The 115,343-nt window shown below is 72.4% G+C and carries 83 protein-coding genes and 5 pseudogenes (1 of these 88 only partly in view); 40 read left to right on the top strand and 48 right to left on the bottom strand.

The annotated features are described in order from the left end of the window. Window positions 1-62: 62 nt before the first annotated feature. From ACFYUS_RS29560 to ACFYUS_RS29540, 5 genes are all read right to left on the bottom strand, one after another. Window positions 63-305: a metal-sensitive transcriptional regulator gene (locus ACFYUS_RS29560; protein WP_388858723.1), complete on the bottom strand. Its 243-nt coding sequence runs from the start codon at window positions 303-305 to the stop codon at window positions 63-65. A gap of 78 nt (window positions 306-383) precedes the next feature. Beyond that, a complete protein-coding gene (locus ACFYUS_RS29555) occupies window positions 384-1,289 on the bottom strand; it encodes a sulfite exporter TauE/SafE family protein (protein ID WP_388858627.1) in 906 nt (301 codons plus the stop codon). Then, on the bottom strand, window positions 1,286-1,867 hold the full coding sequence (locus ACFYUS_RS29550) for a rhodanese-like domain-containing protein (protein WP_388858624.1): 582 nt from the start codon (window positions 1,865-1,867) through the stop codon (window positions 1,286-1,288). The genes ACFYUS_RS29555 and ACFYUS_RS29550 overlap by 4 nt, the downstream gene beginning before the upstream one ends. 234 nt (window positions 1,868-2,101) lie before the next feature. Continuing rightward, complete coding sequence (locus tag ACFYUS_RS29545) at window positions 2,102-3,490, bottom strand: rhodanese-like domain-containing protein (protein ID WP_388858720.1); 1,389 nt, start codon at window positions 3,488-3,490, stop codon at window positions 2,102-2,104. An 85-nt stretch (window positions 3,491-3,575) separates the two neighbouring features. Then, window positions 3,576-3,899 carry a rhodanese-like domain-containing protein gene (locus ACFYUS_RS29540; RefSeq protein WP_388858621.1) on the bottom strand — a complete coding sequence of 108 codons (324 nt, stop codon included), beginning with the start codon at window positions 3,897-3,899 and terminating at the stop codon, window positions 3,576-3,578. A 188-nt stretch (window positions 3,900-4,087) separates the two neighbouring features. Here ACFYUS_RS29540 and ACFYUS_RS29535 point away from each other — a divergent pair, with 188 nt between their 5' ends. Further along, entirely contained in the window at window positions 4,088-4,651 is a 564-nt protein-coding gene (locus tag ACFYUS_RS29535; protein WP_388858618.1) for an MFS transporter, read from the top strand. Here ACFYUS_RS29535 and ACFYUS_RS29530 read toward each other — a convergent pair. Continuing rightward, entirely contained in the window at window positions 4,564-4,938 is a 375-nt protein-coding gene (locus ACFYUS_RS29530; RefSeq protein ID WP_388858615.1) for a hypothetical protein, read from the bottom strand. The genes ACFYUS_RS29535 and ACFYUS_RS29530 overlap by 88 nt on opposite strands. Here ACFYUS_RS29530 and ACFYUS_RS29525 point away from each other — a divergent pair. Continuing rightward, complete coding sequence (locus ACFYUS_RS29525) at window positions 4,922-5,446, top strand: hypothetical protein (protein ID WP_388858612.1); 525 nt, start codon at window positions 4,922-4,924, stop codon at window positions 5,444-5,446. The two genes, ACFYUS_RS29530 and ACFYUS_RS29525, sit on opposite strands and share 17 nt — an antisense overlap. Window positions 5,447-6,047: 601 nt before the next feature. Here ACFYUS_RS29525 and ACFYUS_RS29520 read toward each other — a convergent pair. After that, window positions 6,048-7,244: a M20 family metallopeptidase gene (locus ACFYUS_RS29520; RefSeq protein ID WP_388858609.1), complete on the bottom strand. Its 1,197-nt coding sequence runs from the start codon at window positions 7,242-7,244 to the stop codon at window positions 6,048-6,050. Then, window positions 7,219-7,590 carry a GNAT family N-acetyltransferase gene (locus ACFYUS_RS29515; RefSeq protein ID WP_388858606.1) on the bottom strand — a complete coding sequence of 124 codons (372 nt, stop codon included), beginning with the start codon at window positions 7,588-7,590 and terminating at the stop codon, window positions 7,219-7,221. The genes ACFYUS_RS29520 and ACFYUS_RS29515 overlap by 26 nt, the downstream gene beginning before the upstream one ends. Between ACFYUS_RS29515 and ACFYUS_RS29510 the strand changes: the two genes are divergently transcribed. Further along, the gene (locus tag ACFYUS_RS29510) at window positions 7,562-7,696 is read left to right on the top strand and encodes a hypothetical protein (RefSeq protein WP_388858732.1); all 135 of its coding nucleotides are present in this window, start codon (window positions 7,562-7,564) and stop codon (window positions 7,694-7,696) included. The two genes, ACFYUS_RS29515 and ACFYUS_RS29510, sit on opposite strands and share 29 nt — an antisense overlap. A gap of 66 nt (window positions 7,697-7,762) precedes the next feature. On the opposite strand, the gene ACFYUS_RS29505 is transcribed toward ACFYUS_RS29510, so the two are convergent. The 4 genes from ACFYUS_RS29505 to ACFYUS_RS29490 form a co-directional block, all read right to left on the bottom strand. Then, entirely contained in the window at window positions 7,763-9,130 is a 1,368-nt protein-coding gene (locus ACFYUS_RS29505) for an endonuclease domain-containing protein (protein WP_388858603.1), read from the bottom strand. Window positions 9,131-9,292: 162 nt separating this feature from the next. Continuing rightward, the gene (locus ACFYUS_RS29500; RefSeq protein WP_388858600.1) at window positions 9,293-11,038 is read right to left on the bottom strand and encodes a GTPase; all 1,746 of its coding nucleotides are present in this window, start codon (window positions 11,036-11,038) and stop codon (window positions 9,293-9,295) included. Next, window positions 11,016-13,982 (bottom strand): GTPase, encoded by a 2,967-nt coding sequence (locus tag ACFYUS_RS29495; RefSeq protein WP_388858597.1) that lies wholly within the window; start codon window positions 13,980-13,982, stop codon window positions 11,016-11,018. Before ACFYUS_RS29495 ends, ACFYUS_RS29500 begins: the two co-directional genes overlap by 23 nt. 441 nt (window positions 13,983-14,423) lie before the next feature. Further along, window positions 14,424-16,091 (bottom strand): SWIM zinc finger domain-containing protein, encoded by a 1,668-nt coding sequence (locus ACFYUS_RS29490; RefSeq protein ID WP_388858594.1) that lies wholly within the window; start codon window positions 16,089-16,091, stop codon window positions 14,424-14,426. A gap of 175 nt (window positions 16,092-16,266) precedes the next feature. Between ACFYUS_RS29490 and ACFYUS_RS29485 the strand changes: the two genes are divergently transcribed. The 3 genes and pseudogenes from ACFYUS_RS29485 to ACFYUS_RS29475 form a co-directional block, all read left to right on the top strand. Next, complete coding sequence (locus ACFYUS_RS29485) at window positions 16,267-16,938, top strand: hypothetical protein (protein ID WP_388858591.1); 672 nt, start codon at window positions 16,267-16,269, stop codon at window positions 16,936-16,938. 184 nt (window positions 16,939-17,122) lie between these two features. Then, window positions 17,123-17,284 (top strand): annotated as a pseudogene (locus tag ACFYUS_RS29480) (IS5/IS1182 family transposase); the annotation flags it as partial. Between the two features lie 39 nt (window positions 17,285-17,323). Then, window positions 17,324-17,728: pseudogene (locus ACFYUS_RS29475) on the top strand (transposase); the annotation flags it as partial. A 78-nt stretch (window positions 17,729-17,806) separates the two neighbouring features. Here the strand turns inward: ACFYUS_RS29475 and ACFYUS_RS29470 are convergent. Further along, window positions 17,807-18,364, bottom strand: coding sequence for a hypothetical protein (locus ACFYUS_RS29470; RefSeq protein WP_388858717.1), 558 nt, complete (start codon window positions 18,362-18,364; stop codon window positions 17,807-17,809). 267 nt (window positions 18,365-18,631) lie between these two features. On the opposite strand from ACFYUS_RS29470, the pseudogene ACFYUS_RS29465 reads away from it, so the two are divergent. Next, window positions 18,632-19,193, top strand: a pseudogene (locus ACFYUS_RS29465) (IS5/IS1182 family transposase); the annotation flags it as partial. 43 nt (window positions 19,194-19,236) lie between these two features. Here ACFYUS_RS29465 and ACFYUS_RS29460 read toward each other — a convergent pair. Both ACFYUS_RS29460 and ACFYUS_RS29455 read right to left on the bottom strand, forming a co-directional pair. Continuing rightward, window positions 19,237-20,019 (bottom strand): class I SAM-dependent methyltransferase, encoded by a 783-nt coding sequence (locus ACFYUS_RS29460; RefSeq protein ID WP_388858588.1) that lies wholly within the window; start codon window positions 20,017-20,019, stop codon window positions 19,237-19,239. Window positions 20,020-20,687: 668 nt separating this feature from the next. Next, a complete protein-coding gene (locus tag ACFYUS_RS29455; RefSeq protein ID WP_388858585.1) occupies window positions 20,688-23,213 on the bottom strand; it encodes an MMPL family transporter in 2,526 nt (841 codons plus the stop codon). Window positions 23,214-23,362: 149 nt separating this feature from the next. Here ACFYUS_RS29455 and ACFYUS_RS29450 point away from each other — a divergent pair, with 149 nt between their 5' ends. The 3 genes from ACFYUS_RS29450 to ACFYUS_RS29440 all read left to right on the top strand — a co-directional run bounded on the left by ACFYUS_RS29450 (window position 23,363) and on the right by ACFYUS_RS29440 (window position 27,115). After that, on the top strand, window positions 23,363-23,947 hold the full coding sequence (locus ACFYUS_RS29450) for a TetR/AcrR family transcriptional regulator (RefSeq protein ID WP_388858582.1): 585 nt from the start codon (window positions 23,363-23,365) through the stop codon (window positions 23,945-23,947). Between the two features lie 397 nt (window positions 23,948-24,344). After that, the gene (locus ACFYUS_RS29445) at window positions 24,345-25,805 is read left to right on the top strand and encodes a basic amino acid/polyamine antiporter (RefSeq protein ID WP_388858579.1); all 1,461 of its coding nucleotides are present in this window, start codon (window positions 24,345-24,347) and stop codon (window positions 25,803-25,805) included. A 44-nt stretch (window positions 25,806-25,849) separates the two neighbouring features. Beyond that, entirely contained in the window at window positions 25,850-27,115 is a 1,266-nt protein-coding gene (locus ACFYUS_RS29440) for an arginine deiminase (protein WP_388858576.1), read from the top strand. A gap of 131 nt (window positions 27,116-27,246) precedes the next feature. Here ACFYUS_RS29440 and ACFYUS_RS29435 read toward each other — a convergent pair whose 3' ends face one another. From ACFYUS_RS29435 to ACFYUS_RS29395, 9 genes are all read right to left on the bottom strand, one after another. Further along, window positions 27,247-27,741, bottom strand: a complete 495-nt coding sequence (locus ACFYUS_RS29435; protein ID WP_388858573.1) for a DUF1269 domain-containing protein — start codon at window positions 27,739-27,741, stop codon at window positions 27,247-27,249. Window positions 27,742-27,754: 13 nt separating this feature from the next. After that, entirely contained in the window at window positions 27,755-28,396 is a 642-nt protein-coding gene (locus ACFYUS_RS29430) for an FxLYD domain-containing protein (RefSeq protein WP_388858570.1), read from the bottom strand. A 39-nt stretch (window positions 28,397-28,435) separates the two neighbouring features. Next, window positions 28,436-29,530: a chemotaxis protein gene (locus ACFYUS_RS29425; RefSeq protein WP_388858567.1), complete on the bottom strand. Its 1,095-nt coding sequence runs from the start codon at window positions 29,528-29,530 to the stop codon at window positions 28,436-28,438. Between the two features lie 618 nt (window positions 29,531-30,148). Then, on the bottom strand, window positions 30,149-30,676 hold the full coding sequence (locus tag ACFYUS_RS29420) for a hypothetical protein (RefSeq protein WP_388858564.1): 528 nt from the start codon (window positions 30,674-30,676) through the stop codon (window positions 30,149-30,151). Continuing rightward, window positions 30,673-32,043 (bottom strand): molybdopterin-dependent oxidoreductase, encoded by a 1,371-nt coding sequence (locus ACFYUS_RS29415; protein WP_388858561.1) that lies wholly within the window; start codon window positions 32,041-32,043, stop codon window positions 30,673-30,675. The genes ACFYUS_RS29420 and ACFYUS_RS29415 overlap by 4 nt, the downstream gene beginning before the upstream one ends. After that, window positions 32,040-33,491 carry a glycosyltransferase 87 family protein gene (locus tag ACFYUS_RS29410; protein WP_388858558.1) on the bottom strand — a complete coding sequence of 484 codons (1,452 nt, stop codon included), beginning with the start codon at window positions 33,489-33,491 and terminating at the stop codon, window positions 32,040-32,042. The genes ACFYUS_RS29415 and ACFYUS_RS29410 overlap by 4 nt, the downstream gene beginning before the upstream one ends. Beyond that, window positions 33,488-34,216 carry a class I SAM-dependent methyltransferase gene (locus ACFYUS_RS29405; protein ID WP_388858555.1) on the bottom strand — a complete coding sequence of 243 codons (729 nt, stop codon included), beginning with the start codon at window positions 34,214-34,216 and terminating at the stop codon, window positions 33,488-33,490. The genes ACFYUS_RS29410 and ACFYUS_RS29405 overlap by 4 nt, the downstream gene beginning before the upstream one ends. Further along, window positions 34,213-34,842, bottom strand: a complete 630-nt coding sequence (locus ACFYUS_RS29400) for a DUF2064 domain-containing protein (protein ID WP_388858552.1) — start codon at window positions 34,840-34,842, stop codon at window positions 34,213-34,215. The genes ACFYUS_RS29405 and ACFYUS_RS29400 overlap by 4 nt, the downstream gene beginning before the upstream one ends. After that, complete coding sequence (locus tag ACFYUS_RS29395; RefSeq protein ID WP_388858549.1) at window positions 34,839-35,552, bottom strand: glycosyltransferase family 2 protein; 714 nt, start codon at window positions 35,550-35,552, stop codon at window positions 34,839-34,841. Before ACFYUS_RS29395 ends, ACFYUS_RS29400 begins: the two co-directional genes overlap by 4 nt. 125 nt (window positions 35,553-35,677) lie before the next feature. Here ACFYUS_RS29395 and ACFYUS_RS29390 point away from each other — a divergent pair, with 125 nt between their 5' ends. Both ACFYUS_RS29390 and ACFYUS_RS29385 read left to right on the top strand, forming a co-directional pair. Next, entirely contained in the window at window positions 35,678-36,406 is a 729-nt protein-coding gene (locus ACFYUS_RS29390; protein ID WP_388858546.1) for a response regulator transcription factor, read from the top strand. Continuing rightward, a complete protein-coding gene (locus ACFYUS_RS29385; RefSeq protein ID WP_388858543.1) occupies window positions 36,403-37,521 on the top strand; it encodes a sensor histidine kinase in 1,119 nt (372 codons plus the stop codon). Before ACFYUS_RS29390 ends, ACFYUS_RS29385 begins: the two co-directional genes overlap by 4 nt. 38 nt (window positions 37,522-37,559) lie before the next feature. Here the strand turns inward: ACFYUS_RS29385 and ACFYUS_RS29380 are convergent, their stop codons facing one another. Continuing rightward, window positions 37,560-38,621 (bottom strand): NAD-dependent epimerase/dehydratase family protein, encoded by a 1,062-nt coding sequence (locus ACFYUS_RS29380; RefSeq protein ID WP_388858540.1) that lies wholly within the window; start codon window positions 38,619-38,621, stop codon window positions 37,560-37,562. Window positions 38,622-39,242: 621 nt separating this feature from the next. Between ACFYUS_RS29380 and ACFYUS_RS29375 the strand changes: the two genes are divergently transcribed. Together ACFYUS_RS29375 and ACFYUS_RS29370 are read left to right on the top strand one after the other, a co-directional pair. Next, a complete protein-coding gene (locus ACFYUS_RS29375; RefSeq protein WP_388858537.1) occupies window positions 39,243-41,723 on the top strand; it encodes an RICIN domain-containing protein in 2,481 nt (826 codons plus the stop codon). Between the two features lie 121 nt (window positions 41,724-41,844). Further along, window positions 41,845-45,357, top strand: a complete 3,513-nt coding sequence (locus ACFYUS_RS29370) for a discoidin domain-containing protein (RefSeq protein WP_388858534.1) — start codon at window positions 41,845-41,847, stop codon at window positions 45,355-45,357. An 18-nt stretch (window positions 45,358-45,375) separates the two neighbouring features. Here ACFYUS_RS29370 and ACFYUS_RS29365 read toward each other — a convergent pair whose 3' ends face one another. Both ACFYUS_RS29365 and ACFYUS_RS29360 read right to left on the bottom strand, forming a co-directional pair. Further along, a complete protein-coding gene (locus tag ACFYUS_RS29365; protein WP_388858531.1) occupies window positions 45,376-47,772 on the bottom strand; it encodes a glycoside hydrolase N-terminal domain-containing protein in 2,397 nt (798 codons plus the stop codon). 47 nt (window positions 47,773-47,819) lie between these two features. Then, the gene (locus ACFYUS_RS29360; protein WP_388858529.1) at window positions 47,820-48,836 is read right to left on the bottom strand and encodes a LacI family DNA-binding transcriptional regulator; all 1,017 of its coding nucleotides are present in this window, start codon (window positions 48,834-48,836) and stop codon (window positions 47,820-47,822) included. Window positions 48,837-49,065: 229 nt separating this feature from the next. Between ACFYUS_RS29360 and ACFYUS_RS29355 the strand changes: the two genes are divergently transcribed. The 5 genes and pseudogenes from ACFYUS_RS29355 (at window position 49,066) to ACFYUS_RS29335 (ending at window position 56,627) form a co-directional block, all read left to right on the top strand. Continuing rightward, the gene (locus ACFYUS_RS29355; RefSeq protein ID WP_388858526.1) at window positions 49,066-50,361 is read left to right on the top strand and encodes an ABC transporter substrate-binding protein; all 1,296 of its coding nucleotides are present in this window, start codon (window positions 49,066-49,068) and stop codon (window positions 50,359-50,361) included. A 4-nt stretch (window positions 50,362-50,365) separates the two neighbouring features. Continuing rightward, entirely contained in the window at window positions 50,366-51,328 is a 963-nt protein-coding gene (locus tag ACFYUS_RS29350; protein WP_388858522.1) for a carbohydrate ABC transporter permease, read from the top strand. 15 nt (window positions 51,329-51,343) lie between these two features. Continuing rightward, entirely contained in the window at window positions 51,344-52,189 is an 846-nt protein-coding gene (locus ACFYUS_RS29345; RefSeq protein WP_388858519.1) for a carbohydrate ABC transporter permease, read from the top strand. Further along, window positions 52,186-53,172 (top strand): annotated as a pseudogene (locus ACFYUS_RS29340) (DUF5107 domain-containing protein); the annotation flags it as partial. The gene ACFYUS_RS29345 and the pseudogene ACFYUS_RS29340, both read left to right, overlap by 4 nt. A 995-nt stretch (window positions 53,173-54,167) precedes the next feature. Next, a complete protein-coding gene (locus ACFYUS_RS29335) occupies window positions 54,168-56,627 on the top strand; it encodes an RICIN domain-containing protein (RefSeq protein ID WP_388858516.1) in 2,460 nt (819 codons plus the stop codon). A gap of 180 nt (window positions 56,628-56,807) precedes the next feature. Here the strand turns inward: ACFYUS_RS29335 and ruvB are convergent, their stop codons facing one another. The 8 genes from ruvB to ACFYUS_RS29295 form a co-directional block, all read right to left on the bottom strand. After that, complete coding sequence (gene ruvB, locus ACFYUS_RS29330; protein WP_388858714.1) at window positions 56,808-57,995, bottom strand: Holliday junction branch migration DNA helicase RuvB; 1,188 nt, start codon at window positions 57,993-57,995, stop codon at window positions 56,808-56,810. An 80-nt stretch (window positions 57,996-58,075) separates the two neighbouring features. Then, the gene (gene recA, locus ACFYUS_RS29325; RefSeq protein ID WP_388858513.1) at window positions 58,076-59,245 is read right to left on the bottom strand and encodes a recombinase RecA; all 1,170 of its coding nucleotides are present in this window, start codon (window positions 59,243-59,245) and stop codon (window positions 58,076-58,078) included. Between the two features lie 73 nt (window positions 59,246-59,318). After that, window positions 59,319-59,825, bottom strand: a complete 507-nt coding sequence (locus ACFYUS_RS29320; protein WP_388858510.1) for a single-stranded DNA-binding protein — start codon at window positions 59,823-59,825, stop codon at window positions 59,319-59,321. Further along, entirely contained in the window at window positions 59,815-60,684 is an 870-nt protein-coding gene (locus ACFYUS_RS29315; RefSeq protein WP_388858507.1) for a hypothetical protein, read from the bottom strand. The genes ACFYUS_RS29320 and ACFYUS_RS29315 overlap by 11 nt, the downstream gene beginning before the upstream one ends. Further along, complete coding sequence (locus ACFYUS_RS29310; RefSeq protein WP_388858504.1) at window positions 60,681-61,196, bottom strand: hypothetical protein; 516 nt, start codon at window positions 61,194-61,196, stop codon at window positions 60,681-60,683. Before ACFYUS_RS29310 ends, ACFYUS_RS29315 begins: the two co-directional genes overlap by 4 nt. Then, the gene (locus ACFYUS_RS29305; RefSeq protein ID WP_388858501.1) at window positions 61,193-62,149 is read right to left on the bottom strand and encodes an ATP-binding protein; all 957 of its coding nucleotides are present in this window, start codon (window positions 62,147-62,149) and stop codon (window positions 61,193-61,195) included. Before ACFYUS_RS29305 ends, ACFYUS_RS29310 begins: the two co-directional genes overlap by 4 nt. Window positions 62,150-62,408: 259 nt before the next feature. Beyond that, window positions 62,409-63,290, bottom strand: coding sequence for a RecB family exonuclease (locus ACFYUS_RS29300; RefSeq protein WP_388858498.1), 882 nt, complete (start codon window positions 63,288-63,290; stop codon window positions 62,409-62,411). A 53-nt stretch (window positions 63,291-63,343) separates the two neighbouring features. Beyond that, window positions 63,344-63,949 carry an antibiotic biosynthesis monooxygenase gene (locus tag ACFYUS_RS29295; RefSeq protein WP_388858495.1) on the bottom strand — a complete coding sequence of 202 codons (606 nt, stop codon included), beginning with the start codon at window positions 63,947-63,949 and terminating at the stop codon, window positions 63,344-63,346. Between the two features lie 307 nt (window positions 63,950-64,256). On the opposite strand from ACFYUS_RS29295, the gene ACFYUS_RS29290 reads away from it, so the two are divergent. Continuing rightward, entirely contained in the window at window positions 64,257-64,436 is a 180-nt protein-coding gene (locus tag ACFYUS_RS29290; RefSeq protein WP_388858492.1) for a hypothetical protein, read from the top strand. Here ACFYUS_RS29290 and ACFYUS_RS29285 read toward each other — a convergent pair. The 7 genes from ACFYUS_RS29285 to ACFYUS_RS29255 form a co-directional block, all read right to left on the bottom strand. After that, entirely contained in the window at window positions 64,433-65,194 is a 762-nt protein-coding gene (locus ACFYUS_RS29285; RefSeq protein WP_388858488.1) for a thioesterase II family protein, read from the bottom strand. The two genes, ACFYUS_RS29290 and ACFYUS_RS29285, sit on opposite strands and share 4 nt — an antisense overlap. 2 nt (window positions 65,195-65,196) lie before the next feature. After that, window positions 65,197-66,222, bottom strand: a complete 1,026-nt coding sequence (locus tag ACFYUS_RS29280) for a GntG family PLP-dependent aldolase (RefSeq protein WP_388858485.1) — start codon at window positions 66,220-66,222, stop codon at window positions 65,197-65,199. A 5-nt stretch (window positions 66,223-66,227) separates the two neighbouring features. Next, window positions 66,228-68,528, bottom strand: coding sequence for a pyridoxal-phosphate dependent enzyme (locus tag ACFYUS_RS29275; RefSeq protein WP_388858482.1), 2,301 nt, complete (start codon window positions 68,526-68,528; stop codon window positions 66,228-66,230). Window positions 68,529-68,565: 37 nt separating this feature from the next. Further along, on the bottom strand, window positions 68,566-69,480 hold the full coding sequence (locus ACFYUS_RS29270) for a kinase (protein ID WP_388858479.1): 915 nt from the start codon (window positions 69,478-69,480) through the stop codon (window positions 68,566-68,568). A gap of 40 nt (window positions 69,481-69,520) precedes the next feature. Next, complete coding sequence (locus tag ACFYUS_RS29265; protein ID WP_388858476.1) at window positions 69,521-71,032, bottom strand: argininosuccinate lyase; 1,512 nt, start codon at window positions 71,030-71,032, stop codon at window positions 69,521-69,523. A gap of 32 nt (window positions 71,033-71,064) precedes the next feature. Then, entirely contained in the window at window positions 71,065-71,937 is an 873-nt protein-coding gene (locus ACFYUS_RS29260) for a phytanoyl-CoA dioxygenase family protein (protein WP_388858473.1), read from the bottom strand. Between the two features lie 122 nt (window positions 71,938-72,059). Next, the gene (locus tag ACFYUS_RS29255; protein ID WP_388858470.1) at window positions 72,060-73,964 is read right to left on the bottom strand and encodes an amino acid adenylation domain-containing protein; all 1,905 of its coding nucleotides are present in this window, start codon (window positions 73,962-73,964) and stop codon (window positions 72,060-72,062) included. A gap of 312 nt (window positions 73,965-74,276) precedes the next feature. On the opposite strand from ACFYUS_RS29255, the gene ACFYUS_RS29250 reads away from it, so the two are divergent. From ACFYUS_RS29250 to ACFYUS_RS29195, 12 genes are all read left to right on the top strand, one after another. Beyond that, on the top strand, window positions 74,277-79,364 hold the full coding sequence (locus tag ACFYUS_RS29250; protein WP_388858467.1) for an amino acid adenylation domain-containing protein: 5,088 nt from the start codon (window positions 74,277-74,279) through the stop codon (window positions 79,362-79,364). Beyond that, entirely contained in the window at window positions 79,361-85,081 is a 5,721-nt protein-coding gene (locus ACFYUS_RS29245) for an amino acid adenylation domain-containing protein (protein ID WP_388858464.1), read from the top strand. Before ACFYUS_RS29250 ends, ACFYUS_RS29245 begins: the two co-directional genes overlap by 4 nt. A 93-nt stretch (window positions 85,082-85,174) precedes the next feature. Continuing rightward, on the top strand, window positions 85,175-85,384 hold the full coding sequence (locus ACFYUS_RS29240; protein WP_388858461.1) for an MbtH family protein: 210 nt from the start codon (window positions 85,175-85,177) through the stop codon (window positions 85,382-85,384). 59 nt (window positions 85,385-85,443) lie between these two features. Continuing rightward, complete coding sequence (locus ACFYUS_RS29235) at window positions 85,444-86,265, top strand: phytanoyl-CoA dioxygenase family protein (protein WP_388858458.1); 822 nt, start codon at window positions 85,444-85,446, stop codon at window positions 86,263-86,265. Window positions 86,266-86,310: 45 nt separating this feature from the next. Continuing rightward, complete coding sequence (locus tag ACFYUS_RS29230; protein WP_388858455.1) at window positions 86,311-87,789, top strand: AMP-binding protein; 1,479 nt, start codon at window positions 86,311-86,313, stop codon at window positions 87,787-87,789. A 5-nt stretch (window positions 87,790-87,794) separates the two neighbouring features. Then, the gene (locus ACFYUS_RS29225) at window positions 87,795-89,639 is read left to right on the top strand and encodes an amino acid adenylation domain-containing protein (protein WP_388858452.1); all 1,845 of its coding nucleotides are present in this window, start codon (window positions 87,795-87,797) and stop codon (window positions 89,637-89,639) included. Then, on the top strand, window positions 89,636-90,919 hold the full coding sequence (locus ACFYUS_RS29220) for a cytochrome P450 (RefSeq protein WP_388858449.1): 1,284 nt from the start codon (window positions 89,636-89,638) through the stop codon (window positions 90,917-90,919). Before ACFYUS_RS29225 ends, ACFYUS_RS29220 begins: the two co-directional genes overlap by 4 nt. Beyond that, window positions 90,906-91,682, top strand: coding sequence for a thioesterase II family protein (locus ACFYUS_RS29215; RefSeq protein WP_388858446.1), 777 nt, complete (start codon window positions 90,906-90,908; stop codon window positions 91,680-91,682). Before ACFYUS_RS29220 ends, ACFYUS_RS29215 begins: the two co-directional genes overlap by 14 nt. Next, complete coding sequence (locus ACFYUS_RS29210; protein WP_388858443.1) at window positions 91,679-92,962, top strand: MFS transporter; 1,284 nt, start codon at window positions 91,679-91,681, stop codon at window positions 92,960-92,962. Before ACFYUS_RS29215 ends, ACFYUS_RS29210 begins: the two co-directional genes overlap by 4 nt. Beyond that, complete coding sequence (locus ACFYUS_RS29205; protein WP_388858440.1) at window positions 92,959-94,431, top strand: cation:proton antiporter; 1,473 nt, start codon at window positions 92,959-92,961, stop codon at window positions 94,429-94,431. Before ACFYUS_RS29210 ends, ACFYUS_RS29205 begins: the two co-directional genes overlap by 4 nt. Before the next feature lie 727 nt (window positions 94,432-95,158). Continuing rightward, on the top strand, window positions 95,159-96,352 hold the full coding sequence (locus tag ACFYUS_RS29200; protein WP_388858437.1) for a hypothetical protein: 1,194 nt from the start codon (window positions 95,159-95,161) through the stop codon (window positions 96,350-96,352). Window positions 96,353-96,661: 309 nt separating this feature from the next. Then, entirely contained in the window at window positions 96,662-97,441 is a 780-nt protein-coding gene (locus tag ACFYUS_RS29195) for an ATP-grasp domain-containing protein (RefSeq protein WP_388858434.1), read from the top strand. Between the two features lie 105 nt (window positions 97,442-97,546). Here ACFYUS_RS29195 and ACFYUS_RS29190 read toward each other — a convergent pair whose 3' ends face one another. Next, complete coding sequence (locus ACFYUS_RS29190) at window positions 97,547-99,151, bottom strand: FAD-binding oxidoreductase (RefSeq protein ID WP_388858431.1); 1,605 nt, start codon at window positions 99,149-99,151, stop codon at window positions 97,547-97,549. A gap of 167 nt (window positions 99,152-99,318) precedes the next feature. Continuing rightward, window positions 99,319-99,528: pseudogene (locus ACFYUS_RS29185) on the bottom strand (DNA-binding response regulator); the annotation flags it as partial. Window positions 99,529-99,796: 268 nt separating this feature from the next. On the opposite strand from ACFYUS_RS29185, the gene ACFYUS_RS29180 reads away from it, so the two are divergent. From ACFYUS_RS29180 to ACFYUS_RS29170, 3 genes are all read left to right on the top strand, one after another. Continuing rightward, entirely contained in the window at window positions 99,797-101,164 is a 1,368-nt protein-coding gene (locus tag ACFYUS_RS29180; RefSeq protein WP_388858428.1) for a ferric reductase-like transmembrane domain-containing protein, read from the top strand. Between the two features lie 88 nt (window positions 101,165-101,252). After that, the gene (locus ACFYUS_RS29175; protein ID WP_388858425.1) at window positions 101,253-101,675 is read left to right on the top strand and encodes an FMN-binding protein; all 423 of its coding nucleotides are present in this window, start codon (window positions 101,253-101,255) and stop codon (window positions 101,673-101,675) included. A gap of 46 nt (window positions 101,676-101,721) precedes the next feature. Further along, a complete protein-coding gene (locus ACFYUS_RS29170) occupies window positions 101,722-102,450 on the top strand; it encodes an FAD:protein FMN transferase (protein WP_388858711.1) in 729 nt (242 codons plus the stop codon). Window positions 102,451-102,546: 96 nt separating this feature from the next. Here ACFYUS_RS29170 and ACFYUS_RS29165 read toward each other — a convergent pair whose 3' ends face one another. The 3 genes from ACFYUS_RS29165 to ACFYUS_RS29155 all read right to left on the bottom strand — a co-directional run bounded on the left by ACFYUS_RS29165 (window position 102,547) and on the right by ACFYUS_RS29155 (window position 106,722). Further along, a complete protein-coding gene (locus tag ACFYUS_RS29165; protein ID WP_388858422.1) occupies window positions 102,547-104,232 on the bottom strand; it encodes a SulP family inorganic anion transporter in 1,686 nt (561 codons plus the stop codon). A 298-nt stretch (window positions 104,233-104,530) separates the two neighbouring features. After that, entirely contained in the window at window positions 104,531-105,985 is a 1,455-nt protein-coding gene (locus tag ACFYUS_RS29160; protein WP_388858419.1) for an ATP-binding protein, read from the bottom strand. Further along, entirely contained in the window at window positions 105,982-106,722 is a 741-nt protein-coding gene (locus ACFYUS_RS29155; protein ID WP_388858416.1) for a response regulator transcription factor, read from the bottom strand. The genes ACFYUS_RS29160 and ACFYUS_RS29155 overlap by 4 nt, the downstream gene beginning before the upstream one ends. 170 nt (window positions 106,723-106,892) lie before the next feature. Between ACFYUS_RS29155 and ACFYUS_RS29150 the strand changes: the two genes are divergently transcribed. Further along, the gene (locus tag ACFYUS_RS29150; protein WP_388858413.1) at window positions 106,893-107,411 is read left to right on the top strand and encodes a DUF2231 domain-containing protein; all 519 of its coding nucleotides are present in this window, start codon (window positions 106,893-106,895) and stop codon (window positions 107,409-107,411) included. A gap of 716 nt (window positions 107,412-108,127) precedes the next feature. Here the strand turns inward: ACFYUS_RS29150 and ACFYUS_RS29145 are convergent. After that, on the bottom strand, window positions 108,128-109,291 hold the full coding sequence (locus ACFYUS_RS29145) for a TetR/AcrR family transcriptional regulator (protein ID WP_388858410.1): 1,164 nt from the start codon (window positions 109,289-109,291) through the stop codon (window positions 108,128-108,130). Between the two features lie 119 nt (window positions 109,292-109,410). Here ACFYUS_RS29145 and ACFYUS_RS29140 point away from each other — a divergent pair, with 119 nt between their 5' ends. The 4 genes from ACFYUS_RS29140 to ACFYUS_RS29125 all read left to right on the top strand — a co-directional run. Further along, complete coding sequence (locus ACFYUS_RS29140; protein ID WP_388858407.1) at window positions 109,411-110,634, top strand: glycoside hydrolase family 1 protein; 1,224 nt, start codon at window positions 109,411-109,413, stop codon at window positions 110,632-110,634. Between the two features lie 25 nt (window positions 110,635-110,659). Then, window positions 110,660-111,949: an MFS transporter gene (locus ACFYUS_RS29135; RefSeq protein ID WP_388858404.1), complete on the top strand. Its 1,290-nt coding sequence runs from the start codon at window positions 110,660-110,662 to the stop codon at window positions 111,947-111,949. A gap of 49 nt (window positions 111,950-111,998) precedes the next feature. Then, entirely contained in the window at window positions 111,999-114,467 is a 2,469-nt protein-coding gene (locus ACFYUS_RS29130; RefSeq protein WP_388858401.1) for a beta-glucosidase, read from the top strand. A 453-nt stretch (window positions 114,468-114,920) separates the two neighbouring features. Beyond that, window positions 114,921-115,343 carry the start of an MMPL family transporter gene (locus ACFYUS_RS29125; protein ID WP_388858398.1) on the top strand. Its footprint extends 1,800 nt past the window's final position, so the window shows 423 of its 2,223 coding nt (coding positions 1-423); it begins with the start codon at window positions 114,921-114,923; its stop codon lies beyond the right edge, outside the window.

Here is a 115,343-nt window from a genome sequence, read left to right as displayed (position 1 = left end):
CTGTACGAGTGTTCCGGGGTGCCGCCGCACGGGACTCTCTCTGTCCGGTGGGGGGGAACGACTCAGGCGAGGGTGAGGAAGAGCTTCTCCAGCTTTTCCTGTGTCATGGGCGGGGTGCCGGAGTCGTCGCCGAGGCACTGGCGCATTCCGCTCGCCACGATCTTGAATCCGGCCCGGTCCAGGGCTTTGGATACGGCCGCGAGCTGGGTGACGACCTCCTCGCACTCCTGGCCGGATTCGACCATGGCGATCACGGCGGCCAGTTGTCCCTGCGCCCGCCTGAGGCGGTTCAGGACCGGTTTCATCGATTCTTCGTCCACCTGCACGGGAATTCTCCTCCTTCACCCCCCACCGGGCATGCCTTGGCGGCACGCGTCCTTACGTCATTTCGATGATGCGCCCTGACGGGCACCGGCACTGGCACCGGCTTTCGGTTCTTGGTGCGGCGTTCGTGAGCGCCTCCGTATTCGGGTGGCGACCGCGACGGTCGCCCCAGCTGCGAGTACGGCCCAGGTGGCGGGGTGGGTCCAGACGGCGGTGTCCAGCTGCTGGGCGAGGACGAAGACGCCCATGACGACGACGAACCAGCCGAACGCCTTGCGCAGGGCGTCCTGCGGGATGCGTCCGGCGAGGCGGGCGCCGATCAGGCTGCCGATCACGGCCGCCACTGTGACGGTCATGGCGATGCCCCAGTCGATGGAGACGCCGGAGAGGTGGCCGGCGAGTCCGGCGAAGGACTTCATGGTGATGACGAGGAGCGAGGTGCCGACGGCGATGCCCATGGGCAGTCCGCCGAGTATGGCCAGGGCCGGAACGACGAGGAAGCCACCGCCGGAGCCGACCAGGCCGGTCACGGCGCCGACGACGAGGCCCTCGACCGCGATGTGCTTCAGCGGCAGGTCGCTGTGGGCGGGCCGGGCCTTCTTCGCCCCGTCACGCGGCTTGCGGAGCATCGCGTAGGCGGTGGCGAGCATCATCAGCGCGAACGCGATGAGCAGGACGGTTCCGGGGATGTACTCGGCGACGCGGCCGCCTGCGTAGGCGCCGGCCATGCTGAAGGCGCCGAAGAGCAGCCCGGTCCGCCACCGCACTCGGCGGGCCCGCGCGTGAGGGATGAGGGCGGCGAGGCTGGTGACGCCGACGACGAACAGCGAGGTGGCGATGGCCTCCTTGGTCTCCTGTCCGACGAGGTAGACCAGGATCGGGACGGTGAGGATGGAGCCGCCGCCGCCGAGGATGCCGAGGCTGACGCCGATGAGCAGGGAGACCACGACGATGAGGGCGGTCATGACGCGCTCCGCAGCTCCGCGATCACGCTGCGGACGTCGGTGCGCGGGCCGCGGTTGTAGGGGAGCTTGGAGAGCAGCACGCCCATGGCGCAGGAGTTGCTCAGCGCCGCGTAGGTCAGGCCGGCGCCGATCGCCGTGCCGATGAGGTGGGCACCGGGGACGGCGATGCCGATGAGGCCGGTGGCCAGGACGACCGAGCCCGCGACAAGGCGGACCTGGCGCTCCATGTCCCACCGCTCGGGACCCCGCTCCACGGGAGCGCTCGCCGCCTCCCAGGCGGTGATCCCGCCCTCCAGGACACGGAGGTTGGGCAGACCGGCCTGCGCGAGGGCCTGCTCGGCCTCCTTCGCCCGCTGTCCGGAGCGGCAGACGAGCACCACCTCCTCGTCCAGGTGCGAACGCAGCTCCGCGCGGTGCTCGCGCAGGGTGCTCAGCGGCACGTTGTACGAGCCGGCGATGTGGGCGGTGCGGAATTCGCCGGGGGTGCGCACGTCGAGCAGGCGTGGCGTACGGCCCTCCTGGACGAGGCGGTGCAGGACGGCTGGGGTGATCGACTGGACGGTGCGCTCGGCGCTCATGGGTGACTCCGGCAGGGTGTAGACGGGTGAGGGATGCGGGGGTGGTGGGTCATGGCAGTGACCCAGGTGTGAGAGAACAAGGGGCCGTCGCGGGCGGGGTGGTACGCCCGCGCCCGCGACGGGGCGGAGGAGCGGGGGCAGTGCGGCCCCCGTCTCCGCCATCCGTCCGGCGGTGCACGGCGGGAAGATCCCGGAGCCGTGACGGGCCGGCGGTTCGTGGGCGGTCGGGCGCGCTCAGACCTCGGCGGATTCGGCCGCCAGGGCCCAGGCGGTCCAGCCGCCGAGGATGTCGGAGACGTCCTCGATGCCGCGGTGGCGCAGCAGGCTGGCGGCGATGGAGGAGCGGTGGCCGCCCGCGCAGTGCAGGACCAGGGGCCGGTCGGTGGGGAGTTCGCCGGTGCGGGCGGGCAGTTCGCTCAGCGGGATGTGCAGGGCCTCGGGGATGAAGCCGTTGGCCTCGCGCTCGCCGCAGGTGCGGACGTCGACCACGAGCGGCGGGTTGTTTCCGGCGAGGGCGGCCTTGAGGTGGGTGGCGGTGAGGCGGCTGGCGGGGGTGACCTCGGCCTCCATCACCCGCAGGGCGTCCTCGGGGTTGCGGACGTAGCCCACGACGCGGTCGAAGCCGATGCGGGCGAGGCGGGTGACGATCTCCTCCTCCCGGTTCTGAGGCGCCATCACCACCACTTCCTCTGCGGGGTCCAGGACGGTGCCGGCCTGTTCGGCGAACCGGCCGTCGGCCGGCACGTTCACCGCACCGGCCAGGTGACCGGCCGCGAACTCCTGCGGATCACGCGTGTCGACCACCACGGCGCCGCCTGCCCGCAGCCCGGCGAACTCCTCCAGGGACAGCGGACGGGCCGCGACGGTCGCGTCGTACAGCGGGCGGTCCTTGCGGTTGAGGTCGGCGTCGTAGGCGAAGTAGCCCGGTGCGGCGGACTGTCCCGCGGTCACCAGCGCGACGAACTCCTCCCGGCCCATCGGGACGCAGGCGTAGTTGGTCGCCCGCTGTTCCCCGATCGTGGAGGACTTCTCCGTCGACAGGTTCTTCCCGCAGGCCGAGCCCGCGCCGTGGGCGGGGAAGACGCGGACCTCGTCCGGCAGGCCCATCAGCTTGTTCTGCACGCTGTCGTGCAGCATCCCACCCAGCTCCTCGGCCGTCACGCCCACCGACGCCAGCAGGTCGGGGCGGCCGACATCACCGATGAAGAGGGCGTCACCGGTCAGGACCCCGTACGGGACGGCGTCGCCGGCGTGCTCGTAGACGAGGACGCTGATCGACTCCGGGGTGTGCCCGGGGGTCTCCATGACCTCCAGCACCACGTCGCCCAGGGCGATCCGCTCGCCCTCGGCGAGGTGCCGGACCGGGTACTCCGTCTCGGCACGGGAGCCGTAACCGATCCACGCACCGGTCTCGTCGGCCATCTCCAGGTGGCCCGCGACGAAGTCCGCGTGGAAATGGGTGTTGATGACACCGACCACGGTGAACCCGTGAGCCCGCGCATCGGCGAGGTACTCCGACACGTCCCGGCGCGGGTCGACGACGACCGCCTGACCGGTCTTCTCGTCGGCGATCATGTACGACGCCTGGGACAGGCAGTCGAGGTAGTACTGGGCGAAGAACACGGCGAACCTTTCGACGGAGAAAGCGGTCGCGGAGCGGAGCCCCACGAGACGGAATGAAGTGCGGTGAGGGTGGGCCGCCGGCCGTTCAGGCGGTCCGGGCGTCCGTGCCGCGCACGACCGGGCGGCCGGTAGAGGCCCATCCGGAGGTGCCGCCCGCGACCGAGACCGCGTGGAAACCTGCGGCCTCCAGGTGCTCGGCGGCCCAGGCGCTGCGGTTGCCGCTCGCGCAGATCACGTAGACGGGCCGGTCGGAGGGCAGTGCGGCGAGGTGGACGCCCAGTTCGGAGAGAGGCGCGGTGCGGACGCCCGGCACGTGGCCCGCTGCGTATTCGTCCGGCTCTCGGACGTCGATGGTGAAGGCGCCCTGAGCCAGCTCGGCCGCGAAGACGTCCAGATCCACTTCACGCATGGAAGATCAACCTTTCGAATACCCCCCGGGGTACTTATGCCATCGACTGTAGGCAGGGCCGCGGAGGGAAGTCAAATACCCCCCTGGGTATCCCACGCCACAAGGGAAGATCCCGGCAGGAAGGAGGATCTAATACCCCTAGGGGTATTGCGATCTGCGGATACGGGAACGGCCGGAACGGTGACGAGATGACACGAGCGAACACGAAGCCGCGGCCCGCGCCCGCCCCCCGTGCGGCCGGGGCTCCGGGGGAACCGTGCGCAGTTCTTCCTGATCGTCCTCGTCACGGCGGCGGTCGGGGCACTCGTCGGCCCGAAGCGGACCAGGGTCCCCTGATCGGCGCCGAGGCCATCGGGCTCGCCGGGAACCCGGCCGTCTTCTCCTTCATCGTCGCCCTCGGCCTCGCCAAGACCCTCACGAACCTCGCCGCCCGCGCGCTCACCGCCCGCTTCCGCCGCAGGCAGCTGCTCCTGGCCGGCTGGCTGATCGGCGCACCCGTCCCGTTCGTGCTCGCCTGGGCGCCTTCGTGGCGGTGGATCGTGGCCGCGAACGTCCTGCTCGGCGTCGACCAGGGGCTGACCTGGTCGATGACCGTCAACATGAAGATCGACCCCGTGGGACCCTCCCGCCGAGGACTCGCCACCGGCCTCAACGAAGCCGCCGGCTACGTCGCGATCGGCGCCACGGCCCTGCGCACCGGCTGCCTCGCCGCCCGGTACGGGCTGCGTCCCGCCCCGAACTCGTCGGGGTGATCTTCCTCGCCGCCGGTCTCGGACTGTCCCTCCTGGCCAAGGACACCGCCGCCGCAGGCCGTGAAGGCGGCCAGGCCGATCAGGGCGCCGATGTCGGCCTTGACGCTCATCTTGCCGCCCACGGCGATGACGACGGAGGTGGTGCTATGGCGGACTCCTTGAGAAGAACAGGGGTGGATGGTGAGGGGGCGGGAACGGAGAGCGGCCGGGACCGCCGCCGGGCCGGTGTCGAGGGAGGCGATCTCCCAGCGGCCGTCGCGGGCGGTGAGCGTGAGCGCGTACGCCATCGGCCAGGACCGTCCCCGGCGCGAGGCAGCGCTCGACCGCGCCGCCGGCACCGAGGAACGCGGACAGGAACCCGCCGACCGTGTCGGCGAGCGCGGTGTCCTCGACCCGGGCGGTGTACGGCGAGTCGGGCTCCTGCCCGGCAGCTTCCCTCGGCGCCCCGGCCACGTACGCCCGGCTGTCACCGCTGCCGGTCTCGGTGACGGGAACGGTGAAGAACCGCAGCCCGCGCACGGACTGCTCCCCCGGTACACCGGCGACGGCGTCCGCGAGGCGGGCGGCAATGGTCACGGCCAAGGCGCCGGTCCCCCGCCTCTCGGTCCGGACGGCAGCCACCTGGACGACCGCGACCGGCCGGCGGCCCCACCGCGGGGCCCGGCCCCCGGAGCCAGCAGCCGCAGCCGAGCCATCTCCGCAGACGACTCGGTGGCCGTACCGGACTCCAGCCACATCCCCAGGACCGTCTCCTCGAACCCGGCGGGCCCGCCGGCACCGTCGGCGGTCGCTTGAACAGCGACGGGACGGACGACGGCGGCCGGCTTCACCGGCACGGGCGTGGGCCGGTCGACACCGACCAGAAGGGCGGTGGGGCCTGTGGCGAGCGCCGCCCGCACACCGCGGCCCGTACGAGGAACGCGCGGCGTCCCCGCAGAGGCGCGACACGGGAACGGGCGCCTGTCAGGCAGGGGACACGACGGGGGCCGCAGCAGGGAGGGCGAAGGCATCGGAGAGGCTCCTTGAAGAGGTCGGCGAAGCTGATGCCTCACTCTTCGACGCCCCTCTCACCCCCGTGCTGACCACCGGGAAGCCCAGGCCGTCGCAAGGCCATGACTCCGCATGGTGAGTTCGCCGGTGAGAGGGCCGTGACCTGCGTGGTGAGCCCGGTGGTAAGTGCCGGGGCAGACCGCCGGACACTCGCCATGGCCGGTCAGGGCCTGCCGGGGCCTCCCGCCCGGACATCGGTGGCCGCGGGCGGGGCGGGCGCGCAGGACAGGGGCGCTTCCAGCCGCACCGCCGGTCGTGGTGACCTCAGGACGTCCCCGTACGACCTTGGAGCCGTTTGCCGACCCGACTCGTGATCGTCACGTGGAAGACCGATCTGGGGAGCCGGTCACCGAATGCCCAACAGCCTCAGGACGGCCTGTTCATGGACGGTGTGGACGGTGGGCAGTTCGGCCAGCGACGCGCGCTCGTCGATGCCGTGCAGGCCCTCGTACGGAACGCCGAACCCAGCGGTGACGGGGATTCCGTGGCCGGCGAGGAGGTTGCCGATGTTCGACGGGCCTGCCGTCTTCGCCCGTACGTCGAGTCCTGCCTCTCGAGCCGCGGACAGGAGGGCGGCGGCCGGCTGCTCGCTCTCCCCGAGGCGGTACGCGGGCCAGGCCGCCACCTCCGCGATCTCGGTCGGGATCGGGACGGGCAGCTCGGCATCGAGCTCGGCGACCGCCTTGCGCACGAGTGTCTCGGCGCCGCCCGCGTCGAAGGACGGGGTGGTACGGACGTCGACGTTGATGTCGACGCGGTCGGGAGTGACGGAGAACCCTTCGCCACCGTGGATGGCGGTGACGGTCAGCTTCGGCCCCAGCGGGAAGCCGGAGGCCGTGTCACGGCCAGGGAGTTCCGCCGTTTCGAGCAGGTGGACCAAGCGGGCGGCGCGGGTGATCGCGCCGGTGACGGAGCGGCTGGAGCCGGAGTGCCCGGACGGCGCGTGTACGGCGATCGTGGCCCGCCACAGGCCACGGCCGCCGACGACGACCTCGTCCATCCCGGGGTAGCCGATGATCACTCCTGCCGGACGTGCGGCCCGGGGGTCGGCGAGGTAGGCGCGTGCGCCGCCGAAGGTCCCGGTGTGCTCGTCGACGTCCAGGAGCACGGCGAGGCCTCCCGCGAACTCATGGGCGCGGGGGACGAGGCCGGCGGCGATGTGGCAGAACATGGCGGCGGCGAGCTTCGAGTCCGCCGCACCCCGGCCCTGCAGCCATCCGTCCCGTACCTGCCCGGAGGTCGGGTGGAACGACCAGCGGGTGGTGTCGCCGTAGGGAGCGGTGTCGACACACGCGTCGAGCGTCCACCACGACCCGGGTCGGCTCCCGGCGATCTCGACCAGGAGTCCGACCGGCGCGCCACCGGCGTCGTGCAGACGACGGTGCGGCAGTCCCCTGGTCGTGAGCCAGTCCTCCAGGACGCCCAGCACGGGACCATAGTCGTCGACCCCACCGCGACTCGATCGGCGAATCAACTCCTGCGCGAGCTCCACCACCGACCGCATCCGCTCGTCGTGCTCAGCCTCCAGGGGGCCACCACCCATGCTTCTTTCCCCATCCTGGTATCTGCGGCGTCCATCGTCGGACCGATGCCCACCCCTCGATCGACCTCCACTCGTGCTCCAGGATCGAGTACGTGATCGAGTCCCGCCATGCTCCACGAACGAAGACGTGGTCGCGGATCCGCCCGTCCTCGGTCATGCCGGCCCGCGGAAGCGTCCGCGCGGACGCCTCGTTGAACGGCGAACGAGCCGCCCGGATGCGGTGAAGACCCGGCGCCCGGAAGCCGAGTGCGCACAGCAGGTGGACCGTCTCGGTTCCCAGCCCCTTGCCCCACTCGCCCGGGTGCGGGGCGAATCCGATGGTGGCCGCTGTCGAGGTCGCCGTCACCCCGCAGACCGTCCGCGTCCGGGACTCCGAGGACGCGGAGCGCCGGCCTTTCGCGGTCGGCCGCGCGGGCCGGGAGCGGTTCGTGTCGTTCGCGACGGAGGAATGAGCGGCACTCCCACTCGGCGTCACGCGGGAGCCGCCCGCCGCCGTACGGCGGTGGGCGACGCTCGTCTCAGAACAGTGCCAAGCCCTCGCCGCCGGTGTCCGCGACGACCGGCCGGGGCTGGGCGGGGAGGCCGTCCAGGCGGTCGGGGCCGGCCGCGGCGGCCACAGCGGGGGCCGTATCGGCCAGCCAGCCGCGGAACCGCTCGGCGGCCTCGCGGTAGGGGACCTGCGCCAGGACACGGTGCTCGCCGGCAGGGCAGAAGTCGACCGTGACGGTGAGCAGGCAGGAACGGGGCGCGTTCTGGCTGCCCGTCCAGGACACGCGCAGGGCGCCGCAGGGCTCGCGCCCGCGTGGGGCCCGGTGGGTCGGGCGCAGTGACCGGCAGGCTATGAGGGCGGTCCACGCGGCGAGGTGCGGCAGCGGCAGGATGGTGCGCGCGCGACAGCCGGTGCAGCGGTGCCAGTGGCGAAGCCAGTCGTCGGCGTCGGTGCGGAAGAGGCGGGTGTAGCGGTTCGCCACGCGGACGTCGTTGGCGTAGAGGTGGTCGGGACGTTCCCGCGTGTTGCAGGACTGGCAGACGGGGGCGCGGACGTATCCGTGCTCGTGGCAGTGGTCGAGGACCGCGGCGGGCGCGGCGCGGCAGACGGCGCACACCCAGCCGGTCACCTCTCGGGCGATGCCGGGCTTCCTGCTGAGCACCGAGTACAGCCGGCCTTCGAGCTCCTTGTCGTACGGGCGCGGCGAGGCGGCGGGGTCCTCGGGGCCTGTCGCCCGCCGGTCCTCAAGGCCCGTCGCCCGTCGGCCGTCGGCGTCCCCGGCCCGCCGGGGGCGGGAGGGCGGCTCGGCCACGGCCACGCCCGTCTCACGGGTCCCCGCGGCTCGCAGCCACCGCGTCTCGGCGTGCTCGGCCGCGTCGAGCAGCCTCACCACCGCGCGCGGCAGCCACCACGTCCGCCGGGTCCCGTCGTGGGTGTGCTCCACGAGTACCTGTCGCCAGTCGATCCCCGCCAGATGGCACGGTCGACCGTCCCCGTCCCGTGCCCCGCGTCCGGGACCGCCCGGCAACCGGAGTTCCCCCGCGACGCGACGCCGCCAGCGCAGCGGCGTCTCCTCGTCGTGCTCCGGCTCCGGCGCCCCGTGGAACGGACCGACACGGACCAGGTCCCGCCGGTCCATCCCCACCGCGTTCAGCTCCGCGGCCGCCCGGCGTACCTCGTGCTCCGCGACGCCCCACCGACCGCCGCCCGTCTCGACCGTCGCCACCACACGGCTGCCGATCAGGACGTATCCCGTCCGGGCACGGGCCGGCGAGCGGGTGAACGCCCCGGAAGCCGTCGGCACGGCGCCGCCGGCCGTCAGACCGACCCACAGCGCGTCCGCGGCGTCCAGGGTGATCAGGCCGTCCGCGCGGCCGGGCACGACACGCTCCGTCATACCGACAGGCTAACGGCGCCGACACGCCGACGGGTTCGAGCGCCCCGGCCGGGACGCCTGGTCGCGGTCGGCGGAGTTCGCGTCGGGGGGCCTGAGCCGCGCCTGTCCCGGCGGTCGCGTGGTCACGGGGCGCGTTCACCGCCGGGACCTCGGACCGTCAGGTCAGCGGGTCGGCCCGACAAGCTTCCCGGCCTCGTCCCGGAGGCCCTTGATCGCCGCCAGGGCCGCTTCACGCTCGGTCTTGATCTTCAAGCCCCGCTCCATGAGGCCGCTGAGCGATCGTTCCACCTCGGCGATCCACTCGCTCAGGTACCGCTCGCCGGCGGCGGTGAGAGAGGTCCGCTGTGCACGTGCTTCCTCGTCGAAGTGATTCCTTATCCGCTTCCGCCGCTTGTTGACCGCCATCCACCTGTTCTGGTCCTGCGCGACGCTCGTCAGGTCCGTCAACGGCCCCATGATCGCCAGCGCCCACTGCACCTTGCCGGCCGCACCGGCTACCTTGTCGGCCGCCTTGGTCTTGCCCCACGGTTTGAACTTCCCCACACCGTTGGAGACTTTCCCGCCGGCGTCGAGGACCTTCTGGCCCACCCGGTTCTTGCTGAGCTTTTCCACGACGACGGAGGCCGCGCTGCCACCGTCCGCGACCTTCCCGATCCACTCGTGGGCCTTCGCGGCGCCCGCCTTCGCGGCCTTCTTCGCCGCTTCCTTGGCCCCCTGCGCCAGCGGTGACGCGTCGCCCGGGGGTGCGTCGATCGTCGGATCGGGTGCTTCGATGCCGTTCACCCAGGATTCGGGCTCGGGCACAGCGGTTCCGTACTCGGCGACCAGCGCGTCGAACGCCGTCCTCACCGACGTGGAGAACCTCGCGTCGAACTCGGTGCTCGCACCGTCCAGTTCCTCTTGGACCGCACGGGCGACGTGGCCGGGGACGATGCCGTCCTTCTCCGAGACGCCGGCCGCTGCCCTGTCTCCGGCCGTCGTGATCCGGGAGGCGACGACTTCGCTCTCCCTCTTCAGGGCGCTCAGGACACGCTCCTTCGCCTGGGAGATCGACTCCTCGGCCTTCTTCGCGGTCGCCGCGGCATCGAGTTCCTCACCGTTCAGCACCCACTGCCGCTCGGCGTCCTCCAGCACTCGAAGGAGTTCGAAGGCCTGCGCCTTGGGCCGGACACCGCTGACGCCGGGCGCGATGATCCTCCGCAATTCGGCCGTCAGAGCGTCGATACCGCTCTCCGCGACGAACGACTCACGCTGAGCGGCCGAGAGAGCGGGGTCGTTGACCGCGTCGACGTAGTCGCGTGCGTCGGCCGGGACGATCGGGACGCGGTCGGCGAAGGGCCCCAGTCGCCCGCGAACCTCGTCGAGGATGACGTCGCGATCACTGTTCTCGGCGTTCATCTTGTTGACGACGACCACGCTCCGGTCGGCGAACCCGTCGACGTCGAGCGTCCGCAGAATCGCCCTGGTCTCCGCCTCGCCCGGCAGTTCGCTCGTCGTCACGATCACCAACGCGTCCGCACCACGCACGCCGCGCCGTGCCGCATCGGAGTGCTCGTCGATACCCGACAGCGTCCCGGGCAGGTCGACGAGCGTCACGCCGTTCCACTCGTACGGCGTCGGCTCGTGCGTCTTGGGCGCCGCGTCGACGAGTTCGCCGACAGCGGCCGAGGGGAGCCGGAGCAGTGCCGCGATGAGCGTGGACTTCCCCGCGCTGTACGGACCCGTGAGCGCGATCCGCAGCGGGCTCGTGTCGGCGCGAGGCAGGCTCGCGGTCAGGCCGCGCGTGCGAGAGTGAGCGTTCAGGACTTCTTCGACCCGTGCGGTCAGCGCGAGTACGGGGGCGTCCGGGCCCCCGTCGTTCTTGGGCGCGTCAACCGAATCATCGTCAGTCATCTGTGTTCCCTTCACTCCCGTCGGAGGTGCCGAGGCATCCGGAATCCGTGCGGATCTCGATCCGTTCGGGGAGGACATCCACGAACGGGTCCCGCAGACACGCCCGCACGTCCGCGACGCGGGACACGTCGGTCCAGACACGCAGTGCGACTCCCGGAGTCCGACGTGCCCGACGGATCGCCGCCGGTTCCCCGCCCGCGAGGGCCATGAGCCGGCGCGCCAGGACGAGGTCGATCGCGTCGAGGGCGGACCGCACGGCCGGCCGCAGTCGGCACAGCCGCTCGAACCGCTCCCGCGTGCCACTGGTGTCCGAGGACCGCGCCTCGGACAGGGCGTCGGCCTGGTCCACCGCGTCATCGGTGATGCGAGCCGCCCACGCCGCGAGCCCGTCGAACAGTTCATCGAGGCATGCCTCGGCCTCGGTCGTGGTCGCACTGGTCCACCTGTCCTTCGCCCGCCGGGCGCGGTCGACCTCGCCGCTCCACGCCTTCGCCGCTCCCGCCAGGACCTCCGCCGCGTAGACCGCCGTCGCCGCGGGAGGGGGGACCGCGAGCTTCTTGGGGATCCCCTTGGCGGCGACGGAGCTCAGAAGGGCTGTCGCCGCCCCCTTGGCAGCCGCCGTACCCAGGCTCACGGCCTTCTCCCTCAGGTCGGGACGCGGTCGTACACGCGGCTGCGCGTCGCCCCGGCGCTCCGGGGTGCCCACCGGTGCGCGCAGAACCATCCCCCGTTTCCGCGCCTCCAGCTCGAACTCGTCCTCGAGACCGGAGAGAAGTCCCTCCAACTCCAGACCGGTGACGAAGTCGCTCCACCGCCGCGCGTCATCCACGCCACCCAGGTCCCGGACCACATCCGGCAACCGCTCCTTGGCACGGTGACGCTCGGCTTCGAGCCGGTCGCGCGTGTCCTGGCCCGCTGTCCGGAGAGCCTCGAGCAACGCGGCCCGGTCACTCGACGTGGAGCGTTCGAGCTCGCCGAGCGCGAGATCGATCCCGGGGAATTCCTCGATCAGCCGGTCGTGGAACGCGGCCACCGGCGCCCGCACCCCGTCGGCCAGCCGGACCGCACGAAGCGGAATCGCACGCTCGGCCAGGAGTCGGGTGAGGGACTGCTCCAGCTCGGGCAACCTGCTCGCCCGAAGGGCCCTGTCCCCCAGCGCGCGATCCCCCGTGGACAACGCTTCGTGCGCGGCGCCGGAGTGGACCGGGAGGACAACGGGCGGCGCGACGTCGACCGCTCCGGAGACCTGCTCGATCCGGACGGCGTGACCCGCCGCCGACGTGAACTCCCTTTCCGGGTTCTCGACGAAGCGCTGAAGGCGGTGCGGTTCGACGACCCGTCCCTTCACGTTGACCACCACGAGCAGGGGTTTCCCCGCGAGGAGAAGTCGCTGGAGCTCGGCGGACTCCTCCTCGCGCAGCGTGTCGGCGTAGTTCCATATCACCGCGTCGGCGCTGTCGCACGCGGCCCGAGCGCGCGTGGCGTCGAGGTCGTCGTCCTTCGCGGCGAAGCCGGGCGTGTCGAGGTACGTCACGGAGCCGACGTGGAACGCGGCGGTCTCCCGCGTGGTGCGGTGCGCCCCTCGCCCGATCCCGGTCCGGTCCGCGTCGCGGGTCAGCGCCTTGCGGAGTGTGGTCTTCCCGGACTTGGTTCTTCCGGCGATGGCCACGCGCAGCCTGCCGCTCGCCGCGGGCATGACTCGTACGGCATCGCGCAGTTCACGTTCGAACGCCCCGATGCGGCTGACGACCTCGACGAGGTCCTCGTTCTCGATCGCGTGCGCGGAGTACGACGTTCGCGGAAGACGGGCCTCGGCCTCCTCCCGGAGAGCGGTCTGGACGTCGCGGTAGGCCGATCGGCTCGTGTCCACCACCCCGGACGCGAACCGGTCGGCCAGGGCCCCGAGGGCCTCGCGGAGATCCGGTTCGGTGCGCCATAGATCCATGGCCGCCGCCACGTGGTCGAACGACTCGACGTTCTTCCCGTACCAGGACTCGAACGCCCGCAGCTCGTTGATGTCGGTCCGGGAGGCGACCGCCAGCAGCCCCGCCGTGAGCCGCGCGGCCGAGCCCGTGGCGGTTGCGGCCGGAGCCACGGCCGTGTTCACGGGCACCGTCGCGAGCCCGTGCTCGATCACCGCCCGCACGCTGTCCTCCGCGAGCATGTCCACCGTGCTTCCGGAAACGGCACCGGTGTCACGGGCCTCGATCGCCCAGAGCAGGGCGTCACGCCGATCCGATCGGAACCCGGACCGCGCGTCCGGCGCGAACCAGCGCCACCACTGTGGCCGCTCGGACAGGACCGCCTCGTACGACTCCTCCGCTGCGACGGAGTCCCGCACCTTCTCCAGCAGCGGCACCAGCTCCCCGTTCCGCAGATCCCGGGCCGCCGCGGCACTGTGCCCGAGCACGAGCTCGCGCGCCTCCGCCGCCTTCCGGCCTCCTCGCCGACGGCTCAGGTCGGCCAGCGCGGTTCCGATGTCGATCTCACGGATCGAGCGCCAGATCTCCTCGGGCCATTCCCGGTCCGCGCGCCGACACGGCTCAAGGGCTTCGGGCAGCAGTCGTTCCGCGTCCGCCACCGCCACGGCGTCCGCCCGAAGCGCTTCCACCGGCACGCCTTCCAGCGCCCGGAGATGTGTCCGCAACCCTTCGAGCCGCTTCAGTTCCCGGAGGGATCCGCCCCCGTCCGGCGCCGGAGTCCGGCCCCCAGCCGTTGTCAGACGGACCAGTTCGTGTTCCTCGACGCACGCCGCCACCGCGTCGGACACCCATGGAAGAGTGCTTCCCGACGGCGGCAGGCCGACGCACCCGTGTGCCTGGGCGACCGCGTCCACGTCCTTGGCGAATCGCTGGAGTGCGGCCGGCCCGGCCATGGCGTCCACCCCCAACGGTTCGAGCAGGAGGGCCAGCATCTCGGCTCTGAGGCTCGTCCTGTCGTTCCCCGCCCTGTCACGCATCACTACTCCTCGTGGGGACCGTGGTACCTGAACTCGGGCAGAGTGGATGTGCGCCCGGAGGAATCAGGGCCCGCGACTGCTGGGACGCCTCCGCTCGCACGCCCCCGGCGATCGTGCGCGGGAGGTCGGGGTGCCGGCCGAAGGTCTGCGTGATCCGCACCTCACGGGCGAACCGCTCCACGGTCCTGGTGTCGCCGTGCATGTCGACCTGCAGGCCTGACCGGCGCCGGAGGACGGACTCGACCGTCACGACGCGGTCGGCATCGTCCGGAGCGGCGTCCAGATCCTCGGCTCTGCGGACCTCGCCCACGTTGCCCGAGTCAACGGCACCCGGGAGCCGGGACCGCCCCGCGATCGGCTCCGTCGCCACAGCCCGTTCCCTTGCGTCTCCGACAAGCACAGCCCGTTCCCTTGCGTCTCCGACAAGACAGACCTGACGAGTCATAGCCCGTATTCGTCCATCAGTCGCATCAGGTTCCGCTTGCGCTTCTGGGCGGCGCGCAGGTCGGTGGTGTACGCGGTGAAGTCGTCCGGTGTGCCGAGGCGGCGGTGGCAGTCGCGGATGCCCAGGAGCAGGCCGACGAGCTGTTCGTAGGCGCGGTTGCCGGTCTCGCGGGTGAGGCGGGTGGCCAGGCGGAGGTAGACGGCGAGGGCATCCGCGGGGCGGGTCGGGCGGGACCGGTCCGCAAGGGTGAGCCACTGGCCGTCGTGGGCGCCGTACTCGCCGGCTGTCCGCCAGGCGGCTTCGACGTCCCCGTCGTCCAGCAGGATGTCGACGAGAACCCCGCCACCGCGCGTGTCCGCCGGCTCGGCATCGGCGTGGAGAAGCGCCAGCGCCTTCTCGCGCTCGGTCGGCCAGCACGCGGCGGCAATGGCCGCGGCACGCAGCTGCCGGTAGGCGAGCAGGGTGCGGCAGGCTGCGAAGCGGTCCCGGCGCAGGGCGAGAGCATCGGCGGACCGGCCGATCCGGGTGTAGCGGTCGGCGAGGTGGTCGATCAGGGCGGTGTCGACGGTGGCGAGGTCCGCGGTCTCCCGGATGCCGCGCTCGGCCCATTCCAGGGCTTCGGCGGTACGGCCGGCGGTGTCGAGCTCGCGGGCGACGAGCAGATGGGTGTGACCGTTCGGCGCGAGGTCGACGGCGTGCACGGCGATCACCGTGTCGATGTCCCGCCCCGACTTCGCGAGGCGCTGCATCAGATGCTTCTCGGCCCAGCCGGTGCGGTTCGCCCGCCATGCCTCGACCGCGTACCGGCGCAGGGCGGCCGTCCCCCGCTCGCCGAGCAGGTCCTCGTAGTCGAGCGGGTCGATGTCCGTCAGGTCGGCCGCGTCGTCCAGAGCGTGCGTCACCAGCCAGTGCGCGAGCTCCTCCAGGTCGGGGCCGGCCGCGCGGCAGGCCTCGTGGTGGGCGTCGGCCAGGCCGGCGCCGATCTCCTCGAGCCGGCCGTCGGAGTCATCGACGCTTTCGACCACGGCTGCCAGCGTCCCGATCGCCTCCCGGGCCAGGGTCATCGCGTCGGCCGCCCGGCCGGAAGCCGTGAGCGACCGGATCGCGTCGACCACCTGCCCGGCCTGGTCGGTGTAGGCACGGGCGTCGGCGTACTCGACGTAGCCGTACTGGGCAAAGGGGCCGCTGTCGAGCAACTCGCGGATACGGGAACGGATCCCGGCCACATCGCCGCGGGCGCTCGCCGCCCGCAGTTCCAGACGCCTCCGCAGGTTCCGGTCCTCGGCCACCTCCTCCCGTACGAGATCGAGGAGATCGTCCCGTGACAGGCCGGTCAGCCAGGCGTCGAGGTGGCGGGTCCGGTCCCGGGCCGCCTTCCGCCGGCGAGGCAGATCGGCCTCCTGAGCGATCACCGTCAGACCGAGCGCGACCAGATGCTTGCAGAAGTTGCCCTCCTGGCCGTACGGGCAACCGCACGTGCCCGCGGGCTTCCTGCGCCCGCCCAGGAGCAGCTCCACCTCGTACCGCTCCGTGCCGCGTACCGATGCCCTGATCCAGCCGTCACCGAACTCGGCCCCGGACACTTCGTCGACATAAGCAAGTCCACGCTCGAACGAACGCTCCCCGGCCAGCGCCCTCAGCTTCGCTTCCGTAAGACCGCCCACGACTCTCCGCGCTCCGCTCCGGCTCGGACTCCCCCAACGGCCCTCACACTAACGGCCGCCCGGGGGCTCATCCTCGCGTCAGGCCGTCGACAACCGATTCCCTGCGGTACCTCACGCCCCGCCTGTATGGTCGTCGACCACCCCGACTCCCCGGACCTTCCTCGAAAGGTGCCGCATGCACAAGCCCGCCACCGTGAACCTGACGAAGGCCTCGCCCACGGTCTCCCTGGACAAGCACGGCGTGACCTCGGGACTGATCAAGGTCAACCTCAACTGGACCTCACCGCAGGCCGCCGCGCAGCGGGCGGGCGGCGAGGCCCGTGGCCTGTTCGGCCGGATCCGGGCGTCGCTGCGGTCGGCCACGGCCAGGACGGTGGATCTCGACCTCGGCTGCATGATCCGCTGCACCGACGGCTCCAAGACCGTGGTCCAGGCCCTGGGCAACGCCTTCGGCGCGATGGACCGCTTCCCGTACGTCGCCCTCGACACGGACGACCGGACCGGGGCCCGGGAGACGGGAGAGAACCTGGCCATCAACCTGGACCACCAGGCCGAGTTCCAGAAACTCCTGCTCTTCGTCTACATCTACGAAGGGTCCGGCGACTTCCGCGGCCTCGACGCGGTGGTGACCCTGACATCCGACCGCGGCGACCGCTTCCGGGTGGTTCTGGACGAATGCCCTCCGCAGGCACATGCGTGCGCCATCGCCCTCATCAAGCGCCAGAAGGGCGAACTCGTCATCGGACGCGAGGTGCGATGGTTCACCCCGGCGGACGGTCCCGGAGTCCAAGACGTGATCTCCCGCGCGTACCGACTCGGCATGAAATGGACCCCCGGCCGGAAGTAACGCCCCACGGGCGCGTACGCCCTCGGGCGCATCAGCGATCGGATCGTGTTCGACAAGCTGCTGACTGCTTCGGCTTGGTTCGATTCGTTCAGTTCGTTCAGTTCGTTCAGTTCGTTCAGTTCGTTCAGTTCGCTCAGTTCGGTTCGGTTCGATTCGGTTCGGTTCGGTTCGGTTCGGTTCGGTTCGGTTCGGTTACTCCTATCAGGCCATCGCCGGCACAACCTGCTCGACGACCACCATCCGCACCCGTCGTGACGGGTGGATCGCCCTCGGCGTCTTCACTCGGCTCAAGCAGATCGCGCCCCAGTCCTACGACCGGGTCGCCATCGACGGCTCCCTCACCAGGACGTCGTTTCCTTTGGTCTTCGGCGATCGTCGACGGGACGTGGATCGTCTTGTTGAGCAGTTGGTGCCGGACGAGCTGTGGGAGCTGTTTCGGCGGGTGGTGCCGCCGACGGTGGTGCAGCGGCCGCAGGGCGGGGGACGTCGGCGAGCCGGGGACCGTGAGGTGCTGGCTGCGATCGTGTTCGTGGCGACGTCGGGCTGCACCTGGCGTCAACTCCCGCCATTCTTCGGGGGCTTGCCGACAAACGGTGTACAAGCGGTTCGCACGGTGGAGCCGTGAGCATGTGTGGGCCCGTCTCTACCGGGTCATCCTGGACGAGCTCGGCTCACGCGGGCAGCTCGACTGGTCCCGGTGCGTGATCGACTCGGTGAGCATTCGTGCCCTCAAAGGGGGCATCTGACGGGACCGCATCCGACCGACCGCGATAAAGAGGGATCGAAGATCCAGCAGAACCAGTCACCACCGTGATCGTCGGCTCGTCCGGCCAATCGGGCACTCAGGTCCGGCAAGGTCCGTCAGTGGTCAGCCGCCCTGAAGAACCCACTCGTCAAGACCGCCGTGGACATGGGCTTCAAGACATCCCGGGGCATCCATGCCGACGGCCACGCCCCGGTACAGGGCGATGAGCGAGTCCTTGCCCCGCCACCAGGTGTCGGTCAAACCCCGCACTTCAGGTACCGGCTCGTACCCTTCGAGGTCCAGGGAGTCGACGGCCTCGCCGGTGATCCTCGTGATGGTTTCGGCCCAGCGCCTCGCATGGCCGGCCAGCGCCAACGATTCCACCCAGCCTTCGGTACTGGCATGCAGCGGTACCCAGTGGTAGCCGTCGATCCCGAACTCGCCACCGGGGCCGATCATGAATCCGTAGGCCATGGAATACCGACAGTCCCCGGCCGGGATCCACCAGCCCTCAGCGGCCGAGCCCTCGGGAACGTCCGCGCCCAGGACCCGCGGGCCGCTGTCGTAGAACGGCGCCGGTGGCAGCGCGAGACCGCCCCAACGGTTCTCGAAGGCCACCGCGCGATCGATCTCCGCGGCCGGGACACCGTGCTCGATCCAGGCATCGCGGTGACACTCGATGTCCTACCGGGCGACACGGATGCCTTCACACGCGACGAATCTCTTGGCCCTGCGGGTCAAACCGGCCGGTGCGACCGGGATGGGCGATACGGGAGTGGCGGCCGTCATGGCCTCGAAGTCTAGCGGCAGGGCCTGGCAACGCCTGGTCAGAAGCCCGCCCGCTCCGCTGTGGCCCAGGACCTGCACTCGGACACCAACAAGCATGCTCAAGAGCCGACTTTCGTACTCAGTCACCCGTGCTCCCGGGAACCGCCACAAGAAACGACGTCTGAAGCCCCCGGCGGCGGCGAGGCAGCCGGACGCTCACCGGTCGACTGCGGCGAGCAAGGCCTGAAACGCTCAGGCCCGACCGGTGGTGACGGCATCCCGCTCGGCCGGGTCCTGGCCGGAGCGAACGGCCACGGCTCCCCGTTGCCCGCCCCGACCCTGTACCTGCTGGACGACATCGGTCCGCTGCCCGACGACATCGCTGTCCGCCTCGACGCCGGCTGCGACGCGGACAAGACCCGCACGGGACCCACCGCCCGAACTTTGCACGGCCACATCGCGCAGAAGGGCGAGAAGGCACCGATCCAGGCCGAGCCAGTGGTGGCACGTCGGGCGCACCGGCGCCCGGCAGAACGCCTTCTGCCGCCTCGCCCGCCGCTACGGACGCCGTACCGCCGTCATCGACGCCGTCTTCGACCTCGCCGACACGATCGTCACCATCCGCAGCCTGATCCGCCGAGCGTGGACCACCCGCCGCTGGGACGCCCGCCCCCGACGCCGACCGCAAGCCGCCCTCCATCCGACCGCCCATGACGAGGTACTCCCGTGTGGGTACTGGTGATTCCCACAGCCGCCGGCCCGCGAGCGGCGGTCCGGATGCCTTCCTACCTTCGCCGGTGGGCCTCGATGAGGAGGCGCTGAGAGTGAGCCACGAACGGACCATGGCGTTCGATGAAGGAGTGGAGTTCCGCCAGGCGGTCGCGGTAGGCGTCCACGGTGAATCCGGGGACGGTCCAGATCACCTTGCGCAGGAAGTGGACCACCGCCGCGATGTCGTGGAACTCCATCCGGAGAGCTTCCTGGCGTACGTCGACGACGTCCAGGCCCGCCGCCTCCGCGGCGGCCACGGCCGCGATCGGGCTCGTTCCCGCGTACGTGGTGGTCGCCGGCACGGGGCGCGGCTTCGGCGACTGGGGCCCCCTCATGAACTCGTACAGTTCCCGTACCGAGCCGGAACCGACGTGTTGGGCCAGGTACACGCCGTCCGGGCGCAGCACCCGTCGCACCTCGTCCCAGCGGGTGACCACGGGGTGTCGGCTGACCACCAGGTCGAACGACTCCTTCGCGAACGGCAGGCCGGACGCGTCCTCGACCTCGACGACGTTCGCGTCGAACTTCGCCAGAGCACGGCGGGCGATCGCGATGTTCGGGCGCCAGGACTCCGTCGCCGCCAGCACCGGCGGGGCGACGGGGATCGAGGCCAGCACCTCGCCACCGCCCGTCTGGATGTCGAGTCCGGCCGCAGCCTTCGCCATCCGCTCGGCGAGCAGCCTCGCGTAGCCCCAGGACGGTCGTTGCTCGCTGGCACGGCCTGAGAACCAGGAGAAGTCCCCACCCGCAGTGGGGACGGCCTCCCCTTCCTCGACGAGCTCTTCGAACGCACGCATGGCGCCGAGAATGGCAGGCGGGAACGGTGCGCGCATCCGAGTTTCGCCGGCTCGCCGTCCGGCGCGAATCGCCTCGCGATTCCCGTAGAAGTCACATGCCGAAGGCGATGCGCAGATCGCGGCGTCATTCCGAAACCGTGACGGATCGGCCGTGTCACCTGCGCGTCTGGCCGAGTACGTCAAGGAGCGGGGGCCGACACCGTGGACTACGACCAGCTGGTCGAGAGAGACCTCGGGAAACTCGGGTCCGCCGTAGCCGACTGGAAGCGGATGGGGGGAGAGCTGCAGCGGTTGTCCGGGGACTGCCGGGACGGACTGCGGGCCAAGGCGGACAAGGCCCGATGAGAGGGCGTCAAATGCCACCGTGGCGCGCGAATTCGTCGGGAAGACGGTCGTCGCCGAGCGCGAGGGACTTCTGGGTCCAGCTGCGGACCAACGGCATTTCGAGAAGTCCGGGGAAAACCGGTGGCCATTCCGGTCGAGACGCCCGGCCAGGGGTACACCCGCACGGACCGCAACTGGTACGTGGCCGTCGGCGGCGTCATGTCGAACGCCACCGGTGTCGTGACTGCCGTGCCCGGACCCGACGGCATCAAGGACCGAAAGGACCGACCGTCGCGCGCAGGACCGTGCGAAGGGCCCGCAAGCAGCCGCCTGCGGGCCCTCGGTCAGGAGGCGGGAGAGGGATGTGGGGCGCTGGGCGGCTCGGGGAGTCGGCCGGTGCGGCGGGCCCAGGTCTCGAACGCCACGGTCATGAAGGGCGGGACGGCGGCCAGCAGGGCCAGGAGCGTCGTTCGGCCCAGTCGCCACTTGAGCCGGATCGCCAACAGGACGGTCAGGAGTACGTAGGCGATGAAGGCGGCTCCGTGCAGCGCGCCGAAGATCCGTACGCCGAGCTCGGTGGTCTTCGGGACGTACTTGAAGTACATCCCGATCAGCAGACCTGCCCAGGTGCACGCCTCGATGAACGCGATCCAGGTGAAGGCGCGCAGCAGGCGACCCGTCGAGCCGGCTGTCTCCGCGGGTGGAGTGACCGGTGTGAGGGGGGTTGTGGGGCGTGGGCGCGTGGGCCACAGGGCGCGGTGTCCGAGGAGATGGACGACGGCGGGGACGAGCAGGGGCCGGATGAGGAAGGTGTCCAGCAGGATGCCGAAGGCCATGGCGAAGCCGAACTGGAAGAGTTCGCGGATCGGTTGGGTCATCAGGACGGCGAAGGTCGCCGCGAGGATGAGCCCCGCGGAGGAGACGACGCCGCCGGTGCGGGTGAGCGCGGCGCTGATGGCCTTGGCGGGAGACGTCGTGCGCAGTTCCTGCTTGAACCGGCTCATGATGAAGATGTTGTAGTCGACGCCGAGCGCGACGAGGAAGACGAAGATGTACGCGGTGACGCGGTTGCCGATGCCTTCGTCGCCGAGGAGGGTGACGGTGAAGAAGGTGGTGGCGCCCAGCGTGGCCAGGAACGACAGGATGAGCGTCGCCACCAGGTAGAGCGGCGCGAGGAGCGAGCGCAGCAGGAGGACGAGGACCGCGGTCACGAGCGCCAGGACGAGGAGCACGATGGAGGTCGTGTCGCGGTCGAGGGCGGAGCGGATGTCGGCGTTCTGTGCCGTCTCCCCCGCGATGAGCACCGTGGCGTCCTTCGCGCCGGCGCGGTCGGCCGCGGCGCGTGCGGTCTTCTTCAGGGGCTCGATCGCGTCGAGTGCCTCGGAGCCGTAGGGGTCGAGGTCGAGGACGACGTCGTAGAAGACGGTCCTGCCGTCCGCGCCGAACCGGGGGTGCTGTCCGACTCGGGCGACGTGGTCGGCGCCCGCGAGTGCGGTGGCGATGCGGGTGGACGCGGGTCCGGAGCGGAGGTCGTTCCCGTCGTGGACGACGACGGTGCTGGGGGCGATCTCGCCGGGGCCGAACTCCTCCTGGATGAGCTTCTGTCCGTGTTCGGACTCGGTTGCCGCGCGGAAGCCGCTGAGCGTGTTGAAGCTCTCCTGGTAGCCGATCAGTCCGGCGCTCATCACCACGAGGAGCGCGATCACGGCGGTGACCACCCGGACCGGGGCGCGGGCGACGAGGCCGGCGACGCGGTGCCAGACGCCCGCGCCGCGGCTGCGCTCGGCGGCCTTGTCCACGCCGCCCGGCCAGAAGACGCCCCCGCCGAACAGGAGGACCAGGGCGGGGATGAAGGTGAACGCCACCAGCGCCATGACGGCGACGCCGAGGGCGAGGTACGGGCCGAAGCCGTGCAGCGCGGGTGAGGCCGCGACGAGCAGGGCGAACATGGCGAGCACGATGGTGGAGGCGCTGGCGAGGACGGATTCGGCGGTGCGCCGCACGGCGGTCTGCATCGCGCTGGGGCGGTCCGGTTCGTCGAGGAGGGCCTCGCGGTAGCGGGCGGTGATGATCAGCGCGTAGTCGGTGCCCACTCCGAACAGCAGCACGGTCATGATCGAGGCGGTCTGGGAGCTGATCGTGATGATCCCGGCGTCGGCGAGGAGCGTTCCGGTCGTCTCCGCCACCCGCATCGCCACGCCGACGGCGACGAGTGGCACGAGTGCCATCAGCGGCGAGCGGTAGATGGCCAGGAGGATGACGAGGACGAGCAGGACGGTGGCCAGGAGCATGGCCTTGTCACCGCCGCTGAAGACCTTCACGGTGTCCGTCGCGATGCCGGCGGGGCCGGTCACGGCGACTTCGGTGGGCCCCGCACGGTCGGATGCGAGGGCGCGCACCTCGTCGACGGCGTTCTGGAAGGACTCGTCCGAGGGGCTTCCGGTCAGGGGCACGATGACCAGCTGGGTGCCACGGTCCCGCGAGACCAGCCCGGTCGCGGCGTCGGGGGCGGTCACCGTGGAGACCACGTCCGTGGCCTGGTCGGGCCCGGCGCCTCGCGACAGCGCGGAGGTGATGCGTACGACGGCTTCCCCGGCCTGCGTCGCGGCGTCGGCGCCCTCGCCGCGGACCACGATGATCGCGGGCGTCGCGTCCCGGCCCGGCAGCTGCGCGCGGACGAGCTCGCGGGCCTTCATGGAGTCCGCGGCGGCGGGCGGGAGGTTCGCGGAGGCGTTGTCCTCGACGGATTCCAGGGCGGGGGCGACACCGGCGAGGAGACCTGCCGCCAGGACCCAGAACGCCACCACCGCGGCGGCGCGTTTTCTCGATCCCAGGAGACATCGGAGCAGGCGGGAGTACATCGATCGCATCGGACAGCCTTCGACAGGACGCAGGAACAGATGTTAGCGACAGGGGTGTCGCTAAGTTGGCGTCAAGCTAGCACGAGGCCGCGGGACGCCCCCGGCACGGGGGGTAGATTGGTGCGGGACGACACAGCGCCCGAGGCGGAGCGGAGAGCATGCCCAAGATCGAAGCCGGCAGTGTCCGCGAGCACCGGGCTCAGCGGCTCGCCCAGCTGATCGACGCGGCCGAGGCGATCCTGGGCGAGGGCGGCGTGGAGGCGCTCACCGCCGGGGCGGTCGCCGAGCGGGCCGGCATCGCGCGCAACAGCATCTACCGTTACTTCGACTCCATCGAAGACCTTCTGGAACTCGTCGTGACACGCGAGTTCCCGGCCTGGATCGACGCCGTGGAGCAGGCGATCGCGGCCGCGGCCACGCCCGGGGAACGCGCGGCCGCCTATGTCAGCGCCAATCTCGAACAGGCCGCGCGCGGCACCCACGCCTGGCGGGCCTCCCTCTCGCGCGGCTCGCTCTCCCCGTCGGCGCGGGAGCGCGTGAAGCATCTGCACACCTCCCTGCACGAGGCCCTCGACCGGGTCGTCCGTGAACTGGGCCATCCACAGCCGGAGTTGGCCGTTGCCGTGGTCCAGGCGATGGTCGACGCGTGCATCCGCCGCATCGACCAGGGCGACGACCTGACCACCGTGTCCGAGTTCGCGGCGGCGGCCACCCGTCGGCTCCTCGCGGACAGCCACTCCTGACGCCTGCCCTCCTCGGCCGGGAGGGTGGTGACCGGGCCACCACGCTCAGCGTTCCGACACGCCGGCCGCTGTCAGCCCCACTCCCTCCGGGCCACCGCCGTGTCGCCTTCGACAGCCCCGGCGCCGCTCCCGGTCTTCCGGGATGACATGGACGTACAAATCAGGACGAAATCACACTCTCGGCATTAGATTCCTCTTCCAGTGGGCGGTCGGGCATCTGCGTCCGTCACTTCCTTGAGCAGGGGGCATCGGTGGACTCCGACGAGCAGGGCAGGGCCGACCGGGTCCGTGCCGTCCGGACCGGTCGGCGGCGCCGGCGCGTCCCGGCCCGCGGCCGGTCCCCCGGCAGGCCGGGAATCGCTCCAGCAACGGACCGATCCCGTCGACGAGGTACGCCATGACCCATGCGGAATCCAAGACCGAGGCCTCCTCCGGGGACTCCCCGCCCACGGCCAAGCTGACCCTTCTGACACTGACCGCCATGGTCGTCGGCTCCATGGTCGGAGCCGGTGTCTTCTCCCTGCCCCGGCGGTTCGCCCAGGAGACCGGCGTCGCCGGCGCGCTGATCGCCTGGGCGGTCGCCGGCCTGGGCATGCTGATGCTCGCCTTCGTCTTCCAGACCCTCGCGATCCGGCGCCCCGACCTGGACGCCGGCGTCTACGCGTACGCCAAGGCCGGGTTCGGCGAGTACCTCGGCTTCTTCTCCGCCTTCGGCTACTGGGCCAGTGCCTGCGTCGGAAACGTGACCTACTGGGTCCTGATCATGTCGACGATCGGTGCCGTCGCCCCGGCGCTCGGCGACGGCGACACCGCCCTCGCCATCATCCTGTCCTCCGCCGGACTCTGGGGCTTCTTCCTGCTCGTCCGCCGCGGGGTGAAGGAGGCGGCCGCGATCAACCGGATCGTCACCGTCGCCAAGATCGTCCCCATCATCGTCTTCATCATCCTGGCGCTCTTCTCCTTCGATCCGTCCGTCTTCGCGGACAACTTCGGCGGCGCGGACTACGCGGGCTCGCTGTTCGACCAGGTCCGCGGCACGATGCTCGCCACCGTCTTCGTCTTCCTCGGCGTCGAGGGCGCGAGCGTCTACTCGCGGCACGCCAAACGGCGGGAGGACGTGGGGCGGGCCACGATCCTGGGTTTCCTCAGCGTCTTCGCGATCTTCGCCTCGGTGACGATCGTGTCGTACGGCATCCTGCCCATGAGCGAGATCGCCGAACTCCGGCAGCCCTCCATGGCGGGCGTCCTGGAGGCCGCCGTCGGCACCTGGGGCAAGGTCTTCGTCAGCGTCGGCCTGGTCGTGTCCGTCCTCGGCGCCTATCTCGCCTGGACGCTGATGGCCGCCGAAGTGCTCTTCGTCGCGGCCAAGGACAAGGACATGCCCCGCTTCCTCGGGCGGTCCAGCGGCGACGACGTCCCGGTCCCGGCCCTGCTGATGACGACGTCCCTCAGCCAGATCGTCCTGGTCGTCACGGCCTTCTCCGACGACGCCTTCAACTTCGCCCTCGACCTGACGAGCGCTCTGAGCCTCATCCCCTTCCTCCTGGCCGCCGCCTTCGCCGTCAAGATCGCGCTGCGGCCTCGGGCGGAGCAGGTCACCGGGAACAGCACGCGCCGCGAACTCGTCGTCGCCGTCGTCGCCACCCTCTACACGGCGTTCCTCCTCTACGCGGCCGGACTCAAGTTCGTCCTCGTCTCCTGCATCCTCTACGCCCCGGCCACCTTCCTGTTCGTCAAGGCCAGACGGGAGCAGAACCGGCGTCCGTTCTCCCCGGCCGAGGCCGTCATCTGCGCGGTCTCCGTCATCGGCGCCGCCGTCGGTGTCACCGCCCTCGCCGCCGGCTGGATCGAGCTCTGAACCCGTCGGGACACGTGTCCGGCCCCCCTCGGAAAGGTTTGACCATGACAAGCACCGAGACCAGCTCCACCCCGTCCGCGCTCGGCGTCCACTCCGAGGTCGGACGGCTGCGCAAGGTCCTGGTCTGCGCCCCCGGGCTCGCACACCGGCGGCTGACCCCGACCAACTCCGACGACCTGCTCTTCGACGACGTCATGTGGGTGGAGAACGCCCAGCGCGACCACGCCGACTTCGTCGACAAGCTCACCCGGCGCGGCGTCGACGTCGTCGAGCTGCACCAGCTGCTCGCCGAGACCATGGCGATCCCCGGGGCGAAGGCCTGGCTCCTCGACAGGAAGATCGTGCCCAACGAGGTCGGCCTCGGACTGGTCGACGACACCCGCGCGTTCCTCGACTCCCTCGCACCGCGCGAGCTGGCCGAGTTCCTCATCGGCGGGCTGTCCACGGCCGATCTGCCCGAGGAGTTCCGCTCCGGGTACGTGTCCCTCGCCCGGGAAGGCGTCGGGGCACGCGAGTACCTCATGCCGCCGCTGCCGAACACCCTCTACACCCGCGACACCACCTGCTGGCTGTACGGCGGACTCACCCTCAACCCGCTGTACTGGCCCGCCCGCCACGGCGAGACCCTCCTCATGAAGGCCGTCTACACCTTCCACCCCGACTTCAAGGGCTCGACCGTCTGGTGGGGCGACCCCGAACAGGACTGGGGCCAGGCCTCCTTCGAGGGCGGCGACATCATGCCGGTCGGCAACGGGGTCGTCCTCATGGGCATGAGCGAGCGCACCTCGCGCCAGGCCATCACCCAGGTCGCCGCCGCCCTGTTCAGGAACGGCGCCGCCGAGCACGTGATCGTGGCCGGCATGCCGAGACTGCGCGCGGCCATGCACCTCGACACCGTGTTCACCTTCGCCGACCGCGACATCGTCACGCTCTATCCGAGGATCATGGACGCCGTCCACACCTTCTCGCTGCGGCCGAGCGACAAGGCGCCGGGCGTGGAGATCACCGACGAGGGCACCACCCCGTTCGTCGACGTCGTCGCCAAGGGCCTCGGGCTGCCCCAGCTCCGGGTGATCGAGACCGGCGGAGACGTCTACGCCTCCGAGCGCCAGCAGTGGGACAGCGGCAACAACGCCGTCGCGCTCGAACCCGGTGTCGTCTTCACGTACGACCGCAACACCCAGACCAACGCCCTGCTGCGCCGGGCGGGGGTGGAGGTCATCACGATCGTCGGCGCCGAACTCGGCCGCGGTCGCGGAGGCGGCCACTGCATGACCTGCCCGCTGGTCCGCGACGCCGTCGACTTCTGAGCCGCCCCGCCCCGCCCCGCGGTCCGACGCCCACGGTCCACCGGCTCCCTTCGGCAGGAAGTCGGCGGACCGTGGGCGTCGACGGGGTCCCGGCCGGCGGTACGACGTACGGCCCGGGGTCGGCCCGCCGTCTAGGCGGCGGTGCCGGCGAGCTGCTCGCTGAGCTCCCGCTCGCTGTCCTCCGGGAGGGAGGTCTTGAGGACGGTTCCGCCGAGGGGTTCCATGGCCGCGGCGAACCGGTCCTCGGTGATCTTGGAGGCCATGATGACGACGGCCGCCGAACCCGGCTCGAGGAGATCGCTCACCTTCCTCCGGAACCCGTTGTCGACACCCATCTGGGTCAGCTTGCCGATGAGGCCTCCGAGGGCCGCGCCCACCACTCCGATCCCCGGGGTGAGGATCAGAATGCCGAAGACCAGACCCCAGAGGGCGCCGGCCGTGGCCGAGACGGCGATCTCCTCACGTCTCGCGGGGGTGTCGACATGGGTCTCTCCGTCGTCGTCGACCTTGACGACGGCGAGACCGCTCAGGGTGACGACGTGTTCGTCACGGAGCTTTTGAACCGTGGTGAAGGCCTTGGTCGCGACCTCGTGATCGTCGTAGCCGATGACGATGAGTTCGGACATGCGCTGATCCTCCTCAGTACCTCTGCGCTGCGGTGAGCCGTGGCGTGAGCACCGGCTCGGGGGGCTGTCGACTGATGACCAGGGACTGCTTCCGCTCGCCCGGGGCGAGGTCCTCGGCGCCGACGAACTGGGTCTCGACGACCTTGCCCGACGGGTCGAGGAAGTCGATCCGGGCGGCGTACGACGCCTTCGCGCTCGTCTTGTTGGTGATGGTGACGACGACGGTGAGCAGGCCGTTCGTGTCGGCCCGGGGCTTGGCGGTCATCCCGACCTCGTTCAGGGCGTTGCCCCTGCCCTCGACGCCCTTCAGGGCGTTCTCCGCCGCCTGTCGTGAGCGTTCGACCTCGGCGCCGATCGACGCCTTGCGCGATGCCTCCCGGGCGGAGGCCGAGGCCGCCGCCGAGGACGCCGAGGCCCGTGCGGACGCGATCCGCGACTCCGCCGCCGAGGCGACGGAGGAGGGGTGGTCGCCGGAGAACGAGGCGGAGTCGGGCGCCGTGGGGCGCCCGCTGAACGCGGTTCCGCCTCCGTCGCCCCCATCCGTGCCACAGGACACGAGGCCGACCGCGCCGAGCGCGGTCACGACGACGGCGACGGCGGCGCTCGCCGCCCGGACACGGACCGGCCGACTCCCTTGGGGCGGTGCGGTGTTCATGAGGTGTGTTCCTCCCGTGGGCTTCGGTCCGCGTCGCCGTCAGAAGCGCAGCACGGCGGCGATGCGGTTCGCGTCGGCCAGGGAGTCGTCGGGGACGAACCGCACCTCGGCGCCCTTTTCCAGGGCCTGTTCGACGATCTCGTCCACGATGTCCTCGCGGGAGTCGAGGTCGGACGCGTCCGCGGGTTCGAGGTGGTCGCCGTAGTCGCGCACGACGGTCCGGTAGTGCTCCTCGACGGCGAGCAGCCGGATCCGGCCCTCCTTCGCGGCCTGGTGCACCTCGTCGAGGCCGCCGGCGTACTCGCGCCGGCCCCGTGCCGAGTCCAGCTCGGCCAGCAGGCCGGCCGTCGCGGCCTCCTCGTGGGCGGCGAGCAGGGGGGCCACCGCCTTGCGCACGGCCTCCTCGGGCCCGCGTCCGAGACCGCCCTGATGGAGGGTGACCGTGTCCTGCGGCAGCGATCCGGTCTCTTCCAGGAGGGAGACCGCGGGAGCCTCGCCGATCACGTACAGCGGGCGGGGTTCGGCGGCGAGGACGGCCTTCAGGGCCTCGTGCGCCTCGCGGAAGAAGGTGCGCGTGTCCTCGTCGCGGAAGGTGCTCGGCAGGTCCCCGACGCGTTCCTTGCGCTCGGCGTCCGGGTCCTCCAGACTCCGCGTCAGCGGGAAGCCGTCGGCCGTGTGCTCGGCGGCCCGCTCCGGCCCGCCGTCCCACAGGGAGATCCGGTCCGCCGCCACGGCCAGCGCCCAGTAGGGGCGCTCGGCCGACCGGGCGGCGACGAGGTTGCGCGTGAGGAAGGTGTCGGCGACGACCACCCGCTCCGGCACCGCCCGGGCCACCGTCCACACCTGGTGCTCGCCCGGCGCCACGTAGATCACCAGGCCGTCCTCCGCATGGACGAGGTCGACCTCGGCGACCGCCCGCTCCAGCTGGCCCAGCACGTCCGCACGCCGCTCCCGCGTCACCCCCGGGTCGTCCTGGAGCTGTTTCTCCGCCCGGGCCAGGAGGTTGCGCAGCCGTACCGCGTCCTGCGCGTTGTCCGGCTCCCTCCGGTGGGTCGGCATCAGGAGCGACACGGCAGGATACGGGCGGGGCCGGCGCAACTCGGCCAGCACGCCGGTGCTGAGTGCGGGGTACATGAATACGCCTTTCGAAGGTCGCTCCCCCACGGACGTCGGCGACACGGTGCGACGGGTCGAGATGCTTCCCGCCGTCGGCTGCCGGCGCGAGCCGGGGTGTACGGGTCTGGGCGCGCCGAAGTTCGGTCCGCATTCGCCATCCTTGCCCGATATGAACCTGTTCGCGAGTCGGTGGACCGCCCGCCGCCCCCGGCCCGTCCGATACGAAGCCCCGTTCGCGCACCCCATGAAGGTGCGCGAACGGGGCAGTCACGGGTGTCTGCGGTGTCCGCCGGACGGAGTGCTCGGGGGCGGCTACGAACCCGTCGTCGCAGCGACCAGGACGCCGTCGTGGTACGGCGTCAGAACCAGCGGGCCCATCGGACCGGCGCTCCGCCAGTCGGGCATCTCGGCCTTGTCGGTGAGCTTCAGGCTCTGGCACAGATCTCGGCGCGTAGGTCGGTGGGATCGCTCGCGCCCGCCGCCCTGGCCGTGGCCCGTGGCCCCGAGCATCTCGGCGAGTGCGTGGCCCGAGGGAGGGCCCCGGAGCGGCCCGCTGTCATGGAGCGGGCCCTGTCACCGTGCGGGCCCGTGAGGGACGGCTTGCCCGGTGTGGCGGTCGCCTCCTCGGGGATCGTGTCATCCCGCATCTCCACGAGCCCGGGCCCTGGGCTTCCGCGTGTTCCTGCCCCTGTTCCACATCCGTACGGCGAGGACGGCCGCCGAGGCGGTGAACAGGCAGGCGGTGATCAGCAGCCATCGGCTCAGGAACACGTCGGCCGGCAGGCCGGTGCTGATCGTGTAGTGGCCGACCTGTCCGAGGATCAGGGGCCAGTACACGAGCAGCAGGACGCCGGAGACGAAGGCGGGCACCCGGATGTGGTTGATGCCGACTCGTGGTGTGCGCGCTCCTTGCTTCGCGCCGTGTCCGAGGAGCCTTTGGACGGCCAGGTCGGTGAGCGCGTACAGGGGCAGGAGGACGAGGTCGTGCAGGAGTGCGGCCCCGACGAACCACATGGCCACGCCGAGGGTGTCTCCTTCGAGGAGGCGAAGCCCCGCGTAGCAGGTGAGGGCGAAGGAGGCGAGGACGAGGAGCAGGTGGAGGGGTGCGGCTCCGTAGTGGTGGCGGAAGGGAGTTGTGGCGGGGGCGGTGGTGGGCGGCTTCATGAAGGCTCCCCGAAGGTGAGGCGGGTGACCCATTTGGTGTTGTGGACTCCGGGGGCTCCGGGGACGATCACGCGGGCCGGGTGGCCGTGGTCGCGGGAGAGGACCGCACCGTTGACGCGTACGGCCAGCAGCGAGCGGGCGTCTCGGACCTGGCCGTCGCTCAGGACGACCGAACTGAACGAACCGCCTCGCTGGACGGACTCGACCAGGACGTGCGGGGTGTGTGTGCCCAGGCCGACGAGCGCGGCCAGGTCGGTGAGACGGACACCGCTCCAGCGCTGGTCGGCGGTCGACCAGCCCTCCACGCAGGCGATGGGGAGCAGCGCTTCGTTCTGCGGCAGGTCGAGCAGTTGTGCGTAGGTGACGTCGATCTGGCGGCCCGCGCCGCGCACGGTCAGGCGCCAGGCCGGGCCGATGTCGCTGGGGCGGATGCCGACCGAGGCGGCGGTCTTGTTGATCTGGAAGCCGTTCGGGCCGGAGCCCGGTTCCTGGCCGTGCGGCGCCAGGAGTGCCGTCCGGCGCCACCAGCCGCCCAGGCTCTGCCCCGCGGTCACGACGAACAGCGCGAGGGAGCCCAGCCCGACCATGCCCAGCGCGCCTCGCCGGGAGAGGGTCGGAGCGGCCGGGTGGGGCGAGACGAGCCCGGCCGCCTCCTCGCTGTCCGGGGCCGGCTGCCGCGGCCCGGCGCGCAGGGCCCGCACGGCCCGCTTCAGCCGGAGGACCACGTGGACGGCGAAGGCGCCGATGAACACCCAGGCCCCGTAGAAGTGCAGCGTGTAGAAGGAGCCCGGGAAGATGTAGTGGAGCTGCACGTTGAGGAGGCCGGTCACGAACTCGAACCCGGCGCCGCCCACCAGCAGGAGCAGCGAGAGGCGCTCGAGGGCCTCGGCGGCCGACCGCACCGGGGGCCAGACGAAGAGCTTCGGGATCACCGACCACAGCTTGGCCAGGAGCACGGGCACGAGCACGACGCCGAGCGTGACGTGCACCCCCTGGGTGACCCGGTAGAGCCAGTACGGAGAGGTCGGCCAGGAGAAGAGGTAGAAGCCGAGCCATCCCTTGCCCGGGGTCTGGTCGTTGACCGCCGCGAGGTCCGGTTCGTACGCGGCGTACGACAGCAGGCCCGTGACGAACAGGATCGTGATGCCGAAGAGCAGCACGATCCCGAACACCGCGGTCAGCCACGGGCCGCGCAGCGGGCTGCGCCAGAACTCCGGTCGTGACGGGCCCCTCGGCGGGCCGGCCGCCCAGCCGGACGCGAGGGCCGATCGCAGCCGGGCGGAGCGCGCCGGGCCGTCGCCGTCGGGTTCCGTTCCCGCCCGCGCCGGTCCGTCGGGGGCGGCTGCTGCGCCGTCGTTCGCGTTCATGGGGTGTCTCCGTGGGTCGCGCGTTCGTGGGTTCGCCGGGCCGCCCGCGCCGAGGCGGACATGCCCGGCCCGGCCGTGCGGTCGGGGGTGCGGCCCGGTCCGTGGGCTCGTCGGCGCGCCGCCCAGCCGCACAGGACGGCCAGCGCGGCCGTGGCGTACAGGGCCGTGCCGGCGTACGGGAGGACACGGTCCGTCAGGTAGGCGGCGGCGCCGGCGACCGCGACGCCGAGCCATTCCCAGCGGCCGTCGAGCGCCACCAGGGCGACCAGCAGGAGGGCGTACCAGGAGTAGCCGGGGGTGGTCAGGAGGAAGGCGGTCCCGGTGACGAGGAGGGCGCCGCTCCACGGGCGCTCGGGGTCGCCCCGGAGGATCACGTACAGGCTGGCCGCGAGCATGCCCGCGGCGACGGCGGGCACGGCCCAGGAGTCGGGGAGCAGCAGGCGCAGGAGGGCGTAGCGGTCGCCGGCGGAGGCGTTCTGGTAGCCCTCTTCGTCGGCGTACCCGGTGAGGTAGCCGAGGACGGAGGAGTGGGAGAGCAGGACGTACGGCAGGTACAGGGCGGTGAGGACCGCGGCGGCGGGCAGCAGGGTGGCGGCGGCGTCACGGGCGCGGCGTACGCCGGACAGGGCCCCAGGGATCAGGACGGCGGGCAGGAGTTTGGCCGCGACGGCCAGGCCGAGCACCGCGCCGCCCCAGGCCCGGTGGCGGACCGTCAGGGCCAGGGCGAGGACGGACAGCAGGACGGCGAGGACGTCGGCGTGGGCGTTGTTGACGGCTTCGACGGCGATCGCCGGGCACCAGGCCCAGTAGGCCGCGGTGCGGGGGTCACCGCGCCGGCGGAGGATGCGCAGCAGCGCCAGGGTGGTGGTGGCGGCGAGTACGGCGCCGCAGGCCTGGAAGGCCTTGTGGCGGGCTCCGTCGGGTGAGAGTGCGTGGACGAGGAGGAAGTACAGCTCGCCGGCCGGGGGGTAGACGGTGTGGACGTGGGGGCGGTTGATGCGGGTGCAGACTCCCTCGGACACGGCGGTGAGGCCCGGCTCGCCGCACACCTTGCCGGTGGGGAACAGCCAGGTGTCGCGGTACGGCAGGAGGGCGGCGTCGGCCGGGGCATGGTCGTAGGGGGAGATGCCCGCCGCCTGCACGCGGCCGTCCCAGGCGTAGCGGTACGAGTCGGTGCTGGTGCGGGGTGGGGCGGCCAGTCCCGTCAGGGCGACGGCCACGCCACCGGCGAGGACGAGGGCGGCGACGTGCCGGGCGGGTGCCCGGCGCAGGGACCACAGGGCCGCCGCGAACAGGACCCAGCAGGCGGCGTACAGCCAGGACAGACCGGCGGGGTCCGCGAAGTAGCCGTCCTTGCGGACGGTGAGGAGGAGCACCGCGACCAGACCGGTCACGAGGGCGGCGGTGGTGGCGGTGGCCCGTGAGCCGGTGGTGGGAGGTCGGGTCACGACGCGGCTCCGAGGGGAGCGGGGGTCCCGGCGGCCGTGGCGCCGCTCGACGTCCCGGGGGCGAGTTCGGCGAAGTGCCGGCCGTCCACCGTCCAGCTGCCGACGGTGTGCCACCCCGTGGCCTCGGCGTGGCGCAGCAGGGCCCGGCGGCCGAGCCGGGCCCACGGGAAGGGGGTGCCGAGGGCGCCGCGGCCGTCGTCGAGGCGCACCTCGCACCGCTCGTCCACCTCGACGGGAGCGGCCTCGGCGACCAGGCGCCCGCCGGGGGCGAGCAGGTCCGCGGTGCGCTCCAGGAGGGCGCCGGGGTCGCCGCCGATGCCGATGTTCCCGTCGATCAGCAGGGCGGTGTTCCAGCGCCGTTCGCCGGGCAGGGGGTCGAAGACGGAGCGGCACAGGGCCGTTCCGCCGCGGCGCGCGGTCCGTGCGACGGCGGCCGGGGTCACGTCGATGCCGAGTGCGCGGTGGCCGCGTCCGGCCAGGGCGGCGACGAGCCGGCCGGGTCCGCAGCCGATGTCGAGGACGGTTCCGCGGCAGCGGGCGAGCACGCTCTCGTCGGCGGCGTCGGTCCCGGCGCACCAGCGTTCGACGTCCAGGGGCAGCAGCCAGCCGTCCGTCCTGCGCAGGAAGAGCGGGCCCTGCCCGGTGCGCAGGGCCCGGGCGTACGGGTCGGCCCGCCATGCCGGGCCGAGCGTCGCCGGCGGCTGGGAGGCGGTGGGGGCGGTCATCGTGTCACCGGTGTACGGGCGCTGAGCTGCCGGTGTCGTGTGGCGAACCGGCCGGCCGGTGCCAGGGCGGCCACCTCGGCGGCGTCGGCGGCGGTGTCCACGTCCCGCAGCCGGGGCAGCGTCCCGGTGCGCAGGCCGGACCCGCGCAGCCGCTCGTACTGCACCGCTCCGGTCTCGGGCACGGACATGGGTACGCCGAGCAGCAGGGCCGGGTCCGGCGCCGCGAGGCCCAGGGCCCAGAACCCGCCGTCGGCGGCCGGGCCGAACCAGGCGTCGTACGCGTCGAAGGCCAGTGCGGGCGCCAGGAGTTCGGGGGTGACCTGCGGGGTGTCCATGCCGATCAGCAGTGCCGGGCCGGCGCAGGCGGCGAACGCGGTCGCGAGCCGTTCGTCGAGGCCCCCGCCGCTCTGCGGCACGACCTCGAATCCGGGCGGCAGCCACGGCCCCGGGGCGCCGTCCAGGACCAGTACGTGCCGCTCGGCCGGGGTGGCCGCCACGGCTTCGAGGGTGTCGGCGAGCGAGGCCTCGGCCAGGGCCGCCGCCTGCCCGGGGGTGAACGGCGGGGTGAGCCGGGTCTTGACCCGGCCGGGCACGGGCGCTTTGGCGATCACGAGCAGGCTGGTCACCGCGCGCCCCCGGACCGCCCGGCAGGGCCGGGGACGGCGGGTGCGTACGGCGGTTCGGCGAGCACCGCGCGCATGTCGCGGACCGCGTGCCAGGTGCCCCGCCAGGTGCCGGTGACCTTGGACCTGCCGCTGCGCGGCAGGTAGGGCACGTCCTCCTCGCGTACCCGCCAGCCCGCGTCGGCCGCCCGGACGACCATCTGCAGCGGGTAGCCGGAGCGCCGGTCGGTCAGTTCAAGGCGGAGGAGCTCCTCCCGGCGCATGGCCCGCAGGGGGCCGAGGTCGTGCAGGCGCAGGCCGGTGCGGCGGCGCAGCATCCGGGAGAGGGCGAGGTTGCCCGCCCTGGCGTGCGCGGGCCACGCGCCCCGTCCCCGGGGGCGGCGGCGGCCGAGCACGAGATCGGCCTCGCCCTCGGCCACCGCCCGGACGAACCCGCTCAGCAGGCCGGGGTCGAGGGAGGCGTCGCAGTCGCAGAAGCAGACGTACTCGGCCTCGGCGGCCATGAGTCCGGCATGGCAGGCGGCCCCGAAGCCCCGCCGGGACTCCGGCACGACGGTGGCGCCCAGGGAGCGGGCGATGTCGGCGGATCCGTCGGTGGACCCGTTGTCCACCACCAGGGGCCGCCAGCCGGCGGGGATGCGGGCGAGTACCCAGGGCAGTGCCTCGGCCTCGTTCAGACAGGGCAGGACGACGTCCACGGAGTGTTCGGTCACGACTGCCACCGTAGGAATTCCTCCGGGACATGGCGGACATCGACTCCTTACGAAACGCGGACGTCCGCCATCCGGGGGCGGGCCGGCGGGGACGGCGGAGGCCCGGCGGTGCGAGGCTTGCCGTCATGAGCACGTCCCTGCCCGTCCCGCCCGCCCGGGTCCTCGTCGTCGACGACGACCCCACCGTCGCCGAGGTCGTCACCGGCTATCTCCGCCGGGCCGGCCACAGCGTCCACCACGCCGCCGACGGCCCCGCCGCACTCGACTCCGCCGCCCGGCACGACCCGGACCTGGTCGTCCTCGACCTCATGCTGCCCGGCATCGACGGTCTCGAGGTGTGCCGGCGGCTGCGCGCCGACCGTCCCGTTCCGGTGATCATGCTGACGGCGCGCGGCGACGAGGACGACCGGATCGCCGGGCTGGAGCTCGGCGCGGACGACTACGTCACGAAACCGTTCAGCCCGCGTGAACTGGTCCTGCGCGTGGAGTCCGTCCTGCGCCGGAGCCGGGCCGCGCCTCCGGAGGTCCCCGGACGGGGGCTGCTGACCGGGGCGGGGATCCGGCTCGATCCGCAGACCCGCCGGGCCCTCAAGAACGGGCGGGAACTCATGCTCACCCTGAGGGAGTTCGACCTCCTCGCGCACTTCCTCACCCGTCCCGGCCTGGCCCACGGGCGTCAGGAGCTGATGCGGGACGTGTGGGGCTGGGACTTCGGCGACCTGTCCACCGTCACCGTCCACGTGCGCCGCCTGCGCGCCAAGATCGAGGACGACCCGGCCGCCCCCCGGCTGATCCGGACCGTCTGGGGCGTGGGGTACCGCTTCGAGGCGGGCGGAGAGGAAGGCGCCCGGTGAGGGACCTCCTGCTGATCGCGGCGTTCGCGTTCGGGGGCGCGGCCTGTGCCGGCCTGCTCGGCGCGGTCGCGCTGCGTCTGCTGCGGCACCGTTCCGTCGCCGTCTCGTTGGCCGTCGTCGCCGCGGTCGCCGTCACCGCCATGCTCTCCGGCACCCTCGCCGTCGCCCGGGCCATGTTCCTCTCCCCGCACGACCTGAGCGTGGTCACCCTCGTGGTCGCCATGGCCGCGGTCGTCTCCCTGGCCACCGCGGTGCTCCTCGGCCGATGGGTCGTGGCGCGCGGCCGTGAACTGGCGCGTGCGGCCCGGGACTTCGGCGAGGACGGCAGCTTCGCCGCGCCATCCGCCCGGCCCACCGCGGAACTGGCCGCCGTCACCCGTGAACTGGCCGCCACCAGCGCCAGGCTCGCCGCCTCCCGGGAGCGCGAGCGCGCCCTGGAGTCCTCCCGCCGCGAGCTCGTCGCCTGGATCTCCCACGACCTGCGCACCCCGCTCGCCGGGCTGCGGGCCATGGCGGAGGCGCTGGAGGACGGGGTGGCCGCCGACCCCGCCCGCTACCACCGGCAGATCCGCACCGAGGTCGAACGTCTGGACAGCATGGTCGGGGACCTCTTCGAGCTCTCCCGCATCCACGCCGGGGCCCTCGAACTGACCCTCGGCCGCGTCTCCCTCCAGGACCTGGCGGCCGACGCGCTGCTCGGCGCCGATCCGCTCGCCCGCGAGCGCGGCGTACGGCTGTGCGGCGACGGCATCGACCACGTCCCGGTCGAGGTGGACGGCAAGGAGATGACCCGGGTCCTGGCCAACCTGCTCGTCAACGCCATCCGTCACACCCCCGCCGACGGCACCGTGGCCGTACGGGTCGACCGGCACGAGGGCCGTGCCGTGCTGTCCGTGACCGACGGGTGCGGCGGCATCCCGGAGGAAGACCTGCCCAAGGTCTTCGACACGGGCTGGCGCGGCGTTCCCGCCCGCACGCCCCCCGCCGGCGCCGGACTCGGGCTGGCGATCGTACGGGGCATCGTCGAGGCCCACGCCGGGCGGGCACGGGTCCACAACGTGCCCGGCGGCTGCCGCTTCGAGGTCACCCTGCCCCTCGCCGGCGCGAACGCCTGACGGACACGCCCGCGGCGCCCTCGCGGGCCGGGGCCCGGCTACCCGATCCGGGCCGAGGCCCGCTGCCCGGCTCGGGCGAACTCGGCCATGCCCTCGGCGAATCCCGTCTCGGGACGCCAGCCCAGATCACGCCGCAGCCGGGACGAGTCCGCCGTGATGTGCCGGACGTCGCCGAGCCGGAACTCCCCCGTCACCACGGGGGCCGGGCCGCCGTGCTCCGCGGCGAGCGCGGCGGCCATCTCCCCCACGGTGCGCGGGTCGCCGCTGCCCACGTTGTAGGCCGTGTGGCCGCCGTCCGGCAGGCCGTCGACCTCGGCCAGGACGGCCGCGTTCGCGCGGGCGACGTCCCGTACGTGGACGAAGTCCCGCCGCTGCGCGCCGTCCTCGAACACCCGCGGGGCCTCGCCCCGGGCCAGCGCGGACCGGAAGAAGGAGGCGACACCCGCGTACGGGGTGTCCCGCGGCATGCCCGGGCCGTACACGTTGTGGTACCGCAGTGACACGGCCCTGCCGCCGACGGACCGGGCCCAGGCGGCGGCCAGATGCTCCTGCGCGAGCTTCGTCGTCGCGTACACGTTCCGCGGGTCGGCCGGGGCGTCCTCGCCCACCAGCCCGGGGACGAGCTCGGCCCCGCAGCGCCGGCAGCGCGGCTCGAACCGGCCCGCCTCCAGGTCCGCGACCGCCCGGGGCCCCGGCCGCACCACCCCGTGCTCGCGGCACTCGTACCGTCCCTCGCCGTACACGACCATCGACCCCGCCTGTACGAACCGCCGCACCCCGGCCTCGGCCATCCCGGCCAGCAGCACCGCCGTCCCCAGGTCGTTGCGGGCGACGTACTCCGGCGCGTCCGCGAAGTCCTTCCCCAGGCCCACCATCGCGGCCTGGTGGCACACGGCGTCCACACCGCGCAGGACACGCCTCACCGTCGCCGCGTCCCGGACGTCGCCCCGGACGAACTCGGCATCCGGCAACTCGGGGGGATGCGGATGAGCAGCCGGCAACAGCGCGTCGAGCACGACCGGCACATGTCCCCCGGCCGCCAGGACGTCCACCACGTGCGCGCCGATGAACCCGGCTCCTCCTGTGACGAGTACTCGCATGCCCGGCACGCTACGGAACCCCACCCCTCGGCGACGGCTCCCGCGCCGGGCCGTAAGACTTCCGTCACCCTTCCCCGGGCACGGGCCCACCTGGCACCCGGGCCCGGACCGCCGACACCGCGAAAGCGACCCCGAGGCCGTCCGGGAAGCGGGGCGGGGCGGGGCGGGGAAGCGGAACGGCTGCGAACGGCGTGCACGAGAGCTCCCGGGCCTCAAGGATCGAACGGTCAACACAATTCAACAAAACACAGCGCAACCCAACGCGCCTCACCCCACAGGGAACGCCGCGCCCGCCTGAACGTCAAGAACCCCACCCAAGGGTTTTGCATGAAAGCGCTTGTTTCTGCTCGGTATCGAGCAAGATCACTCACCCGATGCGCGATTTTGTTGCTCATTCCCTGGACAGGCCGCCAGCCGAGTGGTGAGAATCCATCCGATCCGTCGCGGGCTCACGGCGCCGACCGCTCACCGGCGCCGACCGCCCGGACGGAGCCCCACCTCTCGTCCCACGCAGGGCCCGATCCGCACCACCGCCCCACGCGGCGCCCGCGTCACTGCCACCAGGGCCGGATCCGCATGCCCGCACGCAGGCACCCGACCGAATCCAGAAGGGACCGCACCGTGCGCACACCCCTCAGGCCGAACGGCCGACTCATCAGACGCGCGGCCACCGTCGCCGCCGCACTCCTGACCCTCGCGACCGTGAACGGCCAGGCGACCACCCAGGCGCGCGCCGCCGCCCCGAAAACCACGATCACCGTGGCCGGCACCAGCCCTGGACGCACGTTCGACGGCATCGGGGCGATCAGCGGCGGCGGGGGCAACACCCGCCTGCTGCGCGACTACCCGGCCGCCCAGCGGGGAGAGATCCTCGACTACCTCTTCAAGCCCGGTTACGGGGCGAGCCTGCAGATCCTCAAGGTCGAGGTCGGCGGCGACACCAACTCCACCGACGGCGCCGAGGCCAGCGTCGAGCACAGCAGGGGCGTGGTCGACTGCGACGCGGGCTACGAGTGGTGGCTGATGGAGCAGGCCAAGGCCCGCAACCCGAACATCAAGTTCGCCGCCCTGTCCTGGGGCGCGCCGGGCTGGATCGGCAACCACAGCTTCTACTCGCAGGACATGATCGACTATCTGATCACCTGGCTCGGCTGCGCCGAGCAGCACGGTCTGACCGTCGACTACATGGGCGGCTGGAACGAGCGGGACTTCGACGCCGCGTGGTACAAGTCCCTCAAGTCGGCCCTGCTCAGCCGCGGTTACGCCTCCACCAAGATCATCGGCGGCGAGTCGTGGGGCTGGCCGATCGCCACCGCCATGAAGAACGACCCCGCCCTGTACGACGCGGTGGACGTCGCCGGCTCCCACTACGACTGCGGCTACATGTCGGCGATGACCCGGTGCTCCTCGACCGCCGACGCGCAGAACCTCGGGAAGCCGATCTGGGCGAGCGAGAACGGCTCGAAGGGCGCCGAGGCCGGCGCCGCCCCCGTCGCCCGTGCCATCAACCGGGGTTACATCGACGCGAAGATGACGGCGTACATCAACTGGCCGCTCGTCGCCTCGCTCTACCAGAACCTCGGTTTCCACGACGCCGGCCTGGTCACCGCCAACCAGCCGTGGTCCGGGCACTACAGCGTCGGCCGCACCACCTGGTCCATCGCCCAGACCACCCAGTTCACCTCCCCCGGCTGGAAGTACCTGGACACCGCCACCGGCTACCTGGGGGCGGGCAACGCCGCCTCGGGCAGCTACGTCAGCTACGCGGCGCCGGACAGGTCCGCGTGGAGCACCGTCTTCGAGACGATGGACGCCACCGCCGCGCAGACGGTGAATCTGAAGGTCGCCGGCGGTCTCCCCGGCGGCACCCTGCACGTGTGGTCCACCGACCTCTCCCAGAACGCCGGCGCGACCCCGCGCATGGTGCGCGACGCCGACCTGACCGCGAGCGGGGGCGCGTACAGCCTCACGCTGGCCCCGGGTCGCGTCTACACCGTGACCACCACCACCGGTGGGGGCGCGGCCGTCACGACACCGCCGCAGCGCAAGCAGCTGGCCCTCCCGTACACGGACTCCCTCGGCGGCTACGCCAAGGGCCAGGAGGCCAGGTACTTCTCCACGATGAACGGCGCCTTCGAGGCGGCGCCCTGCGCCGGCGGCCGCACCGGTTCCTGCCTGCGCCAGATGTCGCCGGTCCCGCCCATCCAGTGGACCGACGAGAAGTCCAACCAGCCGTACACCGTCATGGGCGAGCAGAGCTGGAGCGACTACACGGTCAGCGCGGACGTGCTCCTGGAGCAGGGCGGCAGCGCCGCCGAGCTCCTCGGCCGGATCGGCACCCAGGACAAGAACAACAACGGCCTCGACGCGTACCACCTTCGTCTGAGCGACACCGGTACGTGGAAGCTCCTGAAGTCCGGCCGTCCGTGGGGTGATTGGGACACCGCGGTCCCGCCGCTCGCCGAGGGGACCGTGCCCGCGCCCGGCACCGGGACCTGGCACAACCTCGCCCTGACCTTCCAGGGCGACGCGATCACGGTCGCCATCGACGGCCGGACGCAGGCCACGGTCACCGACAGCGGCTTCGGCGGCGGGCAGGTCGGTCTCGGCACCGCCGGCTACCACCCGGTCCAGTACGCGGACTTCCGCGTCACCCCGGGCACCACGCCCGCCCTCTCCGGCACCTACAGGATCGTCAACGCCAACAGCGGCCAGTCCCTCGACGCCTCGGGCGGACAGACGGCCGACGGGACGCCCGTCATCCAGTGGCCCGACAACGGCGGCGCCAACCAGCAGTGGACCCTCGCCCGTGACGCCGACGGCTACTACACGGTCACCGGCGCCGCGAGCGGCAAGCTCCTCACGGTCCCCCTGGCGACCACCTGGCCCGGCACCCAGCTGGGCATCCGGTCCGCGACCGGCGGCCCCGAGCAGCAGTGGGTGATCGCCCCGGCGAACAACGGCACGTACACCGTCGAGTCCCGCGCCAACGGCTACGCGCTCGACGTACGCGGGGCTTCGACCGCCGGCGGCGCCTCCGTCGACCAGTACATCACCACCGGCGGCACCAACCAGCAGTGGCGGCTGATCAAGGTCTCCTGACCCCGCCCGCAGCCCCTCGGGGGGCGGGGCAGGACCGGCGACGGACCTGCCCCGCCCTTCCTCATCGGACGACGACACATCGACAGAGGAGCACACGAACGTGATCGGAAACACCAGTGGGATGAGGCGGCGAGGTGTCCTCGCCGCGGGCCTGGCCGGTGTGGGGGCCACCCTGGTGCCCGCCGGGCAGGCCGCCGCGACGCCGGCCGACCCGGCGCTGCCCCCGCAGGCCACGGCCGCGGGCGGGCGCCGTGTGCTGAACCTCAACACCGGCTGGGCGTTCTGGCGCGACGACGCCACCGGCGCCCAGCAGCCCGGATTCGACGACTCGGCGTGGGCCGCGGTCTCGCTCCCGCACACGATGCGGCTGGAGAAGAAGCGTCCCTCCGCCTACGACGTGTACGCGGGCATCGGCTGGTACCGGCGGTACTTCCGGGTCGACCCGCAGGACCGGGGGCGGCGGCACGCCGTCGTCTTCGACGGGGTCCAGACCGACTGCGCGGTCTACCTGAACGGGGAGAAGCTCACCGAGCACTTCGGCGGGACCACGGGCTTCGTCGTCGACATCACCGACAAGGTCCTCTTCGACCGCGACAACGTCCTCGCGGTCCGCGTGTCGAACCTCGACGACCCGCTCACTCCCCCCGGCAAGCCGCGGAACGAACTGGGGTTCCTCACGTACGGCGGCATCTACCGGGGCGTCACGCTCCGCGTCACGGAACCGGTCCACGTCTCCGACGCCCTCCAGGAGGACCTGGTCGCCGGGGGCGGGGTGTTCGTGACGTACCCGAGGGCGACCACGACGCGGGCGACGGCCAAGGTCAGGACCCACGTGGTGAACCGGACGGCGGTCACCGCGCGGACCACGCTGACCACGGTCCTCCGCGACGCCCGGGGCACGGCGGTCGCGCAGGCCACGGACACCGTCTCCGTGCCGGGAGGCGGCGCCACCACCTACGCGCAGACGCTGAGCGTGCCCCGGCCGAAGCTCTGGCACCCCGACTCCCCCTCCCTGTACAGCCTGGTCAGCCAGGTCTTCGTCGACGGCCGGCTCGTCGACACGGTGACCACCCGCACCGGCATACGCCGGATCGACTACCGGGCGGACGGCTTCTACCTCAACGGCGACCGGATCTACCTGCGCGGCGCGAACGTCCACCAGAACTACGCCCACGTGGGCGACGCGGCCCCGCCGTCGATGAAGTACCGCGAGGCGCTGCGGCTGAAGCTCGGCGGATTCAACGCCGTGCGGGCGGCGCACTACCCGCACGATCCCGCCTTCCTCGACGCCTGCGACGAGCTGGGCCTCCTCGTCGTGGCCTGCCAGCCGGGCTGGCAGTACTGGAACGGCGACCAGACCTTCGTCAGCCGCACCTACCGCGACATCGCCACGATGATCCGGCGCGACCGCAACCGGCCCTCCGTCGTCCTGTGGGAGACCTCCCTCAACGAGACCCACTATCCGCAGTGGTGGGCGAAGGAGGCCAACACGGTCGCCCACGCGGAGATGCCGGGCGACCAGATGTTCACCTCGGCGGACTACGGCACGTGGGGCGGGGAGTACGGGGTCGACTACAAGGTCGTCAACACGGACGGCTCGGATCCCGCGCCGTCCGTGCCGTTCCTCACCCGCGAGTGGGGCGACTGGGAGAACCCCTCCCGCTGCGACAGGGACGAGGGTGAGGCCGCACTCGTCGGCCAGGTCGTCACCCGCCAGCGCTACCTGGAGGGCGACGGCTACTGGGACTGGGGCGGCCTGGACGCCAACCCCCGGATCGGCGGGTACTTCCTGTGGGTCTTCGAGGACTACGGCACCAACGACCCGTACCAGAGGTCCGGTGCCGTCGACATCGACCGCTACCCCAAGTACTGCTACCACTGGCTCGCGTCCATGCAGCCGGCCGGCAATCCGAACCACGGCGGCCCGATGGTCTTCGTCGCCAGTTCCCACACGGCCTCCTCCAGCCTCGACGTCATGGTCTTCAGCAACACCGACAGCGTCCGCCTCCACCAGAACGGCACGCTCGTCGGGGAGAAGACCCGCGCCCAGAACGCCGGGACCGCGCCGCACATCGCGGCCAAGGGCGGCAGCCCGTACTACACCTTCACCCTGCCCTCGTTCGCCGCGGGGGAGCTCCGGGCCGAGGGCTACATGGGTGGCACGCTCGCCGCGACCCATGTGGTCAGGACCCCCGGTGCCGCCCACCGCCTGGAGCTCGTCGTCGACGACGCCGGCGGCCAGGAGGTGCTGACCGGCCTGGTGGCCGCCGCCCTCGGCGACAGTTCGGAGGCGGGGAGGAAAGCGGCCCGGGACCTCCTCGCGGCCGCGACGGGCGCTCAGGCCCTCGTCGACCGCGTCGGCCGGAGCCGCGGCCGCGCCCTGTCGGCCCGGGAGGCCGGAGTCCTGCGCGGGTACGCGGCGTGGCTCGACCGCATCCAGCCCGTCGCCGACGGCTCGGACCTGATCCCCGTCTTCGTCAAGGTCGTCGACGCCGACGGCACCCTGGTCCCCGACTCCGCGGCCGTCGTCACCCTCGACGTGACGGGAGCCGGCTCCCTGGTGGGCCACGGCATCCCGCGGATCTCGGCACAGAGGCAGAAGGTCCAGGGCGGCATCGGCCACGCCCTGATCGCCGCCGGCACCACCGCCGGCGCCGTCACCCTCACCGCGACCGCGGACGGGCTGGAGAGCGGCCGGTGCACCGTGCAGACCACGCCCTACACCGGTACGCACGTCGCCGACGGCACCCACCCGGTGTGGCAGGACATCTCCGCCCTGGAAGGCCAGGGCGCGCAGAACCTGGCCCTGTTCAAGCCGGCGACCGCCTCCACCTCGCAGTACGGGAACGGGCCCGCCAACGCCGTGGACGACGAGGGCGGCACCAAGTGGGTCGGCGACGGCCCCGACCCCGCCTGGTGGCAGGTCGACCTCGGTGCACCGGCCGAGATCGAGCAGTTCCAGATCGTGTGGGAGACCGACCGGACCAGCTACCGGTACCGCGTCCTGGTCTCCGACGACGCCACCACCTGGACCACCGCGGTCGACGCGGCGGACAACACCGCGATGGCCGCCGCCGTCACCCACCCGGTGGCGCTCACCACGCGGCACGTGCGCGTGGACGTCCTGTCCGCCGGCGACTGGTGGCCGTCCCTCCGCGAGTTCCGCGCGGTGCCGCCCGGGGGCAGCGGCGGGGTCCCCCCGGCCGACCCCGGCCCGAGGATCGCCCGTGACCGGATCAGGACCGTCACCGCGTCCAGCCGGGCCACCGGCTACGAACCGGAGAAGGCCTTCGACGGGGACATCACCTTCGGCACCGGCTGGAGCGCGTCCGGCCCGACCGTCCCCCAGACGCTGACCGTGGAGCTGACCGACCCGCACGACCTCGCCGGGGTGCGCGTCCACTGGGGCAAGGACAGCAGCTGGTACACGTACGACCTCCAGACCTCCCCCGACGGGGCGACCTGGACCACGGCGTACTCCGGTCTGACGCGAGCGGGCCAGTACATCCTTCCCGAGGTCTTCACGGCGACGGACGTGCGGCAGGTCCGCTTCGTCATCACGCAGGTGGCCGGTGGAGGCGCGCAGACCGTCGCCGGTATCGCCGAGGTGATCCTCTACGGCACGCCCGTGTAGGACGGGACGCGCGCGGCCTCAGCGGGTGACGGACAGCCGGTACGCCGTCCCCGCGCGGGCTTCGATACGGAGACGCGGTCCGGAACCGGTCCTGCCGAGGTCGATGTCGGCCTCGGCAGGGGCGCCGCCCGCTTCGGTGACCGTGAGGTGCGGCGGGGTACCGGCGGGGAGCTGGACCGTGAGGGTGCCGCTTCGGGTCGCGTCCAGGACGGCCTCCGTCAGGACTCCCCCGGCCCAGTGGAGGTCGACGCCGGTTCCGCCCCGCGCGCGCAGACCCGTCGCCGAGCCCGTGGGCCAGGCCTCCGGGAGCGCGGGCAGCAGGCGCAGGACGCCGTTGTGGCTCTGCAGCAGCATCTCGCCGATCGCGGCGGTGATCCCGAAGTTCCCGTCGATCTGGAAGAGGTCCGGCGGGTGCAGGCCGAAGAGGTTGGGGGCGGTGTACTGCGCGAGGAGGGTCCGCACGCTCTCGTGGGCGAGTTCCGCGTCGCCCAGACGGGCGGCGAGCGCGGCCGTCCAGGCGCGGCTCCAGCCGGTGCTGCCGCTGCCGTGCTCGAGGCGGCGTGCGAGGGCACGCCGGGCCGGTTCGACGAGGGCGGGGGCGGTGAGCGGGTCGATGGCGTCGCCCGGGTAGAGGCCGTAGAGGTGGGACAGGTGCCGGTGCCCCGGGTCCTCCTCCGGCAGGTCCTCCCACCATTCGAGCAGACGTCCCTCCTCGTCGGTGCGGGGCGGGCGCAGCCGCGCTCGTACGGCGTCGAGGGTGTCCGCGAAGTCGTGGTCCACGGCCAGGAGCCGGGCCGCCCCGGCGGTGCGGCCGAGGAGTTCCGCGGCGAGCCAGTGGTCCATGGTGGCGCCGGCCGACACGGCGGCCAGGCCGCCGCCCGGGAGGCGGAAGTGGTGTTCGGGCGAGGTGGACGGGCAGGTCACGAGGGTTCCCTCGCCGTCCTCGGTCAGGAGGTCGAGCAGGAACTCCGCCGCGCCCCGCATCAGCGGGTACGCCCGCTCCGCGAGGAACGCGCGGTCCCCGTCGAAGAGGTGACGCTCCCACAGGTGCGCGCAGAGCCATGCGCCCGCCATGGGCCAGTTCGCCCAGGACGGCGATCCGGACACCGGGTGGGTGCCCCGCCAGAGGTCGAGGTTGTGGTGGACGGTCCAGCCGCCGGCTCCGTAGTAGGTGACGGCCGTGTGCGCGCCGGGTCCGGCGAGGTCCGCGATCAGGTCGAGGAGCGGTTCGTGGCATTCGGCGAGGCCGGTGGTCTCGGCGTGCCAGTAGTTCATCTGCAGGTTGATGTTGGTGGTCCAGTTGGCGTTCCAGGGCGGGGCGACCTCGGTGTTCCAGATGCCCTGGAGGTTGGCGGGCTGGGTGCCGGGGCGCGAGGAGGCGATCAGGAGGTAGCGGCCGTACGCGAAGAGGAGCGCCGCGAGCCCGGGATCGTCCCGGCCGGCCCTGAGCCTTTCGTCGGTGGGGAGTTCCGGAGCCTCCGTGCTCAGGTGCAGTGCGGCTCGGCGGTAGAGACGTCGGTGGTCGGCGACGTGTGCGGCGAGCAGCTTCTCGTACGGGAGGCCGGCGGCGGCGTGCAGGAGGCGGCGCACCTCGGCGACGGGCCCGTCGTCGGGGCCGGCCGGCGGTGTGGTGGGCCCCCGGTAGCCGGTCCCGGCCGCCACCAGGAGGAGCACCTCGTCCGCCCCGTCGACCCGCACCGTGCCGTCGGCCCGGGTGACGCGGCCGCCCGTGGCGATCACGCGGAGTCCGGCCGCGAAGCCCATGCCCTCGTCGGCGGCGTAGCGCGCCGGGTCGTCCTCTCCGAAGGAGAGGTGCGCGGGTGCCCGCCCCGACAGCATCGCCCCGGTTCCGTCGCCGGAGCGGCGGGCGTTCGGGTGGGGGGTGTGGAGGCGCGCGGTGAGGTCCACGCATCCGCCTCCTCCCGCGGTGATGCGGGTCACGAGCACGCCGGCCGGTGCCGAGACGAAGGACTCGCGGAGGAGTTCGGCGTCACCCGTGCGGTACGAGACCCGGTGCACGGCGGTGTCCAGGTCGAGTTCGCGGAGGTAGTCCTCGACCGGCTCGTCGTCTCCGCAGGTCAGACGGAGGGTGGCGAGCGGCTGGTACGCCTGGGAGTACGGGCCCTGCATCCGCTCGGCGAGCGCCTCGGCGGCGCCGTGATCGCGGTCGGCGAGGACGGCGGCCCGGAGCGCCGGAAGGTGCTCGGCCGCACCGGCGCGGTCGCGGGGGCCGGGGCCGCCGGACCAGAGGGTGTCGGCGTTGAGGTGCGCGGTCTCTCCCGTGCGCCCCTGCTCCCCCGCCCCGTACAGCAGCGCGCCGAGCCGCCCGTTGCCGAGGGGCAGGGCTTCGAGGAAGCGGGTGGCGGGGGCGCGGTACCAGAGGCGGTCCGCGGGAGGTCGGCGGTCCTTCGGCAACGGAGGTGTCCTTTCGGGGTTCGGAAGCCGCCGCGCACCCCGCACGCTCACACCCCGGTGGACCGGGGCGGGCGCGTGCTGTCGCGGACGACGAGCTCGGGCCGCAGCAACTGGAGCGAGTTGACGACGGTGCCCGACTTGGTGAGGGCGCGCAGCAGCAGTTCGACGGCCTGGCGGGCCATGTCGCGGGTGGGGACGGCGACGCTGGTGAGGGCCGGCCGTCCGAGGCCGGAGCGCAGTTCGGGGTCGTCGTCGTGGCCGACGAGGGAGAGGTCGTCCGGTACGGAGCGCCCCGCGGTCCGCGCGGCCTCCAGGACTCCCAGGGACAGGATGTCGTGGGTGGCGAAGATCGCGGTCAGCGCCGGGTCGGCGGCGAACGCCGCGTTCGCCGCGGCGAAGCCGCCGGCCGCGCTCGGCTCGGCCGCCAGGTGGACGGCGCTGTCGGGGACGGTCAGGCCGTCGTCGGCGAACGCGCGCCGGAACCCGGCCACGCGGGGGGTGTGGTCCGGGCTGGCCAGGACGGCCACGCGCTCGTGACCGAGCTCGCGCAGATGGCGTCCCGCGAGGTAGCCGGCGTGCTCGTAGTCGATGGTGACCACCGGGAGGTCGGCCGGCGCGTCGGTCTCCCAGGCGCACAGGGCGACCGGGAAGCGGGCGTCGGCGAGGAGCGGCAGATGGTCGATGAGGTCGCGGTCGCCCGCGATCAGCAAGGCGTCGACGGAGCGGCTGGTGAGGCCGGCGAGGTGCCTGCGGGCCCGCTCGCCGTCGAGGCGGGTGGTGCAGAGGAGCAGGTGGTAGCCGTGTTCCTCCAGGACGTCCTCGGCGGTCTCGACCACATCGGAGTAGAAGGCGCCCGCCACGGTGGGCACGAAGAGCCCGACCGTCTTGGTGCTCCCGGTGGCCAGGGACCGGGCCACCAGGTTGGGCGTGTAGCCGAGCTCGTCGATCGCGGCGCGCACGCGGGCGGCGGTCGCGGGACGTACGGCCACACGGCCGCTGAGGACGTTCGAGACGGTCTGCTTCGTGACGCCGGCGCGTTCGGCCACGTCCTGCATCGTCACCATCAGCGCTCCCTCATTTGACCGGTCCATCAAGGTGGCTCGAACGTAAAGGTCTTGCCTGAAACGAGTCAAGCCTCCTTGATCGATTCCTCGGGTCGAATGTGCAGTGATCGGGCATCAACACCCCACAATCGCACACGATCGATCATCAATTCCCGCCAAGGGTCTTGTTTTACCGGTCAATTGGCCTCTACGGTTCCCAACCATTCAGCACCACCGAGAGGACACCCCCATGCGTAGATCCCCCCTGCCCTCGGTCACCCGCACCGTGGGAGCCCTCACCGTCACCGCCCTCGCCTTCGGGCTCAGCGCGTGCGGCGGCGACTCGGGCGGCGACGACGCGAAGAGCTTCACCTACTGGTCGATGTGGCGGGCGGACGAGCCGCAGGGCCAGGTCCTGAAGGCGTCGATCGCCGAGTTCACCAAGTCGACGGGCATCAAGGTCGAGGTCGACTGGGTCGGTCGTGACGTGTCGAAGAAGATCGGACCGGCGATCGCCGCGAACAAGGCCCCCGACCTGTGGGACCAGGCCAACGACGCGATCTTCGGCGCCGTCGCCTCGGCCGGTCAGGCCCGCGACCTGTCGTCCGTCCTCTCCGCGCAGGTGCCCGGCGAGAACGTCCCGGTCTCCCGGGTCATCCCGGCCAAGTACTTCGACATGCTGCCGAAGGACCCGGGCGGCTCGAACCACTACGTCATCCCGTACGAGGTCGCCACGACCGGCCTCTACTACAACGCCGCGGACCCGGACGTCAGCGCGGCGATGCCGAGCGCGCCGACGGACTGGGCCGGCCTGCTCAAGGTCTGCGACACGCTCAAGGCCAAGAAGAAGCCCTGCTTCGCCTCCGAGGGCGAGGACTACTGGACCAACGGCCTCTACTTCGACTACCTGCTCAACGCGGGCGGGGTCGACGTGAGCAAGCTCGCCGCGGACGGGTCCGGTGCCGCCTGGGACGACCCGGCGGTCCTCAAGGCCGCGCAGCAGGTCGAGCAGATCGTCAAGGGCGGATACCTCGTCCCCGGCTACGACGCGACGAAGTACCCGGCGCAGCAGACCAACTGGGCCGGCGGCAAGGCCGGCTTCCTCATGAACGGCAGCTGGGTCACCGCCGAGGTGGCGAAGCAGGTCCCCGCGACGTGGAAGTTCGGCTCGATCCTGCCGCCCGGGACGAAGAGCGCGGACGCGACGCTGTTCGGCTTCTCGATCCCGAAGAAGGCCAAGCGCGTGGAACCGGCGGAGAGGTTCATCGCCTTCTTCATGCAGAAGAAGCAGATGGCGGGCATGGCGACGACCGCGCTCAACATCACCCCCCGCGAGGACATCCCGGCCCCGGCCGGCCTCGAGGCCGCGCAGAAGGCGCTGAGCGGCGCGACCGTCCGCCTGCCCTTCGACGGCGTCGCCGGCGAGTGGCCCGCGAAGGTCTTCAGCCAGAACTACCTCGACCTGTGGCACGGCAAGACCTCCGCCGCGCAGTTCGTCGCGAAGTGCAAGGCCGACCAGGTCTCGTACGCGAAGACCCAGGGCTGAGACCGTGGCCACCACGCTCCACGACCGCCCCCGGACGGACGCCGTCCGGGGCGCCGGCCGGGCCCGCCCCCATCGAACGGGCCCCCAGGCCCGTCAGCAGCGCCGGATGTTCCTGCCGTTCACCGCACCCGCGATCCTCGCGTACGCCGTCCTCTTCCTCGCCCCGGTCGGCTACGCGATCTGGACCAGCCTGTACAAGTGGGACGGCATGGGCGAGATGGAGTGGCGCGGGCTCAAGAACTACCGGTTGCTCTTCGAGGACCCGTTCTTCCGGACCTCGCTGGTCAACACCCTCAAGCTGATGGTGATCGGCGGAACGCTCACCTTCGCGATCAGCTTCCTCCTGACCCTGGTCCTGCGGGAGATGAGGGCACGGCTCTTCGCCAGGTCCGTGCTGTTCTTCCCCTGCCTGGTCAACGGCATGGTGTTCGGGATCGCCGCGGGGTTCCTGTTCTCCCCGGACGGCCCGGTCAACAAGGCGCTGCACTTCCTCGGGGTCACGACCCCGCCGAAGTGGCTGTCGACGGACAACCTGCTGCCGATGATCCTCGGCACGCTGATCTGGACCGCGACGGGCTACTACACCGCCATCATCATGGCCGCCGTCGACCAGATCCCGCCCCACCTCTACGAGGCCGCCGAACTCGACGGCGCGAACGCCTTCCAGCGCTTCCGCCATGTGACCCTGCCGTGCGCGTGGGACGTCATCTCGGTCTGCGCGGTGCTGTGGACGGTCAGTTCGGTGAAGATCTTCGAGCTGATCCTGCTGTTCGGCGGCACGAGCAGTTCCTATCCGCCGGCCGAGAGCTGGAACACCGCGCTGTACGTGTACACGCAGGCGTTCCCGCAGGCCACGGTCCCCCGGCTCGGCATGGCCACGGCGGCCGCGCTCGTCAGCCTGGTGATGGTGACCGTGGTGACGGTGGTCATGCGGCGGCTGATGCGCCGCGAGCCCCTCGAGTACTGAGAAAGGTCACAGCACATGCGAAGCAGACACGGGTCGTCCGGCCCGGTGAGACGGATCGCGACGGCGTTCGTCTGGTGCGTGGTGGCCGCGGACCTCCTGCTGATCCTCTGGATCGCGCTGACGTCGGTACGGGGCAGCGCCGACATCCTGCACCAGGCCTTCGGGCTTCCGCTCCCGCCGCACTTCGGCAACTACGCCAAGGCGTTCGACGAGGGCGGGTTCGGACCCGCCGCGCTCAACAGCGTCGTCGTCTCGACGGCGTCCTCGCTGGTGGCCGTGGTACTCGCCGCACCGTGCGCCTACGCCCTCGCGCGCCGCCGCACACGGACCTCGTCCGCGCTCACGATGACCTTCGCGATGGGTCTGGGCGTGCCCGGCCAGGTCCTCGTGGTGCCGCTCTTCGTGGGCATGGCCCAGGTGGACCTGACCGACAGCCAGTTCGGCCTGACCCTCGTCTACGTCGGTCTCGCGATGCCCTTCACCGTCTTCATGCTGACGGGCTTCTTCTCCGGCATCCCGGCGGTACTGGAGGAGGCCGCCGCCCTGGACGGCGCGGGACCGCTGCGGTCCTTCGTCCAGGTCGTGCTGCCGGTGGCCCGGGGCGGGCTGATCACGGCCTTCCTCCTGCAGTTCATCAGCGCCTGGAACGAGACCCTGTTCGCCCTCGTCCTCACGCACAGCCAGGAGCAGATCACGCTGCCGGTGGCGCTCGCGTCGTTCGTCGCCTCCGCGCAGCTCAACGGGCTGGACTACGGAACGATGTTCGCCGGAGTCTGCGTCATCCTCGCCCCGATGATCGCGCTGTTCTCCTGGATGGGGACGCGGATCATCCAGGGCATGACCGTGGGGATCGGCAAATGACCCGGCGCCTGGCCTCGACGCTGCGCACCGACGTCCTGCCGATCGAGGGGGCCGCCGACCCGGTCGGCACGCTGCCGATCCTGCACGGCATCTCCTCGTACACCGCGGAAGGCGCCGGGATCGACGACGAGATGCGCCGGAACCTCGCGTACGGAGCCCCGCACACGCTGCTCCCCTACACCCGGCAGGGCGTGTACGACCGCGAGCGCTCCGCGCGCGAACTGCCCACCGTGGTCCTGGAGAACGAGCACCTCACCGCCACCTTCCTGCCCGGGTACGGAGGCCGGCTCTGGTCGCTCGTCCACCGGCCCACCGGCCGCGAGCTGCTGCACCGCAACCCCGTGCTCCAGCCGGCCAACCTCGCCCTGCGCGACGCGTGGCCGGCCGGGGGCGTGGAGTGGAACCTCGGGACGACCGGTCACTGGCCGCTGACCTGCGAGCCGCTGCACGCGGTCCGGGCGAGCGCGCCGGACGGCACGCCGGTGCTGCGGATGTTCGCCTTCGAGCGGCTGCGCGGCCTCGTCCTGCGGATGGACGCCTGGCTGCCGGCCGGCTCGCCCGTCCTCCTCGTCCACGTCGGCGTGCACAATCCGGCGGAGGAGGAGACCCCCGTCTACTGGTGGTCGAACATCGCCGTGCCGGAGCACCCCGGCGTACGGGTGCTCGCACCGGCCGACCACGCCTTCCACTGCGACTACGTCAGCGACCTGAAGCGGGTGGGCTTCCCGGTCGTCGGGGCCGAGGACCGCAGCTACCCGGGCCGGGCCGCCCGGGCCGCCGACCACTTCCTCGACGTCCCGGCCGGCGAGCGACGCTGGATCGCCGCACTCGACGCGAGCGGTACGGGTCTGGTCCAGACGTCCACGGACCGGCTGCGCGGCCGCAAGCTCTTCTGCTGGGGCACGTCCACGGGCGGGAAGCACTGGCAGGAGTGGCTCTCCGGCCCCGGCTCGTCGTACCTGGAGATCCAGGCCGGCCTTGCCCGTACCCAGCTGGAGCACCTGCCGATGCCCGGCGGAGCGACCTGGTCGTGGGTCGAGGCGTACGGGCTCCTGGAGGCCGACGCCGAGGCCGTGCACGGCCGTTGGGGCGAGGCCCGGCGGGCCGCGGCCGACGCCCTGGACCGGCTGGTGCCCGCCGCGGAGCTGGACCGCGCCCTGGCCGAGGCCGACGGGTTCGGCGAGCCGGAGGCCCTGCTCGCCGAGGGGTCCGGCTGGGCCGCCCTGGAGATCGAGGCGGGCCGCTTCCCCGCCTCTCCCCTGCTGCCGTTCGGCATCCCGGGCGCCGAGCAGGAGCCCTGGCGGCAGCTGCTCGCGACCGGCGCGCTGCCGGTCGGCGACCCGCCGGCCGCTCCCGTCACCGGGGCGCACTGGAGGCGGCTCCTGGAGAAGGGCGCGGACGACTGGCACGCCCTGTACCACCTGGGTCTGCTGCGGCTGGCCGACGGGGAACGGGAAGCCGCGCGCGGCGCCTGGCGGCGCTCGCTCGCCGAGCGGCGTACGCCGTGGGTCCTGAGGGCCCTGGCCTTCCTGGACGATTCACCCGCCGGGGCCGCGGACCTGATGGCCGAGGCGCACCGACTGCGCCCGGAGCTGTTCGAGCTGACCGTCGAGGTGCTGGAGGCGCTCCTGCGGGCCGAGCGCCCGGAGGAGGCGCTCACCGTCGTCGAGGCGCTGCGCGGACCGGCCCGCGGCCACGGCCGGGTCCGTCTCGCCGAGGCCACGGCCGCGTACGCGCTGGGGGCGAGGAGCGGGTGCGGCGGCTGCTCGCCGAGGGGATCCGGGTGGACGACATGCGTGAGGGCGAGGTGTCCCTCGACCGGCTGTGGCTCGCCGCGCACCCGGGGAAGCCCGTGCCTCCGGAGTACGACTTCCGAACGACGGAAGACTGAGACCCGGCCCCCTGTCTCCGCCGCAGGGGGCCGCCCATCGGGCAGGTGTGTGTCATGCACACCTCATCACCCCCACAGGGAGGACCAGTGTCAGCCGCTCGAAGAAGGTTCCGTGGCGCTCTCTTCGCCACCGCCCTCACCGCCGCCGTCGCCACGGCGACGACGTCCGCGCCCGCGTCGGCCACGGCCACCGCCGCCACCTACACGGTGTCGATCGGATCGGTCGGAAGCTACGCGTACCCCACGGACACCCCGGCCGCGACGTACATCGACAAGGACGGGACGTTCTACTTCCAGCAGTCCGCCGCCCTCTACGGGGCGAACGACCCCCGGTACTGGGACTTCTACACCGGAAAGGACCTGGAGTCCGCCACCAGGTCGCCGATCAGCGACGCCGTGAACCCGGCGAACAGCTCCGACCGGAACAACAACACCACCTGGCGCTGCAACAACAGCCCCACCGGAGCGGAGTCCACCCCCGCCCCCGCCGGCTCCGGCTACTCGCAGAAGAACTACTGCGACCTCGTCGGCACCTGGGTCGACCCCGACACCGGCGACTGGTACGGCCTGGTCCACAACGAGTTCACGCCGCAGCCCTTCGGCGACGGGCTGCACTACGACGCCATCGACTACGCCAGGTCCACCGACCAGGGCCGGACCTGGACCGTCGAGGGCCACGCCATCACCTCCGCGTACAGCACCGCCCGCGGCGACAACGCGGCCTTCCCGAACCAGACGTACCACTACGGCAACGGCGATCCCCGCCTGTTCGTGGACACCGCCTCGGGCTACTTCTACGTCTACTACGGCTCCCGCGTCATCCCCAAGGGCGGCGTCGGCGGCGGCAACGGCGGCCTCGCGCACGTCGCGCGCGCCCCGATCTCCGGCAAGATGGCCGGCGGTTCCTGGCAGAAGTGGTACGACGGCGCCTGGACACAGCCCGGCGTCGGCGGCAGGGAGAGCAACATGGTGCCGGTCACCGCGAACAACCCCAACGGCTACACACCGGTCGCCGACGACTACGACCCGGCCAACACCGGCAGCGTCGACCAGCAGGTCGCGGCCGGTCAACTCCCGCCCAAGTCGGACCTGTTCATCATGAACATCGCCTACGACGCCCACCTCGGCCTGTACATCGGCGAGCCCGAGGTCGTCACCGGCACGGCCCCGCAGCGCTTCTACGCGACCGACGACCTGGCCAGCCAGAAGTGGACCCTGATCGGCGACAGCGGCAGCTACACCTCGGGCTCCTGGTACCGCTGGTTCCTGGACAGCGTGAACCGCACCGACTCGACGATCGTCGGCAAGACCTTCCGTTCCTACTGCTCCATCAGCTGCGCGACCTCCGACGGCGAGTACGCGAACGTCACCGTGGACACGAGCGCACCGGCCGCTCCGGTCGACACGACCAGGACCTACCGGATCGCCGGCGGGAACGGCCGGGTCCTCGCCCAGGTCTCCGGCGGCTCGGCGACCACCTCGGTGGCCTCCGCCACCGGCTCCGCCCTGGAGTCGTGGACGTTCCTTGCCCACGGCGACGGCTCGTACCGGATCGTCAACTCCACGACCGGCGGGCTCCTCGGCGTCGACTCGACCGCCACCACCAACCGCGCCTGGGGCACCCGACCCACCGTCACCGCGGCCGGCAGCGGCGGCGCGAGCGCCGGGCAGCAGTGGTGGATCGTCCCCAGCACCTCGAACCCGGGGACCTTCCGGCTGGTCAACCGCTACAGCGGCCTGGTGATCGGCATGTCCGCGACCACCGGCCGCCTGGCCGAGACCACGCCCGGCCGCTCCTGGACGGACAGCACCGGCAACGCGGTCGGCGGCGGGCGCACGGCCGCCGAGCAGACCCTGTCCTTCATCCAGACCGGCTCGGCCCCCGAGACGATCGTCTTCAACAGCCCGGGTGACCAGTCCGGTACGGCGGGGGCGACTGTCTCCCTCCAGCTGAACGCCACGGACAACGCGGGCAAGCCGCTGGCCTTCTCGGCGACCGGCCTTCCGTCGGGCCTGTCGATCAGCTCCTCCGGCCTGATCACGGGAACCCCGACCGCCGCCGGGACCTCTCAGGTCACGATCACCGCCTCGTCGGGAACCGCCACCAGCCAGGTCGCCCTCACCTGGACGATCAGCCCCGACTTCAGCGGAACCCACCGTCTGATCACCGGGGGCAAGGCGCTCGACAACGGCAACAGCATGACCGCGGGACGCCAGCTCACCACGGTGACCGCGGGCAACAAGACCAACCAGAAGTGGCAGTTCGTCCGCCAGTCCGACGGCTCCTACGAGCTCGTCAACGTCAGGTCGGGCCTGTGCGCCGACGTCAACGGCGGCTCCACCGCCGCCGGCACGGCGATCATCCAGTGGCAGTGCGGCGGAAACAGCAACCAGCGGTGGAACGTCCGGCAGCTCCCGGACGGCTCCGTCACGGTCACCTCGGCCCGCAGCGGCCTGCTGCTCACCACGGCCTCCACGACCAGCGGAGCGCTCGTGACCCAGCAGCCGGACACCGGCTCGGCCCTGCAACGGTGGTCGGTCGGCTGAGCACGGCACCGCGCCCCTGACGCCGGATTCCCGGGGGATGCTCCCCCGGAGCCCGGCCCGTCAGGGGCGCGGTGCCGCCGGGCGGCACCAGCGGCGCCCCTCCGGCCGTCTGCCGGTCGCACCCGGCGCAGCGGGAGGACGGCCGGTCCTCGGCGGTTTCCGTACGGGCGGCCATGGGTCTCACCGTGGCGGGGGCCGGTGCCGGGGGGCGGGCGGGGAGGTGGTCCGTCCGGTGCGGCCTCCGGGCGGCTCGTCCCGTCCGGAATCGTCACTCCGGCGCGGTCCCGGGGACGCGGCCGGGGACGGCTCGGGCGGCGGTACGAGCCCGAGGTGGGCCCAGGCGGCGGGCGTCGCGACCCGTCCCCGGGGCGTCCGGGCCAGCAGCCCCGCCCGGACCAGGAACGGTTCGGCGACCTCCTCCACCGTCTCCCGCTCCTCCCCCACGGCGACCGCGAGGGTGGCCAGGCCCACCGGTCCGCCGCCGAACAGCTTCACCAGGGCGTGCAGCACGGCCCGGTCCAAGCGGTCCAGGCCACGGACGTCGACCTCGTAGACCCCCAGGGCCGCGGACGCGATCTCGCGGGTGACCACTCCGTCCGCGGTGACCTGGGCGTAGTCCCGCACCCTGCGCAGCAGCCGGTTGGCGATGCGGGGCGTGCCGCGGGAGCGGCCGGCGATCTCGGCGGCGCCGTCGGGGTCGATCTCCACCTCCAGCAGCCGGGCGGAGCGGTGGATGACGCGCTCCAGTTCGGCCGGCTCGTAGAACTCCATGTGGGCGGTGAAGCCGAAGCGGTCGCGCAGCGGCGGGAGCAGCAGGCCGGCCCGGACGGTGGCGCCGACGAGGGTGAACGGCGGCAGTTCGAGGGACATGGCGGTCGCGTCGAGACCGGTGCCGACGACGATGTCGACGCGGAAGTCCTCCATCGCCAGGTAGAGCATCTCCTCGGCGGGCCGGGACATGCGGTGGATCTCGTCGAGGAAGAGGACCTCGCCCCCGGCGAGCGAGGCCAGGACCGCCGCCAGGTCCCCGGGGTGCTGGATGGCGGGGCCGGAGGTGATGCGCAGCGGGGCTTCCATCTCCGCGGCGATGATCATCGCCAGGGTGGTCTTGCCGAGCCCCGGGGCGCCGGAGAGCAGCACGTGGTCGGCGGTGGCGCTCCGCTGCCGCGCGGCCCTGAGGACGAGGTCGAGCTGCTCGCGGACCCGTTCCTGGCCGATGAACCCGTCCAGGGCCTTGGGGCGCAGCGCCGCCTCGGTGGCCCGGTCCTCGCCGTCGGCGGGGGCCGCGACCGGACGGTGAGCCGGCTCCGCCGCGGTGGGCCGGCCGACGCCGGTCCTGCCCGGCGCCGGCGTCTCCTCTTGGGGCATGGCCGCGCCGGGGAACACGGTGCCGCTCCGGTTCACCGGCGTGCGCCTCGTGCCGGGGTGAGGGAGCGGTGGGCTGGTCTTCACGGCCCGGCCGGGGTGCCGTCGAGGAGGACGCGGGGGGCCGGACCGGTCGTGGCCGACGAGGCCGGCCCGGTGGGGCGCCGACCGGCCGCGGCCGAGTCGAACGGCACGGTGCCGGGTGCGGCCGCCCGGTTCGCCGTCTCCGCCCGGGGCTCCGCCGCCGGGGCCTCCGGTTTCGCACCGATGCCCAGTTTCTCCCTGGTCCTCCTCTCGATCTCGTCGGTGACGCCGGGGTGGTCCCTCAGGAAGTTACGGGCGTTCTCCTTGCCCTGGCCGAGCCGGTCGCCCTCGTACGTGTACCAGGTGCCGGACCTGCGGACGAGGCCGTGCTGGACGCCCAGGTCGATCAGCTCGCCCTCACGGCTGATGCCCCGGCCGTAGAGGATGTCGAACTCGGCCTGCCTGAACGGCGGGGCGACCTTGTTCTTGGCCACCTTGACGCGGGTGCGGTTGCCCACCGCGTCCGTGCCGTCCTTGAGGGTCTCGATGCGACGGATGTCGAGGCGCACCGAGGCGTAGAACTTCAGCGCCCGGCCGCCGGGAGTGGTCTCCGGCGAGCCGAAGATCACGCCGATCTTCTCGCGCAGCTGGTTGATGAAGATCATCGTGGTTCCGGAGTGGTTCAGCGCGCCGGCGATCTTCCGGAGCGCCTGGCTCATCAGCCGGGCCTGGAGACCGACGTGGGGGTCGCCCATCTCGCCCTCGATCTCCGCGCGCGGCACCAGCGCGGCGACGGAGTCGACGACGATCAGGTCCAGGGCGCCGGAGTGGATGAGGATGTCGGCGATCTGCAGGGCCTGTTCGCCGTGGTCCGGCTGGCAGACCAGCAGGGCGTCGGTGTCGACGCCGAGCCGCCTGGCGTACTCGAGGTCGAGGCCGTACTCGGCGTCGATGCACGCCGCGGTCCCGCCCGCCTTCTGCGCGTTGGCCATGGCGTGCAGGGCCAGGGTCGTCTTGCCGGAGGACTCCGGGCCGTAGATCTCCACCACGCGGCCGCGCGGCAGGCCGCCGACGCCGAGGGCGAGATCCAGGGCGATCGAGCCGGTGGGAATGACCTCGATGGGGACCCCCGGCTCATCGCCCAGGCGCATCACCGAGCCCGCGCCGAACCGTTTTTCGATCTGGGCGAGGGCGAGTTCGAGCGTTTCCTCGCGGTCCTGTTCCTTCATGGGGTCCGCCTCGGAGGGGTGCGGTGTCGGGTGCGGTGTGGGGTCGCGGCCGGCGCACGGGTGCGCCGGCCCGTCAGAAGGGGTCCTTCTCCTCGCGGGGGGCATGCCGTCCGCCCTCGGCGGGGACCGGTTGCTCGCCGTCGCCGTCGGGCCGGGTGAACGGGTCCTCGGCGGGAGGACGGGGGCCGCCTCGGGAACCGGCGGGGACGCCGGTGTGCGAGGGTTTGGTGAGCATCGCGGCGGCGAACCGCAGCGACGGGCCGATCTCGTCGGCCTCCAGCTCGATGACGGTCCGCCTCTCGCCCTCCCGGGTCTCGTACGTCCGCTGGCGCAGCCGCCCCTGGACGATGACGCGGGTGCCGCGGGTCAGGGACTCGGCGGCGTGCTCCGCCTCCTGCCGCCAGACCGAGCAGCGCAGGAACAGCGTCTCGGCGTCCCGCCATTCGTTGCTCTGCCGGTCGAAGGTGCGGGGCGTGGACGCGACGGTGAAGTGCGCGACCGTGTCGCCGGACGGGGTGAGGCGCAGCTCGGGGTCGTCGGTCAGGTTGCCGACGACCGTGATGACGGTTTCACCGACCATGGTGGCTTTCCTCTCGTGCGCCGGGTGATTCCTCACCCGTGCCTGTTCGAGTTCGACTGGGGGCGATCATCGGGTTCGCCTCGCTTCCCCCCTCCTGCTTCGGCCCTGGCTCGGCGAGCCCGGCCGCGAGGAGCCGTGCCTGGTGGGCGGGGGCCCTCCTCAGCGGGATTCCGAGCCGGGGGACGACGCAGGGACGGCCTGCGGCGGCCCCGCACCAGGGGCAGGGCACGCGGAGGAAGCGGACGCGCGGGGCGCGCTTCGAGCCGGTGAGGCGGGAGGGCGGACCGGCCGGGGTGGCGGGCACGCGCTCGACTCGCTCTCCTGAGGCGATCGCGGTCACCAGCGCGAGGAGTTCCGCACGGTAACGGCGCGGGTCGTCGGGGTCGCTGTCCGGGAGCGGCAGCGGGTTGCGGGCGAGCCGCTCCTCCCGGATCGCGCGCACCTCGGCGCGGATGTCGGCGGCGGCGATACGGGACCGCTGCCTGCCCAGCCTGGTCACGGCCGCCCGCCCGTCGGCGACGTCCAGGTCGGCGAGCAGCAGGTGCCAGGCATCCGTCGTGGTGTCCTCCAGGTGCATCGACGGGCACATCGCCGCGACCAGGGCGACGAGCTGGGCCGTCTCGGCCGGCAGCATGCGCTCCTCCCTTCCGCGGGGGAACGTCCCGGCCGACGCCGGTGCGCCGCTTCCCGCCGCGTCCACCGGCTGCTGGTACACGTACAGGACGGCCCCGCAGGCGCACCGCAGCCGCTTGTCGTCCTCGAACGTCCAGCGGCCGCAATCGAGGTGACCGGCTCGGGAGACCAGGAACCACACCGTGCCGAGCGCGTCCCGGTCGGGGTGGTCGATGACGGCGGTCATGGATCCTCACCGCCCTCGAGGGGGAGCAGACGGCTCAGGTCGAGCGTGCCGGTGTGCCAGGCGCGGGCGATCCGTTCCCGTCCGCCGGGCAGGGGGCGCAGGCTGAACGACCGCGGTTCGGAGGCCGACAGCACGCCCAGCCCCGGGATCGCCTCGCCGGTGTACGGGTCGGCGACCGGATCGAGGCAGGTCAGCCGGGCGAGGAATTGCCGCTGCCAGCCGGGGCGCACCCGGACCAGCGTCTCCACCTCGCCGGGGTGGTTGTCGGCCACCCAGACGGTGAAGGCCTCCTCGTCGGCGACCACGACCGTCGGCCTGGGGTCGACGAGGGTGAGGGTGGCGACCGGGGTGTCGTCCGGCAGGGCCACCCGGACCGACTTCAGGTTCAGCTCGGCGCGGGCCGCGCGCAGCCCCTCCAGGACCTCGTGGCGCTCGGTCCGGTACTCGGCGTCGACGGCGTCGCGCAGCACCCGGAGTACGGCGACCCGGGTGGCGTGCTCCTTGAGACTCATGCGGACTTGCCCTTCCGCTCGGTCCCGTTCTCCCGCCTGGCCCCGGCCCCGGACTCGACGTCCGCGGCGACCCTGTTCCTCGCCGCCGCGGTGCCGTGGCGCACGATCAGCTGGCCGAGCGTGCGGGTCTCCCCGGTGTCGTCCAGGACGGCGGCGCCGAGCAGGTTGTGCCGGCGGACCTCCTCGTACAGGGCGCGCAGCTCCTCGTGGTCGGCGCCCGGCGCGGTGGCCGCCGTGACGTAGTCGGCGACGGAGAGGGTGGGCTTGCCGGCCTCCAGCCAGCCGAGGACGGCCTCGGCGAACTCCGGGCCCGGCGTGTGGAGCACCGTCCCGGAGAGCGGCTTCGCCCGGGACTTGGAGATCACCAGGGTGTTCTCGTGGTCGAGATCGCCGACGATGTCGAATTCGTACTCGATGCCCTCCCGTTGCTCGGGCTTGAGCCCGATCTTGCGCGGCACCTTGCGGCCGCGCTCGTCGGCCTCCACGACGTACTCGGTCTTGGTGCGCATGGTGACGATGAGGTGGCCGGGGTAGGCGAGGAGGGCGTCGATCATCGCCCGCTCCTGGGGGCGGGCCTCCTTCCAGCCGGCGAAGCTGCCGCCCGCCCCGAGGCGCTTGGCCGCGTTGTCGACCTGCTCCAGCATCCCGCCGGTGCCGGACCAGAAGTGGCTCAGGGAATCGACGATCATGACGTCGTAGCCGTCATGGGCGGCCACCGCGAGCGCGTCGACGAGGGTGGTGGGCTGGAACGTCGTGAGCGGGAGGGTGTCGAAGGCGAACTCGTCGGCGTACTTGGCGGCGCTGCCGTGCTCGGTGTCGATCAGGGCGACCTGCTCGCCGAGCCCGGTGGCGGTGACCAGGGCGGTGTAGGTCTTGCCCGACCCGGTGGGGCCGGCGAGCGCGATGCGGGCCTTGGCCTGTTCCTTGGTGGCGGTGGTGAAGGTGAGGTTCACGCCGTTCTCCTGGCGTCTGCGACAGCGGTTCCGGGTGGGTCCGACCGGCAGGGGACGCGGTCCTCGTCCGGCAGGACGTGCTCCGCGCGACCGCCCTCGGATCGAATATGCATTCGAATTACTGTCTGCATCCACGCTAGGCGCCCAAGAGGGAACAATCCACCCTTTTCCGCAAGAAAAATGCAGGAAAGGGTGAAATGTCAGCCAGGGAGCGTATAATGCCCTCCCGCACCTGCGTGGGTGTCGGATGCCTCCGGTCTCAGCCGGCGTCGGCGGCCGGGCGCTCGCCCTCCCCCGCGGCCGGGTCCGTGACGGGCAGGGGATACGGCGGCGGGGTGCCGCCCCAGGCCGGGCACAGCGCCCGACGGGGGCACCGGCCGCACAGCCGGCTCGGGCGCGGGGGCCGGTCGCCCGTCCGCGTCGCCCGCCCGATCGCGTCCCCCAGCACCGGCAGCTCGCGCTCCACGGCCCGCGGATCCCCCTCCGCCGGGTCGTGAGTGAGCACGTCCCCGCTGCCCGGGCAGACCGGCCGCCACAGCACCAGGGCGTAGAACTCCGGCTGGAACGGCGCGTCCGCCGCACACGCGGGCCGGGGCGCCCGGCCGGTCTCGTGGTCGACGATCCGCACCTCGCCGGTCGGCGCCACGTCCACCCGGTCGATGATCCCGCGCGGCCTCAGCCCCGAGTCCAGCGTGGTCGTGACGGACGGCTCCCGTTCCGCGGGCTCCAGCCGGGCCGGGTCCTCCGGGGTGGACCACCGCTCGACCAGCCGCTCCGCCGTGGCCGGCCACTCCGCGCCCCGGTCCGAGGCGGGCGCTCGGCCGTCCCGCGCGAACGACTCCGCGGGCTCCGGCCGCGCCGCCACCGGCCGCTCCCGCGCGCCCGCCACCACGGCCCGGGCCCGGACGGCCGTGCGCTCCGCCGCCGGGACGTCGAAGAGCCGCTCCGGTACCGCGTGCGCCGGCACGCCCCGAGCCGCCGCGTTCGGCTTCTCCGGCAGCCGGTCGATCGCCCGGAACCGGTGGAGCAGCGGGCACCGCGTGAAGTCGCCCGCCCGCGACGGCGACAGCGACGACGGCGGCGCGGCGGGCCGGAGTGCTGCGGGCGGGGCCGGTGCGCCGGAAGTGTCGATCGGCTGCACACCCCTGACCTTACGCCGGAGGCCGACGCACCGCCCCCGCCCGCGGAGGCGGCCTACCGGCGTTCGAGCATGACCACCTCGAACTCCTCGAGGCCGCAGATGGACACCCCCGTCTTCGTGACCGCTTCGCCGCGGGCCGCCGACTGCTGGCCGCGGGAGGCCGCCAGCGCGGCCTGATCGGTGTAGATCACACCCACGCTGCCCCGGCCCCTGGCCCGGTCGAGGAGCATCGCCGCGGTCTCGAAGCCCGCGATGGCCCGCACCTTGGGCAGCGTGGTGCCCCGGAACGTCTCCACCAGCAGGTCGGCGCCGGACGGGTCGACATCGAACCGTGTCAGGCGGAAACCCGCGCCGGGTCCGACCTGCGCGGGAGGAGTGAACACCGCCGCCTCCCAGCTGTCGACCGTCAGGGTGTTCGCGAACGGCGCCAGCATCGTCGCGCGTCGCTCCTTGAGCTGGTCGTCGCTGTTCCGCAGCGCCTGTTCGCTCTCCCACCAGGAACCCGTGAGGATCTTGCCGAGCTCGCGGTCGGTGAACAGCGCGAAGCCCCGGTATCCGGGCTGGCCGGCCAACGCCCTGGGGGCCTCCTCGCGGAGCGCGTCCACGCACTCGTCGATCTCGGCGGGATCACCGATGGCGTAGATGGTGCGAACGTACATGGGGTGCGCTCCTGTTCATCGGGCCGACGCTCGCCGGGACGGCTCTCTTCTCACCGCTTCCATCCGAGGCGCCCACGCGGCCGGGAGCAACGCGGACGGACCGTTCGGGCGAACAGCGGCAAGGCAGGACCGCCGGCGGCGACCGCCCCGCGCCGGTCTCCCGCTCGGCCTCCGCCTCGCTCACCGTGCAACGCACCGGATCGAGGAGCGGCGCCGCCCGGCCGATCGTCCCGAGCACCGACCCCGTGGCGCGGATCGAGGGCGGGGGCGTGCGGCCCGTGGTGGGGGCGGCTGCCGTGTGAACGCGATGTCCGCGATCAGCACCCGGGGCCGGATGCGCTTCACGGTCTTCACCGAGCCGTTCGGCGCGAAGGGCATGTGCCGCTTCCTCGCCCGTGACGACGAAGCCCGTACCGTACCCACCTCACGGCTCGTCGAGGTGGGTGACGGATCGTCTCCGGCGTGGGTCGGGCGGCGGTCTGTCTAGATCCGTCCCTCCCCCGGCATCAGACGGGAGGTCACCAGGTCGACCACCTCGGGCTCGGAGGGGCGGAGGTAGAAGTGGTCGCCCTCGAAGACGCGGACTTCCGCGCCCGCGGTCGTGCGGCGGCCCCAGGAGGTCAGGTTCTGCGGGGGGCAGACGGGATCGCGGTCGCCGCCGCAGGCCGTGATGGGGGCGGTGACGGTGGCGTCCGGTTCCGTGCGGTAGGCGGCGAGGAGGCGGTAGTCGGCGCAGACCGGTGGAAGCAGCAGTTCCCGCAGTTCGGGATCGTCGTAGACCGCGGCGCCTTCCGGGTCCAGCAGGCGGATCGACGCGAGGACCGCCTCCTCGTCCGGTGGGGGGACCGGATCGGGGAGCACGCCCGTCGCGGGGGCGCTCCGGCCCGAGACGAAGAGCCGTACGGGGGTGACACCCGTACGGTCTTCGAGCCGGCGTGCCACCTCGAAGGCGACGGCGGAGCCCATGCTGTGGCCGAACAGGGCCAGCGGGGCGTCGGCGTAGGGCTTCAGGGCGTCCGTGATCCGGTCCGCCATCTCGTCCATCGTCGTGACACAGGGCTCGGACAGCCGGGTGCGCCGGCCGGGGTACTGGACGGCGAGCAGTTCCAGCTCCGGTGGCACGCGGGCGGCCCAGCCGTGGAACAGGCTGGTGGTTCCGCCCGCGTGGGGGAAGCACACCAGGCGCACCGAGGGGCGGTGCGCGGCGTACCGGTGGAACCAGGGACCGTCTGGTGCGAGGCTCATGCTCAGGCCGCCAGGACCTGGCGGACGATGTCGACGGCGCGGTCGATGTCCCGCGCGTTCACTCCCGCGTGGGTCACCGCCCGTACCCTCCCGTGACCGAGTTCCCCGACGGCCAGACCGGCGTCCCGGACGGCCTCGACGAAGGTGCTCCAGGTGAAGCGCGGGTCGGTGACGCGGAACATCACGATGTTCGTCTGCACGGCTCCCGGATCCGTCTCGATGCCGTCGATCTCGGCGAGGCCGGTGGCGAGCCGGCGCGCGTTGGCGTGGTCCTCCGCGAGGCGGTCGGCGTTCTCGATGGCGACGATGCCGGCGGCCGCGATCAGGCCGGCCTGCCGCATGCCGCCGCCGAGCATCTTGCGGATGCGGCGCACCTCGGTGATGAAGTCCTCGTCGCCCGCGACGACCGAACCGATGGGGGCGGAGAGCCCCTTCGAGAGGCAGAACTGGACGGAGTCGGCGTACTGCGCGATCTCCGCCGCCTCGACCCCGGAGCCGACCGCGGCGTTGAAGATCCGGGCGCCGTCCAGGTGGACCCGCACCCCGCGTTCGTCGGCGAACCGGCGCACGTCCCGCAGGTACTCCTGGGGGAGGATGACGCCGCCGCAGCGGTTCTGGGTGTTCTCCAGGCAGATCAGCGCGGGCAGCGCGAACTGCGGGTCCGTCGTGTCGTCGGGGAAGCCCTTGGCGAGGTCGGAGATCAGGAGCCGGCCGTCCGGCTGGGTGGGGACCGGCTCGTAGACGACGCCGCCGCAGACCGAGGCTCCGCCCGCCTCGTAGATGTAGATGTCGCTCTCCGTGCCCACCAGCGCCTTGGCGCCGCGGGGCGCTTGGGCCATGATCGCCGCCAGGTTGGCCATGGTGCCGCTGGGCGTCAGGCAGGCGGCCTGCTTGCCGAGGGTTCCGGCGGCGAGCTCTTCGAGGGCCCGGACGGTGGGGTCCTCGCCGTAGACGTCGTCGCCCAGGGGGGCGTCGGCCATGGCCTTCATCATGGCGGGCGTGGGCAGGGTGAAGGTGTCGCTGCGCATTTCGATCATGGTGCGGTAACTCCCGTGGAGTCGGTGTGGGACGGGTCCTCGATCCGGATCCTGATCAGGCCCTCGGCCTGCGCCAGGCTCTGCTCGACCTCGGCGGGCGTGCCGCCGTACGCGATGAGATGGCCGAGGCGGTGGTAGGCGTTGGCCGGGGGGCGGACGGGGGCGCCCGGCGCGGCGGTGACGGTGACGCGTTCGACGCCCGGCACGGCGGCCGCCTCGTCCGTGCCGTCGACGCCCGCGAGGGTGCCTTCCCTGTCCGCGAGCAGGAAGCGGATGCCGGCGTGGCCGGACCGTTCGGGTGCGAGGTGCGGCGGGAGCCCGGCGGCCACCCGGAGCTGCTGTTCGAGCAGGTCGACTCCGGTGGCCAGCCTGATGAGTTCGGGGATCATGCCGCCGGCGGGGCGCGGGTTGATCTCCATGATCGCCGCCCGGCCCCCGGCGAGGCGTACCTCGGTGTGCGTCGCGCCGCTGACCATGCCGGCGGCGGCCACGGCGCGTCGGGCGGCGTCCTCGACGGTCCGCGCGTCCTCGGCGCCGAGCGGTGCGGGGAAGAGGTGGGCGCACTCGACGAAGTGGGGGGTGCCGGTCACCGTCTTCTGCGTGATGCCGACGCAGGTGGTGCCCTCGGGTCCGCCGAAGAGTTCGACGCTGTACTCGGGGCCCTGGACGTACTCCTCGACGAGGACGCTGCGGGCGGTCGGCATGTCGCGCACGTTCGTCCGGACGCCGAGGATCCGCTCGGCCTGCTCCAGGGCCTGCTCGGCGCTGTGGCACAACAGCACGCCGTTCGATCCGGAGTCGTCCACGGGCTTCACCACGCACGGCAGTCCCACGGCGGTCACGGCGTCGGCCATCTGCTCGGCGGTCACCGGCTCGTGCACGACGGCGAAGCGGGGCTGGGGGACGTCCGCCTCCGCCAGACGGGCCCTCAGCCCGGCCTTGTTCCGGCACACGGCGGCCGCCTCGACCGGGTTGCCGGGCAGGTCGAGCAGCCGGGCGAGCTCGGCCACGGCGGGGACGTAGAAGTCGCTGGTGGTGGTCACGGCGGCGATCTCGTCGCGGCGGAAGCGTTCCGTCACGACGGTGCGCAGCTCGTCGGTGGTGTTGGTGTCGCAGACGACGACCTCGCAGCCGGTCTCCGCGAGGCCCGCGTACCGTTCGGGCCTGCTGGTGAGCAGGACCGGGCTCAGACCCAGGTCCTCGGCCTGCCGGAGGGCCATCATGCCGGTGCCCGTGGTGTTGGACTCGACGAACAGCATGCGGGGCACGACGTCGGTGGTGCTCTTGTTGACCGCGCGGGACCATGTCCGCACCACCGTGCCGTAGTCGACGGACTCGGGTGCGGTGGCGAGCGGCAGCTCCCGGACGGCGTGTTCCTGCCAGTGTTCGTCGCTGTAGACGGTGTCGGTGTAGCGGTCCCCGCGGTCGGGGAAGAGGCCGACGATCCGCGTTCCGGGCTCGGCGCGGCGGGCGAGGTCGGTCAGGACGCGGTAGACGGATCCGGAGGTGTTGCCGCCGAAGATCTGCTGCTCCGCCGCGAGGGCGCGGGTCGCGGCGAAGGCCTCGTGGTCGTTGAGCCAGTGCACCTCGTCGATGACCCCGTGGTCCAGGTTCTCCGGTACGAGGCTGTTGCCCAGGCCGCTCTGGAGCCGGCGCGGCTCGTCGGGCTGGGCGAACAGCGCGCTGCCGACGCAGTCGACGCCGACCGTGAACAGGTGCGGGAGTCGTTCGCGCAGGGCCCGGGTGGAGCCACAGAGCGAGCCGCCGCTGCCCACCGATCCGACGAGGACGTCGATGTGGCCGAGGTCGGCGAGGAGTTCGGAGGCGAGGGCACGGTAGGCGGCCGGGTTGTCGGGGTTGCTGTACTGCTGGGGCCAGAAGGCGCCCGGCAGGTTCGCCATCAGCTCCTCCAGGCGTTGCAGCCGGGCGCCCTGCCAGCCCTGCTCGGACATCGCCTCGACGATGTGCACCCGGCAGCCCAGCGCCTGGAGCTTGCCGAGCGTGATGCCGTCGATGCGGGGGTCGGTGACGATGTGCACCGGGTGTCCGAGGGAGGCGCCCACCAGGGCGACGCCCAGGGCCATGGTCCCCGAGGAACTCTCGACGATCGGGGCGCCCTCGGTGAGCGCTCCGGTGCGCCGGGCCTCCAGGATGATGTTCCGGGCGACCCGGTCCTTCATGCCGAAGAGGTTCTGCAGTTCGAGTTTGGCGTAGACCTCGACGCCGGGGGGCGTCTCCATGCGCAGTCTGACGACCGGGGTGTGGCCGATCGCGTCGTGGACGCTGTCGAAGAGCATCGTCATCATCCTTGTGGGGGGGCGGCGGACCGCTGGGTCACGGTGTGGTGGCGGGCAGGGAGCGGTGGACCGAGACGCTGCCGTTCCAGGGGGCGCACGACGCTCGTACGTGTGCGATCTTGCTGTCGCGTTCGGTGTCGTCGCCGGCGAGCAGGATGCCGAGCATCGTGCCGCTGTGGGCGAGGACGAGCCCGAAGCCCTCGATCTCGGCGCAGAGGCGTCGCATGTCCTCGAAGTGACCGCGTCTGCGCAGCCGTCCGTTCATCTCTGCGCTCCAGGTGGCGACCCGGCCGACGGTGCGGAGGTCGCCGCCGCGGATCGCCTCGGCGAGGACGGCGAGCTGGTCGCCGTACCCCTCCTTGTCTGCGGAGCTGAACGGCTTGGGCATGCGGTTGAATCCGATGGTGTCGACCTCGCCGCCCTCGTCGTGGGCGACGACGGTCAGTTCCGGCAGCCGGCCGAGGCGTTCGCGGAGCCGTACGGCCCGGTGGTAGAACGCCACGACGCCCTCGTACATGACGCCGTCGGACGGTTCCACGCCCCTGAGGAAGGACTCGATGGCCTCCTCGTCGAAGTGGATGCCGAAGGCGTCCCCGATGGCACGGGCGGTCGCCACCAGGTCCGCGGAGGAGCTGGCGAACCCCTTCCCCTCCGGGAGGTCGCTGGTGAGCTCCAGCTCGCCGCCGCCGGGAAGGCCACAGGTGTCCATGACGATCCGGGCCAGGCGCTGGGCCTTCACCTTGTGCGGCGGCGAGACCGTGATCCGGGTGCCGGAGGACCGGGGCCGGAACACGGCCGTGGTCCACCGGTCGACCGGGAAGGTGACGAGGAAGTCCAGGTCGGTGTCGGGCAGGACTCCCTGGAGCAGCTCGCCGAAGGTACCGAAGGCGCGGCCGGAGCCGGCGATCAGATCGCCGCTCTCCGGGCCGGAAGCGGCCAGTACTCTCTCCATCTCAGAAACAGCCCCCCGTGGTGCGCGTGGCGCACGCGTGTCATCCGATACCGAGTTCGTGATTCGTCCGGGCGAGTGCGCCCGCGGTCGTCTCGCGGCGGGTCCTGCATTCACCGGCCAGACGCGCCCGTTCCGTGGCGTGGTCGGCCAGGAGTGCGGCGACCGCTTCCGGGTGCACCGAGCCGCTCGTCCGCTTCTCCAGGCTCCTGCCGACGTCGAAGGACTCGGCCAGGATGCGCTCGGGATCCTTCAGCCGGTGGCCCAGTCCGTCGGCGGCGGCGCGAAGGAGGTCCGCGTCGATGTCCCGTGGCGCGCGCCCGGCCTCCAGGGCCGCCGTGATGTAGCGGCCGGCGAGGACCTGTGCCTGTCGCCAGGGCACGTTCTCGTCGAGGGTGAGGCGGTTGGCGAGCGAGAAGCCGCCCAGGTACTCGCGCTCGCACGCCGCCCTCATCCGGTCCTCGCGGAAGGTGAGGTGCTGGACGACGGCGGTGAACAGCCGCAGCAGGGAGCGGGCGTGGTCGAAGGCCGCGTACAGCGGAGCACCCGCCTCCTTGGAGACCTCCACCAGATTGGTGTACGGCGTGTTGCGCTGTCCGAGGAGTACGTCGACGTGGCAGCCGCTGAGGTGGGCCGTTCGGCCCCGGATCCGCTCGAGGACGGGGAAGTTCTTCTTCTGGGGCATGGCCGAGGAGATGCCGGACAGCTCGTCGGGCAGGTCGACGAAGCCGTACTCGCTGCTTCCCCAGGTCATGAGATCCGTGACGAACCGGCTGGCGACCGTCCCGAAGAGGGAGAGTTCGGCGGTGATCTCGGCGGTCCAGTTCCGGGCGGCGACACCGGTCAGCGCGTGCGGCTGAGCGGTGCGGAAGCCGAGCAGCCGCGCCATCCGGTCCCTGTCCCACGGCAGGTCCTGGCCCACCATGGCGCCGGAGCCCAGGGGGCAGTTGTCGATGCCGTCGTACGTGGCGAGCAGCCGGCGCACGGTGTGCAGGACCTCCCCCGCGACGGCCGCCAGATAGAACCCGGGGGTCATGATCTGGGCGGCCTGGAAGTGGGTGTGTCCCGGCATCGGCGCGTGCCGGAGGTCTGCGGCGGGCGCGAGGACGGCGTCGCAGAAGTCGAGCAGTCGCTCCGCGACTCCGATCAGGCTGTCCCGGCTGAAGGCCAGCTGGGCGCAGGACTGGAGGTCGTTGCGGCTGCGGTCGACGTGCCAGGCCGGCAGCGGCGCGTCGAGGCCGGCCTCGACGTGGCGCTCGATGGCGAAGGCGATGTCGGACATGTTGGCGTCCGGGTCCGCGACGATGCCCTTCTCCGCCGTGTCGAGGAGGCGGCCGACGGTACGTGCCTGCTCCTCGCTCAGCAGACCCATCCGGAGGTACTCCAGGGCGAGCACCTTCTCGATCGCCACGTACCAGGGGGCGAGGTGACGCGCCTCACGGGCGAACTGCGGTTCGAGCACCTCCTCGTGGAGGAGCCGGCTCGGTCCGCTCGCGATGCGTCCGGTGAGGGCGGCCGGGGCCGACCGGTGCTGGTCCGGGCGGCCCTGGCTCATGTGCGCTCCCTCTGCGGCACTGGTCTCCCTGCTCACAGGTAGGTGTTGAGGGGGTTGAACGAATCGCCGTGCACCTGGACGCACTGGTGGTCCCGGATGTCGAGGTTCGAGCCGTCGAAGGTGTCGTGCGTGGCGCGCTGCGGGTAGACCCAGGTGTCGCCCAGGGTGTAGCGGGCGTTGAGGGCGAGACGCATCTTCGCGCCCGGGAGCGAGGCCCGCGAGCGGTGCATGCAGCGCTCGGTGAAGATGACGTACTCGCCGGCCTTCATCGGGGTGGTCTTCGTGGCGCCCGGCGCCAGCTCGAAGGGCTCGGTGACGACGGCGAGCAGCGAGTCGAGGTGCTTGTCGAGCACGCCGAACAGCTCGTCCACGGAGTGGGCGTCGGTGTCGATGCCCTCGAAGACCCGTCGGGTGTCGATGTCCAGGAGGAGGCTGTTGTTGGCCGCCCGCTGGAGCAGGTCCTCGCGCGTCCTGACCCGGTTCCGGGGGTCGACGTAGGCGCCGGACTCGGTGAGCTTGACCATGCGCTTCGGGTAGGCGGTCTGCTGGGAGCCGGTGACGAACTCCATGACGCCGTCGTCCTCGGAGACGTCCGTCAGCGCCATCCACATCGTCCAGTCCCACTGGCCGGCGGGGTTGAACGGGTAGAGGGCCGGGCGGTGTCCGCCGACCTCCTCGCCGTCGAAGTACCCGTACTCCTGGTGCCAGTCGATGGCGCCGTCTCCGGGGAACTTCTCGAAGAGCTTGCTGCGCCACAGTACGAGCGAGTCGGCTCCGGTGACCTGGGCGACGGTCTTGGTGAGCTCGGGGGCGGTCAGGATCTCGCGTACGGAATCGTTGACGAGATGCCAGTCGCGCAGCGAGTAACGGCCGTACATCGGGTGAACGGGCTGGTCCTCAAGCACGCCGCCGAAGAATTCGGCGAGTCGGTCGATCGTCTCTCGCGGGGCGAAGCTGGGAAAGGGGCCAGCAAATCCATCGGCGTTTATGTCGTTCGACACAGGCTGTGTTCCTTCCATGGGATTCGTCATTTCCTTCCTTCTTCCTTCGTGATATCCGACGCCTGAATTCTGCGGAACAGCTCCTGGACCTCTCCGTCGTCCATCTCGCTGATTCTGGCCACGAGTTCCTTCTCGATCTCGGCCGCCATGTCCCGGAGCACCGGGAACTCGAATGCCGTGGCGAGCGGGAACTCGATGCCGAACCGGCGGCGGACCTGGTCGGCGAGCCGGGTGGCGAGCAGGGAATGCCCGCCGAGGTCGAAGAAGCCGTCCGAGGCGCCGATCGACGGGAGCTCCAGGAGGGACCGCCAGATTTCGGCCAGCGCCTCCTCCGCCGGGCCGGCCGGCGGGTCCTGTACCGCACCGGGCCGATCGGTGAGGGTGCCCGGATCGGGCAGCCGGGCCCGGTCGATCTTGCCGTGCGCGGTGAGCGGGAAGCTGTCCAGCACCACCAGGAACGAGGGGACCATGTAGTCGGGCAGCCGGTCCGCGAGGTGGCCGCGCAGCCGGTCCGGCTCGGGGACGTTCCGCGGGTCGAGCCGTGTGACGTAGGCGACGAGCCGCGCCAGGTCGCCCGAGGACCGGTGGACCGTCACCACGGCCTCGCTGACCAGGGGATGACCGGCGAGCGCGGCCTCGATCTCGCCGAGCTCCACCCGCATGCCGCGGATCTTCACCTGGTGGTCGTTGCGCCCGGCGAACTTCAGGGAACCGTCCGGGCGCCGGTATCCCTGGTCGCCCGTGCGGTACATGCGCTCGCCGGGGTGGAACGGATCGGGGACGAAGGCCGCCGCGGTGCGCGCCGGGTCCTTCAGATAGCCGCGGGCCAGACCCACGCCCGCGATGTACAGCTCGCCGACGACACCGACCGGGACCTGCGCGAAGTCCTCGTCGAGGACGTACACCCGGTTGTTGTCGAAGGGGGTGCCGAGACTGACGGCACCGGTGTCCTCCTCGTCGTCGGGCCCGCAGGTGTGGATGGTCGAGTCGATGGACACCTCGGTGGCGCCCCAGGTGTTGTGCAGTCCGACGTCCGTGAGGCTCTCGTGGAACCGGGCGACGGTCGCCGGGCCGAGGGCCTCCCCGCTGGACACGACGTTCCGCAGCGCGGAGAGTCCGTCCCGGTCCTGCTCGGTGAGTCCGTCCAGGATCATCGTCAGCATGCTCGGTACGACCTGGAGCAGCACGCTGCGGTGGCGGACGGCGGCGTCGACGACGGCTCGCGGGTCGCGGTGCAGACCGGGGTCGAGCAGGGCGACCGTACCACCGTTGGCCAGCGGCCAGAACAGTTCGAGGGCCGAGTCGTCGAAGGTCAGCGTCGTCTTGTGCAGGACGGTGTCGCCCGGCCGCAGCCCGTGCCGGCGCTGCTGCCAGACCATCCGGTTGACCCAGCCGACGTGGGTGTTGGCGACCCCCTTGGGGGTCCCGGTGGATCCGGAGGTGAAGTAGACCGAGGCGAGGCCGAGGCCGTGCACGGATGTGTCGGGCCTGGTCGCGGGTAACGCGCCGATGACGGGCCGTTCGGTGTCCAGGGACACCGCGACGACGCGTTCGGGCAGTTGGGTCGTGCGCCGGGACGTGGTGAGGCAGACCGCGGCGTCCGCGCCGGCGAGGATGGTGTCCAGACGGGCGTCGGGACTCTCCACGTCGAGCGGAAGATAGGCGGCCCCCGCCTTGAGGATGCCTAAGAGGGCGACGACGAGTTCCGGCGAGCGGTCGATCAGCACGCCGACGACGTCGTCCGGAGACACGCCCAGGCCGATGAGATGGTGCGCCAGTCCGTTGGCCCGGTCGTCGAGCTCCCGGTAGGTCAGGCGTTCACCGTGTTGGACGACCGCGACGCGGTCGGGTGTCGCACGCGCCTGGTCTTCGAAAAGTCCGTGCAGCGGACGTTCCGCAGGGAACTCATGGAAAGTGTCATTCCATTCCATTGTCTTCCCTGTCGACGCATGCATCGACTCCCCTGTTTCCCCCATGCACATACCTTTCTCGCGTGCCCACCGATAGCCGGGCACAATGCCACCTGGATCGGGTGACGTGGAGACAAGTGACGTACTGCAACGCACGGACAGGGTCAGCCCCCGTGCTCACCAACAGTGACACGATGGCGACCAAAAGTCGAGAGGTTGTGGATCATGGACTGGGCCACTTGATCACGCTCTTGTGCGGGGCTTCCCGGCGACGCTAACGTGGCCGCGCTGTGACAGCGACCACTCATATCGCGTCCTTTATGCGGGGGAACAGTGAACTCCGACAGGCGACCCCTGGACTCTTCAAGACAAGAACTTCTTCGACTACTTCTGGCCAAAAAGCCTGAGACCTCTGGCGAGAACTCGCCAAAATTTTCGCCCACCTCCTCGACGGCGAAGGGTCCGCACGGGGAGGGCACGCCGGCCTCCGCCGCGCAGAGACGACTCTGGTTCCTCGACCAGTTCGGCGGACCGGATCCGGCCTACAACAGCCCGTTCCTGCTGACGCTGACGGGCCCGCTCGACGAACAGGCGCTGACCGACGCCGTGAACGATCTCGTCGGGCGCCACGAGGTGCTCCGCACCGCCTTCGGCATCGAAGCCGACGAGGTCGTCCAGGTCGTCGCACCGGAGGCCGCCGTACCGCACACCGTGGTGGACCTGAGCGGACTCGACCCCGCGGACGCCGAATCCCGGGCCCGTGAGGAGATCGGACGCGCCGCGCGTCTGCCCTTCGCCCTGGACACCGCCCCGCTGCTGCGCACGCACCTCTTCCGGCTTCCCGGAGACCTGCGGTACGTCCTGCTCAACGTGCACCACAGCGTCACCGACGGCTGGTCCGAGGACATCCTCTTCTCCGAGCTCGAGCGGTGCTACACCGCCCGCGCCGAGGGCGGGGCGCCTCGACTCCCCGCGCCCGCCCGGCAGTACGCGGACTACGCGCGCTGGGAGGCCGGCCATGACGCCGCGCAGGGCTTCGACCAGCAGGTGGCGTACTGGGCGGACCGGCTGACCGGCGCCACCGCGCCGCTGCGGCTTCCCTACGACCGGACGCGCCCGGCCCGGCCGTCGACGGACGGCGACTCGGTCCATCTGGACCTGCCGCTCGACCTCCAGCGCCGACTGCTGACGACGAAGGCCACGCACGGCCACTCGCCGTACACCGTCTTCGCCGCCGCTCTGTCCGTCGTCCTGAGCGACCACACCGAGCGGCCCGGCGGGCCCGTGGTGCTCGGCGCTCCGGTGGCCAACCGGGCGAGCCAGGAGTGGGAGTCGACGGTCGGCTTCTTCGTCAACACGCTCGCCCTGCGCGTCGAGCCCGGCCCCGAGTCGACACTGGCCGAGCTGCTCGACCAGGTGCGTACGACGGTCGTGGAGGGCCTCGCGCACCAGGAGGTGCCCTTCGACCGGGTGGTGGACGCGCTCGGAGTGGAGCGCGTGCCGGGTGTGAACCCGCTGTTCCAGGTGATGTGCACGGTCAACGAGGCGCCGAAGGCCCCCTCGTTAGGCGGCGTCGGGGTCACGCTCACGGAACTGGAGACCGGGACGGCGAAGTTCGACCTGGAGTTCAAGACCCGCATCGGCGAGGACGGTGTCGAGTCGTGGCTGGAATACCCCACCGAACTGTTCGACCGTCGTACGATCGAGACGCTCGCCGACCGGGTACGCACGGTGCTGACCGCCCTGGTGGACGAGCCCGGCCGGCGGATCGGCACCCTCTCCCTGCTGTCGGCGGACGAGCGCTCGCGGCTCGCCCCGGCGACCCCCGCCGCGTCCGCCCCGGACCCGGCACCCGCCGGACCCGGGTCCGAGGGCGCGCCGGAGGCTCCGCGGACCGCGACCGAGCGTGCCGTCGCCGACATCTGGTCGGATGTGCTCGGCCTTCCGGACCTCACTCGTGACCAGGACTTCTTCCACAGCGGTGGCAACTCGCTCATGGCCACGAAGGTCATGATCCGGGTACGCCGCCTGTGGGACGTGTCCGTCACGGTACGACTGCTCTTCGAGGCTCCCGTGCTCCGCGCCTTCGCGGAGGCGATCGACGACGCGGTCGGCGCTCCCGCCGAGGACGCTCCGGCCGCCGCCCCGGTCACCGGGACGGCCGCGACGGACCCGGAGCCCCGGACCCCCCTGGTGCCCCGGGACAGGCCCCTGCCGCTCTCGTTCGGCCAGGAGCGGCTGTGGTTCATCGACCAGCTGGAGCCGCCGAGTTCCGCGTACCACATCCCCTACCTCTGCGAGGTGCGCGGGACCCTCGACGTGGACGCCCTGGAGCGTGCCGCGAACCGGGTGGTCGCACGCCACGAGGTGCTGCGGACGAGGGTCGCCGTCGTGGACGGGGCACCCGCCCAGCTGCTCGTCGAGGACTTCCGGCTGCCGGTCCCCGTGGTCGACCTGTCCGGGGAGGGCCTCGACACGGCGGTGAGCGCGGCGCACGCGTTCGTCGACGTGCCCTTCGACCTGACCGCGGGACCGCCGCTGCGGGCCGTGGTCCACCGCCTGGGCTCCACGCACCACGTGGTCACGTTCTGCTGGCACCACAGTGTCTTCGACGGCTGGTCGACGACGGTGTTCCTGCGCGAACTCGCCGACTTCTACCGCGAGGAGGCCGGTGGGCCGGCCGCCGACGTGCCCGAGCTGCCCCTGCAGTACGCCGACTACGCGGCCTGGCAGCGGCAGTCGCTGAGCGGTGAGCAGCTGACGGGCCAGCTGGAGTACTGGAAGGAGCAGCTCGACGGGGCCCCGGCGCTGTCCGGGCTTCCGCCGGACCACGCCCGGCCGCCGGTGCGGGCCGCGGGGGGCGCGGGTGTGTCCGCGGCGCTGCCCGCCGACCTGGTGGAGCGGCTGGAGAAGGTCGCGCGCGACGCGGACGCCACGCTCTACATGACGTTGCTCGCCGCGTTCCAGGTGCTGCTGCTCCGCAACGGCGGCCAGCAGGACATGGTGGTGGGCGCGACGGTCGCCAACCGGCAGCACCCGGACTCGGAGCAGTTGATCGGGTTCTTCGTCAACACCCTCGCGCTGCGTGCCGACGTGTCCGGTGATCCGTCCTTCCACGACCTGCTGGGGCGGGTGCGCGGTGGGGTCCTCGGCGCCCTCGCGCACCAGGACCTGCCGCTGGACAAGTTGGCCGAGGCGCTGCGCCCGGACCGCTCGCTCAGTTACAACCCGCTGTTCCAGGTGGCCTTCGACCTGATGGAGGAGCCGGAGTGGGAGCCGCGGCTCGCGGATCTGACGACCCGTCCGCTGGCGGTGGCCGACCCCACGTCGCTGTTCGACCTCACCATGGTGGTCGCCCGCAAGGCGGACGGCTGGGTGACCGAGCTCCAGTACAGCACCGACCTCTTCCGCCGCTCGACCATGGAGCGTCTCCTGGAGCGCTGGGAGGTGCTGCTGCGGGGGATCGTCGACGACCCGGCCGCCCGGCTGTCCGGGCTGCCGGTCCTCACCTCCGGTGACCGCTCCCTCATCGCGACGGCGAGTCCGGGAGTCCCGCAGTCGCTGCGCTCGTCCGGCGTGACGCACGAACTCTTCGAGGCCGTCGCACGCCGCGACCCCGCCGCCGTCGCGCTCGAACAGGGCTCGACCCGCCTCACGTACGGCGAACTCGACGTGCGGGCCAACCAGTTGGCCCACCGTCTCGTCGAGGTCGGTGTGCGGCGCGGGGACCGGGTCATGCTGCGGCTCGACCGCTCCCCCGAGATGGTGATCGCGGCGCTCGCCACGATGAAGGCCGGCGCGGCCTATCTCCCGGTGGACGGCAGGTCGCCGGAGCAGCGGCTGGCCCACATCGCCGAGAACGCCCGCGCGGCCGCGGTCGTCACCACCTCGCACGTCCGGGACGACAGCACGGCGCTCGCCGCCATCCGGGTCGACCTCGACTCCGACCACGAGGCGATCCGCCGGCTCCCCGGCACACCGCCGGACCGGCCGGTCGGACCCGGAGACGCCGCGTACGTCATCTACACCTCGGGCTCCACCGGACGGCCCAACGGCGTGGAGGTCGCACACGGCAGCCTGGTGAACCTCATCGAGTGGCGCCACGCGGACTACGGCCTCGGTCCGGCCGACCGGAGCACCTGGCTGGGCGGCATCGCGTTCGACATCTCCGTGGGCGAGCTCTGGCCGATGCTGACCGCCGGAGGCACCGTCTGCATGTTCGAGCCGGGCGAGGTGCTGTCCGGGCCGGAGATGGTGCGGTGGCTGTACGAACGGGACATCACCGTCACCGACCTGGTGACCCCGCTCGCGGAGACCGTCCTGGAGACGCGGTGGCCCGCCGACAGCCGGCTCCGGCTGCTGTTCACCGGCGGCGACGCCCTGCGCCGCAGGCCGCTGCCGGACGCCCCCTTCCAGCTGATCAACTGCTACGGCCCGACGGAGACCACCGTGGAGTCGACGGTCGCGGTGATCGGCCCGGCGCCTTCGGACGGCACCCCCGTCGGCTCGCCGCCCATCGGCCGCCCCCTCGCCAATACCGTGATCCACGTCCTGGACGCCTCGTTCGACCACGTCGGGCCGGGCGTTCCGGGAGAGGTGTTCATCGGCGGCGCGGGCGTCGCGACCGGCTATGTGCGCAATCCCTCGCTCACGGCCGCGCGCTTCGTCCCCGACCCCTTCGGGGAGCCCGGGGCCCGGCTGTACCGGACCGGGGACCTCGCCCGGTGGCTGCCGGACGGGCAGCTGGAGTACCTGGGCCGGATCGACACCCAGGTGAAGATCCGCGGGCACCGCATCGAGCTCGACGAGATCGAGTCGGCCCTGCTCGACGTCGAAGGCGTGCGCGACGCCGTGGTGACCGCGCGGCGCAGCGAGACGCTGGGCACCTATCTGGTGGCCCATGTCGTGCCCGCGCGGCCGTCGGCCCCGCTGGGCGAGGAGGAGCTGCGCGAGCGGCTCGCCGAGCGGCTGCCGGACTACATGGTCCCGCCGTACGTCGTCTTCCTGCCCGAGCTCCCGCTCAACCGCAGCGGCAAGGTGGACCGCGCCGCGCTCCCCGCCCCGCAGCGGCGGCCGGAGCGGGAGGTCACGGAGCCCCGGACCGCGGAGGAGCGCGTGATCGCCGGCATCTGGCAGGAGCTGCTCGGCCTGGACCGCGTCGACGTGCACGAGAGTTTCTTCTCGCTCGGCGGACACTCCCTCCTCGCCACCCGGGTCGTGGCGGAGATCCGCTCCCGGCTCGGCCGCACCGTCGGCCTGGCCCGGTTCTTCGACGCGCCCACCGTGGCCGGTCTCGCCTCCGCCGCCCTGGCGGCGCGGGACGACGCGGCCGAGGAGCCGAAGGTCGTACGGCGCGCCCGCACCCGCAGGACCACCACCCGAACCCTTTCCGACCAGCCGAACGAGGGGAACGCTCGTTGAGCGGCGAGAACACGACCACCGGCGGGGACCGCGAGTACTTCCTCTTCGGGGCCTCACGCATCCAGCAGCAACTCTTCTACCTGCAGCAGCTTCTCGGTGACGCGCCGACGTACCACATCCCGCAGTTCTTCACCGTGCGGGGCGACCTCGACGAGCGTGCGCTGCGCGACGCGCTGGGCCGGCTGGTCGAACGGCACGAGGCCCTGCGCACCCATTTCGTCCTTCTGGACGGCGAGCTGCTCCAGGCCGTCGACCCGGAGGCCCGGGTGGACTGGAGGGTGCACGACTGCCCCACGGCCCAGGCCCTGGACGAGTGCGGGGCGCAGGAGGTCGCCCGCCCCTTCGACCTGGAGCGCGGACCGCTGTTCCGGGCGGTACTGATGCGGCGCGACGCGTCCGAGTCCGTACTGCTGCTGCACGCCCATCACACGGTCGCCGACGGCTGGTCGCTGGACGTCCTGGTCGAGGAGCTGTTCGACCTGTACGGCGCCCTGGCGCGGGGCGAGGAACCCGCGCTGCCCGAGGTGGAGTTCCAGTACGCCGACTACTCCGGGTGGCAGGAGGACTGGCTGGCCGGCGCCGGGGCGGAGGCGCAGCGCGCGTTCTGGTCGCGGACGCTCGAGGGCGGGCTCTCGGCCCTCCCGCTGCCCACGGACCTCCCGGGCGACCCGCACGGCACGGCGACGCCGGGCGCCACGCTGCGGCTGCCGCTTCCGCAGGACGCCGTCGACGCCCTGCGGAAGCTGGCCCGGTCGACCGACAGCACCCTGTTCATGGCCCTGTTCTCGGCCTTCACCGTGCTCCTTCGGTCCTGGACCGGCGTGGAGGACCTGGTCGTCGGCACCGCGGTCGCCAATCGCAACCGCCCCGAGTTCGCCCGGACCGTCGGCATGTTCGTCAACACGGTGGCCGTGCGCACGGACCTGACCGGTGATCCGGAGGTTCCCGAACTCCTGCGCCGCGTGCGGGAGTCGGTGCTCCGGGCGCAGGACCACCAGGACCTGCCCTTCGAGGCCGTCGTCGACGAGGTCGGCCCCGAGCGCCTCCCGGTCGGCGCGAACCCGATCTTCCAGGTGTTCTTCACCACCGGCGACGGCGAGCGGCTCCGCCGCCGGGTCGCGGGCCTGGACGTGGTGCCGGTCGAGGACAGCGCCACGACGGCGAAGTTCCCCCTGCTGTTCGACGTGCAGGAGGACGGGCCGCGGGTCGTCTGCGCGATCGACTACCGGACCGACCTGTTCTCCCCGGACCGGATCGAGGAGCTCGCCCGGAGCTTCTCCGAGGTGGTGCGGAACCTCGCGGACCGGCCGGACGCGCGCGTGAGCGAGCTGCTGGCTCCCGTCGCGGGAGGGATCGCCGCCGCGCCGCGGCCCCAGGCCCCGGCGCCGTCCGCGCCGGCCCCCGCGCCCTCGCCGTACGAGGACGAGGTGCCGTACGTGGCGCCCGGGAGCGATCTCGAGGTCACCCTCGCCGGGATCTGGGCGACGGTGCTCCGTCGCGACCGGGTGGGCATCGACGACAACTACTTCGAGATCGGCGGGGACTCCATCCGCAGCGTCCAGATCCTGGCGCACACGCGGGACGCCGGCCTGAAGATGTCGCTGATGGATCTGATGATGCATCAGACGGTGCGGGAGCTCGCGCTCGTCGTGGCTCCCTCGGACGGGCCGGGCACCGCTCCGGCCGCACCACCCGTGCACGAGCCGTTCCGGCTGCTCGACCCGGCCGACCGGGCCGCCGTGCCCGAGGGCGTCGAGGACGCCTATCCGATGACCGCGCTGCAGCAGGGCATGCTCTACCACAGCGAGGCGTCGCGGACCCGGCAGATCTACCACAACGTCGAGAGCTACCACCTGCGCGCCCGGTACTCCGAGGAGGCCTGGCGCTGGACGATCGAGCAGGTGATCGGGCGGCACGAGCTGTTCCGTACCTCGTTCGCCCTCGACGGTTTCCGTGAGCCCACGCAGCTCGTGCACCGCCGGATCGCTCCCCCGGTCACCTTCGAGGACCTGGCGGACCTGAGCCCGCAGGAGCAGGAGCAGGCGGTCGAGGCACGGTTCCGGTGGGAGGAGGAGCACCCGTTCGCCTGGGGCACGGCGCCGCTGATCCGCTTCCACGTCCAGCGGCGCGGCGACGACGCCTGCCAGTTCTGGGTGGTCTCGCACCACGCGATCATGGACGGCTGGAGCGAGCGCTCCCTCTTCACCGAGCTGATGAACCTGTACGTGCGGCGGCTGCGCGAGCCCGACGCGCCCGTTCCCGCGCCGCCGGCCTCCCGCTACTCCACCTTCGTGGCCCTCGAGCGCGAGGCGGTGCGCAGCGAGGAGCAGCAGGCCTTCTGGACGGGGCTCCTGGAGGACGCAACGCTGAGCGCCCTCCCCCGGTCGCGTCCCGCGACCGGCGCCCCTCGCATGGCGATCGGCGAGTTCGCCCTGCCGCGGGAGCTGTCTTGGTCGGTGATCGCCGTCGCCAAGCGGATGGCCGCACCCGTCAGGATCGTGCTGCTCACGGCCCATCTGCGGGTGATGTCCCTGCTCAGCGGCTCCCCGGACACGGTGACCGGAGTCGTCTACAACGGCCGGCCGGAGGAGGCCGACGGCGACCGGGTCGTCGGGCTGTTCCTGAACACGGTGCCCTTCCGGCTGCGCGCGGCGGGCGGGACCTGGGCGGATCTGATCCGGCAGGTCACCGCCGTGGACCTGGGGATCCAGCCGAACCGCCGCTACCCGATGCCGGAACTCCAGCGCCGGTTCGGCAGCACACCGATCTTCGAGTCCTTCTTCAACTACACCCACTTCCACGTGACCAACGGGGCCCCTTCGGACGACGAACTGACCGTCGTCGAGGAGCGCAGCGTCGTCCCGACGAACTTCACCTTCGGGGCCGAGTTCTCCCGGGACGAGTCGGGCGACGACATCGAACTCGCCCTGCGGTACGACGCGTCGCAGTTCGACGCGGAGGAGATCGAGCGGTACTTCGGCTACTACCGCGCCGCGCTGTCGGCCCTGACGGCCGGAGTGGACCAGCCCTACGCCCGGACCCCCCTCCTGCCCGCCGGCGAGCTGAGCGAGCTGGACGGGTGGAACGCCACCGACCGGCACTACGACCGGTCCCACGTCCTGCACACGCTGGTGGAGGAGCAGGCCCGGGTGTCCCCGGAGCGGGTCGCGGTGGTGTTCGACGGGACGCGGCTGACGTACGGGGAGCTGGACCGCCGGGCGAACCGGACCGCCCACCGGCTGCGCGAACTCGGCGCCGGAACGGGCCGCTTCGTCGGCGTGTGCATGGAGCGGTCCGCCGACATGGTGGTGGCGCTGCTCGCCGTCCTCAAGGCGGGGGCCGCGTACGTGCCGGTCTCCCCCGAGGATCCGGCGGCCCGGATCGGAAGTGTCCTCGAAGAGGCCGAGCCCGTCGTCGTCCTCGTGTCGGAGGAGCACGCGGCGATGGTGCGGGGTGCCTGCCGGGCTCAGGTCGTGGTGGCCGACGAGTCCCTCGGGGCCGGCCTGCCGGAGACCTCGCCGGCGGTGGACGTCAGCCCGGACGACCGGGCGTACATGATCTTCACCTCGGGGTCGACCGGCCGGCCGAAGGGCGTCCTGGTGTCGCACCGGGCGATCTGCAACCGGCTCCTGTGGATGCAGGAGGAGTTCACGCTCACCCCCGACGACCGGGTGCTCCAGAAGACCCCGCACACCTTCGACGTCTCCGTCTGGGAGTTCTTCTGGCCCCTGCTGACCGGCGCCGGGCTCGTCGTCGCGAAGCCGGGCGGTCATCGTGATCCCGTCTACCTGGCCGAGCTGATCCGGCGCGAGTCCGTCACCACCGTCCACTTCGTGCCGTCCATGCTGCGTGCCTTCCTCGACGCCGACGTCATCGGGCGGTGCACCGGCCTGGTGCGGGTGATCTGCAGCGGCGAGGCGCTCACCCACGAGGTGCAGGAGCGTTTCCACGCCGCCCATCCGGCCCGGCTGACGAACCTCTACGGTCCCACCGAGGCGGCCGTGGACGTCACCTGCTGGCACTGCGAGCGCGGCGGCTCCGGCGACGTCGTGCCCATCGGCCGGCCCATCGCGAACATGCGGACGCATGTGCTCGACGCGGACGGCCACCCGGCGCCGGTCGGGGTCCCGGGAGAGCTGTACCTCGCGGGTGTGGGCCTGGCCGAGGGCTATCACCGCCGGCCCGAGCTGACCGGCGAGTTCTTCGCCGAGCACCCGACGCCTTCCGGAGGGGCCGAGCGCCGCTACCGGACGGGCGACCTGGTGCGGCGCCTGCCGGACGGCAGCCTGGAGTACCTCGGGCGGGTCGACCACCAGGTGAAGATCCGCGGCTTCCGGGTGGAACTGCAGGAGATCGAGGCGGTGCTCTCGCTCCACCCCGATGTCGCCGCGTGCGCGGTCGCGCTCCGGGACGAGCGGCTCGTGGCCTTCGTCGTACCGGCGGCCGGGCGGTCCCGCTCCACCGGCCCGGGCGTGGACGACGGCGCGCTGCGCGCGTTCCTCTCCGAGCGGCTTCCGGACCACATGGTTCCGGTACGGTGGCAGCGGCTCGACGCGCTCCCGCTGTCCGCCAACGGCAAGACGGACCGCAAGGCCCTGCCGGAGCTCGCGTCGGACGGCCAGGGGCGACGGACCGCGGCACCCCCGGTCACCGGCCCGCAGAAGCGGCTCGTGGCCCTGTGGGAGGAGCTGTTCGACGTCCGGCCGATCGGCATCCACGACACGTTCACCGACCTCGGCGGGCATTCGCTGCTCGCGCTGCGCCTGCTCACGGCGATCCGGCGGGAGTTCGGGCAGTCCCTGCTCGTCACGGACCTGCTCCGGCACGACACGGTCGCCGCGCTGGCGGAGACGCTCACGCGTTCCTCCGACGGCGACACGGCCTCGCCGGGTGCGCGCCTGTCCCCCCTCCGCACCGCCGGGGAGGCCGGGGCCACGACGCCGCTGTTCCTGGTGCACCCGGTCGGTGGCGGCATCCTCTGCTACCGGGAGCTGGTGGCCTCGCTGACGGCGGCCGGCCCGGTCCACGGCCTGTCCGTGGAGGCCTTGCCCGAGGACGCGGTGGGCACGCTCTCCGTCGAGGGCATCGCCGCCCGGTACCTCGGTCTGGTCCGCGAGGAGCGGCCGACCGGTCCGTACCGACTGGCGGGCTGGTCGTTCGGCGGAGTGGTGGCCCTGGAGATGGCACGCCTGCTCAGGGAGGCGGGCGAGGACGTCGAGCTGCTCTTCGTCATCGACGCCGGCTTCCCCCGGCAGGAGGACGGGGAACCGGACGAGCACGAGGCGGCGACGCTGCTCCTGACGGATCTGCTCGGCGTGGCCGGCCTCGGTGGCGGAGCCGGCGCTCCGGACCTGTCCGCCGGTACGAGGACGGAGCTCCTCGACGGGCTGGCGGAACGGCTCACGGCGGCCGGCCTGCCCGATGCCGTCGACGCGGAGCGGCTGGCCTCGGCACTGGACGTGCTGCACACCCACGCCCTGGCGCACAGCCGCCACCGGCCCCGGACCGTTCCGGGAGACGTGACCTTCGTGGAGGGGGCCGCCGCACGGGAGACCGGCAGCACGGCGGGGTGGCGCACCGTCACCGGCGGCGCCTTCACCGTGCACGCCTTCGACGCGGACCACTACGACCTGCTGCGGTCTCCCGTCGTGGAACAGGTGGCCGCGCTCATCGACACACGGCTCGGCCGGCTCGACCGGCCGGCTCGACCGGCATGACCCACTCGATCGGCATGACCCACTCGATCGGCCGCGAAGGCTCGATCCGATCGGCCCGGGAGACCCCGGGGCACGGAAGGGAAACGGGAACAGATGGCTGAGGAAGCCGTGGACACCACGTACGTGGTGGTCCTCAACGACGAGGAGCAGTACTCGATCTGGCCGGCCGGCCGTGACATCCCGGCGGGCTGGACCGCGTCGGGCACGAGCGGGACCAAGGACGAGTGCCTCGCCCACATCGCCGAGGTGTGGACCGACATGCGCCCGCTGAGCCTGCGCAGGGCGATGGAGCAGGGCCGCTAGAGGCAATGGAGGGGCGCCCGGCCGACGGCGGCCGGGCGCCCGACTCCCGAAATCCAGGCATGACAGGGGGACTTGTGATTCTCACCGACCAACACATCGAGTCTTACCAGCGGGACGGATTCGTCCTGGTGGAGAACGTCGTCCCGGCCGAGGACATCGGCCGGCTGCGGGCCGAGGCCGAGCGGCTCTTCGCCCTCGACCATCCCGGCCGCGTCTTCGAGAAGGACGGGAAGACCGTCCGCGGCGTCCACGGCTGCCACACCACGGGCGAACTCTTCCCCCGGCTGATCCGCCTTCCTTCCCTGCTCGCCTCCGCCGAACAGCTGCTCGCGAGCAAGGTCTACGTGCACCAGTGCAAGATCAACGCCAAGCGGGCGCTGAGCGGCGACACCTGGCCCTGGCACCAGGACTACATCTTCTGGGAGCAGCAGGACGGCCTGCGGGAGCCCCGGGTGGTCAACGTGGCCCTCTTCCTCGACGAGGCCGACGAGTTCAACGGCCCCCTGCTCTTCGTCCCGGGGTCCCACCTCCAGGGCGTGATCCGGACCGAGCGCAACGGGTCGAGCCCCGACGGGCAGGCCCCCGACTGGGCGTCGAGCCTCTCCGCGGACCTCGACTACGCCCTCGGCCCGGAGGACGTCGCCCGTGCCGTCGGCGACCGCGGCATCCGCTCGGCGACCGGACCCGCGGGAAGCCTGCTCTTCTTCGACTCCAGGATCGTGCACGCCTCGGGGCCGAACATGTCCCCGGTCGACCGCACGCTCTTCCTCGCCACGTACAACAGCGTCGAGAACGAACTCGCCGATGTCCCCGCGCCCCGCCCCGAGTTCCTGGCGGCCCGCGACAACCAGCCGCTGGAGGCCCTGCATGAAGCGCTGTGAGACCGCGGGCCGCCGGGCGGCGGGCGCCGAGACGAGGAGCCCGGAATGGCACTGATCCACATCCTCACCGAGGCGATCGGCCGCCATCGCGCCGAGGTCGCCGTCGTCGAGGGCGAGGAGTCGCACACCTACGGGGAGCTCGACGCGCTGTCCGCGCGCATGGCGGGCGGGCTGCGGGAGCGCGGGGTCGGCAGCGGTGACCTCGTCGCCGTGTACGCCACCCGTTCCTGGCTGCGCTGTGCCGCGGTGCTCGCGGCCTGGCGGGTGGGCGCGGGGGTAGTCTCGCTCGACCCGGGCCTGCCGCGACCGCGCACCGAGCGGATCCTGCGGGGGGCCGGCGCGGCCCTCCTGGTCCGTGAGGACGGCTCCGCCGAGGCGGGGTTCGACCTCGCCGAGTGCTCCTTCGGGGACCTGGGCGCCGGCGCCGCGAGCCCGGAGCTCGCCGAGGGGCCGATCGCCTATGTGATCCCGACGTCGGGCTCCACCGGTGAGCCCAAGTCCGTCGCGGTGCCTCCGGTGGTCCTGGAGGACCTGGCGGTCTGGCACCGGGAGCACTGGGTCCACGACGTCCCGCCGCACACCCTGCACGCCGCGTCGATCGGCTTCGACGTGGTCTACGAGGACATGGTGGCCACGTGGCTCGTCGGGGCCCGGCTCGTGATGGTCGACGACCAGCAGCGCCGGGACGCGTTCGAGCTGGTGCCGCTGATCCGGCGCCACGAGGTGGCGCGGCTGTTCATGCCGGTCGGTGCCCTGCACGGCATGGCGATGGTGACCACGCTCGGCGGGGAGTCGATCCCGTCCGTCCGCGAGATCGCCGTGGCCGGCGAGCAGCTGGTCATCAACGACGAGGTGCGGGAGATGTGCGGCGACGGCCGGATCCGGCTGGTGAACCAGTACGGGCCGAGCGAGACGCATGTGATCACCCAGCACCGGCTCGACGGCGACACCCGCGACTGGCCGGACCGTCCGCCGATCGGGGTCGCGGTCGTCGGTGCGGAGCTGCTGTGCGCCGAGGACGGCCGGGTGCGCCCGTACCGGCCGGGCGAGACCGCGGAGCTGATCGCCGCGGGTGACTGCGTCGGCGTGGGCTATCTCGGGGACGAGGCGCTGACCAAGGAGAAGTTCCAGGACCTCGTCCACGTCGACGGCGGGCTGCGGCGCTGCTACTCGACCGGCGACCTGGTCCGGTACGACGGCGAGGTGTACTGGTTCGTGTCCCGCGTGGACGACCAGGTGAAGGTGAACGGCTACCGCGTCGAGCCCGGCGAGGTGGAGGCGGTCCTCGCCCGCGTCGCGGGCGTGCGCCGGGCGCTCGTCCTGTGCGTGCGCGGCCAGGGCACGAACCAGCTGGCCGCGTTCTACGTCCCGCAGGACGGATCGGTGACGGAGGCGGACCTGCGGGACGCCTGCGCGCGGGAGCTGCCCGGTTACATGGTGCCGCGGCACTTCGTACGCATGGACGCCTTCCCCGTCAACGCCAACGGGAAGATCGACCGCGCCCTGCTGATGGGGATGGTGTGAGCCGCATGCCCACAACGACGACGACCGCCACGGACCTGCCCGAGGACGTGCCCGCCGAGTGGGGGACGCACCGGGTGCACGAGCTGGTGGCCCGCTGGGCGCACCGGACACCGGACGCCCCCGCGGTGACCTGCGGGGGCGAGGTCCTGACCTACCGGGACCTCGACGTCCGGGCGAACCGGATCGCGCACCGGCTGCGGAGCCTGGGCCTGCGTCTCGACGACCCCGTGGCGGTGTGCCTCGACCGCTCACCGCTGCTGATCGTCGCGCTGCTCGCCGTGCTCAAGGCCGGCGGCGGGTACCTCGCCGTGGATCCGAGGGACCCCCTGGAGCGGCGGGCCGCGCTGCTGGCCGACGCGGGGGTGCGCGTCCTGCTGACCGGCCCCTCGGACGGGGCCGCCGGTACGGAGGCGGAGGCCGGGACGTACGACGCCCTCGGCGTCACCGTCGTACGCCTCGACGACGCCACGGACGGCGCGGACGACCTCGCGGTCGGGCTCCCGGACGAGGCCGGCGCGGGGCCCGACAACCTGGCGTACATCGCGTACACCTCCGGCTCGACGGGCCGCCCCAAGGGCGTCTGCGTGCCGCACCGCGCCGTGGTGCGGCTGGTCTCGGCCGACTTCCTGCGGGTGGACGCGGACGATGTCTTCCTGCAGTACGCGCCGGTCGCCTTCGACGCCTCCACCCTGGAGATCTGGACGCCGCTGACGGCCGGCGGACGGCTCGCGGTCGTCCCCGCGGGCGACTGGTCACCGGGTGAACTCGCCGCGCTCGCACGCCGGGAGGGCGTGTCGGTGCTGTGGCTGACCGCCGGCCTGTTCCACCAGTTCGTCGACGCGGGATCCGAGGACCTGCCCCGGCTGCGGTATCTGGTGGCCGGCGGCGACGTGCTGTCGCCGTCGCACGTCGACCGTGTCCGCGCGGCGCTCCCCGCCGTGACGGTGGTCAACGGCTACGGGCCGACCGAGAACACCACCTTCACCTGCTGCCACCCGGTCACCGAGGCCGTCGGAGACGGTCCGGTACCGATCGGCCGGCCGATCGGCGGCACGGAGGTGTACGTCCTCGACGAGGATCTCTCCCCGGTGCCGCCCGGGAGCACCGGGGAGCTGTACGCCGGCGGCTCCGGCCTCGCGCGCGGCTACCACGCACAGGCCGGGCTGACCGCGGAACGGTTTCTGCCGAACCCCTTCTCGCCCGTGCCCGGCGCCCGCATGTACCGCACGGGCGACCTGGCCCGGGTCCGCGACGACGGCGGTCTCGAGTTCCTCGGCCGGGCCGACGCCCAGGTCAAGATCCGCGGCCACCGGGTCGAGCCCGGTGAGGCCGAGGCCGCCGTCGAGCGGCACCCGGACGTGCTGCGCGCCGCGGTCGTGACGCAGACGTACGCGGGCGGCGACCGCAGGCTCGCCGCCTTCTACGAGAGCGACTTCCCGCTCTCCGCGACGGACCTCCGCGGGCACCTGACGGACACGCTGCCCTCGTACCTGGTGCCCTCGTACTTCCGGCAGGTGGACGCGCTGCCGCTGACCGCCAGCGGCAAGGTCGACCGGGCGGAGCTGGCCGGGCGCACGGCCGAGGAGCGCCCCGAGCTCGACAACGACTACCGGGCGCCCGCCACCCCGCTCGAAGCGCGGATCGCGCAGCTGTGGGCCGATGTCCTGGAGATCGACCGGGTCGGCGTCGACGACGACTTCTTCGAACTCGGCGGCCACTCCCTCCTCGCCACGCAGATCACCGGGCAGATCGCCACGGAGTTCGGCGTCTTCGTCAGGGCACGCAGCTTCTACGAGGACCCGACGGTCGGTGGTCTCGCCCGGACGGTCGACGCGGGGAGGACGGCATGAGGATCACCTCGTCCGGGCTGAGCGCGGACATCGACCTCGACGCGATCGACCTCTTCGATCCGGGGTTCTACGCCACCGGCGATCCGCACCCGGTCTGGAAGCTGATGCGCGAGAAGGCGCCGGCCCACCGGCAGACGCTGCCGGACGGGCGCAGCTTCCTCTCGGTGACGCGGTACGCCGACGTGAGCACCGTGCTGCGGGACCACACCCGCTTCACCTCGCGCCGCGGGACCGTGCTCTCCGTGCTCGGAGGCACCGACCCCGCGGGGAACAAGATGCTGGCGGCCAGCGATCCGCCGGTGCACACCGCGATGCGCGAACCGCTGAACCGGGTGATGTCCTTCACCGCCCTGGAAGCGCAGAAGCCGCGGGTCAAGCGACTGGTGCACCGGATGCTCGCCCCGCTCGCCGACGGCGGCACGTTCGAGCTGGCGGCGGCCGCCACCGCCTTCCCGATGGCGTTCACCGGTCTCCTGATGGGGCTTCCGGAGGAGGACCTGGACGACCTCGCGCGGCTGGCCACGATGGCGGTGGCCCCGGAGGACGCCATGTTCCAGGAGGGCGAGGTCGGGGAGAACCTGGTCACCGCCCACCACGAGCTCTTCGAGTACCTCGCGGAGCGGGTCGGCCCCAGCGCCGGCCAGGACAACCTGATCGGTTATCTGGTCGGCATGGACGCGGGCGGTCGGCGGCTGCGCCACGACGAGATCGTGTTCAACAGCTACAGCATGCTCCTCGGGGCCAACGCGACCACACCGCACTCCATCGCGGCCACGGTCCTCGCGCTGATCGAACACCCCGAGCAGTACGCACGCCTGCGGGAGGATCCCGAACTGGTCGCGTCGGCCGTGGAGGAGGGCCTGCGCTGGGCCTCGCCCGCGAACCACTTCCTGCGCCACGCCGTGACGGACACCGAGATCGCGGGGACGCCGGTCAGGCGCGGCGAGGCGGTGGTCGCCTGGATCGGCTCCGCCAACCGTGACGCGTCCGTCTTCACCGACCCGTACCGCTTCGACGTGGGGCGCTCCCCCAACCGTCATCTCGCCTTCGGCTGGGGCCCGCACTACTGCATCGGCGCACCGCTCGCGCGGATCGCCCTCCGGCTGCTCTTCGGCGAACTGGCCCGCCTCGTGGAACGGCTTGAACCAGTCGGCGAGGTCGAGCACCTGACGTCCAATTTCATCGCCGGGATCAAACGGATGCCGGTCGTGGCGACACTGCGCGCCGGCGCCGACGAGGTACTGGCCGCTGCGAACGAGGAGAATCGTGTCCCGAGGTAAATGGCTGCTCCGCAGACCCGGAGGCGAAGCGGCCTCGCGTCTCTTCCTCTTCCCGTATTCGGGACTCGGCGCGTCGATGTACAACAGATGGCCCGCCTCCGTCGGCGGCGCCGAGGTGTGCGCCGTGCAGTTCCCCGGGCGGGAGAACCGCATCCGCGAACCGCACTACGGCACGTACGAGGAGTTGGCGGCGAACGTCGCCGAGGGTCTGCTCCCCTATCTGGACCGGCCGTTCGGCTTCTTCGGCCACTGCGGTGGCGCGCTGCCGGCGTTCGCGACCGCGCTGCACCTGTTCAAGGAGGGGCTGCCGACACCCGACTGGCTGTTCCTGTCCTCGCAGGTCTCGCCGCACGACGGGCCCTTCGGCCGCTGGCTCGGGCTGAACGAGGACGAACTGCGGGTCGAGCTCGAGCTTTTCTTCGCCAAACTGGGCGCCCAGCCGGATCCCGACATCATCGAGATGGGCCTCGGCGTCCTGATCGACGATCTGGAGGCGAACAAGAAGTACCACCTCGACGAGCCGGTGGAGATGCCGTCGGCGCTCCACGCCATCGGATGGGACGTCGACAAGGAGATCCGGCCGGAGCAGATGGGCGGCTGGGAGCGGTACGCGGCTGAGGGGCGGTCCCACAGCGCGATCCTCCCGGGCGACCACCACACGTTCCTGGGAGCACCCGAGGGACTGCTCCAGGTCCTCGCCGACGCGATGGCGCTCGGGGCGACGGAAGACGGCACGGAAGGCACCGGAGAACGGCTCGCATGACGACTACGAAGGACAGGAAGTTCGGCGGTCTGTTCCGGGACCCGAGCTTCCGCAACCTGTGGGTGGGACAGACCGCCGCGATGTTCGGGTCGCGCGTGGTCGCCGTCACCGTGCCGCTGATCGCCGCGCTGACCCTGAACGCCTCGCTCTTCGAGATGGGTCTGATCACCGCGCTGGAGAGCCTGCCCTACCTGTTCATCAGCCTGTTCGCCGGCGTGTGGCTCGACCGCGGCTCCAAGCGGCTCATCCTGGTCGCGACCGACGTCGTACGCGCCGGTCTGCTGCTGCTCATCCCCCTGGCCTGGTGGCAGGACCTGCTGTCCATCCCGCTGCTCATGGGCGTCGTCCTGCTGGTGGGCTGCTGTTCCGTCGTCTCGGACATCGGTGGCATGTCGATGCTGCCCGAGGTGGTGGAGCGCACGCATCTCGTGGAGGCGAACAGCAAGCTGGAGCTGAGCAGTTCGGCCTCCAGTCTGAGCGGCAGCGCGATCGGCGGTGCCATCCTCCAGGTGGTGTCCGCGCCGGTCGCCATGGTGGTCAACGCGGCGACCTATCTCCTGTCGGCCGTGTTCACGGCTCTCGTCAGGACGCGTCCCGGCGCGGTGAAGGACCAGGAGGCGCCGTCCAAGGGGGTCTGGCGGGAGATCGGTGAGGGGATCACCTTCATCACCCGCAACCCGACGATCCGGGTGCTCGTTGTCGCCACCATGATCTTCAACTTCTTCACCCTGGCCCTCGAACCGGTGTTCCTCGTCTTCATCACGAGGACGCTGGACCTGGAGCCGATCCACATCGGTCTCATCATGTCGTCCTCGGGAGCGGGCGCGCTGGTCGGTGCCCTGATCGCGGAGCGGTTCGGCCGGCGGCTCGGGCTCGGCCCGGCGCTGGTCACCTCCCTCGGCACGGCCGGCCTCGTCTCCGTACTGCTGCCGCTGGCGACCGTGGTGCCCACGTTCCCGGCCGTGGTGCTGGTGATCGTGATGCACTTCGTCGACGCCGCCATGGTCATCGTCTGCAACGTGAACCTGCGCAGCTACCGGACCGCCATCACCCCGGACGAGCTCCAGGGCCGGATGAACGCCTCGAACCGGATGCTGGTGATGGGGGCGGCCCCGGTCGGAGCGGTCTTCGGCGGTGCGCTGGGCGGCTGGACCGGGGTGACCGTGGCCCTCGTCGTGGTCTCCGTGGGCATCCTCTGCTCCGCCGCCGTGATCTTCTTCTCGCGGGTGCGGTCGGTCCGGGAGATCCCCCAGGACGCGGAACTGGAGGCCGCCGCATGACGCGCCGCTCGCTCCGCGTGCTCGCCCCGTACCTGCTGATGGTCGTGGCGCCCCTTGTCATCGGCGTCCTGGTGCTGCGGACCGGTACCGGATTCGAGACCTCGTCGGCGGTGTCCAAGCCGGGCAGCGCCGGCAACACCTTCGCGAAGCTGCTCATCGCCCTGCCGGTGATCCTCGGCGCCTGCCTGCTGCTCGCCGCCGTGTTCCGTCGGATCGGCCAGCCCCCGGTCATGGGCGAGATCATCGCCGGTGTGCTCCTCGGCCCCTCGCTGCTGGGCTGGCTCTGGCCCGCAGGCTTCCACTGGCTGCTGCCGGCCGAGCTCACCCCGTCGATCAACGTGCTCGCGCAGGTCGGACTCGTCCTGTTCATGTTCCTGGTCGGGCACGAGCTCAACGTGGGGCTGCTGCGGCGCCGGGCCAGGGCCGCCGTGATGGTCAGCCACGCGAGCATCGCCCTGCCCTTCCTCTCCGGCATCGTGCTGGCCCTGCAGATGTACGGGTCCCTGGGCGAGGGGGTGTCCTCCACGGGCTTCGCCCTGTTCTTCGCGGTGTCGATGAGCATCACCGCCTTCCCGGTCCTGGCGCGCATCCTGCACGACCGCGGGATGAGCGGCGGCGAACTGGCCTCGCTGGCTCTGACCTGCGCCGCCGTGGACGATGTGACGGCCTGGTGTCTCCTGGCCGTGGTCACCGCCGTCGCGACCGGCACGTCCGTGGCGGCGACGGGGCTGACGGTCGCGCTCACGATCGCCTTCGTCACCGCGATGCTGCTCGTCGTGAAGCCGCTGATGGCCCGTCTGCTGACTCCGCGGGAGAACGGCACCGGGGACGAGGCCGGCGAGGCCGACGCCCCCCGGGGCCCCCGGGGCGTCCCCGCCTCGGCCGTGCTGTCGATCCTCCTCGGCGGCCTGCTGCTGTCCGCGTACGCCACCGAGCAGATCGGCATCCACCCCATCTTCGGCGCCTTCCTGTTCGGCGCGATCACCCCGCGCGGCCTGCCGCACGTCACACACGCCACGGACCAGATCCGCGGCCTGACGGTGACGTTCCTGCTACCGCTCTTCTTCGTCTACACCGGCCTGCGCTCCAGCTTCGGGCTCCTCGGCACGGACGCGAGCCTGTGGCTCTGGTGCGGTGTGATCACCCTCGTGGCCATCGCCGGCAAGTGGGTGGCGAGCACGGCGGCGGCACGCGTCTCCGGCATCGGCCGCCGGGACGCGTGGTCGATCGGCGCGCTGATGAACTGCCGCGGCCTGACCGAACTCGTGGTGCTGAACGTGGGACTCGACCTCAAGATCATCACCCCTACGGTCTTCACCATGCTGGTCATCATGACCCTCGTCACCACCATGATCACCGCACCGGCACTGTCCCTCATCGAACGCCTCTTCCCGGACACACCCCCTCCGACGCCCTCGCCCGAACCCCGCGAGACGGCGGACTCACGCCTGGGGAGCGGGGTGGCCTGACGGCCACGTGCACGAGCGAAGGCAGCTCACGAACCGCAGGAAGCCCCCGGCAAGACCCCCTGCGTTCGGCGCTCCCCACGAGTGGGCGAGCGGTCGGTACGGCGAGGCCGGAGTGCCGTCGCCGGAATCCCCGAGGCGTCCCCGACTCCGCGAGGCCCAGATCTCAGGGTCGAGCGGAGTCGGGGCGCGCCCCGTTCCCGCACGGCCGGGCGAACCGACGGTGGAGGTCGGCGCGTATCAAGACGCCGACCAGTCGGCCGTTCCACGTCTTCTCCGTGCGCGCTCAAGCACCTGGCGGCTGCTGAAGGCGTCGGCGGCGACACGTGGCCTGCTGGAGTACCCGTACCGAGGCAGCCGCCGTGGGCGATCGTTCGGGGGGCGTATCCGGTCCTGGTCGTCGACGACTTCCTGACGGTGTCCGTTCCCCGGCCCGGCACCGAGGCGTTGTGGAGGCGGAGCCCGGCCGACCCGGACGCATGGCCGGCCGTCGTGCGCGGGGACGACGGCGACCGGTCGGAGTTCCCGGTCGGTGCCGTCGCGTTCCTGATCGGCGACCGATCCGAGGACGTACGTGAACGGTGATCGCCTCCAGGGTCTCCGGGGAGGGGCGATCACCGACGCTCTTCCGGCCCGGTGGTGGCAGGCACGAACATGGACGGGGCAGCGCTTCCCCCGCTCGGGCTGCGGACCATACTGGTCGGGCCCTGATCGCCCACGGAACGGTTCCATGACCAAGAACAGCACTTCATCGACCACCGTCCCCGACACCGCCTGGCTCGGGCGTGGGCGTCACCTCGGGCCCGAGCCCGAGCGGGACGTCCGGCGCAACCTGCTCGCCCTCAAGGCGGCCGGGGTGATCGACGACTTCCTGGACCTCGACCCCGTCGAGGCGGCGCGTTCCAGCGACCTGTACCCCCGGGACGAGTCCGCCGACCCCGGCCCGTCCGCCCGCCGCCTCTTCGAGGCCCGCTGGAGCGTGGCCGACGGCGTCACGGTGCGCGCGCAACTGACCACGTACGATCCCGAGTCCCGCCGCATGAAGAACGAGGGCGTCACCTGGGTCCTCGCAGCCGAGGCCGAGCGGGCATGGGAAGCGGGCTGGCCCTCACCGGCCACCGTGTTCTGGCCCGACAGCGACCAGGTCGCATGGGACCACGGGACGGTACCGGACGTGCGCCTGCGGGCGGCGAACCACCTGCCGAAGGACGACGACGAGCTGCGCCGCCTGCTGCGGGCCTGCACCCGGCAGAGCTGGTCCATCCATGTCGTGGTGCACGAGGCGATGACGCCGGACGTTCTGGGACGCCGGCCGATCACGGCGTTCCTGCCACCGAGCCTGCGGCACCAGGTGGTCGAACACCGGGCCACGCCGGACCAGGCGCTGATCGCCGACTTCGCGATGAAGCGTGAGCTGGGTGTGGGGATACCGCGCGGCGGCGCCGTCATCCTGCCCCCGACACCGCAGGCCCCCGATGACGACGCGGAGCGCTTCACGGTACGCAACGTCTTCCTGGACGGCACCGAACCCACCGAACTCATCCGCAAGATCGAGGAGTTCGCCTCACTGCCCCGGCCACTGCCGGCCGACGCCGAACAGGTCCTGACCCGGCTGCGCCAAGGCTGGCACCTGCTCACCCCCGCCGAGGAACTGGTCCACGCACAGGCCATGGTCACCAGATACGCCAAGGCACTCGAAGCCATGACAGCATCCTGCGACCTGTACCGGGAGGCCGCCGAGTCGGCGCTCGCCGCCCTCGCCGAGGCGACCGGCGGCGCCGGCGCCCCCCGGACGGCATCGCCGGCGACGGCCAAGGAAGACCCCTCACCGTGGAAGGCCCTCACGAAGACGCTCACCCGCTTCCGGGGCCCGAACCCCCAAGCGCCGGACACGGAGGTCCAGCAGCGTCCTCACGACCAGTGAGATGCACGGGAGGACGGACCGATCGCACTCCGACACGAGTGGAGCGGAAACAGCGGACAGCGACCGGTACCGGACGCTGCCGCCGAGCACTCTGCCGAAGCCGTCCCGGCCTGGGCCGTCTCCGCTCGGCGGCCGAACTCGATCGGGCCTGAGCTCCTTGTCGCAACGGAACTCGCAGCGCGCGCCGTTCCCGCTCCACGGGCCGGAAACCCGGGTGTGACCTGGACCCGGACGGGTCTAGCGTGGCGACGTTGTACGTCGTGAAGGAGGAGTGCGGTGCTGGTCATGCCCGGTCGGCGGACGTCGACGATGGAACTGTTGGCCGGCGAGGCGGCGGGACGGGGGATGGTGGTCCTGGCGGCGGAGGAGACCGGTGGGGCGGTGGGACCGGCGTACTGGTACGGCGGTCCGGAGGCGGGGGCGCGGCTGGCCGGGCGGCTCGGGTTCGCGTTGCTCGAACCGGAGGACGACTGGCTTGCCCGGCTGCCGGAGGAGTTCACCGGGCGAGAGGTCCGTGCGGCCACCCTCGCGGACGCGTGGGCGCTCGGGCGGCCGGCGTTCGTCAAACCGCCGCGGGACAAGTCCTTCCCGGCGGACGTCTACGCCGACGGCTCCTCGTTGCCCGCCGATCTGGACCCGGCGACGCCGGTGCTGCTCTCCGAGGTGGTGACGTTCGCTGCCGAGTACCGGCTGTTCCTGCTGGACGGGCGGATCGCCACGGGCAGTCGGTACGCGGTGTTCGGGCGGCTGGACCCCCTCCCGCTGGACAGGCGCGGGGCCGTCGCCGGGGAGATCGCCGAGTTCGTCGACCGCCTGGTCGCCGAGGCCGGGCCCGCCCTGCCGAGCGCCGTCGTCGTGGACGTCGGACAGCTGCTCGACCCCTACCGTCCGGGCCACCGGTGGGCCGTGGTCGAAGCCAACATGGCCTGGTTCTCCCACGCGTACGCCGCTGATCCGGCGCGCGTGCTGGACGTGGTGCTGCGCGCGGCGGGGCCGCGCGAACTGGTGCGGCCGGGGGATCTGCCCTTCGTGCGGCACCGCCCCGAGGGGGCGCCGGTGGGACGCGGTCGCGGCGGAACCCCCGTGTGACCGTCGGCGAGGGTGGGGCCGGGCCCCGCGTGTGCGGGCAGCGCGCGTCGCGCAGTCGGCGCCGGTGGTCCGGGGCGCCGCTGCGTGACGACACGCCGCGTCGGCTCACAGAGCCTGCGGGAAGTCGAAGATCCTGTTCGGGTCGTAACGCCTCTTCAGCTCGGCCAGCCGGTGAGCGGCCGAGCCGTAGTACGCGGAGCGCCAGTTGCTCAGGCTCGCGTCCGTGTAGTTCTGGTACGCCGCGCCCGAGGCGTACCGGCGCATAGCGGTGTGTGTGCCGTCCAGCCAGGCCGTCGCCGCCGAGCCGGTGCGGCCGGCGGGCCAGGATGCGGTGTACTGCGCCAGGAAGCGGGAGTTCCGGTGCACGAAGGCGGTCGCCTGCGGGGAGACCCGGTTGACGGCGCCGCCCAGGGCGGTGAGCGCGACGGAGACGGCACCGCCGCCGCTGCTGCGTCCGTAGCGTTCGACCTGATCGAGCAGGGACCGGATGCCGGCGGTGTTCAGCGAGCGGTCGAAGAAGTCCGAGCGTGCCGCGTACGTCTCGCGCTGGAGCGCGCCGGTGGGCTGGCGCCCCGGGGTTCTGCCGGGCAGATGGCACTGGGTGGTGGACTTCGTCGCGCAGCCCGCGTACATCCGCATGGTGTCGAGGTAGCCGCGGCGCCGCATGGTGATGTGGGAGGCGGATCCGGGGCCGCCGGCGCGGTCCGCCAGTCGGTCGACGGCGTTCTGCAGAGCGCCGTACGTGCCGAGTGAGAAGCAGCTGATGGAGACGGTGGGAGTCCGGCCGGCGACGGCGGACAGGTGCAGCGCCGACCAGATCTCGTCGGGCTGGGTGGGGCCCCACTCCTGCCAGGAGCGGAGTGCGGCGGCGGCCTTGGACCAGGGCCAGGTCATGTACGCGGTGACGCCGTCGGCGGCCTTGTGGGTGCGGAACCGGAGTTCGGTGACGACGCCGAAGTTCCCGTTTCCCGCGCCGCGCAGTGCCCAGAACAGGTCGGTCTCCCGGTCCTTGGACACGTCGAGGGTCCTGCCGTCGGCGGTGACGATGCGGGCGCCCGTGAGGTTGTCGGAGGTGAGCCCGTAGGCGCGGGAGACCACACCGTGGCCGCCCCCGAGCGTCAGGCCGGAGATGCCGACCGTGGGGCAGGAGCCGCCGGGGATGGTGACGCCTCGTGCGCCGAGCTGGGTGTAGACGTCGATGAGCTTGGCGCCGGCCCCGATGACGGCGCTTCCGGAGCCGGTACGAATGGACTTCAGCGCGGAGACGTCGATGACCAGGCGTCCGTTGCCGCTGGACCAACCGGCGTAGGAGTGACCGCCGTTGCGGATGGCGACGGGGGTGCCGTGGCGGCGTGCGAAGGCCAGGCACTCGGCGATGTCCGCGGTGTCGGCCACGTACGCGACGGCGGCGGGGCGCAGACCGTCGAAGCGGGTGTTGTACAGCTGGCGGGCGGTGGCGTAGTCGGCGTCGCCCGGACGTATCAGACCGCCCTGGAGGCCCCTGTCGAGCGCGGCCCAGTCAGCGGCGCGGGGCACGGCCGCGTGGCCGCCGACTGCGGCGGACGCGGAGCCCAGGGGCCGCTGCCCGCCGGCAGCGGGGGCGGAACCGCCGCTGGACGCGGCCCTGACCTGACCGCTGCCACAGCCCACCGTCCAGGCGGCGGCCGCCGCGTAGCCGGTACCCGCGGCGAGCAGTGTCCGCCGATTCATGGCGGCCTCCGTTCACGATGTTCTGCTGTCGCCTAAGCAGAGTGCGAATGAGGGCTGGTGGTTCCGCGTGACGGACATCTGCGCTCCTGGGGTTCGCTCGCGGCCCGACCGTGCTGTGTCGTGCGTCGCGGCCCCGACGCCACGCGCTCGGGGTCGTGCCGCTGTTCCCGGAGCCGGGCCGGTACCTCTTCGGGGCTGAACGGCTGGGTGACGTCGTCGGCGCCGGCGGTGATGCGGTCCTCGACGGCGTCGCGCGCGGTGAGGAAGAGGACCCGCGCGTCGGGGCGGCCGCCCGCGTCCGGGCCTGCGCGTGCGGGCCGCCGTGGGTCGGCGGCATCCGGGTCGAGGACCGCCGCATCGGGGCCGAAGTCCGCGGCGACCGCGCCGGCCGGGTGCGTGGCGAGGGGTTCGTGGTCCTTCCGGAATGCCGGGCGGCGCCGGGCCGGAGAGTCGGCACCCGCCTCTGAGTCTCCTCTGAACAGGTCGTCGTCGCCCGCCCGTGCGCCGCCTGGCCCGGCACGGGTCCGGGGCAGGTCGTCGGGCCCGTGCGGGGCGCGGTTCAGAGGGTTCTCACAGGATCGCGGACCACAGTGGACGGGACCTGGCGACATGCCGGGCGTCACAGGACCGAAGGCGAGAGAGCGGATGAGCACGGAAGTCGCGCGGACCGCGTGGCCGGGCGGTCGGCATCGTGTCGGTCGGACCGCCGGATCGGGAACCGCCGTGGTGGTCGCGGTCCAGGCTCTGATCTGGACCGGGGCCGCGGCGGTGCTCGGCATGTGGTGGGTGGACACGGCCTCGGTGGTGGGTCCGGCCGGCTGGTTCACCGGGGCGGGCCGGATCACCGGACTGCTCGCGGGGTACGCCTGCGTGGTGCTGGTGATCCTCATGGCGCGGGTGCCGCTGCTCGACCGCACCGTGGGCACCGACCGGCTGGCCCGCTGGCACGCGGCGGCGGGCCGCTACACGATCGGGCTGACGCTGGCCCACGCGGTGCTGATCACCGAGGGATACGCGCTCACCGGCCGGACGGATCCGGTCACCGAGGGCGTCCGGGTGGTCCTGCACTATCCGGACATGCTCAAGGCGGCGGTCGGGCTGCTGCTCCTGCTGGTGACGGCGGTGGTCTCGGCGCGCGCCGCCCGGCGCCGGCTGAGCCACGAGACCTGGTACTACCTGCATCTGCTCACCTATGCGGCGGTCTTCCTCGCCTTCGGTCACCAGCTCACGAACGGCGCGGAGTTCGACCGGACGGCAACGCGGGTCGCCTGGTACGTGCTGTACCTGGGGGCCGCGGCGCTGGTCGTCCGGTTCCGGCTGCTCACGCCGCTGCGGCTTTCGCGGCGGCACGGACTGCGGGTCGCGGGCGTCCGGCGGGAGTCCCCGGACGTGGTGTCGGTGCTGGTCACCGGCGAACACATGGACGAACTCGTGGTCCGGCCCGGACAGTTCTTCCGCTGGCGGTTCCTGTCCCCGGGGCTGTGGTGGACCGCGTCGCCGTACTCGGTGTCCGCCGTCCCCGACGGGCGGAGCCTGCGGATCACGGTCAAGGCCGTGGGCGGCCACAGCGCGGCCCTCGCCACGCTGCGTCCCGGCACCCGTATATGGGCCGAAGGGCCGTACGGGGCACTCACCCCGGACCGGGCCACCGGCCGGCCCGCGCTGCTCCTCGCGGCCGGGGTGGGCATCACCCCGCTGCGTGTGCTGTTCGAGACGCTGCCCGGGGATCCGGTGCTGATCCACTGGGCCCGGCGGCCCGAGGACCTGGTGCTGAGGCACGAGATCGACACCGTCGCGGCCCGGCGCGGCACGCGGGCGTACTACTCCGTGAGCCACCCGGCCGGCTACCGGCTGCCACTGGACGCCGGAACGCTGCGCGCTCTCGTACCGGACGTCGCACAGCGGGTCTGCTACCTGTGCGGCCCGCCCGGGTGGGCCTCGGCGGCACAGGCGGCACTGCGCGCGGCAGGTGTGCCCGCCCGCAGGATCCACCAGGAGTCCTTCGCTCTCTGAACGCGCCTCCGAACTTTCCGAACGCGCCGTCCGACCGGCCCGCCGCTCCCGACGCCTGTTCCTCCGACCGACCCCGAGGGGGCCTCCGATGCGCCGTCAACTGCTCTCCGTCGCCGCGACCGCGGCCGGGATCTGCTCGCTGCTCGCCCTGAAACCGCACCTTCCGGCCGCCCAGCCGATGTCCGCCGCCCCGACCGGGCCCGGTTCCACCGGTGCGGGCTCCGGGGGCCTGGTCTCCGGCACGTACACCGGGGACTCCGTCGACACCCGGTACGGGCCGGTGCAGGTGCGCGTCACGGTCAGTGGCGGCCGGCTCACCGGGGCCGTGGCCGTCAGGACCCCGTCGGAGAACGAACGCGACCGGGAGATCGCCGGCTACGCGGTGCCGATGCTCACCAGCGAGACGCTGACCGCGCAGAGCGCGCGGATCGACACGGTGTCGGGGGCCACCTACACCAGCGAGGGCTACATCCGGTCCCTGCAGAGCGCGCTGGACCAGGCTCATGGGTGACCGGACCGGAGTGGATGGGGTTCCGTGGCGGCACGCCGAACCGGTGATGGGCACCGTGGTCTCGTTCACGCTGCGCCACCGGCCGACGCCCGTGCTGCGGGCCGCACTGGCGGATGCGGTGGCGCTGCTGCACGAGGCCGACCGGGTGTACTCCCCGTTCCTTCCGGACAGCGCCGTGAGCCGACTGCGGCGCGGCGAGCTGGGCCGGGCTGACGCCCCGCCCGAGGTACGGCGTGTGCTGGAGCTGTGCGACCGGGCGCACAGCCGTACCCGAGGTGCCTTCGACGCCTGGGCGGACGGCCGGCCGGATCCGTGCGGTCTGGTGAAGGGCTGGGCCGCCGAACGGGCCTGGCGGGTGCTGCGGGAGGCGGGCGCCGCCGACGTGTGTGTGAACGCGGGCGGGGACGTGCGGGTCGGCGGCGCGCCGGGACCCGCGGGTGTCTGGCGCACCGGGATCGCCGATCCCCGGCGGCCGGGGCGGCTGCTGGCGGTGGTGGCCGGACGGGACCACGCGGTCGCCACCTCGGGGACGACCGAGCGTGGCGCGCACATCGTCGACCCGCGCACCCGGGCCCCGGCCACCGGACTGCTGGCGGCGACCGTGACGGGCCCGGAGCTGCTGTGGGCCGATGTCTACGCGACGGCGGCGATGGTCCTGGGGGCCGTCGAGGCGCATCGGTGGATCGCCTCTCTGCCGGGGTACGCCCTCCTCACCGTCGCTGCGGACGGTGCGGCGCGGGCGTCCGTGGACTTCCCCTTCGCTCCGTCCGGGTGAGGCCGTCCCTCCCGTACCGGCTCCCCGGTCGGACCTCCACGGGCCGGACCGCCCGCCCCGGCCCGGCTGCCGGACCCGACGCGCCGGGCGGCGGCCCTAATCGGTGTGCTGCCATCTGCGGTAGGCGGCGACCGCTGTGGGAAGGGTCGGGTAGATCCGGTCCGGTCCCACTGCTGCCGTGAGCCCGTAGGCGTCGAGGGGCTTGCGGAGGTCGTGTTTGACGCGGGCGAGGGCGAAGACGATGTCGCGTCGGACGAGTTCGGTGCGCAGGGCTTCCACGGCGTCCAGGGCGGTGATGTCGACTTCGACGTTGGCCTCCGTGTTCAGGACGAACCAGTGGACGGGCTCGGGTCGGGTGTCGACGGCGGCCAGGGCGCGGCGGTGGAAGTCCTCGGCGTTGGCGAAGAACAGCGGGGAGTCGTAGCGGTAGACGAGGAGGCCGGGGATGGTGTGGGCGGTCGGGTAGTCGTCGACGTCGTGCATTCCGGCGAGGCCCGGGACCATGCCCAGGACGGCGTCGTGCGGGCGGGCGACCCTGGCGAGGAGATCGATGACGGAGAGGGCCACGGCGATGAGGACGCCGTACAGGATGCCGAGGGCGAGGACGCCGAGGGTGCAGCCGAGGGCCAGGAGCAGTTCGCGGCGGCGGAAGGCGGCGAGTCGGCGGAACTCGCCCACCTCGACCAGGCGGACGGCGGCATAGACGACGATCGCGCCGAGGGCGGCGGCGGGGGTGTGCGTCAGCAGGGGCCCGAGGAAGAGCAGGACGGCCACCACGCAGGCGGCGCCGACGAGGGAGTAGGCCTGGGTGCGGGCGCCGGCGGATTCGGCGAGGGCCGTGCGGCTGGCGCTGCTGCTGACGGGGAAGCCGTGGAAGAAGCCCGCTCCGAGGTTGGCCGCGCCGAGGGCCAGCAGCTCGCGGTTGGCGTCCAGGGGGTGCGGGTCGTCGTGCCGTGCGAAGGCGCGGGCGGTCAGGACGACGTCGGTGTAGCCGACCAGGAGGACGCCGAGAGCGGGCGGGACCAGTTCGGTCAGGTCGGCCGGCCGGGGCAGGGCGAAGCCCGGCAGGCCGGTCGGAACGGCGCCGATGACGTCGATGCCCTGGTCGGTGTCGAGCGCGAAGGCCGACACCGCCGCCGTGGCGAGGACGAGGACGATGAGCGGCCCCGGCAGTGCACGCCACAGCCGGGGAAGGACGAACAGCAGGACCAGGCATCCGGCGGCCAGGCAGGCCGTGGGCCAGTGGATGCCGCCGAGGTGGCGGAGGAAGAAGAGGAGTCGGGGGAAGAACCCCGATCCGCCGCTCTCCGTCCCGGTGAGGCGGGGCAGCTGGTCCACGATCATGATGAAGGCGACCCCGGCCAGGTAGCCGACGAGCACGGGCCGGGACAGGAGGTCGGCGAGGAATCCCAGGCGGACCGCCCACGCCACCACGGACAGCAGTCCGACGACGAGCGCCAGGGCCGCGGCGAGCGCCGCGTACCGGGCGGGGTCGCCGGCCGCGAGCGGGCCCACGGCCACGGCGGTCATGAGGGCCGTGGTCGACTCCGGGCCGACGGACAGCAGTCGGGAGGATCCGGTCAGCGCGTAGAGGAGCATCGCCGGGAGGGCGGCCCACAGGCCGGTGACCGGGGGCAGACCGGCCACGCCCGCGTAGGCCATGACCTGGGGGACGAGGTAGGCGGCGACCGTGATCCCGGCCAGGACGTCGCCGCGCAGCCATGTCCTGCGGTAGCCGCGGAAGGCGAGGGGAACAGCGGCAGCCCGTCCGTGCTTCGGCATAAGGCCTCCGGGGCTCACTGGGGGTGGGCGGCGGGTCGTGTGCCGCACCATCGTGCCGTGCGCCGGGGCACGGAGGGGTGAAGCGCGCGGGCAGGCGGTCAAGCCCTGTCCGACCGTTCCCGTCGGATCGGACCGGGTCGTCCGGTGCGTGCGATCGGTGCGCGACCGCGCGCTGGTGCCCCTGCCCGTCCGGGCGATCGGCGCGGTCGGGGGTGTCGTGGACGTCCGGGCGATCAGCGCGGTCGGGGTGTCGTGGACGTCCGGGGACGGAGCTGGACGGCGCCGTCGCGGCCGGGCCTCACCGGGCGGGTTCCGGCGGAGCAGGGCCGTCGGCGGGCAGTGTCAGGCGGAAGACGGTGTGCCCGGGGCGGCTGGTGACCGCGGCGGTACCGCCGTGGGCGGTGGCGACGGCGTGCACGATCGCGAGCCCGAGACCGGTGCTGCCCGTCGTACGGGAGCGGGAGTGGTCGGCCCGCACGAAGCGGCCGAAGACCTCGGTCCGGAGTGCTTCGGGGATGCCGGGGCCGTCGTCCGTCACGGTCACGGTCACGTTTCCCGGTCCGGTGGCGAGCGTGACGGTCACCTCGGTGCCGGGCGGGGTGTGGGTGCGGGCGTTGGCGAGGAGGTTGCCCACGGCCTGCTGGAGGCCGCGGGCGTCGCCGGTGACGGTGACGGGTTCTTCGGGGACGTCCAGGCGCCAGCGGTGGTCCGGGCCGGCGGCGCGGGCGTCGTCCACCGCGTCGAGGATCAGCAGGGTGAGGTCGACCGTCGCGCGCTCGACCGGCCGCCCGGCGTCCAGACGGGCCAGGAGGAGCAGGTCGTCGACGAGGGAGCTCATGCGCTGCGACTCGGCCGCGATGCGTTCCAGCGCATGCCGGACATCACCGGGTACGGGGCCCCGATGGCGGAGCGCCAGTTCGGCGTGGCCGCGGATGTTCGCGACCGGGGTGCGCAGTTCGTGGCTGGCGTCGGCGGCGAAGTGGCGCAGCCGCTCCTCGCTGGCGTGGCGCCGCACGAGCGCGTCCTCGATGTGGCCCAGCATCCGGTTGAGGGCGGTGCCGACCTGCCCGACCTCGGTACGGGGATCGGTGTCGGGCAGCGGGCCCGGCATGGCGACCTCGCCGCTCGCGAGGGGCAGCCCGGCCACCTCCGCGGCCCGGGCGGTGACGCGTCGCAGGGGGCGGAGGGAGAACCGGACCCATGCCGCGCCCAGGAGGGCGGTGCCGGTGAGGGCGGCGCCGAACACGGCGGCCTCGACCGCTTCGACGCGGTGGACGGTCTCCTCCAGCGGGTGCAGCGGAAGCCCCGTCAGGAGGACGTCGCCGTCGTCGCCCCGGACGGCGGTGACGCGGTAGGCGCCGATCCCGGAGAGGCGGACGGAGTGCCCGTGCCCGTCCGCGGGGACGCGGGCGAGGGCGCCGCTGTCGGCGGCGGTGAGGCGCAGCGAGCGGTCGGTCGCGTCTTCGACGACGGCGGCCTGGGTGACGGTGCCGTCCAGCAGGCGCGCTCCGAAGGTCCCGTCGGCCTGGCCCCGCGTGTCCGGGCGATTGTCGGCGTCCGGTTCGGCCTCGTGCTCCAGGCTCGCGGCGAACCGGCCGTGGGATGCGGCGAGCTGCTCGTCGAGCCGCCCGGTCAGGAAGCCGCGCAGCGCCACGGCGGTGGTGATGCCGACGGCCAGGCAGGCCACGGCGAGCAGGGCGACCAGCCCGGCGGTGAGCTGGCCGCGCAGGGTGCGGGGTACCAGGCGCCTCACGGCGTGCCGTTCGCCTTGAGCACGTACCCGACCCCGCGCACCGTGTGGATCATCGGCGGGCGTCCGGCGTCGATCTTCTTGCGAAGGTAGCTGATGTAGAGCTCGACGACGTGGGCACGCCCGCCGAAGTCGTAGGCCCACACGCGGTCGAGGATCTGGGCCTTGGACAGCACCCGGCGCGGGTTGCGCATGAGGAAGCGCAGCAGTTCGAACTCGGTACGGGACAGGTCGATGACGACTCCGCCGCGGGTGACCTCCCGCGCCTCCTCGTCCATGCTCAGGTCGCCGACGGCCAGCCGGGGCGCTCCTGCGGGGGCTGCTCCGTGTCCGGCCCGCCGCAGCAGGCCCCGCAGCCGGGCCAGGACCTCCTCGAGGCTGTAGGGCTTGGTGACGTAGTCGTCGCCGCCCGCCGTGATGCCTGCGATCCGGTCCTCGACCGCGTCACGGGCGGTCAGGAACAGCACGCACAACCGGGGTGCGTCGCGCCGGAGCTCCCGCAGCACCTCCAGGCCGTCGAGGTCGGGCAGCATCCGGTCCAGGACCACGGCGTCGGGCCGGAAGTCGCGTCCGGCCGCGACCGCGGTCGCCCCGTCGGCCGCCGTCCGGACCTCCCACCCCTCGCCGGTCATCGCCGCGGCGAGGACGTCGGTCACATCGGGCTCGTCGTCCACGACGAGGATGCGGACGGGTGCGCCGTCGTGAGGGTGCGGGGGCGATGTCGTACGGGGTTCTTCCATGGCCCTTCCAGCATCTCCCGTCCTGCGGCCGGGCGGGACGCACGGCACCTCTGAGTTTCCTCTGAACCTCCGCTGAGAGCGGCGGCCGGGGCCCTTTCAGAGGGAACGCAGAGGTTGGGCTGGGAGGCTGCGGCCCGTCGTCCCTCCCCCGTCCCGTCCGAAGGAGCCCCATGGGACTCGGCTTGATCAACGGTCTTCCCGCCCACGTCCTGCTCGTGCACGTCGTCGTCGTCCTCGTGCCCCTTGCCGCGCTCGTGCTGGTCTCCTGTGCCTGCCTGCCTCGCGTCGGCCGCCGGTTCGGTCTCGCCATGCCGGTCCTCGCGCTCGCCGCCCTGGTCAGCGTGCCGCTGGCGACGGAGGCGGGCGAGTGGCTGGAACGCCACGTCGAGGGCGACCCGCTCGTGCGCCGCCACACGGAGCTCGGTGACGGGCTCCTGCCCTGGGCCGTGGGGCTCTTCGTGCTGGCCGCGGCGGTCTGGTGGGTGCAGCGGCAGGCCACGACCGCCGTGCCGGACCGTGCCCCGGCCGGGTGGGTGCGGTCGGCTCCCGTGCGCACCGCGGCCGTGGTGCTGTCCCTTCTGGTCGGCGTGGGCAGCACGGTGCAGGTCTACCGGATCGGCGAGTCCGGGGCGAAGGCCGCCTGGCACGACGGCTACTCCGCCACGGCCCACCCGCGCTCGGAGGGGTAGCGCGTCCACCGCGGTCCGTCGCGGGTCCGGTCACTGTCCTCAACCGCGCGACCGGCCACGAGGGGGTACTGCGCCCCTTCCTGGGACAACCCGGGTGGAAGCGCGCGGCGTGGATCGCCGGGCGGTTTCGGTCGGATCGCCTGGCGGACCGGAGGAAGACGCCCGGCTGCCGCGCCGCAGGCGGTGGCCGCGTTGACCGGCCGGCACGGGAAGCGCGGTGAACACCCGCTCCCCGGTGCCATCGGCCTTGCCGGCCGCCGCCCACCAGGACATCACCCGGGCGGCCATCGCCTCCGGCTCTGGCGGAAGAGGGGTGAGACCGAGGTGATCTTCCAGCTCATATCGCAGGAACTCACCGGTCTCCGCCTGGTCGGCGCCACGCCGGAGCCGCTGCAGGAGAGGGGTGAACGCACCGAGGCGCGCCCCGTCGCGGGCTCCTCCCGTCGCCCGGGAACAGCGGGCACCATGATCCGGACCGTTGGGGCCGGCCGCGCTGGGCCTGGAGCGCGAACGGGCCTGCTCAATCGCGCTGCCGCATCGAGGAGACCGGTGACGTCCACGGCACGGCCTGCCGGGCCGTGCCGTGCCGTGGACGTGGTCGGACCGGCCTTCACCGTGGCTGCGGCCGGGTGCTCCGCCGGTCGATCGGTACGCCCTGCTCTTCGAGGGGGACGTTCAGGCGCCCGGCGACTTCACCGGCTTGGGCGTTCGGCGCGTCACGCGGTGGTGCGAAGGGGCGGGGTCGCTCCTTCGATGAGGGTTCCCAGTTCCACGTCATCGGGTTCGTAGAGCCAGGCGATCAGGCCTCCGAGCGCGACTGCGACGAGCCACTGCGCCGTCGTCCGCGCTTCCTCCTCCGTCAGCGGTCCGGCTGCTGTGAGTTGACGCGTGGTGCTGGAGAGGCTGTATTCGAGCCGCTTGGCCATGTGCGCGTGCGCCGGGTGGGACGGGACGGTGGCCTCGCACATGAGGACGATCTCCGCGGCGGCCTGCCAGCGGGGGCGGTCGAGCAGCGCCCGGAGGCGGCTGCCGGGGTCGGTCTCGTCCGGTGCGGGGGCCGTGAGCTCGGCGACGACCAGGTCGAGGAGGGCGCGCTTGGTCGGGGCGATGTGCACGAGCGCGGCCTTGGTCAGGCCGGCCTCGTCGGCCACGGCCTGCATGGAGGTCCCGTAGTAGCCGTGGCGTGAGTAGAGGCGGGCCGCGCTCTCGAACGCGCGGGTACGGGGCGTCGGCTCCGGCCGTGTGTCCGGCTGCTCGGCGAGCAGGGCCTCGGGTATGCGCCCCGGTGCCGGGGGCGCGGGCGGGAATCCGTTCTTCCTCAGGTCGTCCTCGTGGTCGGCGACCTGGCCGGGGATGTCGATCCGGCCGGGGAAGTACAGCGAAAGGATCTGCAGGCCGTCCCACGCGGCGCCGAGCCGCTGGACGGCGAGCTTCACGGAACGCGCGTCGTCGTCTCGGCCGCCGAGCAGCCGGACGCCGAGCGCGGTGCCGATCCGGCGGCGGGTGCGCATGAGTTCGTGGCCCGGGTGCTCGGGGCTGGTCGCCTCGCCGAGCAGGGCGGTGAACAGCGGGATCCAACCGGGGGTGGCTTCGTTGCGCCTGGCCACCTCGGCCGGGAAGAGGAGCCGGTCTCCGCCGTCCTCGTCGGTCGCGAGCCACTCGCCGTGTTCCCGGTCGAGCCGCTCGACGAGCGCGGTGAGGATCTCCTCCTTGGAAGCGAAGTGACGCAGCAGCGCCGGATGGGAGATCCCCGAGGCCGCGGCGATGTCGCGCAGTGACGTGGCCCGGTAGCCGGCGCTGACGAACAGCTCGTGGGAGGCGTCCAGGATGCGCTCGACGCGCTCGCGTCCGGTTCGGTAGCTGCCCCGCTTCATTGACATCGCCCCAGTATCGCGCTTTCCTCGGTCTTCCCAAAACTTACCACCAGCGTGGTAACTTTTCGCGCCACGGAACGAACCACGGGCGAAACCACCGACGGAACCACGGACCGAGGAGACACATGACCGGCTTGCGCGACGACTTCCTCTGGGGAGCCTCCACCTCGCCGCACCAGGTGGAGGGCAACAACCTCAACGCGGACTGGTGGGCGCTGGAGAACGCCCCCGGCTCCCCGCTCCCCGACCGCAGCGGCGACGCGGTCGACAGCTACCACCGCTACCCGGAGGACATGAGGCTCCTGGCGGACGCCGGGCTGAACGCCTACCGTTTCGGGTTCGAGTGGGCGCGGATCGAGCCGACGGACGGGGAGTTCTCGCGGGCCGAGCGCGACCACTACCGCCGCATGGTCGACACGGCCCACGAGCTGGGCCTCGCGCCGGTCGTGACGCTCCAGCACTTCACCCTGCCCCGCTGGTTCGCCGAGTCCGGCGGATGGCGGCGCCCCGACGCGGCCGACCGGTTCGCCCGCTACATCGAGTTCGTCTCCCCCGCGCTGCGGGACGTGGACTGGGTGTGCACGATCAACGAACCGAACATGCTCGCCGTGTTCGCGAACCTCCAGGAGACCGTCCTGAGCGCCATGGGCGGCCAGGACGCCGACGCGCCCGAGGCCGGACAGGCGGCCACGGAGCTGGCGACGGCGCTGGCCCACGTACGCCCCGACCAGGCGCTCGGCGACACGCTCGCGCAGGTGCACCGCCGCGCCGTCGAGGTGGTGCGCGCGACGACGAACGCGAAGGCGGGCTGGACGGTCGCGCAGCAGTCGTTCACACCCACCCCGGGGAACGAGGAGGTCTTCGAGCGCGTCCACCGCGTCTGGGAGGGCTTCTACCTCGACGTCGCCCGCGACGACGACTTCCTCGGCGTGCAGGCGTACACCAGCCAGCCGGTCGACGCGAACGGCCCGGTGCCGCACCCCGACCACCCGGACAACAGCCTGACCGGCTGGGCGTTCCGGCCGGACGCGCTCGGCATCTCGCTCCGCCGCGCCTGGGACGAGGCCGGCGGCATCCCCCTGCTGGTCACCGAGAACGGCCTCGCCACCGACGACGACACCCGGCGGATCGCCTACACCGACGAGGCGCTCGGCCATCTGGAGGCCGCCGTCGCGGACGGTGTCGACGTGCGCGGCTACCTCCACTGGTCGGCGCTCGACAATTACGAATGGGGCCGCTACGCGCCCACGTTCGGCCTCATCTCCGTGGACCGGGAGACCTTCGTCCGCACCCCCCGGCCGAGCCTCGCCTGGCTCGGCGCCCGCGCCCGCCGCGACGGCCTGCGCTGACCCGGCGACCGAATCGGAGACCAGCATGTCCGTGCACACCGATCCCGAGCCCGCGTGCGAGCCCGCGCCGACCGGCGACGAGGCGGTGGAACCGACCGGCAAGGTGCCGCGAGAGCTGCGGCGGCTGTTCCGTGCCGCCCCGTTCGTCGCCGCGGCGGCCCCGGTCGCCTACGCCGTCTCGACGTACTACGCGGCCATCCAGGTCGAGCAGCTGGCCCCGGACGCGAAGGCCGCGAACCTCGCGGTGATCAACGCCCTCGGCGCCGTGGCCGCGATGCTGGCCCAGCCGATCGTCGGTGTGCTGTCGGACCGGACCCGCACCCGGTACGGCGCGCGGAGACCGTGGATGCTCGGCGGGGCCCTCGTCGGCGCCGTCGCGCTGCTCACCTCCGGGCTCGCGCCGAACGTGGCCGCGCTGAGCGTGTGCGTCATGTTCGTGCAGTTCGGGTTCAACGCCTCCCAGGGGCCGTTCTCCGCGCTGCTGCCCGACCGGGTCCCGGAGCGGTTCCGCGGGCGGTACTCGACCGGGGTGGGACTGGGCGTGCTCCTCGGCTCCGTCGCCGGCCCGGCCGTCGGTTCCCTCTTCGCCGACGACCTCCCGCTCGGCTACGCGGTCCTGGCCGGCGTCGTCCTGCTCGCCGTCGTGCTGTTCGTCGTCCTCGTGCCCGACCGGGACAACCGCGGGGAACCGCGCCTGCCGTTCTCGCTTCGCACCTTCCTCTCCGCCTTCTGGGTCAACCCGGTGCGGCATCCCGACTTCTTCTGGGGCTTCACCGGACGCCTCCTGCTGTTCGGCGGGTACGCGATGCTGAGTACCTATCAGCTCTACCTGGCGCAGGACTACCTCGGCCTGCCCCTGGAGGAGGCGAAGCGGACCGTGCCGCTGCTCGGGCTCGTCTCACTGCCCGGGATCCTCGTCGCGACGGCGGTCGCCGGTCCGCTGTCCGACCGCTTCGGCCGGCGCAAGCCCGTGGTGCTCGTCGCGGGACTGGTCATCGCGTTCGGCACCGTGATCCCGCTCGTCCTGCCGTCCGTGCTCGGACTCGCGCTGTCCGGTCTCGTGGTCGCCTGCGGCTTCGGGGCCTTCATCTCGGTCGACCAGGCGCTGATGAGCAGCGTGCTGCCGAACCCTGACGACTTCGGGAAGGACCTCGGCGTCCTCAACCTCGCCGCGACCCTCCCCAACACCGTCGCGCCCGTCCTGGCCGCGGGCATCGTCCACGCCTTCGGCAGCTACGCCGCGCTCTACCCGGTGGTCGGGGTGATCGCGCTCCTGGGCGCGCTCTCCGTCCTCCCGATCCGCAGCGTCCGCTGACCGGATCACCTCCCCCAGCCGAACCCCTCCGTCATGAAAGGACGCGGCGATGTTCACTTCTCCGCCCATCACTGCGCTGGTCGAGCGCCTCACCCTGGAACAGAAGGTGCGCCTGCTGACCGGCGCGTCCATGTGGTCGCTGCACGACGAGCCCGCCATCGGTCTGCGCCCCATCGTCGTCTCCGACGGTCCCACCGGCGTCCGCGGCACCGCGATGGACGACCGCGACCCGTCGGCGAGCCTGCCGTCGGCGAGCTGCGTCTCCGCCACCTGGGACCTCGCGCAGGTCCGTCGCCTCGGCTCCCTGATCGCCTCCGAGGCCCGGGCCAAGGACGTCGACGTCGTGCTCGGCCCGACGGTCAACCTGCACCGCTCGCCCCGCGGCGGACGCCACTTCGAGGCGTTCAGCGAGGACCCGTACCTCACCGGCGAGTTCGGTGCCGCCTACGTCGGCGCCGTGCAGGCGCACGGCGTCGCGACGACGGCGAAGCACTACGTCGCCAACGACTCCGAGACCGACCGCTTCTCCGTCGACGTCCACACGGACGAGCGGACGCTGCGCGAGGTCTACCTGGCTCCCTTCGAGCGGATGGTCGACGAGGGCGCCTGGCTGGTGATGTCCGCCTACAACTCCGTCAACGGCGTCACGATGTCCGCCAACCCGCTGCTGCGCGACCCGCTGAAGGACGAGTGGGGCTTCGACGGCGTCGTCGTCTCCGACTGGACGGCCGTACGGGACACCGAGCCGTCGGCCGGCTCGGGGCAGGACCTCGTCATGCCCGGTCCGGACGGTCCCTGGGGCGACGCTCTCGTCGAGGCCGTGAAGGCCGGGCGGGTCCCGCAGAGCGCGATCGACGAGAAGGTCGCCCGGCTGCTGCTGCTCGCCTCGCGCGTCGGCGCCCTCGACAGCGGCCCCGCGGCCACCCCGGTCGACTCCTGGGACGACACCGCCATCGTGGACCTGCTGCGCGAGGTCGCGGCCGACGGCATGGTCCTCGCCCGCAACGACGGGACCCTCCCCGTCGAGCCCCGGGACGGACTGACGGTCGGCGTGATCGGGCAGCACGCCCTGCGCGCCCGCGCCCAGGGCGGCGGATCGGCGACCGTGTTCCCGTACCACGTCGTGACGCCGCTCGACGGCCTGCGGGACGCGTACGGAGACCACGCCGTCTCGTTCGCGCCCGGTCTGCCCCCGGCCGACGAGCTGCACGCCTTCGCCCGGGGCACCGTCACCGACCCGTTCTCGGGTGCCGACGGGGTCCACGTCCGCTACCTCGACCAGGACGGCGCCGCGTTCACCGAGGAGACCATCCCCTCCGGCCGTATCGCCTGGCTCGGCGACCCGCGACTGGCACAGGCCGCCCGCGTCGAGCTGACCACCCGCTTCACCGCGGACCGCGACGGCCGGCACGACCTGGGCTTCGCCGGAGTCGGCGGCTTCACCTTCGAGATCGACGGCGAGACCGTCAGCACCGATCCTCTCGTCCCCGCCGCCGGCGGCGACCCCGTCACCGCCATCCTGAACCCCCCGACGCGGGTGGTCTCCCGCGACCTGAGCCACGGCCAGACGGTCGAGCTGCGTCTGACCTGCGCGCTGAAACTCCCCGGCGGCTTCCCCATCGCGATGGTCCAGCTCGGCTACAAGGACCTCTTCGGCGACCCGGCCGAGGAGTTCCGGCGGGCGATCGAGGTGGCGGCCGCCAGTGACGTCGCCGTCGTGGTCGTCGGCACCACCGAGACCATCGAGTCGGAGGGCTTCGACCGTCCGGGCCTCGGCCTCCCCGAAGGCCAGGACGAGCTGGTGCGCCGCGTCGCCGAGGCCAACCCCCGTACGGTCGTGGTCGTCAACTCCGGTGCCCCGGTGCTGATGCCCTGGCTCGACGAGGTGGCCGCCGTCGTCCTGTCCTGGTTCCCCGGCCAGGAGTTCGGCGCGGCCCTCGCCGACGTCCTCACCGGCGCCCGCGAACCCGGTGGCCGACTGCCCACCACCTGGCCCGCCCGCGAGGAGGACGTTCCGGTGTGGGAGGTCGAACCGGCCGAGGGCCGGCTCCCCTACACCGAGGGCGTCCATCTCGGTTACCGCGCCTGGCTCAAGCAGGAGCGGAGCGGCGGCCGCGGGCCGGCGCTGCCGTTCGGGTCCGGCCTCGGCTACACGACCTGGCGGATCGGCGAACCGACGATCACCACCGCCGGGGAGGGCGTCGTCGTGCTGGCGGACGTCACCAACACCGGTGCCCGGCCGGGCAAGCAGGTCCTGCAGGCCTACCTGTCCCGTCCGGAATCGGCCGTCGAGCGGCCGGTCGCCTGGCTCTGCGGCTTCACCGCGGTGCGTGCCGACGCGGGCGAGAGCGTGCTCGCCCGCATCGAGATCGCACCGCGGGCGTTCCAGCACTGGGACACCGACGCGCACGGCTGGGCGACCGAGGCCGGCACCTTCACCCTGCGGCTGGCGACCTCCTCCACCGACCCCGGCCACACGGTCCCGGTCACGATCCCCGCGACGGACGGTCGGGCATAACCACGCCCGGCCCGCACAGCCCCCTGCCCTCCCACCTGCCGGTGGGCGGGCAGGGCACCTCGCTGCGGGACCGGAACCTGACAGCCGGTCCCGCAGCACCCCTCGCCGCCCTCTCGAAGGGGGCGGCATCGGCAGGCAGCACGTACGGGCGTGAGGCCCTCGTACCGGCGCCAGGCCTTCGTACCGGGCGGAGACGAGCCCGAACGGGGCGCGCTACTGCATCTGCAGTACCCGGGATTGCCTGCGCAGAGCCGACGACGGCGGGCAGCCCGCCGTCGGAGGATGGTGATGCTCCCCTGCCGTGCCCTCCTCGCAGGTCACGGCCCTGTTCGCCCCGCTTCGGAGCGGGCCGTGAGGGAGCCCGCCGCGCAGGCGGCAGGACCGTATTCCGTCCGCCGCCCCGCACGTAGACCTCGTACGACCGACCCCGACCTTGAAGGAGTTCACTCTCCCGTGGCCACGTTCCTCTATCGCCTGGGCCGCTGGTCCTTCGTTCGACGCCGGCTGGTGACCTTGCTGTGGGTCGCCGTGCTGGCCGTCGTCGGGCTGCTCGCCGCCAAGGCGCCGGCCGCGTCCGAAGACGGTTTCGCGCTGCCGGGGACCGAGGCGCAGAACGCCTTCGACCTCATCGACGAGCGTTTCCCCGGTGCCTCGTCCGACGGAGCCTCGGCGCGGCTGGTGTTCGTCGCGCCCTCGGGGCAGAAGATCACCGCCCAGGACAACCGTCAGGCGGTCGAGCGGACGGTCGCCGAGCTCGCCCACGGCGAGCAGGTCACGGCGGCGGTCAGCCCCTTCCAGGCCGGCGCGGTCTCGAAGGACGGCACCACCGCCTACGCGACGATCAACTACAGCGCGAAGCCGGGGTCGGTGAGCGAG

Source organism: Streptomyces sp. NPDC004284 (assembly GCF_042874035.1).
In the GTDB taxonomy this organism is placed as follows: domain Bacteria; phylum Actinomycetota; class Actinomycetes; order Streptomycetales; family Streptomycetaceae; genus Streptomyces.
Note: the sequence above shows the minus strand (reverse complement) of the source record. Positions and strands in the feature narration are given on the sequence as shown.

What these genes read in the sequence shown, in the direction of transcription:
- ACFYUS_RS29560 (WP_388858723.1), bottom strand. Translation starts at nt 305, where the DNA reads ATGAAACCGGTCCTGAACCGCCTCAGGCGGGCGCAGGGACAACTGGCC.
- ACFYUS_RS29555 (WP_388858627.1), bottom strand. Translation starts at nt 1,289, where the DNA reads ATGACCGCCCTCATCGTCGTGGTCTCCCTGCTCATCGGCGTCAGCCTC.
- ACFYUS_RS29550 (WP_388858624.1), bottom strand. Translation starts at nt 1,867, where the DNA reads ATGAGCGCCGAGCGCACCGTCCAGTCGATCACCCCAGCCGTCCTGCAC.
- ACFYUS_RS29540 (WP_388858621.1), bottom strand. Translation starts at nt 3,899, where the DNA reads ATGCGTGAAGTGGATCTGGACGTCTTCGCGGCCGAGCTGGCTCAGGGC.
- ACFYUS_RS29535 (WP_388858618.1), top strand. Translation starts at nt 4,088, where the DNA reads ATGACACGAGCGAACACGAAGCCGCGGCCCGCGCCCGCCCCCCGTGCG.
- ACFYUS_RS29530 (WP_388858615.1), bottom strand. Translation starts at nt 4,938, where the DNA reads ATGGCGTACGCGCTCACGCTCACCGCCCGCGACGGCCGCTGGGAGATC.
- ACFYUS_RS29520 (WP_388858609.1), bottom strand. Translation starts at nt 7,244, where the DNA reads ATGGGTGGTGGCCCCCTGGAGGCTGAGCACGACGAGCGGATGCGGTCG.
- ACFYUS_RS29510 (WP_388858732.1), top strand. Translation starts at nt 7,562, where the DNA reads ATGGTGGCCGCTGTCGAGGTCGCCGTCACCCCGCAGACCGTCCGCGTC.
- ACFYUS_RS29505 (WP_388858603.1), bottom strand. Translation starts at nt 9,130, where the DNA reads ATGACGGAGCGTGTCGTGCCCGGCCGCGCGGACGGCCTGATCACCCTG.
- ACFYUS_RS29495 (WP_388858597.1), bottom strand. Translation starts at nt 13,982, where the DNA reads ATGCGTGACAGGGCGGGGAACGACAGGACGAGCCTCAGAGCCGAGATG.
- ACFYUS_RS29485 (WP_388858591.1), top strand. Translation starts at nt 16,267, where the DNA reads ATGCACAAGCCCGCCACCGTGAACCTGACGAAGGCCTCGCCCACGGTC.
- ACFYUS_RS29460 (WP_388858588.1), bottom strand. Translation starts at nt 20,019, where the DNA reads ATGCGTGCGTTCGAAGAGCTCGTCGAGGAAGGGGAGGCCGTCCCCACT.
- ACFYUS_RS29455 (WP_388858585.1), bottom strand. Translation starts at nt 23,213, where the DNA reads ATGCGATCGATGTACTCCCGCCTGCTCCGATGTCTCCTGGGATCGAGA.
- ACFYUS_RS29450 (WP_388858582.1), top strand. Translation starts at nt 23,363, where the DNA reads ATGCCCAAGATCGAAGCCGGCAGTGTCCGCGAGCACCGGGCTCAGCGG.
- ACFYUS_RS29445 (WP_388858579.1), top strand. Translation starts at nt 24,345, where the DNA reads ATGACCCATGCGGAATCCAAGACCGAGGCCTCCTCCGGGGACTCCCCG.
- ACFYUS_RS29440 (WP_388858576.1), top strand. Translation starts at nt 25,850, where the DNA reads ATGACAAGCACCGAGACCAGCTCCACCCCGTCCGCGCTCGGCGTCCAC.
- ACFYUS_RS29435 (WP_388858573.1), bottom strand. Translation starts at nt 27,741, where the DNA reads ATGTCCGAACTCATCGTCATCGGCTACGACGATCACGAGGTCGCGACC.
- ACFYUS_RS29430 (WP_388858570.1), bottom strand. Translation starts at nt 28,396, where the DNA reads ATGAACACCGCACCGCCCCAAGGGAGTCGGCCGGTCCGTGTCCGGGCG.
- ACFYUS_RS29425 (WP_388858567.1), bottom strand. Translation starts at nt 29,530, where the DNA reads ATGTACCCCGCACTCAGCACCGGCGTGCTGGCCGAGTTGCGCCGGCCC.
- ACFYUS_RS29420 (WP_388858564.1), bottom strand. Translation starts at nt 30,676, where the DNA reads ATGAAGCCGCCCACCACCGCCCCCGCCACAACTCCCTTCCGCCACCAC.
- ACFYUS_RS29415 (WP_388858561.1), bottom strand. Translation starts at nt 32,043, where the DNA reads ATGAACGCGAACGACGGCGCAGCAGCCGCCCCCGACGGACCGGCGCGG.
- ACFYUS_RS29405 (WP_388858555.1), bottom strand. Translation starts at nt 34,216, where the DNA reads ATGACCGCCCCCACCGCCTCCCAGCCGCCGGCGACGCTCGGCCCGGCA.
- ACFYUS_RS29390 (WP_388858546.1), top strand. Translation starts at nt 35,678, where the DNA reads ATGAGCACGTCCCTGCCCGTCCCGCCCGCCCGGGTCCTCGTCGTCGAC.
- ACFYUS_RS29380 (WP_388858540.1), bottom strand. Translation starts at nt 38,621, where the DNA reads ATGCGAGTACTCGTCACAGGAGGAGCCGGGTTCATCGGCGCGCACGTG.
- ACFYUS_RS29370 (WP_388858534.1), top strand. Translation starts at nt 41,845, where the DNA reads ATGAGGCGGCGAGGTGTCCTCGCCGCGGGCCTGGCCGGTGTGGGGGCC.
- ACFYUS_RS29360 (WP_388858529.1), bottom strand. Translation starts at nt 48,836, where the DNA reads ATGGTGACGATGCAGGACGTGGCCGAACGCGCCGGCGTCACGAAGCAG.
- ACFYUS_RS29355 (WP_388858526.1), top strand. Translation starts at nt 49,066, where the DNA reads ATGCGTAGATCCCCCCTGCCCTCGGTCACCCGCACCGTGGGAGCCCTC.
- ACFYUS_RS29345 (WP_388858519.1), top strand. Translation starts at nt 51,344, where the DNA reads ATGCGAAGCAGACACGGGTCGTCCGGCCCGGTGAGACGGATCGCGACG.
- ruvB (WP_388858714.1), bottom strand. Translation starts at nt 57,995, where the DNA reads ATGCCCCAAGAGGAGACGCCGGCGCCGGGCAGGACCGGCGTCGGCCGG.
- recA (WP_388858513.1), bottom strand. Translation starts at nt 59,245, where the DNA reads ATGAAGGAACAGGACCGCGAGGAAACGCTCGAACTCGCCCTCGCCCAG.
- ACFYUS_RS29320 (WP_388858510.1), bottom strand. Translation starts at nt 59,825, where the DNA reads ATGGTCGGTGAAACCGTCATCACGGTCGTCGGCAACCTGACCGACGAC.
- ACFYUS_RS29315 (WP_388858507.1), bottom strand. Translation starts at nt 60,684, where the DNA reads ATGACCGCCGTCATCGACCACCCCGACCGGGACGCGCTCGGCACGGTG.
- ACFYUS_RS29310 (WP_388858504.1), bottom strand. Translation starts at nt 61,196, where the DNA reads ATGAGTCTCAAGGAGCACGCCACCCGGGTCGCCGTACTCCGGGTGCTG.
- ACFYUS_RS29295 (WP_388858495.1), bottom strand. Translation starts at nt 63,949, where the DNA reads ATGTACGTTCGCACCATCTACGCCATCGGTGATCCCGCCGAGATCGAC.
- ACFYUS_RS29290 (WP_388858492.1), top strand. Translation starts at nt 64,257, where the DNA reads ATGTCCGCGATCAGCACCCGGGGCCGGATGCGCTTCACGGTCTTCACC.
- ACFYUS_RS29285 (WP_388858488.1), bottom strand. Translation starts at nt 65,194, where the DNA reads ATGAGCCTCGCACCAGACGGTCCCTGGTTCCACCGGTACGCCGCGCAC.
- ACFYUS_RS29280 (WP_388858485.1), bottom strand. Translation starts at nt 66,222, where the DNA reads ATGCGCAGCGACACCTTCACCCTGCCCACGCCCGCCATGATGAAGGCC.
- ACFYUS_RS29275 (WP_388858482.1), bottom strand. Translation starts at nt 68,528, where the DNA reads ATGCTCTTCGACAGCGTCCACGACGCGATCGGCCACACCCCGGTCGTC.
- ACFYUS_RS29270 (WP_388858479.1), bottom strand. Translation starts at nt 69,480, where the DNA reads ATGGAGAGAGTACTGGCCGCTTCCGGCCCGGAGAGCGGCGATCTGATC.
- ACFYUS_RS29265 (WP_388858476.1), bottom strand. Translation starts at nt 71,032, where the DNA reads ATGAGCCAGGGCCGCCCGGACCAGCACCGGTCGGCCCCGGCCGCCCTC.
- ACFYUS_RS29255 (WP_388858470.1), bottom strand. Translation starts at nt 73,964, where the DNA reads ATGGAATGGAATGACACTTTCCATGAGTTCCCTGCGGAACGTCCGCTG.
- ACFYUS_RS29240 (WP_388858461.1), top strand. Translation starts at nt 85,175, where the DNA reads ATGGCTGAGGAAGCCGTGGACACCACGTACGTGGTGGTCCTCAACGAC.
- ACFYUS_RS29235 (WP_388858458.1), top strand. Translation starts at nt 85,444, where the DNA reads ATGACAGGGGGACTTGTGATTCTCACCGACCAACACATCGAGTCTTAC.
- ACFYUS_RS29230 (WP_388858455.1), top strand. Translation starts at nt 86,311, where the DNA reads ATGGCACTGATCCACATCCTCACCGAGGCGATCGGCCGCCATCGCGCC.
- ACFYUS_RS29225 (WP_388858452.1), top strand. Translation starts at nt 87,795, where the DNA reads ATGCCCACAACGACGACGACCGCCACGGACCTGCCCGAGGACGTGCCC.
- ACFYUS_RS29220 (WP_388858449.1), top strand. Translation starts at nt 89,636, where the DNA reads ATGAGGATCACCTCGTCCGGGCTGAGCGCGGACATCGACCTCGACGCG.
- ACFYUS_RS29210 (WP_388858443.1), top strand. Translation starts at nt 91,679, where the DNA reads ATGACGACTACGAAGGACAGGAAGTTCGGCGGTCTGTTCCGGGACCCG.
- ACFYUS_RS29205 (WP_388858440.1), top strand. Translation starts at nt 92,959, where the DNA reads ATGACGCGCCGCTCGCTCCGCGTGCTCGCCCCGTACCTGCTGATGGTC.
- ACFYUS_RS29200 (WP_388858437.1), top strand. Translation starts at nt 95,159, where the DNA reads ATGACCAAGAACAGCACTTCATCGACCACCGTCCCCGACACCGCCTGG.
- ACFYUS_RS29195 (WP_388858434.1), top strand. Translation starts at nt 96,662, where the DNA reads ATGGAACTGTTGGCCGGCGAGGCGGCGGGACGGGGGATGGTGGTCCTG.
- ACFYUS_RS29190 (WP_388858431.1), bottom strand. Translation starts at nt 99,151, where the DNA reads ATGAATCGGCGGACACTGCTCGCCGCGGGTACCGGCTACGCGGCGGCC.
- ACFYUS_RS29180 (WP_388858428.1), top strand. Translation starts at nt 99,797, where the DNA reads ATGAGCACGGAAGTCGCGCGGACCGCGTGGCCGGGCGGTCGGCATCGT.
- ACFYUS_RS29175 (WP_388858425.1), top strand. Translation starts at nt 101,253, where the DNA reads ATGCGCCGTCAACTGCTCTCCGTCGCCGCGACCGCGGCCGGGATCTGC.
- ACFYUS_RS29170 (WP_388858711.1), top strand. Translation starts at nt 101,722, where the DNA reads ATGGGCACCGTGGTCTCGTTCACGCTGCGCCACCGGCCGACGCCCGTG.
- ACFYUS_RS29165 (WP_388858422.1), bottom strand. Translation starts at nt 104,232, where the DNA reads ATGCCGAAGCACGGACGGGCTGCCGCTGTTCCCCTCGCCTTCCGCGGC.
- ACFYUS_RS29155 (WP_388858416.1), bottom strand. Translation starts at nt 106,722, where the DNA reads ATGGAAGAACCCCGTACGACATCGCCCCCGCACCCTCACGACGGCGCA.
- ACFYUS_RS29150 (WP_388858413.1), top strand. Translation starts at nt 106,893, where the DNA reads ATGGGACTCGGCTTGATCAACGGTCTTCCCGCCCACGTCCTGCTCGTG.
- ACFYUS_RS29145 (WP_388858410.1), bottom strand. Translation starts at nt 109,291, where the DNA reads ATGTCAATGAAGCGGGGCAGCTACCGAACCGGACGCGAGCGCGTCGAG.
- ACFYUS_RS29140 (WP_388858407.1), top strand. Translation starts at nt 109,411, where the DNA reads ATGACCGGCTTGCGCGACGACTTCCTCTGGGGAGCCTCCACCTCGCCG.
- ACFYUS_RS29135 (WP_388858404.1), top strand. Translation starts at nt 110,660, where the DNA reads ATGTCCGTGCACACCGATCCCGAGCCCGCGTGCGAGCCCGCGCCGACC.
- ACFYUS_RS29130 (WP_388858401.1), top strand. Translation starts at nt 111,999, where the DNA reads ATGTTCACTTCTCCGCCCATCACTGCGCTGGTCGAGCGCCTCACCCTG.